The 115,343-nt window shown below is 60.1% G+C and carries 99 protein-coding genes, 7 tRNA genes and 3 pseudogenes (2 of these 109 running past the window's edge); 75 read left to right on the forward strand and 34 right to left on the reverse strand.

Annotated elements, in window-relative coordinates; translation table 11 throughout:
* On the forward strand, positions 1-1,096 hold the 3' portion of the coding sequence (locus AB5287_RS00305) for a tRNA pseudouridine(55) synthase TruB (RefSeq protein ID WP_368220325.1). Its footprint begins 68 nt before the window's first position; the window shows 1,096 of its 1,164 coding nt (coding positions 69-1,164); its start codon lies off the left edge, out of view; its stop codon occupies positions 1,094-1,096.
* A 97-nt stretch (positions 1,097-1,193) separates the two neighbouring features.
* On the forward strand, positions 1,194-2,318 hold the full coding sequence (locus AB5287_RS00310) for a riboflavin kinase (protein ID WP_368220327.1): 1,125 nt from the start codon (positions 1,194-1,196) through the stop codon (positions 2,316-2,318).
* 14 nt (positions 2,319-2,332) lie between these two features.
* Here AB5287_RS00310 and AB5287_RS00315 read toward each other — a convergent pair whose 3' ends face one another.
* Complete coding sequence (locus AB5287_RS00315) at positions 2,333-3,871, reverse strand: DNA repair protein RadA (protein ID WP_007055359.1); 1,539 nt, start codon at positions 3,869-3,871, stop codon at positions 2,333-2,335.
* A gap of 127 nt (positions 3,872-3,998) precedes the next feature.
* On the opposite strand from AB5287_RS00315, the gene AB5287_RS00320 reads away from it, so the two are divergent.
* Both AB5287_RS00320 and AB5287_RS00325 read left to right on the forward strand, forming a co-directional pair.
* Positions 3,999-4,631, forward strand: coding sequence for a hypothetical protein (locus tag AB5287_RS00320; RefSeq protein WP_007052313.1), 633 nt, complete (start codon positions 3,999-4,001; stop codon positions 4,629-4,631).
* Positions 4,632-4,822: 191 nt separating this feature from the next.
* On the forward strand, positions 4,823-4,912 hold the full coding sequence (locus AB5287_RS00325) for an AURKAIP1/COX24 domain-containing protein (protein WP_004268639.1): 90 nt from the start codon (positions 4,823-4,825) through the stop codon (positions 4,910-4,912).
* 152 nt (positions 4,913-5,064) lie between these two features.
* Here the strand turns inward: AB5287_RS00325 and rpiA are convergent, their stop codons facing one another.
* Together rpiA and AB5287_RS00335 are read right to left on the reverse strand one after the other, a co-directional pair.
* Positions 5,065-5,763, reverse strand: coding sequence for a ribose-5-phosphate isomerase RpiA (rpiA, locus tag AB5287_RS00330; RefSeq protein ID WP_007052314.1), 699 nt, complete (start codon positions 5,761-5,763; stop codon positions 5,065-5,067).
* A 130-nt stretch (positions 5,764-5,893) separates the two neighbouring features.
* Positions 5,894-6,730, reverse strand: coding sequence for a ribonuclease H (locus tag AB5287_RS00335; protein WP_242667617.1), 837 nt, complete (start codon positions 6,728-6,730; stop codon positions 5,894-5,896).
* Between the two features lie 375 nt (positions 6,731-7,105).
* On the opposite strand from AB5287_RS00335, the gene AB5287_RS00340 reads away from it, so the two are divergent.
* A complete protein-coding gene (locus tag AB5287_RS00340) occupies positions 7,106-7,258 on the forward strand; it encodes a hypothetical protein (RefSeq protein WP_007056739.1) in 153 nt (50 codons plus the stop codon).
* 158 nt (positions 7,259-7,416) lie between these two features.
* On the opposite strand, the gene AB5287_RS00345 is transcribed toward AB5287_RS00340, so the two are convergent.
* On the reverse strand, positions 7,417-9,042 hold the full coding sequence (locus AB5287_RS00345; RefSeq protein ID WP_368220329.1) for an FAD-dependent oxidoreductase: 1,626 nt from the start codon (positions 9,040-9,042) through the stop codon (positions 7,417-7,419).
* Positions 9,043-9,175: 133 nt separating this feature from the next.
* Positions 9,176-9,598, reverse strand: a complete 423-nt coding sequence (locus tag AB5287_RS00350; RefSeq protein WP_227248251.1) for an Rrf2 family transcriptional regulator — start codon at positions 9,596-9,598, stop codon at positions 9,176-9,178.
* A gap of 230 nt (positions 9,599-9,828) precedes the next feature.
* Between AB5287_RS00350 and AB5287_RS00355 the strand changes: the two genes are divergently transcribed.
* The gene (locus tag AB5287_RS00355; protein WP_053496328.1) at positions 9,829-10,926 is read left to right on the forward strand and encodes a hypothetical protein; all 1,098 of its coding nucleotides are present in this window, start codon (positions 9,829-9,831) and stop codon (positions 10,924-10,926) included.
* A 711-nt stretch (positions 10,927-11,637) separates the two neighbouring features.
* On the opposite strand, the gene pgm is transcribed toward AB5287_RS00355, so the two are convergent.
* Both pgm and AB5287_RS00365 read right to left on the reverse strand, forming a co-directional pair.
* Complete coding sequence (gene pgm / locus AB5287_RS00360) at positions 11,638-13,314, reverse strand: phosphoglucomutase (alpha-D-glucose-1,6-bisphosphate-dependent) (RefSeq protein ID WP_007052321.1); 1,677 nt, start codon at positions 13,312-13,314, stop codon at positions 11,638-11,640.
* Positions 13,315-13,401: 87 nt separating this feature from the next.
* Positions 13,402-14,952, reverse strand: a complete 1,551-nt coding sequence (locus tag AB5287_RS00365) for a sugar porter family MFS transporter (RefSeq protein ID WP_368220333.1) — start codon at positions 14,950-14,952, stop codon at positions 13,402-13,404.
* 498 nt (positions 14,953-15,450) lie between these two features.
* On the opposite strand from AB5287_RS00365, the gene AB5287_RS00370 reads away from it, so the two are divergent.
* Both AB5287_RS00370 and AB5287_RS00375 read left to right on the forward strand, forming a co-directional pair.
* Positions 15,451-17,817 carry a glucose PTS transporter subunit IIA gene (locus AB5287_RS00370; protein ID WP_224063151.1) on the forward strand — a complete coding sequence of 789 codons (2,367 nt, stop codon included), beginning with the start codon at positions 15,451-15,453 and terminating at the stop codon, positions 17,815-17,817.
* Between the two features lie 17 nt (positions 17,818-17,834).
* Positions 17,835-18,674 carry a PRD domain-containing protein gene (locus AB5287_RS00375; RefSeq protein ID WP_008782955.1) on the forward strand — a complete coding sequence of 280 codons (840 nt, stop codon included), beginning with the start codon at positions 17,835-17,837 and terminating at the stop codon, positions 18,672-18,674.
* A 4-nt stretch (positions 18,675-18,678) separates the two neighbouring features.
* On the opposite strand, the gene AB5287_RS00380 is transcribed toward AB5287_RS00375, so the two are convergent.
* Positions 18,679-19,860, reverse strand: coding sequence for a diacylglycerol kinase family protein (locus AB5287_RS00380; RefSeq protein WP_207122246.1), 1,182 nt, complete (start codon positions 19,858-19,860; stop codon positions 18,679-18,681).
* A gap of 244 nt (positions 19,861-20,104) precedes the next feature.
* Here AB5287_RS00380 and serS point away from each other — a divergent pair, with 244 nt between their 5' ends.
* The 10 genes from serS (at position 20,105) to galE (AB5287_RS00430) (ending at position 32,088) form a co-directional block, all read left to right on the forward strand.
* Positions 20,105-21,391, forward strand: a complete 1,287-nt coding sequence (serS, locus tag AB5287_RS00385; RefSeq protein ID WP_007052327.1) for a serine--tRNA ligase — start codon at positions 20,105-20,107, stop codon at positions 21,389-21,391.
* 179 nt (positions 21,392-21,570) lie between these two features.
* A tRNA-Ser gene (locus tag AB5287_RS00390) sits at positions 21,571-21,655 on the forward strand.
* 244 nt (positions 21,656-21,899) lie between these two features.
* Positions 21,900-22,040, forward strand: a complete 141-nt coding sequence (locus tag AB5287_RS00395; protein WP_007052328.1) for a hypothetical protein — start codon at positions 21,900-21,902, stop codon at positions 22,038-22,040.
* Positions 22,041-22,395: 355 nt separating this feature from the next.
* Positions 22,396-23,712 carry an ABC transporter substrate-binding protein gene (locus tag AB5287_RS00400; RefSeq protein ID WP_368220336.1) on the forward strand — a complete coding sequence of 439 codons (1,317 nt, stop codon included), beginning with the start codon at positions 22,396-22,398 and terminating at the stop codon, positions 23,710-23,712.
* Positions 23,713-23,901: 189 nt separating this feature from the next.
* On the forward strand, positions 23,902-24,873 hold the full coding sequence (locus AB5287_RS00405) for a carbohydrate ABC transporter permease (protein ID WP_008782951.1): 972 nt from the start codon (positions 23,902-23,904) through the stop codon (positions 24,871-24,873).
* Positions 24,873-25,823, forward strand: a complete 951-nt coding sequence (locus tag AB5287_RS00410; RefSeq protein WP_010081657.1) for a carbohydrate ABC transporter permease — start codon at positions 24,873-24,875, stop codon at positions 25,821-25,823. Before AB5287_RS00405 ends, AB5287_RS00410 begins: the two co-directional genes overlap by 1 nt.
* Before the next feature lie 216 nt (positions 25,824-26,039).
* The gene (gnpA, locus tag AB5287_RS00415; RefSeq protein WP_013141275.1) at positions 26,040-28,295 is read left to right on the forward strand and encodes a 1,3-beta-galactosyl-N-acetylhexosamine phosphorylase; all 2,256 of its coding nucleotides are present in this window, start codon (positions 26,040-26,042) and stop codon (positions 28,293-28,295) included.
* Positions 28,296-28,323: 28 nt separating this feature from the next.
* Positions 28,324-29,403, forward strand: coding sequence for an N-acetylhexosamine 1-kinase (nahK, locus tag AB5287_RS00420; RefSeq protein WP_007055324.1), 1,080 nt, complete (start codon positions 28,324-28,326; stop codon positions 29,401-29,403).
* A gap of 46 nt (positions 29,404-29,449) precedes the next feature.
* Entirely contained in the window at positions 29,450-30,997 is a 1,548-nt protein-coding gene (locus AB5287_RS00425; protein WP_032684281.1) for a UDP-glucose--hexose-1-phosphate uridylyltransferase, read from the forward strand.
* Positions 30,998-31,065: 68 nt separating this feature from the next.
* A complete protein-coding gene (galE, locus tag AB5287_RS00430) occupies positions 31,066-32,088 on the forward strand; it encodes a UDP-glucose 4-epimerase GalE (protein ID WP_077387070.1) in 1,023 nt (340 codons plus the stop codon).
* A gap of 47 nt (positions 32,089-32,135) precedes the next feature.
* On the opposite strand, the gene AB5287_RS00435 is transcribed toward galE (AB5287_RS00430), so the two are convergent.
* Both AB5287_RS00435 and AB5287_RS00440 read right to left on the reverse strand, forming a co-directional pair.
* Entirely contained in the window at positions 32,136-32,831 is a 696-nt protein-coding gene (locus AB5287_RS00435) for a response regulator transcription factor (RefSeq protein ID WP_014485347.1), read from the reverse strand.
* Complete coding sequence (locus AB5287_RS00440; RefSeq protein ID WP_007052338.1) at positions 32,828-34,111, reverse strand: ATP-binding protein; 1,284 nt, start codon at positions 34,109-34,111, stop codon at positions 32,828-32,830. The genes AB5287_RS00435 and AB5287_RS00440 overlap by 4 nt, the downstream gene beginning before the upstream one ends.
* Positions 34,112-34,224: 113 nt before the next feature.
* On the opposite strand from AB5287_RS00440, the pseudogene AB5287_RS00445 reads away from it, so the two are divergent.
* The 4 genes and pseudogenes from AB5287_RS00445 to AB5287_RS00460 form a co-directional block, all read left to right on the forward strand.
* Positions 34,225-34,428, forward strand: a pseudogene (locus AB5287_RS00445) (PspC domain-containing protein); the annotation flags it as partial.
* 450 nt (positions 34,429-34,878) lie between these two features.
* Positions 34,879-35,946, forward strand: coding sequence for a phage holin family protein (locus AB5287_RS00450; RefSeq protein ID WP_007053834.1), 1,068 nt, complete (start codon positions 34,879-34,881; stop codon positions 35,944-35,946).
* A gap of 29 nt (positions 35,947-35,975) precedes the next feature.
* On the forward strand, positions 35,976-36,683 hold the full coding sequence (locus AB5287_RS00455; protein ID WP_007055361.1) for a hypothetical protein: 708 nt from the start codon (positions 35,976-35,978) through the stop codon (positions 36,681-36,683).
* A gap of 103 nt (positions 36,684-36,786) precedes the next feature.
* Positions 36,787-38,388 carry a S9 family peptidase gene (locus AB5287_RS00460; RefSeq protein ID WP_007053836.1) on the forward strand — a complete coding sequence of 534 codons (1,602 nt, stop codon included), beginning with the start codon at positions 36,787-36,789 and terminating at the stop codon, positions 38,386-38,388.
* A 149-nt stretch (positions 38,389-38,537) separates the two neighbouring features.
* Here AB5287_RS00460 and AB5287_RS00465 read toward each other — a convergent pair whose 3' ends face one another.
* The 4 genes from AB5287_RS00465 to AB5287_RS00480 all read right to left on the reverse strand — a co-directional run bounded on the left by AB5287_RS00465 (position 38,538) and on the right by AB5287_RS00480 (position 43,182).
* Complete coding sequence (locus AB5287_RS00465) at positions 38,538-39,170, reverse strand: DUF4125 family protein (protein ID WP_007053837.1); 633 nt, start codon at positions 39,168-39,170, stop codon at positions 38,538-38,540.
* A gap of 75 nt (positions 39,171-39,245) precedes the next feature.
* Positions 39,246-41,609, reverse strand: a complete 2,364-nt coding sequence (locus AB5287_RS00470) for a DUF4037 domain-containing protein (RefSeq protein WP_032737497.1) — start codon at positions 41,607-41,609, stop codon at positions 39,246-39,248.
* 86 nt (positions 41,610-41,695) lie between these two features.
* Positions 41,696-42,886 carry an MFS transporter gene (locus AB5287_RS00475; protein ID WP_368220341.1) on the reverse strand — a complete coding sequence of 397 codons (1,191 nt, stop codon included), beginning with the start codon at positions 42,884-42,886 and terminating at the stop codon, positions 41,696-41,698.
* Positions 42,887-43,108: 222 nt separating this feature from the next.
* Positions 43,109-43,182: transfer RNA gene (locus AB5287_RS00480), tRNA-Pro, on the reverse strand.
* A gap of 204 nt (positions 43,183-43,386) precedes the next feature.
* On the opposite strand from AB5287_RS00480, the gene lysS reads away from it, so the two are divergent.
* The 3 genes from lysS (at position 43,387) to AB5287_RS00495 (ending at position 46,897) form a co-directional block, all read left to right on the forward strand.
* Complete coding sequence (lysS, locus tag AB5287_RS00485) at positions 43,387-45,069, forward strand: lysine--tRNA ligase (protein ID WP_368220342.1); 1,683 nt, start codon at positions 43,387-43,389, stop codon at positions 45,067-45,069.
* A 62-nt stretch (positions 45,070-45,131) separates the two neighbouring features.
* Positions 45,132-46,097: a 1,4-dihydroxy-2-naphthoate octaprenyltransferase gene (menA, locus tag AB5287_RS00490; protein WP_368220344.1), complete on the forward strand. Its 966-nt coding sequence runs from the start codon at positions 45,132-45,134 to the stop codon at positions 46,095-46,097.
* A 59-nt stretch (positions 46,098-46,156) separates the two neighbouring features.
* A complete protein-coding gene (locus AB5287_RS00495; protein WP_007052347.1) occupies positions 46,157-46,897 on the forward strand; it encodes a phosphoglyceromutase in 741 nt (246 codons plus the stop codon).
* A gap of 376 nt (positions 46,898-47,273) precedes the next feature.
* Here the strand turns inward: AB5287_RS00495 and phoU are convergent, their stop codons facing one another.
* Positions 47,274-47,948, reverse strand: a complete 675-nt coding sequence (phoU, locus tag AB5287_RS00500; RefSeq protein ID WP_007053841.1) for a phosphate signaling complex protein PhoU — start codon at positions 47,946-47,948, stop codon at positions 47,274-47,276.
* Between the two features lie 190 nt (positions 47,949-48,138).
* On the opposite strand from phoU, the gene AB5287_RS00505 reads away from it, so the two are divergent.
* Positions 48,139-49,332, forward strand: a complete 1,194-nt coding sequence (locus tag AB5287_RS00505) for a cell wall metabolism sensor histidine kinase WalK (protein WP_007055303.1) — start codon at positions 48,139-48,141, stop codon at positions 49,330-49,332.
* A gap of 124 nt (positions 49,333-49,456) precedes the next feature.
* On the opposite strand, the gene AB5287_RS00510 is transcribed toward AB5287_RS00505, so the two are convergent.
* Both AB5287_RS00510 and serC read right to left on the reverse strand, forming a co-directional pair.
* Positions 49,457-49,711, reverse strand: a complete 255-nt coding sequence (locus tag AB5287_RS00510) for a DUF2530 domain-containing protein (RefSeq protein ID WP_007052350.1) — start codon at positions 49,709-49,711, stop codon at positions 49,457-49,459.
* 129 nt (positions 49,712-49,840) lie between these two features.
* Positions 49,841-50,983, reverse strand: a complete 1,143-nt coding sequence (serC, locus tag AB5287_RS00515) for a phosphoserine transaminase (protein WP_007052351.1) — start codon at positions 50,981-50,983, stop codon at positions 49,841-49,843.
* 393 nt (positions 50,984-51,376) lie between these two features.
* On the opposite strand from serC, the gene AB5287_RS00520 reads away from it, so the two are divergent.
* The 4 genes and pseudogenes from AB5287_RS00520 to AB5287_RS00535 all read left to right on the forward strand — a co-directional run bounded on the left by AB5287_RS00520 (position 51,377) and on the right by AB5287_RS00535 (position 55,396).
* Positions 51,377-52,333: a CHAP domain-containing protein gene (locus AB5287_RS00520; protein ID WP_007052353.1), complete on the forward strand. Its 957-nt coding sequence runs from the start codon at positions 51,377-51,379 to the stop codon at positions 52,331-52,333.
* Between the two features lie 212 nt (positions 52,334-52,545).
* On the forward strand, positions 52,546-53,292 hold the full coding sequence (locus AB5287_RS00525) for an NlpC/P60 family protein (protein WP_007052354.1): 747 nt from the start codon (positions 52,546-52,548) through the stop codon (positions 53,290-53,292).
* 145 nt (positions 53,293-53,437) lie between these two features.
* Positions 53,438-54,191, forward strand: a pseudogene (locus AB5287_RS00530) (C40 family peptidase).
* A 167-nt stretch (positions 54,192-54,358) separates the two neighbouring features.
* A complete protein-coding gene (locus tag AB5287_RS00535; protein ID WP_007052357.1) occupies positions 54,359-55,396 on the forward strand; it encodes a universal stress protein in 1,038 nt (345 codons plus the stop codon).
* A gap of 58 nt (positions 55,397-55,454) precedes the next feature.
* Here the strand turns inward: AB5287_RS00535 and AB5287_RS00540 are convergent, their stop codons facing one another.
* On the reverse strand, positions 55,455-55,868 hold the full coding sequence (locus tag AB5287_RS00540; RefSeq protein ID WP_007052358.1) for an OsmC family protein: 414 nt from the start codon (positions 55,866-55,868) through the stop codon (positions 55,455-55,457).
* Between the two features lie 199 nt (positions 55,869-56,067).
* Between AB5287_RS00540 and AB5287_RS00545 the strand changes: the two genes are divergently transcribed.
* The 3 genes from AB5287_RS00545 (at position 56,068) to AB5287_RS00555 (ending at position 58,282) form a co-directional block, all read left to right on the forward strand.
* The gene (locus tag AB5287_RS00545; protein ID WP_077322133.1) at positions 56,068-56,868 is read left to right on the forward strand and encodes a thymidylate synthase; all 801 of its coding nucleotides are present in this window, start codon (positions 56,068-56,070) and stop codon (positions 56,866-56,868) included.
* A gap of 109 nt (positions 56,869-56,977) precedes the next feature.
* On the forward strand, positions 56,978-57,640 hold the full coding sequence (locus AB5287_RS00550) for a dihydrofolate reductase (protein WP_131264860.1): 663 nt from the start codon (positions 56,978-56,980) through the stop codon (positions 57,638-57,640).
* A 123-nt stretch (positions 57,641-57,763) separates the two neighbouring features.
* Positions 57,764-58,282, forward strand: coding sequence for a low molecular weight protein-tyrosine-phosphatase (locus tag AB5287_RS00555; protein WP_007052361.1), 519 nt, complete (start codon positions 57,764-57,766; stop codon positions 58,280-58,282).
* 178 nt (positions 58,283-58,460) lie between these two features.
* Here AB5287_RS00555 and AB5287_RS00560 read toward each other — a convergent pair whose 3' ends face one another.
* The 4 genes from AB5287_RS00560 to trmB form a co-directional block, all read right to left on the reverse strand.
* On the reverse strand, positions 58,461-58,793 hold the full coding sequence (locus AB5287_RS00560; protein WP_007052362.1) for a branched-chain amino acid transporter permease: 333 nt from the start codon (positions 58,791-58,793) through the stop codon (positions 58,461-58,463).
* Positions 58,790-59,593, reverse strand: coding sequence for an AzlC family ABC transporter permease (locus AB5287_RS00565; RefSeq protein ID WP_013410658.1), 804 nt, complete (start codon positions 59,591-59,593; stop codon positions 58,790-58,792). The genes AB5287_RS00560 and AB5287_RS00565 overlap by 4 nt, the downstream gene beginning before the upstream one ends.
* A 295-nt stretch (positions 59,594-59,888) precedes the next feature.
* Positions 59,889-59,960: transfer RNA gene (locus AB5287_RS00570), tRNA-Glu, on the reverse strand.
* A 69-nt stretch (positions 59,961-60,029) separates the two neighbouring features.
* On the reverse strand, positions 60,030-60,935 hold the full coding sequence (gene trmB / locus AB5287_RS00575; RefSeq protein WP_007056732.1) for a tRNA (guanosine(46)-N7)-methyltransferase TrmB: 906 nt from the start codon (positions 60,933-60,935) through the stop codon (positions 60,030-60,032).
* A gap of 282 nt (positions 60,936-61,217) precedes the next feature.
* Between trmB and galE (AB5287_RS00580) the strand changes: the two genes are divergently transcribed.
* The 3 genes from galE (AB5287_RS00580) (at position 61,218) to AB5287_RS00590 (ending at position 62,652) form a co-directional block, all read left to right on the forward strand.
* Entirely contained in the window at positions 61,218-62,231 is a 1,014-nt protein-coding gene (galE, locus tag AB5287_RS00580) for a UDP-glucose 4-epimerase GalE (protein ID WP_007052365.1), read from the forward strand.
* 224 nt (positions 62,232-62,455) lie between these two features.
* Positions 62,456-62,529 (forward strand) — tRNA-Asp (locus AB5287_RS00585).
* Positions 62,530-62,576: 47 nt separating this feature from the next.
* A tRNA-Phe gene (locus AB5287_RS00590) sits at positions 62,577-62,652 on the forward strand.
* A gap of 542 nt (positions 62,653-63,194) precedes the next feature.
* Here AB5287_RS00590 and AB5287_RS00595 read toward each other — a convergent pair.
* Entirely contained in the window at positions 63,195-64,499 is a 1,305-nt protein-coding gene (locus AB5287_RS00595; protein ID WP_368220350.1) for a class I SAM-dependent methyltransferase, read from the reverse strand.
* Between the two features lie 439 nt (positions 64,500-64,938).
* On the opposite strand from AB5287_RS00595, the gene fucO reads away from it, so the two are divergent.
* A complete protein-coding gene (gene fucO / locus AB5287_RS00600) occupies positions 64,939-66,090 on the forward strand; it encodes a lactaldehyde reductase (protein WP_368220351.1) in 1,152 nt (383 codons plus the stop codon).
* 74 nt (positions 66,091-66,164) lie between these two features.
* Here the strand turns inward: fucO and AB5287_RS00605 are convergent, their stop codons facing one another.
* Positions 66,165-67,091: a glycosyltransferase family 2 protein gene (locus tag AB5287_RS00605; protein WP_007052369.1), complete on the reverse strand. Its 927-nt coding sequence runs from the start codon at positions 67,089-67,091 to the stop codon at positions 66,165-66,167.
* A 75-nt stretch (positions 67,092-67,166) separates the two neighbouring features.
* Between AB5287_RS00605 and AB5287_RS00610 the strand changes: the two genes are divergently transcribed.
* The 12 genes from AB5287_RS00610 to AB5287_RS00665 all read left to right on the forward strand — a co-directional run bounded on the left by AB5287_RS00610 (position 67,167) and on the right by AB5287_RS00665 (position 81,927).
* Positions 67,167-68,681: an AI-2E family transporter gene (locus tag AB5287_RS00610; protein WP_368220353.1), complete on the forward strand. Its 1,515-nt coding sequence runs from the start codon at positions 67,167-67,169 to the stop codon at positions 68,679-68,681.
* On the forward strand, positions 68,681-69,904 hold the full coding sequence (locus AB5287_RS00615; protein ID WP_007055311.1) for a glycosyltransferase family 2 protein: 1,224 nt from the start codon (positions 68,681-68,683) through the stop codon (positions 69,902-69,904). The genes AB5287_RS00610 and AB5287_RS00615 overlap by 1 nt, the downstream gene beginning before the upstream one ends.
* Positions 69,905-70,045: 141 nt before the next feature.
* The gene (locus tag AB5287_RS00620; protein ID WP_065444331.1) at positions 70,046-70,966 is read left to right on the forward strand and encodes an ABC transporter ATP-binding protein; all 921 of its coding nucleotides are present in this window, start codon (positions 70,046-70,048) and stop codon (positions 70,964-70,966) included.
* The gene (locus AB5287_RS00625) at positions 70,963-72,636 is read left to right on the forward strand and encodes a hypothetical protein (protein ID WP_008782920.1); all 1,674 of its coding nucleotides are present in this window, start codon (positions 70,963-70,965) and stop codon (positions 72,634-72,636) included. Before AB5287_RS00620 ends, AB5287_RS00625 begins: the two co-directional genes overlap by 4 nt.
* Positions 72,637-72,658: 22 nt before the next feature.
* On the forward strand, positions 72,659-74,149 hold the full coding sequence (gene dacB, locus AB5287_RS00630) for a D-alanyl-D-alanine carboxypeptidase/D-alanyl-D-alanine-endopeptidase (RefSeq protein ID WP_080824046.1): 1,491 nt from the start codon (positions 72,659-72,661) through the stop codon (positions 74,147-74,149).
* A gap of 89 nt (positions 74,150-74,238) precedes the next feature.
* A complete protein-coding gene (gene tilS / locus AB5287_RS00635; protein ID WP_007057755.1) occupies positions 74,239-75,405 on the forward strand; it encodes a tRNA lysidine(34) synthetase TilS in 1,167 nt (388 codons plus the stop codon).
* On the forward strand, positions 75,392-75,955 hold the full coding sequence (gene hpt / locus AB5287_RS00640) for a hypoxanthine phosphoribosyltransferase (RefSeq protein WP_007055325.1): 564 nt from the start codon (positions 75,392-75,394) through the stop codon (positions 75,953-75,955). The genes tilS and hpt overlap by 14 nt, the downstream gene beginning before the upstream one ends.
* Positions 75,952-78,045 (forward strand): ATP-dependent zinc metalloprotease FtsH, encoded by a 2,094-nt coding sequence (gene ftsH / locus AB5287_RS00645; protein ID WP_368220356.1) that lies wholly within the window; start codon positions 75,952-75,954, stop codon positions 78,043-78,045. Before hpt ends, ftsH begins: the two co-directional genes overlap by 4 nt.
* Before the next feature lie 94 nt (positions 78,046-78,139).
* Complete coding sequence (gene folE / locus AB5287_RS00650; RefSeq protein WP_038426531.1) at positions 78,140-78,739, forward strand: GTP cyclohydrolase I FolE; 600 nt, start codon at positions 78,140-78,142, stop codon at positions 78,737-78,739.
* Between the two features lie 87 nt (positions 78,740-78,826).
* On the forward strand, positions 78,827-79,702 hold the full coding sequence (gene folP / locus AB5287_RS00655) for a dihydropteroate synthase (RefSeq protein WP_007053863.1): 876 nt from the start codon (positions 78,827-78,829) through the stop codon (positions 79,700-79,702).
* A 110-nt stretch (positions 79,703-79,812) separates the two neighbouring features.
* Positions 79,813-81,225: a 2-amino-4-hydroxy-6-hydroxymethyldihydropteridine diphosphokinase gene (gene folK, locus AB5287_RS00660; RefSeq protein ID WP_368220357.1), complete on the forward strand. Its 1,413-nt coding sequence runs from the start codon at positions 79,813-79,815 to the stop codon at positions 81,223-81,225.
* A 174-nt stretch (positions 81,226-81,399) separates the two neighbouring features.
* Entirely contained in the window at positions 81,400-81,927 is a 528-nt protein-coding gene (locus tag AB5287_RS00665; RefSeq protein ID WP_118241622.1) for a DUF3180 domain-containing protein, read from the forward strand.
* 12 nt (positions 81,928-81,939) lie between these two features.
* On the opposite strand, the gene AB5287_RS00670 is transcribed toward AB5287_RS00665, so the two are convergent.
* The gene (locus AB5287_RS00670) at positions 81,940-82,839 is read right to left on the reverse strand and encodes an acyl-CoA thioesterase II (protein WP_007052384.1); all 900 of its coding nucleotides are present in this window, start codon (positions 82,837-82,839) and stop codon (positions 81,940-81,942) included.
* A 311-nt stretch (positions 82,840-83,150) separates the two neighbouring features.
* Positions 83,151-84,830 (reverse strand): energy-dependent translational throttle protein EttA, encoded by a 1,680-nt coding sequence (gene ettA / locus AB5287_RS00675; RefSeq protein WP_007053864.1) that lies wholly within the window; start codon positions 84,828-84,830, stop codon positions 83,151-83,153.
* Between the two features lie 333 nt (positions 84,831-85,163).
* Between ettA and AB5287_RS00680 the strand changes: the two genes are divergently transcribed.
* A tRNA-Asp gene (locus AB5287_RS00680) sits at positions 85,164-85,240 on the forward strand.
* A 422-nt stretch (positions 85,241-85,662) separates the two neighbouring features.
* Entirely contained in the window at positions 85,663-86,613 is a 951-nt protein-coding gene (locus AB5287_RS00685) for an ROK family glucokinase (protein ID WP_007052404.1), read from the forward strand.
* Between the two features lie 24 nt (positions 86,614-86,637).
* On the opposite strand, the gene AB5287_RS00690 is transcribed toward AB5287_RS00685, so the two are convergent.
* Together AB5287_RS00690 and AB5287_RS00695 are read right to left on the reverse strand one after the other, a co-directional pair.
* Positions 86,638-87,504 carry an ATP-binding cassette domain-containing protein gene (locus AB5287_RS00690; protein ID WP_012472194.1) on the reverse strand — a complete coding sequence of 289 codons (867 nt, stop codon included), beginning with the start codon at positions 87,502-87,504 and terminating at the stop codon, positions 86,638-86,640.
* A 37-nt stretch (positions 87,505-87,541) separates the two neighbouring features.
* The gene (locus AB5287_RS00695; RefSeq protein WP_049137260.1) at positions 87,542-88,711 is read right to left on the reverse strand and encodes an ROK family transcriptional regulator; all 1,170 of its coding nucleotides are present in this window, start codon (positions 88,709-88,711) and stop codon (positions 87,542-87,544) included.
* A gap of 251 nt (positions 88,712-88,962) precedes the next feature.
* Here AB5287_RS00695 and AB5287_RS00700 point away from each other — a divergent pair, with 251 nt between their 5' ends.
* The 10 genes from AB5287_RS00700 to AB5287_RS00745 all read left to right on the forward strand — a co-directional run bounded on the left by AB5287_RS00700 (position 88,963) and on the right by AB5287_RS00745 (position 97,927).
* Positions 88,963-90,120 carry a sugar-binding protein gene (locus AB5287_RS00700; protein WP_007052407.1) on the forward strand — a complete coding sequence of 386 codons (1,158 nt, stop codon included), beginning with the start codon at positions 88,963-88,965 and terminating at the stop codon, positions 90,118-90,120.
* 100 nt (positions 90,121-90,220) lie between these two features.
* Entirely contained in the window at positions 90,221-91,774 is a 1,554-nt protein-coding gene (locus AB5287_RS00705) for a sugar ABC transporter ATP-binding protein (protein ID WP_007053866.1), read from the forward strand.
* Positions 91,774-92,991: a multiple monosaccharide ABC transporter permease gene (gene mmsB, locus AB5287_RS00710; protein ID WP_007052409.1), complete on the forward strand. Its 1,218-nt coding sequence runs from the start codon at positions 91,774-91,776 to the stop codon at positions 92,989-92,991. The genes AB5287_RS00705 and mmsB overlap by 1 nt, the downstream gene beginning before the upstream one ends.
* Positions 92,992-93,096: 105 nt before the next feature.
* Positions 93,097-93,351: a hypothetical protein gene (locus tag AB5287_RS00715; RefSeq protein WP_007053867.1), complete on the forward strand. Its 255-nt coding sequence runs from the start codon at positions 93,097-93,099 to the stop codon at positions 93,349-93,351.
* Between the two features lie 203 nt (positions 93,352-93,554).
* Positions 93,555-94,061 (forward strand): MarR family winged helix-turn-helix transcriptional regulator, encoded by a 507-nt coding sequence (locus AB5287_RS00720; protein WP_007052411.1) that lies wholly within the window; start codon positions 93,555-93,557, stop codon positions 94,059-94,061.
* 24 nt (positions 94,062-94,085) lie between these two features.
* Positions 94,086-94,592 carry an MFS transporter gene (locus AB5287_RS00725; protein ID WP_032682786.1) on the forward strand — a complete coding sequence of 169 codons (507 nt, stop codon included), beginning with the start codon at positions 94,086-94,088 and terminating at the stop codon, positions 94,590-94,592.
* On the forward strand, positions 94,523-94,855 hold the full coding sequence (locus tag AB5287_RS00730) for a permease (protein WP_010081407.1): 333 nt from the start codon (positions 94,523-94,525) through the stop codon (positions 94,853-94,855). The genes AB5287_RS00725 and AB5287_RS00730 overlap by 70 nt, the downstream gene beginning before the upstream one ends.
* A gap of 72 nt (positions 94,856-94,927) precedes the next feature.
* Entirely contained in the window at positions 94,928-95,776 is an 849-nt protein-coding gene (locus AB5287_RS00735) for an aldo/keto reductase (protein WP_007056966.1), read from the forward strand.
* A 7-nt stretch (positions 95,777-95,783) separates the two neighbouring features.
* Complete coding sequence (locus tag AB5287_RS00740) at positions 95,784-96,203, forward strand: peptide deformylase (RefSeq protein WP_007056959.1); 420 nt, start codon at positions 95,784-95,786, stop codon at positions 96,201-96,203.
* 923 nt (positions 96,204-97,126) lie between these two features.
* Entirely contained in the window at positions 97,127-97,927 is an 801-nt protein-coding gene (locus AB5287_RS00745) for a hypothetical protein (protein WP_131219408.1), read from the forward strand.
* A 9-nt stretch (positions 97,928-97,936) separates the two neighbouring features.
* Here AB5287_RS00745 and AB5287_RS00750 read toward each other — a convergent pair whose 3' ends face one another.
* Entirely contained in the window at positions 97,937-98,254 is a 318-nt protein-coding gene (locus AB5287_RS00750) for a permease (protein WP_007053872.1), read from the reverse strand.
* A 19-nt stretch (positions 98,255-98,273) separates the two neighbouring features.
* Positions 98,274-98,507: an MFS transporter gene (locus AB5287_RS00755; RefSeq protein WP_015713827.1), complete on the reverse strand. Its 234-nt coding sequence runs from the start codon at positions 98,505-98,507 to the stop codon at positions 98,274-98,276.
* A 296-nt stretch (positions 98,508-98,803) separates the two neighbouring features.
* Here AB5287_RS00755 and xylA point away from each other — a divergent pair, with 296 nt between their 5' ends.
* The 3 genes and pseudogenes from xylA to AB5287_RS00770 form a co-directional block, all read left to right on the forward strand.
* On the forward strand, positions 98,804-100,153 hold the full coding sequence (gene xylA / locus AB5287_RS00760; protein WP_007055684.1) for a xylose isomerase: 1,350 nt from the start codon (positions 98,804-98,806) through the stop codon (positions 100,151-100,153).
* A 269-nt stretch (positions 100,154-100,422) separates the two neighbouring features.
* Entirely contained in the window at positions 100,423-101,682 is a 1,260-nt protein-coding gene (locus AB5287_RS00765) for an IS256-like element ISBlo8 family transposase (protein WP_368220366.1), read from the forward strand.
* Between the two features lie 38 nt (positions 101,683-101,720).
* A pseudogene (locus AB5287_RS00770) lies at positions 101,721-101,945 on the forward strand (hypothetical protein); the annotation flags it as partial.
* Positions 101,946-102,217: 272 nt separating this feature from the next.
* Here the strand turns inward: AB5287_RS00770 and AB5287_RS00775 are convergent.
* The 3 genes from AB5287_RS00775 to AB5287_RS00785 form a co-directional block, all read right to left on the reverse strand.
* The gene (locus AB5287_RS00775) at positions 102,218-102,562 is read right to left on the reverse strand and encodes a hypothetical protein (RefSeq protein ID WP_014485389.1); all 345 of its coding nucleotides are present in this window, start codon (positions 102,560-102,562) and stop codon (positions 102,218-102,220) included.
* A 9-nt stretch (positions 102,563-102,571) separates the two neighbouring features.
* Positions 102,572-102,919, reverse strand: a complete 348-nt coding sequence (locus AB5287_RS00780; RefSeq protein ID WP_007052434.1) for a hypothetical protein — start codon at positions 102,917-102,919, stop codon at positions 102,572-102,574.
* Positions 102,920-103,112: 193 nt separating this feature from the next.
* Positions 103,113-104,633, reverse strand: a complete 1,521-nt coding sequence (locus tag AB5287_RS00785) for a xylulokinase (protein ID WP_008782901.1) — start codon at positions 104,631-104,633, stop codon at positions 103,113-103,115.
* 219 nt (positions 104,634-104,852) lie between these two features.
* Here AB5287_RS00785 and AB5287_RS00790 point away from each other — a divergent pair, with 219 nt between their 5' ends.
* From AB5287_RS00790 to AB5287_RS00835, 10 genes are all read left to right on the forward strand, one after another.
* The gene (locus AB5287_RS00790) at positions 104,853-106,082 is read left to right on the forward strand and encodes an ROK family transcriptional regulator (protein WP_007052436.1); all 1,230 of its coding nucleotides are present in this window, start codon (positions 104,853-104,855) and stop codon (positions 106,080-106,082) included.
* 117 nt (positions 106,083-106,199) lie between these two features.
* Positions 106,200-106,273: transfer RNA gene (locus AB5287_RS00795), tRNA-Ile, on the forward strand.
* Positions 106,274-106,410: 137 nt separating this feature from the next.
* Positions 106,411-106,623 (forward strand): 50S ribosomal protein L31, encoded by a 213-nt coding sequence (gene rpmE, locus AB5287_RS00800; protein ID WP_003830110.1) that lies wholly within the window; start codon positions 106,411-106,413, stop codon positions 106,621-106,623.
* Between the two features lie 153 nt (positions 106,624-106,776).
* The gene (prfA, locus tag AB5287_RS00805; RefSeq protein WP_007052437.1) at positions 106,777-107,865 is read left to right on the forward strand and encodes a peptide chain release factor 1; all 1,089 of its coding nucleotides are present in this window, start codon (positions 106,777-106,779) and stop codon (positions 107,863-107,865) included.
* 86 nt (positions 107,866-107,951) lie between these two features.
* Positions 107,952-108,836 carry a peptide chain release factor N(5)-glutamine methyltransferase gene (gene prmC / locus AB5287_RS00810; RefSeq protein WP_007056794.1) on the forward strand — a complete coding sequence of 295 codons (885 nt, stop codon included), beginning with the start codon at positions 107,952-107,954 and terminating at the stop codon, positions 108,834-108,836.
* A 272-nt stretch (positions 108,837-109,108) separates the two neighbouring features.
* Positions 109,109-110,296, forward strand: a complete 1,188-nt coding sequence (locus AB5287_RS00815; RefSeq protein WP_007055677.1) for an ABC transporter substrate-binding protein — start codon at positions 109,109-109,111, stop codon at positions 110,294-110,296.
* A gap of 241 nt (positions 110,297-110,537) precedes the next feature.
* On the forward strand, positions 110,538-111,464 hold the full coding sequence (locus AB5287_RS00820) for a branched-chain amino acid ABC transporter permease (RefSeq protein ID WP_368220370.1): 927 nt from the start codon (positions 110,538-110,540) through the stop codon (positions 111,462-111,464).
* A 4-nt stretch (positions 111,465-111,468) separates the two neighbouring features.
* Positions 111,469-112,557 carry a branched-chain amino acid ABC transporter permease gene (locus tag AB5287_RS00825; RefSeq protein WP_007053882.1) on the forward strand — a complete coding sequence of 363 codons (1,089 nt, stop codon included), beginning with the start codon at positions 111,469-111,471 and terminating at the stop codon, positions 112,555-112,557.
* Positions 112,554-113,414 carry an ABC transporter ATP-binding protein gene (locus AB5287_RS00830; RefSeq protein WP_007052443.1) on the forward strand — a complete coding sequence of 287 codons (861 nt, stop codon included), beginning with the start codon at positions 112,554-112,556 and terminating at the stop codon, positions 113,412-113,414. The genes AB5287_RS00825 and AB5287_RS00830 overlap by 4 nt, the downstream gene beginning before the upstream one ends.
* Positions 113,414-114,118 carry an ABC transporter ATP-binding protein gene (locus tag AB5287_RS00835; protein ID WP_131313064.1) on the forward strand — a complete coding sequence of 235 codons (705 nt, stop codon included), beginning with the start codon at positions 113,414-113,416 and terminating at the stop codon, positions 114,116-114,118. Before AB5287_RS00830 ends, AB5287_RS00835 begins: the two co-directional genes overlap by 1 nt.
* A gap of 131 nt (positions 114,119-114,249) precedes the next feature.
* Here the strand turns inward: AB5287_RS00835 and AB5287_RS00840 are convergent, their stop codons facing one another.
* Positions 114,250-114,927: a sugar O-acetyltransferase gene (locus AB5287_RS00840; protein ID WP_115797281.1), complete on the reverse strand. Its 678-nt coding sequence runs from the start codon at positions 114,925-114,927 to the stop codon at positions 114,250-114,252.
* Between the two features lie 174 nt (positions 114,928-115,101).
* On the opposite strand from AB5287_RS00840, the gene AB5287_RS00845 reads away from it, so the two are divergent.
* Positions 115,102-115,343, forward strand: partial view of an L-threonylcarbamoyladenylate synthase gene (locus tag AB5287_RS00845; RefSeq protein ID WP_007053883.1) — the 5' portion only. 433 nt of this gene lie beyond the right edge of the window; only the first 242 of its 675 coding nucleotides appear in the window; its start codon is at positions 115,102-115,104; the stop codon falls past the right edge of the window.

Below are 115,343 nucleotides of genomic sequence, written 5' to 3' on the forward strand. Positions count from 1 at the left end.
CGTCGCCGCCGTGCGCGGCGCGTTGCACATCAAGAAGGTCGGTCACGCCGGCACCCTTGACCCCATGGCCACTGGCACGCTGGTCATCGCCTTCGGCCACGCCACACGACTGCTCAACGCCATCGTGGCGCATGACAAAACCTACGAGGCCACCATACGCCTCGGCCTGCGCACCACTACCGACGATGCCGAAGGCGAGGCGCTCGTCGATGGTGAAGCCCGTTCCCGCTGGCAAACGCTATCAGCGCAGCTGACTGAGGGTGGCCAGAGCGGCGAACCAACGGCGTTACCAACTGCCTCATGGCAAGACCTGCTCACACGCACCATCGCCACCAATTTCACCGGCGATATCGAACAAGTCCCCAATACGTTCTCCGCCATCAAAATCAACGGCCAGCGTGCCTACGACTTGGCTCGCGAAGGCAAGGATGTGGAACTCAAACCCCGCCCGGTCACCATCAGCGAATTCACCGTGCTGGATATCCGCAGCGGATTCGTAGCAGGGGAGCAGGCCGCTGAACCATTGCGGGAAGACGCGAACACGGGAGCGATTCCCGCACTTGATGTTGACGTGCGGATCAGCTGTTCATCGGGCACCTATATCCGCGCGCTCGCCCGCGATCTCGGCAAAGAACTTGGCGTCGGCGGATACCTGACCCGTTTGCGCCGTACGCGAGTCGGCCGATTCGCGTTGCCGGACGATGCCAGCGGACTTATCGCTCCTGAGGCGATGCTTGACACGCGAACCCATACCGTCACCGCACATACCGATCAGAAGACGTTCACTAATCGGGAAGGGCAAACCGTCACGCGCAACAAGTGCGTATTGGACACTCCTGAAGGTCTTGCCGGTGACGAGCGCCGCAACTGGCTGCTTGACCATGCCCTTACCATGGAACAGGCCGCTCGAGGTGCGATGCCGGCGCTTGACATCACTCCTGAGGAGGCCAGCGAATTACGCTTCGGCCGCCGTATTGAGCGTACAATCAGCGAGCCCACTGCCGCCATTGTGCCGCAAACGCATGATGTGGCGGCGATTATCGAGCGTGCCAACGCTCATCAGGCCAAGCCGGTCACCGTATTCCCCCTCGCGTAAAGTAGACGCGGTGAAAAGTGCAGCTTGATACAGGCCGCGCACAACAACGCCTATATTGCATGAATAACATCGCACGGATAAAAGGAACAGCACACTGATGGATATCACGCACCTGACCCCTGACGCCGAAGGTTCGATTGAATGGCCCTCGTTCAGTAACGACAAGAAGGCCGTGGTGACATTGGGCGCATTTGATGGCATGCACTTGGGACATCAGGCGGTGATCAAGCGTGTGGTGGAACTCGCGCACCAGCATGATGCTTTTTCCGTGGTGATTCTGTTTGACCCGCGCCCCGCATTCGTGCACGGCTGGGTCATCTCGCACCATGGCGAAGAACCCGCGGTGCAGAACGTGGATGCCGAAGCCTTGACCAGTGTGGATGATCGACTGCACCGCATGGAACAGTTCGGCGTGGACCACGTGCTGGTGGTGCACTACACGCTGGCCTTCGCAGCTATGTCATACATTTTCTTCCTTGGCCGACTCACCGGCAAGCTGGGTATGCGCACGTTGGTCCTTGGGCAGGATGCCGCCATGGGCAAGGGTCGAGAAGGTGATGTGAAGCATATCGCCAATCTTGCCGCCGCCACCGGTGTATTCGAACTTGATGTGGTCGATGACCGTGGCCCGGGTGAAGTGCGTATTCCGCGCGATTTCAAGCCGGAAGCCCCGAGCGAATGGGGAGAGCCCGTCAATCCGCTGGCCAATGCCACCAAAGCCGAGCGCCGCGCATGGAGCAAGAAGAACCAGGCCAAGGCAATGCGCGCATGGAGCTCCACCAATGTGCGCTACCTGCTGGCTCATGGCCGAATCCAGGACGCCAACGCCATTCTGGGTGCTCCGCACTCCATCGAGGGCGAAGTGGTGCATGGTGAGGAGCGTGGCCGCACCATCGGATTCCCCACCGCCAATCTTGGCTCCGACATTGCAGGCTACATTCCGGTCGACGGCGTCTATGCCGGTTGGCTGGTAGATGGTGAAAACCGTTGGCCCGCCGCCATCTCCATTGGCACCAAACCCACCTTCAGTGAAAAAACCGGCCTTAATGAGCGTGTGGTGGAGGCCTACTGCATCACTGAAGAATGGATCGACCTGTACGACCACAAGGTTCGCGTCGAATTCGTCGGCTTCCTGCGCCCGCAGGTCAAGTTTGATGGCCCCGACCAACTCGTCGACGAACTCAAGTGCAACGTCGAGGAGACCAAGCGTCTTACCGCCTGAGGCATATCTCAGGGCTATTTACGCACTCCCAAGGCGTCTAATGCGTCGGACAATGTGTTGGACTCCACCAGCTGAAGTCCCTCGACATGCACCGGCTTGCGCAGTGGCGGAATGACCGCCGTGGTGAAGCCGAGGCGTGCGGCCTCGCGAAGGCGATATTCCATACGCGGTACCGGGCGCACCTGACCGGTCAGGGAAATCTCACCAATGGCGCACGTGGCTCGCGCAATGGGTTTTGACGTGGCGGCGCTCGCCAGTGCCGCCACTATCGCCAAGTCGGAACCGGGCTCCTTGGCCTGGCCCCCGGCAATAGTGGAGATATACAGGTCGTTGGACAGCAGGTTGAGCTTGCTGTGACGGTAGAGCACCGCGACCAGCATGGCGATACGGCTGGGGTCCACGCCATTGACCGCACGACGGGGTGTGGGCAGCACCGACGTGGTGACCAGAGCCTGTACTTCGATAGGCAGACTGCGATGCCCATCCAATGTGAACGTCACGCAGGTGCCTTCCACGGGTGCCGCGTTGGCCGCATCAGGGCCGTCTCCAGACAGGAACAATCCGGCGGGATCGGTGACCTCTTCGATGCCTTCACCGCTCATGTCGAAACAGCCGACTTCATCGGTCGGGCCAAAACGATTCTTCACCGCTCGCAGCATTCTCAGCGCAGTCTCGCTGTCGCCTTCGAATTGGCAGACCACATCGACCAGATGCTCCAATGTGCGCGGGCCTGCAATCGAACCATCCTTGGTCACATGACCAACCAGAAATACTGGAATGTCAAGTGTCTTAGCGGTATCTATCAGCGCGCTTGCCACTTCGCGCACCTGAGTCGAACCGCCGGAAATGCCATCGACCTCCTGCGAGACGATGGTCTGCGCCGAATCCACAATGGCCAAGGCCGGCTTGTTCTGTTCGATCAGCCCCAATACTGTGGACAGGTCGGTGGTGGAGGCCAGTAACAAGTTCGGCTCCACCGCATTGATGCGGGAAGCGCGCAAACGAACCTGCGCCTGTGATTCCTCGCCGGAAATGTACAGCACGGTGTTGGCGTGTGTTGATGATGCGTTGCCCCGCATCGGCACCGTGTTCGATGCGTTGCCCTGCGCCCGGCCCGACTGTTGGGCAGACCGCTGACCTGCCCCTCGGAACGTACTGTCTCCCGCCACAACGCGCGCGATATTGCCGGCCGTCTGCAACAGCAATGTCGACTTGCCGATACCCGGTTCGCCCGCTATCAGCGTTACTGAACCCGGCACCACGCCACCGCCGAGCACACGGTCGAATTCGGAAAACCCGGTACCGAGCCGCTCGACGCTTTCCGTGCCCACTTCGGTAATCGGACGGGCTGCAGATCTGGCGTTGTTGGCAACCGTAACCGACTGCGTGCGTGATGTTCGGCCGGGAGCGGCCGTGCGAGAGCCTGCCGCCGGCCGAGCCTCGTGAAATTCCTCGACCGTGCCCCACTGACCACACTCGGGGCAACGGCCGTACCACTTCGGCCCGTTCCAACCGCATTCGGAACATACATACTGCACACTTGATTTCGCCATGGTCTCACCCTAACCCAAACACCAGCGGACGGTAAATTTTTACCGTTCACAAGAGTTTCACGCGGCTTGCGCACAACGACTAAAATTACGGCCGCCTAGCGTCACGCGGCTGTGAGAGAATCGGGGCATGACTAATAGTGAGAACTCCTCGACCACGCAATCCCATGGCAAGTTGATTGCAGTGGTGGTTGCCGCAGCTGTTGTGATTATCCTGGCAGTGCTTTCGGCCTTTGTGTGGCCGGGTTGGGCCATCCAGAAGAATGATGGCACCTCCACTACCACCCAAAACAGCCAGCAGAAAACCGAATCATCCGAGCCGACCAAGCCGACCATCGACGCCACAGCTTTGCCGGATGATGCCAGTGAGCTGTTGAAGGCCATGCCGGGCAGCGTGCTGAATTACGCGCGTACCAAGGCGGATGCCTCCACGACGTGGAATTCCGCGTCGCCGCTCGAGGAGTACACTCTGACCTACTCCACTGGTGATGCCGCCAAGGATGTCACGCTGGTCGCCGCGCAGTGGTCGTCGGCGGACAATGCCAAGACCCAGTACGATGCGTTGGTCGCTGCGCAGACCGGCGATGAGTCGGCATCCGGCAACGTCAAGGTTTCCGGCAACGTCACGGGCGCGTACGTGGTGAAGGCCGATGCCTCCAACAGCAAGAACGCCGTTGCCATCTGGCAGAACGATACCGTGGTCTTCCAAGCTACCGGCACCAAGGAAGCGGTCGATCGCTTCTACCAGAAGTTCCCGATGTAGCATCTAGTGTCGGCTGTCAGCTACTGCACAAACTTATGAACGTTGGGGCATCCACATTGCTGATGTGGATGCCCCAACTGCGTTCAGGGCATATGCGGACTATCGGCAACATACTGGTTCCCTCTGTCTGGCAACACGTGTATTATGGTGCGAGTTGCAACTTTTACGATTAATCGAAATGGAGGCTTCAGATGGGTTCTGTCATCAAGAAGCGCCGCAAGCGGATGAGCAAGAAGAAGCACCGCAAACTGCTGCGTAAGACCCGCCACCAGCGTAAGTAGTCTTACCTGCAATCAAGGCATTAGAAACCCCGTGATCGTTATGGTCGCGGGGTTTCTCTTTTGCTTGGCTCTTTGCCTTGTTCGGGCAACAGTAAAGCCCGCACCTGCGATGTGCAGATGCGGGCTTGGAAAAGCTTAGTGATGTGAGACGATCACTTGTTGGCGTTGGTCATCACGCGCGGGCCGTTCGGGTCGCCGACGATGACCTTGTCGACCATGTTGAGGAACAGGCCGTGCTCCACCACGCCGACCGTGTTGATGAGGTCTTCGGCCAGCTCCTGCGGGTGATCGATGCGCTCCAGGTGCAGGTCCACCACGAAGTTGTTCTCGTCGGTGCGCACTTCCTTGCCGTCGGCGTCAAGACGAAGCACCGGCTTGTAGCCGCGGGCCTCGAACTTCTTGATGACTTGGCCGGCACCGAACGGAATGACCTCGACCGGCAGCGGGAACTTGCCGATGGTGTCCACAACCTTGGACTCGTCCACGATCCACACGATCTGGTTGGAGTTGGTGGCCACGATCTTCTCCCACAGCAGAGCAGCGCCGCCGCCCTTGATGCCGTTGAAGTTCTTGTCGACTTCGTCGGCGCCGTCAATGGTCACGTCGATGTGGTCCACGTCGTCGATGTCCACGATCTTGATGCCGTAGCTCTCGGCCTGGGCCTGCGTGCGGCGAGACGTGGTCACGCCAGTGAACTCAAGACCTTCCTCCTGATGACGGCGGCCGAGCTCGTCCACCAGGAACTTCACGGTCGAACCAGTGCCGAGGCCTGCGATCATGCCGTTTTCAACGAGCTTGGCGGCTTCGATGCCGGCCGCCTTCTTCAGCGCATCCTGCTGTGCCTTATCCATGGTTTCTCCTTTGCCATCCTTGCCTCCGCCGCATGGATCAACGGCGTGAAGCCTTATCTCCTATCCTAACGCGAATGAGCGATTTTGTGTCATCGTGTCCGATTGCGGTACATATTCGTGTGTTTGGGTGTCAGTGTCGTACGAATGGTGCGTTGGTGATGGTCAGGTTGCCGTCGCCGTCCACATAGCCTTCGATTTCGATGCTGCCTTTGATCGGCATCGGCTGCCCGTTGAAATACGGGCTCGTTTTCGGCGCGGGGGAGAAGGTCAGCGTACCGGATACCGTCAGCCCGCTGGGCTTTGCGGGGGATACGGGTTGCGTTGATTGTACAGGTTGCGTTGATTGTGCCGCTAAGGGTGACGAAGACTTGGTCTCCGGCCTTGCGGCATCCGTCTGATCCGTCGCCGCAGCCGGCTTGCGCAAACTTGCCGCATCCGCTTTGCCGTCCAATACCAATTGCACGTCTGGAGGCACATCGGTGCCATGTGCGTATTCGGAGCCCAGCAGCGACTGCCAGCCTTCAATCGGTAGATAGCCGTCGCGCGCACCCGAACGGCAATCGCCCGCATAGGTGCGTGCCAGTTCATCGACCAGCTCATTGCCTTCGTTGCCGGCGTGACCTTTGACCCATCGGAAATCCACCGGGCCAGGGCGTTGCGAGATTTCACGGTCGATCGCCTGAATAAGCTCTTTGTTCTTCACGGGTTTTTTCTGTGAATTTTTCCAGCCATTCTTCTTCCAGCCTTTGACCCACTTGGTCGAGCAATTGATGGCGTACTGCGAATCCGATTCGATGAGCAATGGCTCAGGGCCCGGATGCGCTCGCAAAGCTTCCAACACTGCGCACAGTTCGCCAATCTGGTTGGTGCCGTTGGTCGCGCCGCCGGCGTCGTAGCCGTGGTCGTCGTGCTTATGGCCAGGCTTGCCGCCGGTGTTCTGCTCATGATCGGCCCAGGCCCAGCCCATTGGCCCGTTTGGATTCCCTAATGCGGAACCGTCTGTGGATACTGTGATAGTCATGTTCTCCACCCTAACGCAAGCTGTGCAATCTCTTGCTGAAGTGGGGTTGCCCAGTGCGAGGCAAAACAACGTAGTGAAGAGTGTGAATAACATCACACCTATTGACTTTGCTTGAAAAACATGCCATCGCGCGTGAATAGGTGAGCGCTCACAAGAAAAACAAGACATTTCCTCTCTGCGGGTGAGGCCGGCAACAATGGCGCATCCGGTATCTGGAATGAGAATAAGGGACTGTACAAAACCAGTGACGGCAACATCGAAATCCTCAAACCAGAGGCGGACAGCGATGGTTCGACCTCCACGGCCGCATCCAAGGGCACCATGCTTATCGCAGGCAACTCCAAAACCGTGGCACTCGGTCCAGGCGGCATGGCCTTGGCTCCCGGCCTGCCGCTCGGTCTTGGCTGGTTCATCCGACGCCGCTTAGGATTGGATGCCTCCGACATTCTGGACCGTAAGCTCGGCTTGAAGTAACGGTTGGTTCGGACGTGATTGCTGTCACGTACGGATCATGACGACAGCGCGAAGGTCCTCATCGGTTTACGTCGATGAGGACCTTCGCGCGCATTAGGGGAGTCTGTTGCGGGCTGCGCTACGCGGGTCATGCTGCGCGGGCGTGCTATGCGAACAAACTACGCGAGCAAGTCGTTCAGTGCCTCGGCAATCGTCGGATGCGTGAACACCATATCACGCAACGTGCTGGCCGGCGCGTCAAGATCCATCGCCAACTTGACGATATTGATTACCTCGTGCGACTCGGCGGAAAGCAGCATCGCACCCAGAATGCGGCCAGTATTGCGTTCCACAATCGCCTTCATCAGACCATCCGGTCGCCGCATTACCTGGGCCTTCGGCACAGCGGCCACCGGCAATCGCTTGACCACATAATCCAATCCAGCCGCCTTCGCCTCGCGCTCATTCAATCCCACGCGCGAGTAAGGCGTGGCGAGGAATGTGCTCGACGGCACATGCTTGCGGTCCTTCACCGTGTACGGATGGTCGGAACCATTGAGCTGCGACCACACCACGCGATAGTCATCCAGCGAAATGTACGTGTGCTGCGGGCCGCCGTTCACATCGCCCAGAGCCCAAATGTCGGCTGCTGTGGTGCGCAGAAGCTCGTCGACTTTCACAGCACCGCGTTCGGTGAGCTCCACGCCAGCTGCCTCAAGATGCAGTCCCTCAACGTTCGGCGTACGTCCGGTGGCCACCAGTACCGCGTCGGTGGTCAGGCAGAATCGGGCTTCAGCCGGTTCGGCGAACCGCGGCTCGCCATCGTCTGATGGTTTCGTTTGAACGTGTGACATCGTGGCGTGATCGGTCGGGTTGCTAGTAGGGCTGGTGGTTGTTGCAGTGTCGGCGGCGTCGGCGGCACCGGTGATATCGGTATGAGCGTTCCCGGTGCCGGCGGGGGTGGAATCGCAAGCTTGCGATGCGCCGCGAGTCATACCCTTCACCGCAACGGACAACCTGACGCCGCCGTCAGCAGCGGGCGCGATGGCCTTGGTATCCGCGTTGAACAGGAACTTGACGCCCTGCGCTTCCAACTGTGCGCGAATCGCGGCCGCCACATCCGCATCCTCGCGCGGCAGGAACTCGGCATTGTGCTGCAGCACGGTAACCGCCGTGCCGAAATCGGCAAACATCGAGGCAAACTCAAGTCCAATGAATCCTGAACCGATAATCACCAGTCGCTGCGGCATATCGTCGAGATCCATCAGTCCAGTGCTGGTGTAGACGCCGGGCGTAGTGCTGATACCGGGAATATCCGGAATGCGCGGCGTGGCACCGGTATTGATGAAGATCTTGCTGGCGGTCACGGCGACCGGGCCCTCAGCGGTGGCGATTTCCACGCTATGAGGGCCGGTGAAGTGAGCGCGGCCGGTGATTACGGTGATGTTGTCTTGGTCGGCGAGCTTGTGATAGTTCTTGTCGCGCAGCATCGAAGTGACGCGGCGCTTCTCCTTGATAGCAGCCTCGAACGCTGCTTCGCGGGTTTCGGGAGTACTGTTCGCGCCATCCCGCCGCGCCTGTTCGGCGGACAAAATCAGTGACTTGGACGGCAAGCATCCGATATTGATGCAGGTGCCGCCGTACATGTTGGCGCTTGCCTCGGCGATGACGACCTTGCGGCCGGCTGCACTGAGCTTGGCGGCCAAGGTTTTGCCGCCCTTGCCGAATCCGATGATCAGGGCGTCGGCGGTGATAGTGGGGGAGGTGCTGGGTGTGCTGATGGCATTGGGTGTGCTGATGGACATGGTTACTTCCTTACGTATTCGAGTGATAAGAGTGCGTTGTGCTGATGTGTTGTGTGCCGTGCGGCGTCTGTTTTCTTCTTTGACTGCCGAAGCGTTATCGACTGATGCTGGCTAGGGGAAACGCGCGGGATTATTAGCCTTTGCGCTCGCTGAATATCTGTTCGGTGATGTCGTGGATGGTGGTGTGTTCGAGTTGTTCGAGGCAAGTGCGGTTGAGCCCGGCATAGATGTCATCCATCACTGCGCCCATTGAAGATGACACCAGACAGTCCTCGTGTACGTCGCCCGGTGTCCAGTTCACTTTCACAAAAGTGGTGCCGGTGGCTTCCGCTACCGCGCGCAAAGTGATTTCGGCGGCGGGCCGGGCCAGAGCGTACCCGCCTTCGGTACCTTCTTTAGTGGCGATGAGTCCGGCTGAGGCGAGCGGTCGCATTACTTTGCGCACGCGCGCCGCATTGGTACATATGTTCTCGGCCAGGATCTGACTGGGCAGGTGTGTGGCGCGATGGTCAAGGTAGACCAATGCGTGCACTGCCAGTGAATGGTCGCCGTTCATGAAACGACCTCCTTACCGAGTCGATACTGTAACTATGATGTGTACAGTTATGATACTGTAATCATATCAGATACAGTTAGTGTGTCAAATCGGGGTTGAAGAGGTGGGTGACTATGTGTATAAGTGAGGTGTCCACATGGTTATCCACAATGAATGTGCGTAAGTGAAGCTAGGACCACATACCTCGGATCGGCTTCCGTTTCCGCACCCACTACCCATATGGTGGTGTCATGAACAGGATGACCGACGGCATCACCAACTATGGAGCTCTGCCAGGCTCTATATACGATCAGCCTCCGGAAGAATCGGAGGCAGTTTTTGTTCCGCACGAATTTGCGGGGTCATTTTCTACTGACTCGAAATACCCGACTTCTCGCGACTCGTCATCGCCGAACAGTGGTGCACATGATTCTGCAGCGACACCGACCATGAGCGAAAGCCTCGCCCAGCGCAAACGCGACATGGTCGCACGCTGCACTGAGGAAGCGAAACGGGCGGGCAAGAAGCTGCTTTTCGGCATGACCACTTCCCTCGCTCTGCAATCCGTACCGATTCCCGCCGATTGCGACCTCGACTCGGCCAAGCTGCACACTGTATCCAGCGTTAAGAGCAAGCGGTTTCGTACACGCCATGCACCACTGCAAACGCATATTTGGAAACATGCGGCTAAAGCCGCCAATGTGGAAATGAACCAACACGTGTTTGCGCTGGACCTGTTTCACGTATGGGCTCAACTTGCCCCGTATGTTTCTTTTGAGTCTCTGATTGTGCTCGGGGATGCCGTCATTACTGCTACGAGCAAACAGCCAGTATTGGCTAAGGATCGTGATGCTGCTGCAATCTATCAGGATCTGGTGAAGTTCGTGGAGCAATTTACCCGATTCAGAGGGCGCCCGTCCTGCGTTCGAGCATTGCCTCTGATATCACCTGGTGCTGATTCGCCCAAAGAATCAGAAGAACGACTCTCTCTGGTGGCGCATGGGATTCCACAGCCGGTTGCGAACTATGTGGTGCCGGACGCGGCTTTTGCATCTGGAGCTCCCATAACGTTGGACTTAGCGTGGCCAGAGTTCAAGGTCGCTGTTGAATATGATGGCGATCATCATCGTACGAGTAAGACTCAATGGCGCCGTGACCAAGAGAAAAGGGGCATGCTGGTCGGGCGGAGATGGCTGGTCTTCATCGCCACGGCGGCAAGTATCGCTAACGAGGATACTCGTGCTGAATTCGCTTTCAACGTGGCGAGGGCGCTTGCTTCGCGCGGTGCCGTATTCGAGTTTCATGTAGTTGCCATGTCTCTTGAAGAGTTGGCGCAGAGCCTGCTGTGACCATGATGTTCGAAACGGACTGATGTAAAGGCAATATTTGTACGACCTGTTGTTGTGGTGTGTGCTTGATATTGCATGCCGTTCGATTGCGATGCCTCGTAGTGATGGATTTCGTGAATGACTAGTGTTCGATTGTGGAGGGAAATGTGTCATAGTGGTCGATTGGGGGTGTTGTCGGTGCATTGAGCGTGGATTTGCGCCAATGGGTGTGGGACGCTACGCGTGTTTTGCCGATTTTTGCGTGGCGTCCCACGGCCCCTCGGGTAATGGCTGTGACGGGTGTGGCAGGAATGGCGTCTTTCCGGGGTTTCCAGTTTGAGTGTGTGGGATGGGGAAAATGTAAAACGATTGACTTAGCTGTTGTCCCACGCTTTTGTGGGATGGCAACTCTGGAATGGGCAAATTCGTCGTGGCGTCCCACAACGATGTTAAAACTCGACCATGATGCAAGCCGACCGAACGCTTCGGTGGTCATCTGGCCGCTGTGACCCCACAATGATGATGGTAGGCAGGCGAACGTTTCGCGGCCATATGGCCGTCCTGCCCTGCAGTGATGTTGAGAAAATGCGGTCACGGTGCATGAGGAGAACCGTTGACCTGCGTGTTTCAGTGGTCGCGAACTGCATATGCGCTAAAAAAGCTCTGCAGTGGATTGCATGAATCCAATGCAGAGCCTTATTAGTTGCGGTGAACGCGACTAACGCAGCGATTTCACTCGCTCAGGGCCTTGTCGACCACGACGGTGGCCTCGTCGAGTACCTTGTCCAGAGCCTCGGGGGAGACGAAGGACTCGGCGTACACCTTGTAGATGTTCTCGGTGCCGGAGGGGCGGGCGGCGAACCAGTTGTCCTTGGTGGTGACCTTCAGACCGCCGATCTTGGCGTGGTTGCCCGGTGCCTCGGTCAGCTTGGCGGTGATGTCTTCGCCAGCCAGCTGCGTGGCGGCCACATCATCACCGGTCAGCTTGGCGAACTTGGCCTTCTGCTCCAGTGTGGTCGGGGTGTCGACGCGCTTGTACCAAGACTCGCCGAAGCGCTCGACCTGCTCCTGGTGAAGCTGGGCCGGGTTCTTGCCGGTCTTGGCAGTGATCTCGGCGGCCAGCAGGTCGGGGATCAGACCATCCTTATCGGTGGTCCACACGCGGCCATCCTTGCGCAGGAAGCTCATGCCGGAGCTCTCCTCGCCGCCGAAGGCGACTTCGCCGCTGAACAGCGGGTCCACGAACCACTTGAAGCCCACCGGCACTTCGATGACCTTCGCGTTGATCGATGCGGCCACGCGGTCGATCAGGGAAGAGGAGACCAGCGTCTTGCCCACGGCTGCGCCCTCAGGCCAGCCCGGACGGTTGCCGCCGAACAGGTACTCCACGCACACGGCGATGTAGTGGTTCGGGTTCATCACGCCCCAGTTCGGGCAGACGATGCCGTGACGGTCGGCGTCCGGGTCGGTGCCGCCGACCAGATCGTACTTGTCCCAAGCGCCGGCGTTGAGCTCGTCGACCAGGCCCTTCATGGCGTACGGGGAAGACGGGTCCATGCGGATCTTGCCGTCGTGGTCGATGGTCATGAAGCGCCAGGTCGGGTCGACCTCAGGACGCACCACGCCGATGTTCAGGCCGTACTTCTCGTTGATGAGCGGCCAGTAGTTCACGGAAGCGCCGCCGAGTGGATCGATGCCCAGACGCACGCCGGAGTTGCGGATCACGTCGAAGTCGATGACGTTCTCCAGGTCGTCCACGTAGTGCTCGCGGAAGTCGAAGCCCTCGACGTACTCGGACTTGATGGCCTCCTCGTAGGGCACACGCTTGATGGACTTGAAGTCGCCGAGCAGCTCGTTGGCGCGAGCGGCGATGGCATTGGTGGTCTCGGCCGGAGCCGGGCCGCCGGTGACGGGGTCGTACTTGAAGCCACCGTCGGTGGGCGGGTTGTGGGACGGCGTGACGACGATGCCGTCGGCGAGGCCCTCGCCCTCGAAGCGCTGGGTGCCGTCGGCCGCACGGTTGTGGGTCAGGATGGCCTGGGAGACCACCGGGGTGGGCACGAAGTCGTCACGGGAATCGACGCGTACGTGCACGCCGTTGGCGACGAGCACCTCGATGGCGGTCTTCTTGGCCGGGCCGGACAGCGCGTGGGTGTCGGAGCCGAGGTACAGCGGGCCGGTGACGCCGGCCTTCTTGCGGTATTCGGCGATGGCCTGGGAGATGGCGATGATGTGGGCCTCGTTGAACGAGGTCTTCAGGGACGATCCGCGGTGGCCGGAGGTGCCGAAGATGACACGCTGCTCGGGGACTTCGGGATCGGGGACGAGGTCATAGTATTTGCCGATAACCTCATCGACATTGATCAGATCTGCTGGGGTGGCGGGCTGACCCGCATTGTTTGCTACCATGCTCCCTATTCTGCCACGTTTTTTCGCCACGTTGGGTACGATTATGTTAAGAGTTGTCAACTTTTGTGCGAATCGTGTGCCGGTTGTCTAGCGCTTGGTCATTTCCTCCTCGATTTCCTCCAGCGACTTGCCGTTGGTCTCGGGCACCAAGCGCATCACGAACGGGATGGACAGGGCCGAAAACACGCCGAAAATCGCGAACGGGCCGCCCACATTGTTGCCGAACGCATCGAGCAGCACGAGGAAGAACTGGGAGACGATGAAGTTGCCCAGCCAGTTCGCCGCCGAGCCGAAGGAGGAGCCGATGCCGCGCACGCTCAGCGGGAAGATCTCACCGATAAGCACCCAGGCGATCGGGCCCCACGAGACCGCAAAGCCGAGGATATAGAAAGCGATGAGAATCATCGTCGGCACGGCCAGCACGGCCACGTCGCCCACGAAGTTCATCACGGCGAGCACTGCGAGCGAAACGGTCATCACGATGGAACCGAAGATCAGCACGCCCTTGCGCGGGAAGCGATCCATGATAAGCGTGGCCACGATGGTGCTCACGAAGTTCACCACGCCGATGCCCACCGACACCCAGATTGCGTCGCCTTCAGGGAAGCCGAAGCCTTTGATGAACACCTGCGGCAGGAAGTAGATCACCGAGTTGATGCCCACGAGCTGCTGGAACAGCATGATACCGATGGCGGCCACCAGCGCCGGACGAGCGATACGGAACAGTTCGCGCACGCCACCCTTGGTGTCCTGTGCGGCCACGGCCTTGATTTCGTCCAGCTCAATCTGCACCTGGGTCTGATCCACGTCCTTGCGAATCAGCGTAAGCACTTTGAAGGCGTTGCGGGTGTCGCCCTTGTTCACCAGATAACGCGGGGATTCGGGCAGCAACAGGCCGCCGAGCAGCAACAAGGCGGCCGGCACCAGCGCCGAACCGAGCATCCAGCGCCAGTCGCGGATGCCGAAGAGGTTGTGGTTCAGGAATCCGAGGTTGGAGGCGTAGGCCAGCAGAATGCCGAAGGTGACCATGAGCTGGAACAGCGTGGACAGTGAGCCGCGACGCTCCTTCGGCGCCAGTTCGGCCAAGTACGCCGGGGTCAGGGCGGAGGCCGCGCCGACGGCGAGACCCAGGATGATGCGGGCGCACACCATCATCGCGAATCCGGTGGAGGAGGCGCACAGGCCTGAGCCGAGCAGGAACAGCAGCGCGGAGACGATGAGCAGCTTCTTGCGGCCGAACCGGTCAGACAGTGCGCCGATCGACAGCGCGCCTGCGCACGAGCCGATCAGCACCGAGGAGGTGATGAAACCGGTCTGAGAGACGCTCAGGCCGAAGTCCGATTCGATAAGCGGGGAGGCGCCGGAGATGATGCCGGTGTCGAAACCGAACAGCATGCCGCCGAGCGCGCCGAAGGTGAAGATGAATGCGCTGTTGAGCGGGAAGCGCGTGGAGAAGCCGTGCGATTCGGCGGCTTCGAGGTCCTCGATTGCGTTGGCTGCCGCGTTTGTGGCCGCGCCCGCCACTCCGGCCACGCCGGTTTCGATGGTTTCGATTGTGGTGGCCGCCGCCCCGGTTGCGCCGGTCTCCTGTGCCGCGGATGCCGTCTGCTTCGATACGGGTGATGCCGTCGTCGTCATTGCCTTGTCCTTTCGCCGTTGACGGGCCGCGCCTGCCGCGTGGCCCCTCTGCCGCATGCAAGGTCAGGCTTCGATTGCCTGAAGTCGCCCGAAAACAAAAAAGACCTGGAACAACGTGGAATTCGCATATTACGATACGCAAATTCCACGTCACTCCAGGTCTTGCCTCATTTTGAGTAACAACCCTGCTACGCAACGTGTGTGAAAGATAGGATACGACTTTCTCGGTCGCGACACTCCGAATAGGCAGCAAAAAACGATGATTTTTGACAACGATTGCAGGATTCTGCATGGTGGAATGATGTCGGAATGGGCGCTGCGGCAAATACGGAGAACGGGTGTGGCGAAGCATCATCGCGGAACATTATGGCGGGACACCATCGCGGAGCACCGTAGCGCATAGTTGCCGTTTCGCGATGCTTTGCCGGCATTGCCGTGCTTTTGGGGCACCCAGCGCCGATAATGGAACACAGTGGCATACGGCAGCAAGGAGGAACCGTGGCGAACGCATCGAACGCAACGCCTGCAGTGATTGCGGCGCGCATCGTCGATGCCGTCGGCGGCCCCGCGAACATTACCAGCCTGACCCATTGCGCCACGCGACTGCACTTCGAACTGGCCGATGCCGGCCATGTCAACCAGCACGGTCTTGAATCCATCCCCGGAGTCCTCGGTGCATTCCTGCGAGCCGGCAATCGTTATCAGGTCATCATCGGCGGAGCGGTCGCCTCGGTGTACGAGCAGATCGTTCGGCTGCGGACGGCGCGATTGATGCCGGCAGCGCAATTGCCATCGGCAGTGATGCAGTCAGCGTCGCAGTCAACGCAACCCACTCAGTCAATGCAGCCCACTCAGCCAGCGCAGCCCGCGCAGTCAGCGCAATCCACACAGCCCACGCAACCCGCGCAGTCCGCGCCGTACCTTTCCGACGATGCCGCACCATCGCGCGATACTGCCACCGACACCGAGCAGAGTCACGGCCCAGCCAATACATCCCGTCACTTCATGCCTCGTACCATCCGCGAGTGGGGCAGTGCCGCCCGTGCCCGGGCTGCCGCGTTTTTCGACTACCTGTCCGACTCGTTCCGCCCGATTCTGGGCGTGCTACTCGGTGCCTCGCTGGTCATCGCCATCGTCAACGTGATCGTTGCACTCGGCATTGTGCCTGATGGCGAGACGTCCACCGGTTGGATACTACTCAAGGCGATTTGGGAGGGTGTGTTCACCGTTCTGCCGATTATGATCGCTTACAATGCGGCCAAGAAACTGGACGTCGACCCTTGGCTCGGCGGTGCGATTATGGCCGCGCTTATGACCCCGCAGCTTACTGGCGTGATGTCCGGAATGTCCGGGACGTCCGTATCCAGCGCTCTCTCCGGGGAGATTCAATGCTCGGCCACCGCCACATTCGGCACCGAAACCTGCACCGTGTCGGCGTTCGGCATACCGATTCAACTCAACGACTACAGTGGCAACATCTTCGTACCATTGCTCATGGCCGCCGTGCTCGCCGTGGTCTACCGCGGGCTGAAGCGCGTCATTCCCGACAGCGTACAGCTGGTGTTCGTGCCATTCCTCTCACTGGTCGTCGTTTTTGCGCTCACCATACTGGTTATCGGGCCTCTGGGAATATGGCTCGGCAGCGGGCTGGGAGCGGCCACAGCATGGCTTAACGCGCACGTGCCATTCCTGTTCGCGCTCATCATCCCGATGCTCTACCCGTTTCTCGTGCCGCTCGGTCTGCACTGGCCGTTGAACGCCCTGATACTGATGAACATTCAGACGCTCGGCTACGACTTCGTCCAAGGTCCGATGGGTGTATGGAACTTCGCCTGCTTCGGTGCCACCGCCGGCGTACTCGTGCTGGCCGTACGCGGCAAGGATTCGGCCATGCGGCAGACCGCGGTGGGGGCGTTGCTCGCGGGATTGCTGGGTGGCGTTTCGGAACTGAGCCTGTACGGCATCCATCTGCATCACCGCCGCGTCTACCGCTGGCTGCTCGCCGGCTGCGCGGCCGGCGGAGTGACCAGCGCGGTGTTCGGCTGGCTGTTCCCGTCCGTGCTGCCATCCGGCCAGATGGTCCGGGGCGTTACGACTACGGCATTCGCCTTCTCCTCGTTGCTGACGATTCCGGTGTTCGATCGGATGTGGGTGTACGCGCTGTCCATCGCCGTTGCGTTTGTAATGGCGATGGTGTTGACGGTGTTGTTCGGGTACCGCACGCCGTCGCGCGCCACCAAGACGCAGATGGTCTCGGCAGACGAGAACGCACGCCCGCAGGATATGGCGAGGGGGATTGACACGACCGTGTCGGATGTGGAGTCTGCGGAAGATTCTCCATCGCGGGCTGCCCCTGATCGGGCTCTTGACTCCAACGCCATCTTGTCGCCGGTCGCCGGCCGGCTGGTGAATCTGGAAGCGACTGGCGATCCGGTGTTCGCCTCCCGCGCGCTGGGGGAGGGCGTAGGCGTCGTGCCGGAGACGACCGGTGAGACAGCCGTGCTCGCACCGGTCAGTGGCATGCTGAAAACCGTGGCCCGAACCGGCCATGCCTTCGGCATTAAAACCGATGGCGGCATCGAGGTGCTGGTTCATATCGGCATTGACACCGTCGATATGGATGGCGAGGGATTCGCTGTGGTCGTGGCTAAAGGCGAGCGGATCGCGGCGGGAGAGCCACTGGCCACCGTGGATTTCGGCAAAGTCGCGGCGGCCGGGCACAGCGTTGTGGTGGTGGTGACGGTGGTCAACGCCGCTGAACTGACCGTGGTCACGCCGTTGATCGGCGACGGTAGCGGCGACAACAACGGCGGTGACTGCAAAACCGTATCAGCCGGCAGCCCGATCATCGATGTGGAACAATGACGTTGCGAAAGGATGCCATGGAAATACTGCGAGTGTTCAACAACAACGTCGTGCTCGCCAAAGGCGGCGACGGCGGTGAGGTGATTCTCACCGGCCGTGGACTGGGGTTCCAGGCCAAGCCGGGGCAGACGGTCGACGAGTCGAAAGTCGTGCGCACCTTCGTGCCGTCGGACGGGCGTGACCCGGACCATCTGGCGCAGATGCTGGCGGACATTCCGCCCGAAATCATCCGCGTGGTCGTCGAATCCATGCAGGAAGCCGGACTGGGGGAGCGTGAGACCGGCAGCACCACGCTGGTCATGGCCTTGTCGGATCACGTGGCGAATGCGGTGGAGCGGGTGCGGCGCGGCATCGACATTACCTACCCGCTGCTCGGCGAGGTGAGCAACCTGTACCCGCAGGAATACGCGCAGGGGCGTGCGATGCTCGCATCGCTCAATGCGCGGCTCGACGTCACGCTGCCGGACGGCGAGGCCACCGCGCTTGCCATGCATCTGGTCAACGCCGGCTTCGCCACCGGCGACCTGTCCTATACGTATACGATGACGGGCGTGATCCAGCAACTGCTTGACATTATCGACCACAGCTACGGCATCACGTTGGACCGCAGTTCCGTGAATGTGGGCAGGTTCATCACCCATCTGCGTTACCTGTTCGTACGCATCCACCAGCACCAGCAACTGACGGATGAGCCGGCACCGGTGATGAAGGTGATTCGTGAGTCCTATCCCGCCGCGCTACGATGCGCGCGAACCATCGCCTCCCTGCTCGAACTGCGCCTCGACACGGATATCAGCGACGACGAAACCGCCTATCTGGCAATGCACGTCGCCCGAGTCACCGGCCACGCATCGTAGCGGATCAGCGAATCGGCTCGAGCGTGCCGGTCATTTCGGCGAAATCCGAGGTGGCGTTTGAGGCAGCGGCCTGTGCGGTCTTTTCCAGCGCGGAGGCGTCGGGTACGCGCACGATCAGCGCGCGATGATCCACTGAGAAACGAATATGTTTGGTCTCCGGTAGCATGTCGCCGTCCACCTGCGCTTTGGCCGGCTTTTCCAATGTGATTTCGGCACTGACGCCCTGAACCTGTTCGATGGTCGAGTTCGTGGACAGCGGGTTCTGTTCGGGCTTGCCGATAATCGTCTGATGCACCACGTCGCCGAACAGATTGGCCCAGCCAAGGATGCCGCCGGTGGTGTCGATGATTTCGAAGTCCAGCAGACCATCGTCATAGGATGCCGCCGGCATCAGCGAGAACATGGGAATCTGGCCGCAGTTGCCGGCCATTACCGTACGGAAATCGAGACGCTTGATGGTGTGAGTCGAACCGTCGGCGCTGGTGACGGTCAGATCGCCGTGGAACTTCGGTGCGAACAGGTTCTTCACACCGCCCACGAAGTAGGCGAGCCAGCTGATATTCGCTTTAAGCTCCGGATCGGTGTCGTCGATCATGGCCGCATCGAATCCGATGCCGGCGATGATCAGGAAGGCATGGCCGTGATCGTCCTCCGGATGATCGAGCAAAGTAAGACGACCCATATCCACCAAGCGGGAGCCGTGGGAGGTGGCCACGGTCAGTGCGGCGTCGATATCGTCCACGGGGATGCCCATATTGCGGGCAAACAGGTTGCCGGTGCCGATGGGGATAATGCCCAGCGCATGGCCGGTGCCGGAGACGGCGCTCGCCACCGTGCGCACTGTGCCGTCGCCGCCGACCGCAATCACCACGTCGGCGCCGTCCTCCAGTGCCTCCAGCGCGCAAACCCTGCCGTCCTTATCAAGCTGAGTGTCGTAGAAACGGATGCGATTGAGCCCCTTGGCCTCGCAGAACCTCTGGATATGCAGCCGGCGGGCTTCGGCCTGCGGTTTGGACGGATTCACGATGAAGGCGTACTGCACCTCGTCGTCCCGGCGCTTCTCCAGCGTCTGAGCCAGCTTGCGGCGGCGCTGCGCGCGCAGGGCGATGACGATGACGGCGATGAGCACCGCCACAATGGCGATTGCGGCGATGATCAGAAACACGGTGAGGGCAGGCTGAGGCATGGCTCCTATTGTTATCGGTGGGGAGGTCGTTTGCGCCCATGGTGCGCCGTACGTGAACATTTCCTGCACGCAACAGCCCCGTGGGGCGTGATTATGGTTCAATCGCGTCTCATCTGACGAAATTGGCCGGGTGGACCCGTCCACGGACTTTCCCGGGCTTCCCTGTGATTTCCGCGTGACTTGCGCGTGACTCCCGCGCATTCGGCCATTGTCGGTGTCTGCTTACGCGGCTAGTCTGGTGCCCATGCTTGATATTCAATTCATCCGTGAACACACCGATATCGTCAAGGAATCCCAGCGCAAGCGCGGCGAGTCCGTGGAACTCGTCGACGAAGTGCTCTCCTCCGACACCGCACGTCGTGAGGCGCTGAAGGCCTTCGAAGAGGCTCGCGCCCAGCAGAAGGAAATCGGCAAGAAAGTCGCCTCCGCCCCGGCGGACGAGAAGGCCAAGCTCATCGCCGAAACCAAGGAACTGTCCCAGAAGGTCTCCGAATACAAGTCCAAGGCCGATTCCGCAGCCGAGGAATACACCACCGCCATGTGGAAGCTCTCCAACATCGTGGAGCCCGAAGCTCCCGAAGGCGGCGAGGATGACTACGTGGTCGTCAAGAAGGTTGGCCAGATTCGCGACTTCGCGGCCGAAGGCTTCGAGCCCAAGGACCACCTGACCCTCGGCACCGGCGTGGCCGGCATCGACATGCGCCGCGGCGTCAAGGTCGGCGGCTCCCGCTTCTATTTCCTGCGTGGCCAGGTGGCCCGCATGCAGATTGCCATGCTCACCATGGCCGTGGACCAGGCCGAAGAGCACGGCTTCACGCTGGCCATCACCCCGACGCTCGTGCGCCCCGAGGTCATGCGCGGCACCGGCTTCCTGAACTCCCACGCCGACGAGATCTACCGTCTGCGCGAGCCCGATGACCAGTACCTGGTCGGCACTTCCGAAGTGGCGCTCGCCGGCATGCACGAGAACGAGATCCTCGACCTCGGCAACGGCCCGCTGCGCTACTGCGGTTGGTCCTCCTGCTACCGCCGCGAGGCCGGTGCCGCAGGCAAGGATACTTCCGGCATCATCCGCGTCCACCAGTTCGACAAGGTGGAGATGTTCGTTTACGCCAAGCAGGAGGACTCCTACAAGGAGCACGAGCACCTGCTGGCCATGGAACAGGAGATGCTCGCCAAGGTCGAGGTGCCCTACCGCATCATCGATACCGCCGCCGGCGACCTCGGTTCCTCCGCCGCCCGTAAGTTCGACTGCGAGGCTTGGGTGCCGACCCAGGGCCGTTACCGCGAGCTCACCTCCACCTCGAACTGCACCGAGTACCAGGCTCGCCGCCTGAACATCCGCGAGCGTATGGAAGACGGCGGCACCCGCCCGGTCTCCACCCTGAACGGCACGCTGGCCACCACCCGTTGGCTGGTCGCTATCATGGAGAACCACCAGCAGAAGGACGGCTCCATCGAGATCCCGAAGGCCATGCGCGCCTACATGGGCGGCAAGGAAGTTATCGAGCCCACGAAGTGGGAGGCCTGAGTCTCATCGTGCTTTAGCTCCCTCTGATGAGGGAGCTGTCAGCGTAGCTGACTGAGGGAGAGATTACTGAGGGAGAGATCGCTGATAGCCAGCAGGCGAATCCAAGACCGACCGCACTGCCGAATATCAACATCCCTCCCTTCTGTATAATGAATACTTGCGCGTGTGAACGCGCATCAGGACAGGTGTCTGAGCGGCCTAAAGAGACGGTCTTGAAAACCGTTGAGGGGCAACCCTCCGCGAGTTCGAATCTCGCCCTGTCCGCGAACCGAGGCCTGGGCAACATGCCCAGGCCCTTTTTCTTTTTCTGGAACCTGTCTTCTTGATCGCCACCGGGGTGCTGATATATTGGTTTGTGATGCCGTAACATGCGGTGTCCCCGTTGATATGACGGGCCAATCGGCGTGAGCCGATAAGAAAAGGCCCGACGTTTGCAGCATCGGGCCTTTGCGTTGATTACCGGCTTGCGCCTTTAATCAACAAGGTTGCAAGATGCAATCATATCACGATGCACGGTAGTCTGACCGTGAACGGGCGCACCGTGATCGTCCATGTGGGCGATGGCGAGGCGAACGCCACGGTTGACGGCACGCACTTCAACGTGCGTAGCCTGTGGCAGCTCTACCAGTTGCTGAGACTGCTCGTGTAGCGTCTCATTAAGGCGCGGTGCCCCCCTAGTCGGGTATCGCGCCGGCAACCTGAAAACCGATAATGTTGGCAAGTGCTTGCAATTTGTGGTGGACGATTGCAAGCTAACGTCTTGGATTGTTGCCGCTATCCAATATCTCATTAGGTCTACCGGTGGACCAAAAGTACGTTGCTTTGTAAGGGGAGTTAATGAAATGAACAAACCCGCACAATCGAGCATCGAATCGGTTTAATGCCACTCACCTCAACGGGACGCGCGGTAATTGTTAGCTAAGTTGACAATAAAAGAGCAAAGGCCTAAATTAGCAATCAGTCATCACGCTGAGGTGATGATTTCACTAGCAAGGAGTAGAGATATGGTATCGCACAACAAGCGCATCGTGGCTGCTCTTGCCGCGGTAGCAGCAATGGGTATTGGTTTGGCCGGTTGCGGCGGCAGCGACACTGCCGGCGACACGAAGTCCGGCAGCGATGGCGGTGTGGTCAACATCACCTATATGCATCGTCTGCCCGATTCCGAAGGCATGACCTTGGTCAACGACATTGTGGCCAAGTGGAACAAGGAGCACCCGAACATTCAGGTCAAGGCCACCAAGTTCGATGGCAATGCCGCCGACATGATCAAGAAGCTCGAGACCGACGTCAAGGCTGGCAATGCGCCGGATTTGGCTCAGGTCGGTTACGCCGAGGTTCCTGAGGTCTTCACCAAGGGCCTTCTGCAGGATGTCACCGATGAGGCCGCCAAGTACAAGGACGATTTCGCCTCCGTCCCGTTCGCACTGATGCAGGTGGACGGCAAGACCTACGGTCTGCCGCAGGACACCGGCCCGCTGACTTACTTCTACAACGCCGCTGAATTTGAGAAGCTCGGCATCACCGTGCCGAAGACCGCTGACGAGCTCATTGAGACCGCCAAGAAGACCGCTGCCCAAGGCAAGTACATCATGACCTTCCAACCTGATGAGGCCATGATGATGATGTCCGGCCAGGCCGGCGCTTCCGGTCCGTGGTACAAGGTCGACGGCAACTCCTGGGTTGTCAACACCCAGACTAAGGGCTCCAAGGCCGTGGCCGATGTCTACCAGCAGCTGATCGACAACAAGGCCGCCCTCACCAACCCGCGTTGGGATGCATCGTTTGATAACTCCATCCAGTCCGGTCAGCTGATCGGCACCGTGGCCGCCGCTTGGGAAGCCCCACTGTTCATCGATTCCGCCGGTGGCACTGGTGCTGGTGAGTGGAAGGTCACCCAGCTCGGTGACTGGTTCGGCAATGGCACCAAGACCGGCGCCGATGGTGGTTCCGGTGTGGCCGTGCTCAAGGGTTCCAAGCACCCGGCCGAAGCCATGGAGTTCCTTGACTGGTTCAACACCCAGGTTGATGACCTTGTCTCCCAGGGCCTTGTCGTGGCCGCCACCACCGCGGATGCCAAGACCCCGCAGAAGTGGTCCGACTACTTCAGCGGACAGGATGTCATGGCTGAGTTCAAGACCGCGAACGACAACATGGGTGACTTCACCTACATGCCTGGCTTCTCCGCAGTCGGCGCTGCAATGAAACAGACCGCCGCCAAGGCTGCCGATGGTTCTGCCAAGGTTTCGGATGTGTTCGACACCGCTCAGAAGACCTCGGTGGATACGCTGAAGAACCTCGGTCTGTCCGTCAAGGAGTGACCTCACTAGGTCTTGTCAACGGGCCGGCTTGAAATAGCCGGCCGTCCAAGACCTCCGATGCCTCGCATCACCATAGCGAAAGGCCGGGGCACATACTCCGGCCTTCCGTATTGTTTGGGGGTATTGCTGCAGGGGCGCTGTGGCCCTTGTCATTTTTTTACTGTTCTTTGCAAAGACAGGTTTTGTATTATGACTGCATCCACTACTCAGGCGAAGGGCAAAGCACCTAGGCGTGCCGCCGCCAAGCCGAAGCGGTCCGGCGCTCAGAAGCGCGAGAACCGCACCGGCTGGGCGTTCATGGCACCGTTCGCCGTCCTGTTCACTTTCGTGTTCATCTTGCCCATCATCTGGGCCATCTATTCCAGCTTCTTCCGTCAGGTCACCGAGGGCGGTGGCGCATACGGCGGTGGCGAGCTGGTCAATAAATTCGTAGGATTCCAGAACTTCCAGTATGCTATTACTTCCGGCAACTTCTGGTCCGGCGTCGGCAGGGTGCTGATCTACACCCTGATTCAGGTGCCGATCATGATCATCGCCGCACTGGCGTTGGCCATCGTCATCGACTCGTTCGTGGTCAAGCATGTCACCGGTTTCCGTCTGGGCTACTTCCTGCCCTACGCCATCCCCGGCGTCGTGGCCTCGATTATCTGGGTCTACCTGTACAACGGCCAAATCTCGCCGATCGTCAAGGGACTTGCCGCCATCGGCGTCAATGTGGACTTCTTCAACAAGAACATCGTGCTCGGCTCGATGGCCAACATCACCACATGGACCTTCACCGGCTACAACATGCTGATTTTCCTTGCCGCACTGCAGGCCATCCCGCATGACCTCTATGAGGCCGCCCGTATCGACGGCGCCAATGGTTGGCAGATTGCCACGAAGATCAAGCTGCCGAACGTGCGTGGCGCGGCCCTGCTGGCCATGCTGCTTTCCATCGTCGGCACCATTCAGCTGTTCAACGAACCGCAGATCATGTCTACGGCTGATCCGGGTATTTCCAAGTCGTATACACCGATGATGATGGCCATGAACACTTCTCAGGGCACCATTACCCCGTCTGGTGACGGTCCGGCCTCGGCCATCGCCATTGTCATGGCTCTGATCGCAGGTGTGCTTGCCGTGCTGTACACCTTGGCCGAAAGGAAGGTGAACGAGTAATGAGCTCCGCAACCGTTGAAGCACGCGCCCGCAAAAAGGCCGAGCGCAAGCTCGAAAAGCAGCGTCAGGCTGCGCAACACGATTTGCCTCGCTCCATGCGACCGTCCGCGGCCGTGAAGACCCTCACCGTGGTGCTGCTGGTACTGGTGTTGATCTACTTCCTGTTCCCGATTTACTGGGCCATCATCGCGTCCACCAAGACGCCGGCCCAGATGACCGGTAGCAACGGCATGTGGTTTGCTGTGCCGCTTGACCAGCTGCCCAATGCCATCGCCACTAACTATTCCAAGCTGCTTGGCTGGACTCGTGGCAACTTCTGGCGCTGGGTGCTGAACTCCCTGATCTACTCGGGCGTCTCGGCATTGATCGGCACCATCGTGTCTGTGATGGCTGGCTACGCCACCGCAAAATTCAACTTCCGCGGCAAGAACGCGGCCATCGGCATCATTATGGCCTGCATGCTCATGCCGTCCGCCCTGCTGACCATCCCGATGTACTCGATCTTCCACACGTTGCACCTGACCAACACTATGCTCTCGATCATCATCCCGTGCTGCGTTTCGCCGTTCGGCTTCTTCCTGGGCCGCACGTACGCACAGAGTTCGGTGCCGGACGAACTGCTTGAAGCCGCCCGCATCGACGGCGCGAGCGAGGCGAGGATCTTCTTCACCATCGTGCTGAGGCTCCTGGCCCCGGCCATGGTGACGATTTTCCTGTTCCTGTTCGTGGCCACGTGGAACAACTTCCTGCTGCCGTTGATGATGGTGTCTTCCGACACCTTGAAGCCCGTGACCCTCGGTCTGTACGGCATGGTCTCGCTGTCCACGTTCACCGATCGCGGCGCCCTGATGATGGGTGCGTTGCTCGGCGTGCTGCCCGTGATCGTGCTGTTCCTCGGCCTCCAGCGCTACTGGCAGTCCGGCCTCGCCGCCGGTGCCGTCAAGGGCTAACCAATCCGCTGCCCGGCATGTCGTGTCACTCCTTCCGGTGCCGGGCAACGTCCCTCCCATATTCAGTGACACGATTCCAATCGTCCGGCGTCACCGTAAGCGTCAAGGATCTACGCAGTCAGGGTCCCAGGGCCCGCGATGACGCCGGTCATTTTGTATGCGACGAATTCGTCGCTTTGTAGTTTTTTTGATGACCAACCCCGCAAAGGAGCACTCATGACCAGCACCGGCCGCTTCACGCTGCCCAGTGAAGAGAATTTTGCCGAAAAGACCAAGGAACTCGCCGAATTGTGGGGTGCGGACGCCATCCGCAACTCCGACGGCACGCATCTGGACGAGGCAGTGCTCGCTCTTGGCAAGAAAATCTACAGCGCCTACTTCCCGACCCGCGCCCACAACGAGTGGATCACCCTGCACATGGACGAGACCCCGCAGGTCTACCTGCTGACCGCCCGTATCCTGGCCGAGTCCAACGCGGTGGATGTGCCGCTGATGGACGGTTTCTTCGAGGAACAGCTCAAGCCTAACCGTGACGCCGACCCTCATAAGTACTGGGAAGTCGTGGACCGCACCACGGGCGAGGTCGTGGACCCGTCCGGCTGGACGCTCGACCCGGGCGAGGACACCGTGCACGTGACCGCTGCCGTGCCGATGCACGAATACACGGTGAGTTTCCTGGCCTACATCATCTGGGATCCGGTCGAGATGTACAACCACCTGACCAATGATTGGGGAGACAAGGAACACGAGATTCCGTTCGACATCTACCATCCGGCCACCCGCAAGTTCGTGTTCGATACGTTCGAGCAGTGGCTGAAGGACAGCCCGCAGGTGGATGTGGTGCGTTTCACCACGTTCTTCTACCAGTTCACGCTCCTGTTCGATGCCAAGCGTCGCGAAAAGGTGGTCGACTGGTTCGGTTGCGCCTGCACCGTGAGCCCGCGCGCATTGGACGATTTCGAGAAGGAGTACGGTTACCGTCTGCGTCCGGAGGATTTCGTGGATGGCGGTGCCTACAACTCCGCGTGGCGCGTGCCCCGCAAGGCGCAACGCGACTGGATTGACTTCCTCTCCGGATTCGTGCGCGAGAACGTCAAGCGGCTTGCCGACATGTCGCACGCGGCAGGCAAGGAAGCCATGATGTTCCTTGGCGACCAGTGGATCGGTACCGAACCGTATAAGGACGGGTTCGAAAAGCTGGGTTTGGATGCGGTCGTCGGCTCCATCGGAGACGGCACCACCACCCGCATGATCGCGGACATTCCGGGCGTCAAATACACGGAAGGACGCTTCCTGCCGTACTTCTTCCCCGACACGTTCTACGAGGGCAACGACCCGAGCATCGAAGGCCTCGACAACTGGCGTAAGGCCCGCCGCGCGATCCTGCGTTCGCCGATCGGCCGTATGGGCTACGGTGGCTACCTCTCCTTGGCCGCCAAGTTCCCGAAGTTCGTGGACACGGTGACCCATATCGCCGACGAATTCCGCGACATCCACGACCGCACCGGTGGGGTGGCCGCCGAAGGCGAGCTCAACGTGGCGATTCTGAATTCCTGGGGCAAGATGCGTTCCTGGATGGCGTTCACCGTGGCACACGCCCTGCCCAACAAGCAGACCTACTCCTACTACGGCATTCTGGAATCCCTGTCCGGCATGCGCGTGAACGTGCGGTTCATCAGCTTCGACGACGTACTCGCGCATGGCATCGATAGTGATATCGACGTAATCATCAACGGCGGCCCGGTCGACACCGCATTCACCGGCGGCGACGTGTGGACCAACCCGAAGCTCGTGGAAACCGTGCGCGCCTGGGTGCGTGGTGGCGGCGCGTTCGTGGGCGTGGGCGAGCCGAGCTCGGCACCGCGCTTCCAAGCGGGCCGGTTCTTCCAGCTGGCCGACGTGATTGGCGTGGACGAGGAGCGCTATCAGACCCTCTCCGTGGACAAGTACTTCCCACCGGTGGTGCCGGACCACTTCATCACCGCCGATGTGCCGGTCGACCCGGCGGCCCGCGAGGCTTGGGAACAGGCCGGCTACCGCATCCCGCTGAGCGGTTGCGGCGGTGGCCAGTCCATCAAGCCGTTGGGCGGCATCGACTTCGGCGAACCCGTGCTCAACACGTATCCGGTCAATGAAAACGTGACCCTGCTGCGCGCGGACGGCGGGCAGGTGCAGCTCGCGACCAATGATTATGGCGAAGGCCGCGGTGTGTACATCTCCGGTCTGCCCTATTCGGCGGCCAACGCCCGACTGCTGGAACGCGTGCTGTTCTACGCCTCCCACAACGAAGACAAGTATGCGGCTTGGAGCTCGTCCAACCCGGAGTGCGAGGTGGCGCACTTCCCCGAGCAAGGGTTGTACTGCGTAATCAACAACACCGATCAACCGCAGCGGACCACGGTGACTCTGGCCGATGGCACCACCGAGGACTTCGACCTGCCCGACAGCGGCATCGCATGGCGTGAAGCCTGATTCCCGCGTTTTGGAGAACGGACCCATCATGACCGAAAGCAATGAAGTTTTATTCGGCATCGCCTCGCATTTTGCGCTGGAAGGTGCCGTGACCGGCATCGAACCTTACGGAGACGGCCATATCAACACCACCTATCTGGTGACCACGGACGGCCCCCGCTACATCCTCCAACAGATGAACACCAGCATCTTCCCCGATACGGTGAATCTGATGCGCAATGTCGAACTGGTCACCTCCACTCTCAAGGCTCAGGGCAAAGAGACGCTGGACATTGTGCCCACCACCTCCGGCGCCACCTGGGCCGAGATTGATGGCGGCGCATGGCGCGTCTACAAGTTCATCGAACACACCGTGTCGTACAACCTCGTGCCGAACCCGGACGTGTTCCGCGAGGCCGGCAGCGCATTCGGCGACTTCCAGAACTTCCTGTCCGAATTCGACGCCAGCCAGCTGACCGAAACCATCGCCCACTTCCACGACACCCCGCATCGTTTCGAGGACTTCAAGGCCGCCCTCGCCGCGGACAAGCTCGGCCGCGCCGCCGCATGCCAGCCGGAAATCGACTTCTATCTGAGTCACGCCGACCAGTATGCCGTCGTGATGGATGGGCTCAGGGACGGTTCGATTCCGCTGCGCGTGACCCACAATGACACCAAGCTCAACAACATCCTCATGGACGCCACCACCGGCAAGGCGCGTGCGATCATCGATCTCGACACCATCATGCCCGGCTCCATGCTGTTCGACTTCGGCGATTCCATACGCTTTGGTGCGTCCACTGCTCTGGAAGACGAAAAGGACCTCAGCAAGGTGCATTTCAGCACCGAGCTGTTCCGCGCCTACACGGAAGGCTTCGTGGGCGAACTACGCGGCAGCATCACCGCGCGCGAGGCCGAACTGCTGCCGTTCAGCGGCAACCTGCTCACCATGGAATGCGGCATGCGCTTTCTCGCCGACTACTTGGAAGGCGATATCTACTTTGCCACCAAGTACCCCGAGCATAATCTGGTGCGCACCCGCACCCAGATCAAACTCGTGCAGGAGATGGAGCAGAAGGCCAGCGAAACCCGCGCCATCGTAGCCGACATCATGGAGGCTGCCAGGTGAGCCGTCAGCCGAACCATACCCGAACCAGCATGATGGAGGCAGAGCAATGAACGATCAGCTGACCGAGGTATACGCCAGCATCGACGCCCTGATCGATTATGCCTTGGCCCATCTTGACCTTGACCCACGCAACGCAGACTGGACCCGCAACCAAATCTTCGCCCTCTTCCGCCTAGATTCCTACCCCGGACCCAAAACCACAACGTCGGCGGCGTCAGTGTCAGACGTAGTCCAAGACATTGTTGGCAGCCGAAGCCAGGCCCCCTATGGCGAAAAGACCCCCGACCCCCTGCTCGCCGCCTTCCGCGCCGCCGCCACAACCGCCGGCCTTTTCAAGCCGGAGGAAGGCCCGGCCTACGCCGACACCATCATGGGCATCCTCTCCGCCAACCCCGCTGATCTCGACGACCGATTCCTGCTCGTCGAGCACCGGGATGGCGGCATGGCCGCCATGCAATGGTTCTACGACTACTGTGTGGCCAACAATTATGTCAAGCGTGCCCAGCTCGACCGGAACCCGCGCTTCGACTCGCACGGGCTGACGGTGACCATCAACCTCGCCAAACCCGAATTCAAGAACATGAAGAAGGCGGCGGCCGGCAACGCCGTGGCCGGCGGCTACCCGAAGTGCACGATCTGCCATGAGAACGAGGGCTTCGCCGGACGTGACAAGCGCACGCTGCGCACCTTGCCGGTCACGCTCGGCGGCGAGTCATGGTTCTGGCAGTTCTCGCCCTACGGCTACTTCGACCAGCACGGCATCTGCGTGAACACCGACCACACGCCGATGCATGTGGACCGCGACACCTTCGGCCATCTGCTCGACTTCGTGGACCGTTTCCCCGGATACTTCCTCGGATGCAACGCCGCGCTGCCTCGCATCGGCGGCTCGGTGCTCGCCCATGACCATTACCAGGGCGGCGGCGAACTGCTGCCGATGCACAAGGCCGCCACTTGGGCCGCCTTCACACTTGCCGACTATCCGGACGCCGTGGTTGAAATCCTTGACTGGCCCGGCACCGCCGTGCGCGTGGTGTCGAAGAGTCGCCAGAGCATCATCGACGTATCCGACATCATCCGCGAGGCATGGGTCGGTTATGACGACGCGGCGAACGGCATCGCCAGCCATGACGCGGATGGCAACCGCCAATCCGCCCTCTCGCCCAGCGCGATCATCACCGAACGCGGCTATGAGATGAGTCTCATCTTCCGCAACAATGCGATCAGCGACGAGTACCCGGAAGGTATTTTCCATGCACACCCCGAATACTGGCCGGTCAAGCAGGAGCCGATCGGACTGATCGAGGCCCAAGGCTTGTTCATTCTGCCCGGACGGCTCGTCGATCAGCTCGGCATCGTCGAGGAGGCGCTCGCCGAAGGCCGCGATTTGCCCGATGAAGTCAGCGAATTCAGTCTCGAATGGGGCGAACTCGCTGAAACATTGGCCGGAAACCGCGACCGCGAGGCCATCCACCAAGCCGTACGTGACGAGCTCGGCAGCGTCTGCTACCGCATCCTCGGCAACACGGCCGTCTTCAAGCAGAAAGCCACCACGCAAACATTCCTCGAAAGTCTTGGTTTTGCCGCTAGGTGAAACAGGTCAAGTGAAGTAAGCTCAATACTGAAGGAAAACCGAAGGCAAGTCCTTCCAAAGGAGGAGATATGACTACTGTTCTGGTTACGGGCGGTGCTGGATTCATCGCCACCCACACCGACATCGAACTGCTCGACAAGGGCTACGACGTTATTTCCGTAGATAACTACGGCAACTCGTCTCCCGTGGCGCTTGAGCGCGTCGAGCAGATCACCGGCAAGCCGGTCAAGCGTTACGACGGTGACGTGCGCGATGAGGCGCTTATGGAACGCGTCTTCACCGAAAACAACATCGATTGGGTCATTCACTTCGCCGGTCTCAAGGCCGTGGGCGAGTCCGTGGCCAAGCCGATCGAATACTACGACAACAACCTGTACTCCACGCTTGTGCTGCTCAAGGTGATGAAGAAGCACAACGTCAAGAAGATCATCTTCTCCTCCTCCGCCACCGTGTACGGCACGCCGAAGGAACTGCCGATTACCGAGGAGACGCCGACCGGCGGCACCACCAACCCGTACGGCACCTCCAAGCTGTTCCAGGAGCAGATTCTGCGCGACGTACATGTGGCCGATTCGTCCTGGACCATCGTGCTGCTGCGCTACTTCAACCCGGTCGGCGCACACGAGTCCGGCCTGCTGGGCGAAGATCCGAAGGGTATTCCGGCGAACCTCACCCCGTACGTGGCCAAGGTCGCGGTCGGCGAGCTCAAGGAAGTCCAGGTCTACGGCGACGACTACGACACGCCCGACGGCACTGGTGTGCGTGACTACATCCACGTGGTCGACCTGGCCAAGGGTCACGTGGCCGTCATTGACCACATCGACAAGGAAGGCGTGTTCGTCTACAACCTGGGTACCGGCCACGGCTACTCCGTGCTTGAGGTCATCAAGGCTTACGAGAAGGCCGCCGGTCATCCGATTCCGTACGCGATCAAGCCGCGTCGCCCCGGTGACATCGCCGCCTGCTACGCCGACGCTTCCAAGGCGGAGAAGGAGCTTGGCTGGAAGGCCGAGCTGACCATCGACGACATGGCCGCCTCCTCCCTCAACTGGCAGACCAAGAACCCCAACGGTTTCCGCGACGCCGAGTGATATGAGCAGATGAGCTCCCTCTGATGGGGGAGCTCATCTGTCGTTTATCACACAATGCGCCTATCGGCGGCCCAGCGGGTGAGCTCGGTGCGATTCGAAAGCTGAAGCTTTCGCAGCACCGAGCTCACGTGCGTTTCTACCGTCTTGATCGAAATGAACAGTTCGGCCGCCACCTCTTTATACGTGTATCCGCGTGCGATCAGCCGCATGACCTCCTGCTCGCGGGCGGATAGCCGGTCCAGCTCCTCATCATGAGCCCGTGCCGCACCATCAGCGCCGCCATCAGACCCCGCCGCCGGCACACCCTGGAAGGCCGAAAGCACAAAACCGGCCAGTTTTGGCGAGAACACGGCATAGCCCTCATGCACCTGCTTGATGGATGAAATCAAATCAGCGCCGGTAATCGTCTTGGTCACATAGCCCTGGGCGCCGGCGCGAATCACCGCCCCCACATCCTGCGGCGCATCCGAAACCGACAATGCCAGAAACACGGTAGTGGGGGAGTAGGGCCGCGATTTGGCGAGGATCTCGGCACCGCCGCCACCCTCGCCGCCGGGCACATGCACATCCAGCAACACCACCTGCGGCTTGGTCTGTGCGATCATCGCCACCGAACCGGGCACGTCCGCCGCTTGGCCGACGATATCGAAGGAATCGCGCAACGTGGCGATTACGCCCGCACGGAACATCTCATGGTCATCGACCATGGCCACACGAATCTTGGCTGTCTCGTTCTCGCTCATCGATGTTCTCCCTGCGCCGCTTTCAGCGCGATCGGCATATGCATTCTGACCTCGGTGCCCCAGCCGGCCCTGGACACTATCTCCACTGTACCGCCGCGCCGTTTGATGCGGCCGATAATCGATTCGCGGATGCCCAGCCGGTCGGGCGGAATGGCGTCCATATCGAAGCCTTCGCCATGGTCGCGCACGAACACTTCAACCATCGTGTCGCTGGCCTCGCAATACAAAGACACCGGCTCGCCGCCATGCGTGACCGCATTGACCAACGCCTGACGGGTGGCGTCCAGCAGCGCATCGGTCTGGGCGCTCGGCCGCGCGTCGCCCACGGTGACCACCTCAATCGGCTTGCCGTGCTCGTCCTCCACCTCGGCGGCGATCTGCTTCAATCCGGCTCCCACCGAACGATCCGATGTGGAACGTTCCTGATACAGCCATTCGCGCAGCTCGCGCTCTTGGCTACGCGCCAGGGCGAATACGGTGGTCGGTTCCTCGGAGTTCAGCTGAATCAGCGCCAACGTTTGCAGCACGCCATCATGCAGATGGGCGGTCATGTCCGCGCGCTCCTCTTCGCGCTCCTTCAATGCCTGCTCGTGGGTGAGTCGTTGCAGCATCGCGTTCGCCCACGGCATCACCGCCACCACGATACCGACGATCATCACGAATCCGCTGGCAACAATGCGTCGAGGAGAGGTGCCCCACCCAGGAATGCTGACATTATGCACATACAATGCCCATCCCATGAAAATCAGTGCGATGCCGCCCAACATAGACAACAGCTGCGTGCCTCGCGGACTAAGATTCATCCATGCCAGTGCGATGCCGCCCAACCCTACCAGCAGCGGAAACACAATCTGGACATCCGCACCGGTGCTGGTGAGCAACAGTCCAGTGGCCATCAACGCGAAACCGGCCAATGCCACGACGGCCGGTTTCGGAGCACGTTGGATGGCCTCGGACAATGATTCCGGTGCGGCTGCCGATTCGTCGTCATGAGCGGCAAGTGGCTGATTGCCTCGCGCAAGCGGCGCCTGATTAACGGGCACTGTGCGAGCCGCAGCCGCCACCGGGTCTCCGGCAGGCATGAACACCCACAGGAATACATAAGCGATGATGCCTGCGCCGTAGAGGACGGTCAGTGCGATGAACGCAATCCGAACCCATGCCACGCCGATGCCCAAGTGCAGGGCGATGCCCTTGCACACGCCGGTGAGCCAACGGCCCTGCCGGGGGCGCATCAACGGCATGCGCGCGGGCAGCAATGGTTCGGGAGATGACGTCATACTCCTATTGTGCCGCGCTCAGGGCGTTGCGGCCGGGGTTTTACCCGGTGTTCAGGGAACAATCAGGGTGTTCCCCGAGCGTTGTGGCAGTGGTCGGGCGGTGTAATGGAATCATGAGCAATCCAAACGCGAATCCATATCAGCCACAGCCGCAGCCTGGTCCGCAAAAAAACAAGACATCGCGACGCTTCTTCACTTGGGTGCGATCCAGTGGACTGGTTCGCGGCGACGACCGGTGGATCGGCGGCGTATGCAGCGGCATCGCTTTACGGCTTGGCTGGAGCCCCACATTAGTACGTGCGTTGGTGATTGTATGTACATTGTTCTTCGGTTTTGGCGCAGCTCTGTACGCACTCGGCTGGTTTCTGATGCCGGATGTACGCGATAGGCACATCTTGGCCGAGGACCTCATTGCCGGCCAATGGGACTGGAATTGTCTGGGATGCTTCCTGTTCCTCGCCGTGGCAATCGTGATTCCAGGTGCGGGGTGGGGTTGTATTGCGCTCGCCGCCTTAGCGCTATGGCTGTTGGCCAAAAGCGGCATTCGCCAGCAGGAAGGGTACGGATTCGGGGCATCTGCGCCGCGACCGGTTTCACAGCCTGTGTCATATCCAGCTCCACAGCCTGTCTCATATCCAGCCGCGCAACCAGTACCTCAATCTCCTTTGTATTCAGCTCCGCAACCTTTTCCACAACCTGTTTCACAACCTGTTTCACAAACCGCGCCTAGTGTTTCACAGCCTGTTTCACAGCCTGTCTATCAGTCGATGCCCAGCGTGATGCCGGGTACTGTGCCCGGCGCGATGCCCGGTACAGTACCCAACGGGCCGTTTGCCCCCGACCGTATGAATGCGACGGCCTATGCCCCCACCGAGTCCAAGCGCCGCAAGCCGGCGGGCCCAATCGTGGTCTTGAGCATACTGGGCCTTACCTTCCTCTCCTTTGCCGGTCTGATGGGACTGATTTGGGTAAACGACATGGGCATTATCGGCATTATGCGTCTGGGCACCATCTGGATTGCCGCAGTATGCATAGTGATGGGGCTGGTGGTCATCATTCTCGGATTCAGAGGACGGCGTACCGGTGGTCTGATTCCTCTCGGACTGGTTGCCGGTGGATGCGCGCTCTGCATGACCATCGTTTCAGGCACGTATGGCGTGTACTACCGTGATCTTGGTGCCAGCGGCATCAATACTGTTGTTTCACTGAGCCAATCCGTCAGTGCGAGAAACAGCGACGGCATGAACGATGTGCAAAAGGATGGCATCTTCGTTGCCGATGCCAGCGATGCCACGTTCGAAACATTGCAGCAAGGTGTGGCGTTCAGCGGTGAAAACTACAACACCGATCAGGCAATCATTGATTGGTCCGATTGGGACAAGACACATGGACCGCACACGGTGAAGATGCTGGATGGCAAAACTTCCATCAGTAATTGCCCGGTCGGCACCATCACCATAGCCGCAACACAGGCGCAAGTGCATATCGTTCTGCCGGATTCCTGCACTTACGCCTTCGGCACCGCCGACTCCTACTACTCCACTTCGAGTGACGTTGGCGGCAAATACGAGATGGTATACAACAACTACATGGGTCCAAGCTTTGTTTTCTTCGAAGCTGAAAGTGCCACCAATGGGCCTGATCACGAATGGTTGTATAAGGAATCCGCCATGCCGGACAACGGCCCAGAATTAAAAATCAATATTCCCTATGTGGTGGAAGCACGTGTCAACGTGGTGTACGCCTCCGATTGGGAAGGCTCCACGTTCCAGCCGCTTGCCGATATATACGACGGCAACAGTACAAGCAAGAACACAACCGAACAATCGGAATGATCAAGCCGTTGCAACCAGGAGATGGAATCATGACTGATGAAACCAAGGAATTCGCCTCCATCGAGGATGCGACACCGACCACGGCCATACCTTCCGAAACCGACGCGACCACCGCGACCACAACCATGGTGACCGTCGATGACCGAACCGATACCACGGTGCTGCCATCCGCAGCGGATGATGACGAAACGGCTGTGCTGCCCGTCCCCGACAATCATGCGGATGCGTCGGTCTCGGATGTGGATACGCAGGCAACAGCTGCCTCTCCATCGCCCATCGAACCAACCACAGATCGGATTGCCCTGGAAACAGTTGCCGATGCCGTGGAGGGAGATGGTGGGCCGATTCCATCTGCCGATGATGTGCCGATGTACGCAGCATCTTCAGCACGACCTCCCTATGGGCAGTCTCAGACCGCCGGCAAACCATGCCAGCCTGGGGGGAGCGCCAAGAACGTCCAGAGCGCCAAGAACGTCCAGAATGCTAAGGATGTCAAGAGTGCCAAGAACATCCAGAAACAGAGCACCAGCGCGCCTACTGTGGTATTCGGACTATTAGGCGTGATTATCGGCGTGATCGCGCTGGTTTTCGGGTACATATCTCCGGATCGGATGATTTCGTTGTTCTCGCCGAATCCGCAATTGCTGACGGCTATTATTTGCGCCGTAGTGGGACTGATTCTGGTAATAGTGGCCGTTGTATGGGCCATAGTCGGTGCCGTCAAGAAGAGAAAATAGCGTTACAAACCATTGCATTACGGTCCCAGTAGAAGCACATTATGACGGGAGCCGACCGATAAGAGCCGACCGTTCTATGCTGATGGGGGGAGGCATAGTAACTATGAAGCGGATTTCGGTGCGGCGGGTAGCGAGCGTCATCGTCACCGCGATGGCGATGACGCTGGTATTCGCCACACTTGGCTGGGCGATGATGCCGCAATGGAACACACGGCCCTACACCAAGCACATCGTTATCGCTTCTGCCGACACCACCATCACCCCTGCCCATGCGAACATTCCCCACGAGGGGCGATATCGTACGCGTGAAACCCGACTATCCATCAAGACCGGCGACGGCGTCACGCTACCCGCCGTACTACGTGAACCGGTCGGCGCTCCCGGGCCACGCCCGGCTTGTCTGTTCATTCACGGGTCCGGTACCAGTGGTGCCGAGGATTTCGGCGATATCGCCAACGCCATGGCCTCTGCCGGTATCGTGACCTTGGTGCCGGCCAAGCGCAACGACAACTACACCGTGCTGCATCGCGACTACCCGCGTTTTGCTCGCGAATACGGGCGTTCGCTCGACGTGTTGCGTGGCAGAATCGGCGTGGACCCCGCCAAAACCGGCATCTACGCCGAATCCGAAGGCACCTGGATCGCCACGATTCTAACCTCGAAACGGCAAGACATTGCCTTTGCCGTACTTACATCCGCACCGGTGTTCAATGGACGTGAGCAAATGGCCATGGCTGTCAGCGCCTATACGCATGAGGCCGGCGCGCCCAAGCCCGTGGTCAAAGACATGGCCAAATTGATGTCGCTGGACTACGCGCCATTTGATCTAGCCTATGCCGACTTTGATGCCGACCGGTATCTGAAATCCCTCACCATGCCGGTGCTGGTGAACTACGGCACCTACGATACGGCCATGCCCATCGAACAGGGGGCGCAGCGGATCATCGCTACGGCCAACAAGTCCGGCAACGAGAACGTCACCGTACGCTATTTTGCCGGCAACCATCAGATGCGGGCTGGTGAGGGCTTATTCACCCCGAACCTGCCATTGGCCGAAGGCTATACGCAAGCGCTGGAAAATTGGGTGAACGGTGTGACTGCCGGAACCAAAGCCGATGGATGGGCAACGCCTCAAGTCGCCGGTGCAACACCTCACCAGCGCTTCGCCGCGTCGCAACGTACCAGATCCGGTATCGTCGGCTCGCTTGGCGTGCTGGCCGGTCTGATGGTGGCAGGGCCCGTGCTGATCGTGATGGCGGCGATATTAGGTATTGGCTTGACTGTGTTTTCTTGGCTACAGACGTTGCTGGCCGGGCGACGTAGTGTGGCGACTGTGCGGGCCGTGCATGCGACGCCGAGTGAGCTGGGGGCCGCCCAGCGGCGCATGTTGCACGGCATTGCCGGCTTATCTGCCGGTATCGGCACAGCGGTGATGGTGATTACTGGGCTGTTGTACGGCTATATGAGCGCCGTAGGCGTATCGGCTGTATTGGTTATGCCTCAACCGCGGCTGTTTGCCGTCGGATGGGTGGTGCTGCGAATAGCGACCATGCTGTTGGTGGTGCTGTTTGCTTGGGAAATGGAACGTGTCTGGTATTGCCGCGCCGATATCGTCGGTGTGCGGCGCGTCATATGCGTGATGGTAGCGCTCGGCACTCTCGCCACACTGATGACACTGGCATTTTGGGGCCTATTCTCGCTGTAATTCTGCCGATGTGCGCTGGTAAATGGGGCCTGGCGGGCAGGCTGCGTTGGTGGTCTGGGTGTGGGGCGATCGGCAGATTGCGTTGGCCTGGGTATGGCCGGCCGACGTACATCAGTCGGGGTGTCCGATACACAGTGAATGGCTGAGTATTACGCTTGGGAGGCTTCGGCCTCCTCTAAGGTGTCGAAACCGCCGAGCTGGACTGTGTGCAACAAGGTTTCCTCAGTGATATTGCGTTGCGGGCTGGCTGCGGCGCGCTCGCCAATCATCGCTTCGTAACGTTCGAAGGTCTGGTCGGAATACGTACCAAGCTCGCCGCGCAGATAGGTTTCGAATGAGGTGGCAGATGGTGTGTCTTCGGTGGTGGTGAGTGCGCGCATCGCCTCGCCGAGCTTGGGGTAGCGCTCGCGGAAATCCTTGGCCCAGGCGACCTGCTGGGCGATGACCTGTTCCTGACGGGCCGCGCGCTCTTCAGAGAGACGCGGAATATACGGCTCTATGTTCTTCGTGAAATTTTCCGGTGCGGTGGAGGCCATCATGCGGCCGTATTTTTCGGTCACGAGGTTGCGGCCCACGTGGTCGGCCGCGTCAAGATCAGCGGCATAGCTGGTGAGTAATGGCCGCTCCCATGTGAGGAACTGGGCCAACCGCATCTGGTGGAACACCGGCCAGTTGCCTTGGCATGCCGCGCGTCCACCCTCATTGTTGGTGCGCTGGAACTGATCCCATTCATGACGCACAATAGCCTCGCGCAGTTCATCATCAGTCAGTTCGTTGGTCATCGACGTTCCTTTCACTGATACCTCCCTCTGATGAGGGAGGTGGCACGGCGAAGCCGTGGCAGAGGGAGCTTGAATCTACAAACTTTTAAGCACCGGATCATCAGAGGCGATGTGGTCCTCGACATACGGGCGCTGCCATTCGAGGAAGGTCTCGCCGGACGTGGTCAGGTGTTCGCGTTTGAGTTCCTTGACGATATCCACCGCAATCTGCTCCACAATATCGTTGATTTTCTCGATTGCTGGAGCCGCGCCCTTGCCGCCTTCGCCAAATCCGGCCCCGCCATAGCAGGCTGCCGAACTCAATCGCATCACGGTTTCCAACTGTTCGCCCACGTTCGGCAACAGCGCGAACATCGAGCCAGACAGCTTGCGCAATGCTGCGAACTGCCACTTGTAATACGGCATATAGCCCACCACCATCGGCACGTTAACCAGGAACACCAACGAGGCGGTGGCCTGCACGAACTCGTGGATGGACAGCCATGCGGCCGCGCCGTCGCCGCGCTTCAACGAACGCGGCAGATTATATTGACCGGCCTGGGCGATCATGCCGAGTCGCTTGGAGATCAGCGCGAGCCGCACATCGTCGGGCATGTTCTTGAACCCTTGGCGCGTCTTGGAAAACAGACCGGTGGGATCGGCGAACACCTCGCCATTGGTGGCGGCGGCCAAGGTCGATTCCTGAAGCATTAGCCACTCATGCGGCGCGGTCTGCGCCGGCGCAGTGTGATACCCGGTGATCGACTCAAAGAAGTCACCGATGCGGAACACGCCGTCACGGCGATTCGCGCCCTGTGCGCGCGGCGTGACGGGGGAGAGCGGTGCATCAATCGGAGTCGTCATCGCTTCCGCCACATCAGAGGACGCCGCGCCTGACTCGGCAGTGGCGGTATCGTGCGTAGCGGTGCCGGGGGTGGGTGCGTTTGCCGCATCGGGTATGACGGTGGAGCCTGCACCTGCGGAGGGGAATGCTCCGGAAGCATCGGACCTGGCATGCGCCTCGAACGTCACGCGGCCTTGCGCATCCACGCTGAACTTGCGCGGCAGTGCCTCGTAATCGACCTCAAGTTGCTCGCCGATCGCCGCGTAATCCTCATCCGTAAGCCACAGGCAGAAGCGCGGGCCGAAATCGTGGTCCTGCGAATACGCATCATCGAATCCGTAGCATTCCGAGCCATGACCCACCAGACCGGCGGCGATACGCCCGGCATACTGCGGATACTTCGCCGCAATCATCGGCTTGCCCATCTGCGTCCAGAACGCGCGGGCCAGCTTCAGTCCGGACACCGGGCATGCGGAAACGGCCTCGGCCGCGCCCGCAGAACCGGTCGACACCGAAACGGTGGATGGGGAAGATGCCGCGTTCGCACCGGTCTTGCCCTGTGCCGGGCTGTTCGGCAGCCGCGAGCCGGACTGGGGCAGCGCGCCTGCATCGCCGGCAACACCTGCATTGTCAACCGTCACCCCGGCCTGCGCCGCCGCTTCCTCGGCCTGCCGCAGATTGTCGGCGGTGATACGCCAGTAATCGGTGTCCTTGCCGTAACATTCCTCGATCACGGCCAGCGCATGCCGGTATCCAGTAACCGCATCCGCATACCGTCTCTCGGCAAAGCACACCTGCGCGAAGCCCGCCAGTGCGGAGGCATAATGCGCGGAATGTTCCAGATGGCCGGTGCGATAGATTTCCAGCGCCTTGGCTGCATGCCAATGCGCGTCCTCCAACTTGTGTTCGGTCAGCAGGGTCAACGCCAGATTCGTGTGCGAGCTGGACACGTCGATATCCGCGTCCGGGTTCACGCTCGAGGCTTCGATAATGCGCAGCGCTTCACGCAACTCCAGTTCCGCCTTGTCGGGCCGATTCGTCTCGCTGTAGAGCATCGACAGATTGTTGTGCAGTGCTGCGAGCCTACGGTCGGTGGGCGCCAGCGAATGCCGGCAGACACTCTGCGCCTGATGATACAAATCCTCGGCCTGATCGTATTGTTTGGCCGCGCGCATCGAGGTGGCGCAATTGATTAGCGTGATGGCCCACGCCTCGGATGTGCCGGTGGTCAAGCCCATACGAGCGGCCAGTTCCAGCGCTCGCTGCACAATCCACTGATTCTCCTTGTGCCGACCTTGCGAGCGATAGAAGCCCATCGTTTCGTTGAGCACGGTGAGCAGTCCGGCCTCGTCGCCGGCGTTTTCCGCGTCCACCATCGCCTGTTCCAAGTACGGGCCGGCTTCGGTGGCGGCCGTGTGGCGATCGAAAATCGCGTCCAGTCCGTTCAGGAATTGTTGGGTATCAAAGGTTGCGGGCGATTGATCGGCATCGTCCGCAACCTGGTTCGCCGTGGAATCGGCACCTTGTGCTGCGGCCGCCGCATCGGTGTCGTCGGCATCGTCTGGACCATGCGCGAATTGCGCGGCGAATTGTTTGAGCAGTGCTTCCTCATCCATACCGCCAGACCTCCCTGAATCGTGTCTGATTTCAGTCTATTAATACTGTGAACAAACACGTCAGGGAGTTTGCTGTGAGCTTGGTCTCAGTCCACCTTGGTTTCGCGCAAGCGGTGAATGGCGTCGGTATCGGTTTCGCAGCGCCACGAGTAGAAGGCCAGCAGCCCTACGGCAAGCAGAGCCAGCGGCATACCGCCCAGGCCGGTATAGCGATAGTTCATCGAGAAGGTGGTGAGCATCGCGCCGCCGACAATCGAGCCGATGGCATTGCCGAAGTTAAACGCCACCTGTACAGCCGCGCCGGCGATCAGCTCGCCGCCGCCCTGGCCGGCTTCGGTCATCAGCAATTGCTGTGGAGCGGAAGTAAAGAACAATCCGATGGCGATCCAGAACGTCAGTACAGCGGTCATCGGCTGATTACCCGGAGTGATAAGCACCAGCAACAAGCCGAGGCAGGAGATGGACTGACCTATTGCGGCCGCGCCGGCATGCCTCCAATGGTCGGTCAGACGACCTCCAAGCAGACCGCCGATGACCATACCAAAGCCGGCAAGCATCATCAGCATCGGCACCAGGGAAGACGACCATCCGCCGGTTTTCTGCAGCCAAGGGGAGACGTAGCTCCACCAGCAGAACACACCGGCATTGCCGGTGAACACGGCGGCCAAAATCACCCACGGGCCACGGCGGGTGAGGAACTTGAACTGACCGGCGATGCCTGCGTCCTTAATCGGCGCAACGAAGGGGATCCATGCCAGAACTAGCACGATGGTCATTGCCGCCCATGCAGCCAGAATACCGAATGCGAGGCGCCAGGATAGGAACTCAGCCATCAGGGTGCCCGCCGGTACGCCGAGCATATTGGCTACGGTTTGGCCGGTGACCATTACCGATACGGCTTGTGCTTCTTTGCCCTTGTCGGCCAAGGTTTTGGCGATGAGTGTGGCGGTGCCGAAAAATGCGCCGTGCGGCAGGCCGGCAATGAAGCGCGCGACGACCAGCATGGCGGCATTGACGGAGAATGCGGAAGCCAGATTGCCCACCAAGGCAATCACCATAAACAATATGATGAGGTCCTTCGGCGGCACCTTGCGGCCGAATACCAGAATCAGTGTGCCGAAGCACACGCCGATCGCATACGCGGAAATGTAATGGCCTGCGGTGGGGATGTCCACGCCGGTGGCGGCCGCGGCCTGCGGCAGAATGCCCATCATCACGAACTCGGCGGCACCGAGAATGAACGCGCCCGAAGCCAGTGCAAGCAGACTCTTCTTCATGGTTCCTCTAATTACTTCAGTATTACTTACAAAAACAGTGCGGCAATCGATTGATTCGAGCGATATATTACGGTGGTCCGCCAACAAATACGGGGGCTTGCCGTGATGTGGTTTGTCGCTGTGTGCGGCGGGTTGTTTACCGCTGTTCGATCGCTTGGTTTGATTGTTGGGACAGGAAACGAAAAACCGGATTGCTGATTTCTCAACAATCCGGTCCAGTTGTCGGGCTGGCGGGATTTGAACCCGCGGCCTCTTCGTCCCGAACGAAGCGCGCTACCAAGCTGCGCTACAGCCCGTTTGGCAACAGATGTAGATATTACATTGTGGTGGTGGACAATGCAAATCGGCATGTCGCGAGTGTTGCGTGATGGTGGATTCGCCATGTGTACAGGTCTCTCAAGCCTTGTGCAGGGCCGGTTTTGCGTCATGTGAGCGGGTGTTCAGATGGCCGTGCGGTCTGCCGGGCTCATAATCGCCGGCCTTGCGTACACTGATGAATCATGGCTGAAGTTGTCGAAAATACCGAAAACACTGAGAATGAAACCCCGGCCGTCCTGCAGATGAGCACCGTCGAACGTGCGGAAATGCTGCTCAAGCAGGACGCCACCATCCGCGAGAAGATCAAGTCCGGTGCCACGCTGGACGAAGCCGTGGACCCCTCCAACAAGGAGTTCGGCCCGCTGGCCCACCCCGAGCAGGTGCAGATGCGCGTGGCCAAGCGCGCGATGATGCTTGAGGCCGGCATTGCCCCCTACCCGGTGCACTTGGACGTCACCGACACCATCGAGGCGGTTCGCGCCAAGTATGACGGCAAGCTCGAGGCTGGCGAAGAGACCGAAGACATGGTCGGCATTGCTGGCCGCGTGCTGTTCCTGCGCAACGCGGGCGGCCTGTGCTTCGTGCAGCTGTCCGCCGGTGACGGCACCAAGATTCAGGGCATGATCTCCAAGAAGGAGATTGGCGCCGACTCGCTCAAGCAGTTCAAGCAGCTCGTCGACCTTGGCGATCACCTGTACCTCAAGGGCCGCGTCATCGCCTCCAAGACCGGCGAGCTGTCCGTATTCGCCACTGAGTGGGCTATCGCCTCTAAGGCCCTGCAGCCGCTGCCGGCCCTGCACAAGGACCTGAACGAAGACACCCGCACCCGCAAGCCGTACATCGGCATGATCGCGGACGAGAACATCCGCAACATGGTGCGCAACCGCTCCAAGGCCGTGGCCTCCCTGCGCCGCACCTTTGACGACCACGACTTCCTCGAGGTCGAAACCCCGATGCTGCAGACCCTGCACGGTGGCGCGGCCGCCCGCCCGTTCACCACGCACATGAACGCCTTCGACCTTGACCTGTACCTTCGCATCGCCCCGGAACTGTTCCTCAAGCGCTGCCTGGTCGGCGGCATCGATCGCGTGTTCGAAATCAACCGTGACTTCCGCAATGAGGGCGTCGACGCCACGCACGCCCCCGAATTCACCATGGTCGAGGCCTACCAGGCCTATGGCACCTATGATTCCATCGGCCAGCTGGTCAAGGAGCTCGTGCAGAAGACCGCCATGGACGTCTACGGCTCGCACAAGGTCACCCTGCTCGACGGCACCGAATACGACTTCGGCGGCGAATGGAAGACCATCAGCATGTACGACTCCCTGTCCGAATCGTTGGGCGAGGAGATCGTGCCGAATGGCGGCCCGGACGCCCCCGGCACCTCCGTTGAGCACCTGGGCGCCATCGCCGACAAGCTCGGCGTAGAGCGCGACGACGTGGAGAACCACGGCAAGCTCGTCGAACACCTGTGGGAGCACTTCTACGAGGACAAGCTTTACGAGCCCACCTTCGTGCGTGACTTCCCGGTCGAAACCTCCCCGCTGGTCAAGGGCCACCGCACCAAGCCCGGCGTGGTGGAGAAGTGGGATCTCTACGTGCGCGGCTTCGAGCTGGCTACCGGCTACTCCGAGCTCAACGACCCGATCGTGCAGCGTGAACGTTTCGTGGCTCAGGCCAAGGACGCGCTCGCTGGCGACGAAGAGGCTTGCGACATCGATGAGGACTTCCTCGAGGCTCTCGGCGTGGGCATGCCTCCGGCCGGCGGTATGGGTATGGGTATTGATCGACTGCTTATCGCCTTGACCGGTGCCACGATTCGCGAGACCATCACCTTCCCGCTGGTCAAGCCGCTCGTTGGCTGATTAGGCATACTCTGGCTCCCCTCAGAGAGGGGAGCCAGCGTTATATATGAAAGGGATTGCTTATGTCTATCGGCTTATGGGTTCGGGGCGCGCGTCCCAAGACCTTGGTCACTTCCATCGCGTCGGTGATGGTTGGGGCGGTGATGGCGTACGTGCATATCGAGCGGTCGGGCACCTGCATCGCAATATATCCAGAACCGGCCTCCTGCGCCACGGCCCGTGAACAGCAGACCCTGCTGATGGACCGATTCTGGCCGGTGACCATCCTGTGCCTGCTAGTCGCGCTGTTCCTGCAAATCGCCGTCAACTATGCGAACGACTATTCCGACGGCATCCGCGGCACTGACGCCGGGCGTGACATGGACGAATCGAAATCAGGCAAACCCCAGCGACTGACCGCATCCGGACTGGTACCGGCCAAGCATGTACTGTTCGCGGCGATGATTTGCGCCGCCATCGCCTGCATATGCGGTGTTGTGGCGGTCGTGCTCGCCCAAGCATGGTGGTTGCTGGCCGTGGGCGTGGCCTCCTTGCTGGCCGGCTGGTTCTACACCGGTGGCAAGCATCCGTATGGATACGTCGGGCTGGGAGAAGTCGGCGTGTTCCTGTTCTTCGGCTTGGCTGCGGTATTGGGCACCGAATACGCGCTGTGCGGCACGGTGGACGTCGGCGGACTATTGGGTGCTGTGGCGGCTGGCCTGTTCTCCTGCCTGATCATGATGGTGAACAATATCCGTGACATCGACGAGGATCGTGAGCATGGCAAACACACGCTGGCCGTACGGCTGGGGGAGTCCGGCGCGCGTACGTTGCTGATTGTGTGCTGCGTCATCGCATGGATCATCGCCCTGCTGATGTGCGGTACATTATGGTGGCCGTGGGGTGCGGTGCTGTTGCTCTCGGGCACCGGAATACCTGTGCGCATGGTCTCCAGCGTGAATAAACGTCAATTCCGCCCGGCTCTGCCCGCCGCCAGCTTCCAGATCTTGCTGTTTGCGGTGGTGCTGGCGGTTGCCGTGGCGCTATGAGAGCGAAATAATAAGACGAATACTCGTGTTTGGGCGCACGCGGCTGTAGACTGAACCGTATGACTTATAAACTAGTACTGCTCCGTCATGGACAGAGCGCATGGAATAAAACCAACCAGTTCACCGGCTGGGTCGACGTACCGCTGACCGAGCAGGGTGAAGCCGAAGCCAAGCGTGGCGGCGAGCTGCTCAAGGAGAAGAACGTCCTTCCGGACATCGTGTTCACCTCCCTGCTGCGTCGCGCCATCAACACCGCCAACATCGCTCTGGATGCCGCAGATCGTCTGTGGATTCCGGTTCAGCGTGACTGGCGTCTCAACGAGCGTCACTACGGCGCTCTGCAGGGCAAGAACAAGACCGAGATCCGCGAAGAGTACGGCGACGAGAAGTTCATGCTGTGGCGCCGTTCTTACGCCACCCCGCCGCCCGAGATCGACCCGAACGACCAGTACGCCCAGAACAACGACCCGCGCTACGCCGGCGATCCGGTTCCGGAAGCCGAGTGCCTGGCCAACGTTGTTGAGCGTGTGAAGCCGTACTTCGAGTCCGCCATCGAGCCGGAGCTCAAGGCCGGCAAAACCGTGCTGATTGCCGCTCACGGCAACTCCCTCCGCGCCATCGTCAAGATGCTGGACAACCTGTCTGAGGAAGAGATCGCCAAGGTCAACATCCCGACCGCCATCCCGCTGCTTTATGAGCTGGACGAGAACTTCAAGCCGATCAAGCCGCGTGGCGAGTACCTGGACCCGGAGGCTGCTGCTGCCGGTGCCGCCGCTGTCGCCGCTCAAGGCCAGAAGTGAGCCTAAGCCGCTAACACGGTACAAGCTGTAAGGGGAGTCGCACATAATGTGTGGCTCCCCTTTGCTATGCCTGCCAAATCCCCATGGGGCGGTGATTACCCCATGGGGCGGTAAAACCCTCATGGGGCGGTAAAACTCTCATGGGGCGGTATGCCAGAATGGCTTAATTCCGCGGTTTCACATATCTTTCAAACCGCCCCATGGGCAAGTTACCGCCCTATGGGTGTTTTGCCGCCCCATGGATACGCCGGTGTACCGCCCAAAAGCAACAAAAAACGGCGTCCAGCCGTAGCCGGATCGCCGCTTTCGGGCATCCTCCTCAAACCACAGGAGAACAAGTGTTCAGTTATTCGCCCAATGTGAGAACAAGTCCCAATCAGTCGATGTCGGTGCCCTCGTCGCGGGTCGGCTCCTTAGTGGGGTCGAAGCCGGAGACGATGTACACCACACGGCGGGCGGCGGACACGGCGTGATCGCCGAGACGCTCCAGGAAGCGGCCCAGCAGCACGATATCCACGGTCTGCTGACGGGTGATGTCATCGGACAGCGCTAGATCGAAGGTCTGGTGGTGCAGATTGTCCAGCTTGTCGTCAGCCAGGATGATGGCCTCGGCGGTCTTGGCATCGCGATCGAAGAGCATGGCCACCAGCTGGTCAGCGGTGTTGTCCAGGAAGTCGATCATCTCGGCGAACACCGGTTGAGCGGATTCAGGAATCGCGGCGGCCGGATAGGTGCGGCGAGCGGCCTCGGCCACGTGGCGGGCAAGATCGCCCATACGCTCGAACGTGGAAGCCAGACGCATGGTGGAAACGACCACACGCAGATCGGTGGCCACCGGATTCTGCTTGGCGAGCAACTTGACGCACTGGTCAATCACAGAGGACTCCAGGGCATCGATTTCGATGTCGCCGTCAATCACAGTCTGTGCGGCTTCAACGTCCTGATTCAGCAGGGCTTCCCCAGCTCCTTTGATCGCCTTGCGTACGTTCTGCGCCATACGGTCGAGGTCGTCAGCAACCTGCTTCAGCTCCTCGTTGAAAATAACGCGCATTTCTCTAGCCTTTCATGCTTGCTTATTGCAACCTGTACCAGTGTATTATTCCAGTACTTGTTCCCCACTTCAACGTAGGTAATGGCAACCTCAAGTTGTTCTACTGTTCATTGGGTTGTTCACCTGAAATTCATGTTACCGGCGTGCCGGCAAACCGCAATCCCGGCGTGTGGTGTGAAAGAATGGGGGCATGACACAGATGCCGCTCGTCGCCGCGATTGCTCTTATTGTCACGGCTGTTTTATTTGTGGTAGGAATCATCACGCTCATCGTGGGATTTGCGACACATCGAGTGTCCATGGAATCGCCGCTGGCCGATGATGACGACAATGACGATCTGTCCGACGACACCGCCACGCTGCTGTCCATGCTGCCAGGTGCGTCCGTGGTGGTCGACGAGCACGACGAGGTGGTCCGCTGCAATCCCGCCGCCTACCGCCTGGGTGTGGTGTCAGATGACGCCATTGCCCAGCAGCATGTGCTGGATGCCATTCACGAGGCGCGCAAGTCCGGTGGCAAGCGCCAGTTCGACTTGACCACCGATACTCCGGAGCGGTACGTCGCAGACCAGAACAAGGGCGATCACGTCGCCACGCAGTCCGTCCACCGCCCCAACTGGCTGAAGGTGACTGTAGGGCGTATCAACGAGCAGTTCGTCATCGTGTTGATTACCGATGTCAGTGATGTGATTCGTTTCGCTCAAGTGCGTGACTCGTTTATTACCAATGTGTCCGAGCAATTGTTGGGCCCCACTGAGGCTCTGGCCAAACTCGCCGATTCGCTGGAGTCCGGCAATCTGGACGAACAGCAGGTGGCTGCCGACGCTCGCCAGGTGCGTTCCAGCTGCAGCAAGCTCAACCACATGGTGTCTGATTTGCTGCTGCTCATACGCGCGCAGGAGCCGATTACGCCGTCTTCCGCCAACCGACTGAACGTTATGGAACAGCTCAGGGCCACGGCGGCGCGACTGGAGCCGCAGGCAGCCGAGGCTGGCGTGCAGCTGAACATCAAGGGCGACGATGATCTAGTCATCAATGGTGAGGCGGACCAGATCGACAGCGCCGTGACCAAGCTCATCGAAAACGCCATCGGCTATTCCAAGGAAAATGGCGTGGTCAGCGTGTCCGCATCCAAAGACAAGGATGGCGACCGCGCGGTGATTCGCGTGATTGACCAAGGCACGGGCATCGCTAAGAAGGACCAGGCGCGCATCTTCGAGCGGTTCTACCGGGGCGTGGAACAGAGCAATCGCACGGCGGATGGCGTGGGCCTAGGCTTGGCCATCGTCAAGCATGTGGCGCTGACCCATCATGGCGATGTGACCGTATGGAGCGCGCCCGGGCAAGGCAGTACGTTCAGCCTTACGTTGCCGTTGGCGCAGTGAGGTAAGGAATTGGTGGCATGCCTTGCATGCCACCAATGCTGTTTGATGAGCGACCTGCGGCCGCGGTCTCTCCCTCAATCAGCTACGCTGACAGCTCCCGTCATCAGAGGGAGCTTGTGTTGCGTTACTGTCCGAGGCGGCGGTAGTCCCAGCGGTCGAAGTATTCCCAGACCAGCAGTAGCAAGCCAATAATGACGCCGGCCACGCACATAATCACCAACGGCATTACGCTGTAGCCCACGGCCAGCAGAATCAGCACGACAATCAACGCCACAATCCATAGACCGGTACCGATGGCAAACACCTTACGCAGATCCACCCGTACGGGCTTGGGTGCGGGTTTGCGGACGGCAGGGTCAATGAGAGGCGCGAACTTCATACTCATGCACTGTAGTAAGAGTAGGGAGGGGCGTCAAACATCCCTCCCTACGATTTATTCAATCGGCATCAGTTGAGACCGATCAATGTGCATGTCATATATGGTCGGCAATGCGGGGCATATATGCCATCACAGGTGCTCGACCACGTAGTCGACGCACTTGGTGAAGGCCATGACATCAGCCGGTTCCACCGAGGGGAACACGCCAACGCGCAGCTGGTTGCGGCCCAGCTTGCGGTAGCCGGCGGCGTCCACAATGCCGTTCTCGCGCAGGATGGACAGTACCTGAGAGGCCTGGACTCGCTCGTCCAGATCAATGGTGACCACGGCGTTCGAGCGTGCGTCCGCATCGACGACGAACGGAGCGGCGTATTCGGAGCGCTCGGCCCACGAGTACAGGATGGATGCGGACTTGGCGCAACGTGTGGTGGCCCAGGCGAGGCCGCCGTTGTTGTTGAGCCAGCGAATCTGGTTTTCCATCATGATCAGGGTGGCCACGGCGGGCGTATTCAGGGTCTGATCCTTGCGGGAGTTGTTCAGTGCCGTGGTCAGCGAGAGGAACGGCGGCACCCAGCGATGTGCGCCTTCCAGATGAGCGCTTGATTCGACGCCTGCCGCACGATCGATAGCTTCGGGGGAGAGGATGGCGACCCACAGACCGCCATCGGCACCGAAGGCCTTCTGCGGTGAGAAGTAGTAGACGTCGGTCTGGCTGATGTCCACAGGCAAAGCGCCGGCTGCGCTGGTGCCGTCGATGACGGTCAAGGCACCAGCTTCACGACTTCCGGCCACGCGGCGAATCGGGGCGGCCACACCAGTGGAGGTCTCGTTGTGAGCCCAGCAATATGTGTCCACGCCCTCGGTGAGCTCAGGCAGACGGTAAGTGCCCGGCTCGCCGGGGAACAGCACCGGGTCTTCAAGGAAGGGTGCGTTCGCGGCGGACGCGGCGAACTTGGCACTGAACGAGCCATACGTGCCGAATGCGGCGCGACGGGTGATCAGCGAAGCGCAGGCAATCTCCCAGAACGCGCTGGCGCCACCGTTGCCAAGCGCCACCTCATACCCTTCAGGCAGGTGGAAGAACTCGCGCAGACCTTCACGAATCGAAGCGACCAGTTGCTTGACTGGTGCCTGGCGATGTGATGTGCCAAGCAGGGTGGTGGCGCCGGCGTCGAGCGCGGCGATCTGTTCGGGGCGGATTTTGCTGGGGCCGGAGCCGAAGCGACCATCTTCGGGCTTCAGCGACTCGGGAATACTCAGTGTGATAGTCATGGTTTCAAGGGTAGACCAGTGTTGGGGAATATCGCGGATAATGCTCGGTGTGCGGGATTACTGCGGGGTTACTGCGGAATTCCGGGGTGCCGGGCGGCAGTGGTGGCAATGCGGAATGCAGTGCAGAATGTACGCAGCACATCATGGTTACGGTGTGTCGGAATGACATGAGTTAGTGATTCTTCCGATAACCGGATAGTGAGGTTCGTGAACGGGCGGAAACAAGGCAGTTTTTTCACCCGGCCGCACGGTTACGTAAATCGTTTGACACACCCGGATGGTGGGGGATCACATTGAGGATTGACCTCTGTTCGTTGTACAGTACTCAATTGTGACGGTCATACGAGGTCATCGAAATGACCCCGCCGAACCCATCCAAGGAGTTAACGTAGTATGAAGCATGCTTCGCATAAAGCGACCACGGTCTCGCGCCAGAAGTTCAGCTTAGCGAAGGCATTGTTTGCCTCCGGCAAGGGTTCTCATTCCGTTCGTGCTGTGCGTGCGGTGCAATCCGCTGGTAGCGACGCCGTTGTTTTGGGGCTTGATCCGGCCATTGCCGAGAAGATCAACGAAATCGCTCCCCAGACCCGCCGTTCCATTCGTGAGGCCGCTCGTGCCGCTGAACGCCGTAGCCATATTCTTGCCTCGGCCTCACTGGCCGCTCTGGTCGGCACGGCCGCAGGTGCTCTCGCGTTTTCCAACAATGAAGACGCCACGAACTCGTTCGTGGCTGATCCGGCCACGACGACCACGCAGATTAAGCGCATCAGCGATGTGACTGCGGCTTCTCGTTCCGAAGCGCGTACTGATTTGAGTTCATCCTCCGTTACCGCACAGTCCACCAATGAAGGCGGCTGGGGGCTGAGCAATTCAGACAGCACCTTGGACGCCAAGCTGATGAATCGCAATAATGCGAACAATCCTGTGGTGTCGGCTCTCGTGGATGCCGATGGCGATGCTGTGCCGGCTGGCTTCAACCCGAACCATGCCGTTGGCACCAACTCCAACAACTATCCGTGGGGTCAGTGCACGTGGTACGCGTACCAGCGTCGTGCCGAACTGGGCCTGCCTTCCAGCGGCAACTTCGGCAATGGTGGCGCGTGGGCGGCGTCAGCTTCCGCTCTGGGCTATTGGGTGGACAACACTCCTCGCCATGTCGGTGATGCTGTGGTGTTCGCTCCTGGCCAGGCCGATGCCGATGGCGCGTACGGCCATGTTGCCGTTCTGGAAAAGATCAATGCCGACGGCTCCATTGAGATCTCCGAATCCAATGCCAAGGGATTGGGTGTGATTTCGACCCGTACGTTCAGCGCCGCCGAAGCCGGTAAGTTCCAGTACGTTCACTACTGATTCATTTCATTGGCTTACATTCGGTGATTACTGTTCGGATGTGACGTCGCCCTATCGGCAATCGTTCGCGCGAAATGACATTTCAAGTGTTGCGGCCGCGTATTAGTCCGAACTGACCTGTGCCGACACGCCGATATATCCCAATAGCTCCGGGGTGTTTTATTTCTTCCATCCTGTACGAGTTAATGCGCACCGTGTAGGGTGATAGTTCTATGAAGACCAAAACTGTAGCTTCTTCCATTGTTGCCGCGATTGTCTCCTGTGCCTGCTTGTTTATGTTTGTTCCTACAGCAACTGCAGCTGAGGGTGTTACTGTGACTTCCACCAAGTCCTTCCCCTCGTACACCCAGGTGCGCAAAGATCTGACGACTGAAGCCACTGCCACGAGCGTTGAGGACAATGCTGATTGGGGCGGCATTGAGAACCTCGATGTGCCGCAGACGGAATCTCAGGCGGAAAAGGATGCCGCAGCGGCCAAGAAGGCTGCCGAAGAGGAGGCCGAGAAGCAGGCGGAGGTCGAGGCTCAGGCGACCCAGGAGCAGGCCAACGCCGCGAGCCGTAATGAGTCTCGCTCTTCTGTTACTTATTCCGATGCCAGTGGTTCGGTTTCCGCTGGTGCCGGTGCCTCTATCGACCGTGCGTATTCTTTGATCGGACAGAGCATGGACTGCACCGCATTGGTCAGTCAAGCGTTGGCGGCCCGTGGCATTAACTTCCACGGTTGGCCTGAAGAGTACGTCAATGTTCCTGGTGGCCACGTAGTCACAGACGGATCCCTGCAGCCGGGCGATATTCTGATTTATGCCAACACCGGTGGATGGAACGGTGGTGCACACTACGATCATGTGGCGTTGTATGTCGGCAACGGTCAGGCGGTCCATGGTGGATGGAATGGCTATAGCGTGGCTCTCGCTAGTGCCATGACCGAAAAGCTCACCATCGTGGTGCGTATCCCGTGATGCAGTCTTATTGATTGATTTATTGCAGGCCTCGGATGCCGATCGGTATCCGAGGCCTGTTGCGTTCTCCTGCCGAATGATGCACCCGCGACATCATCTTCGAAATGCTATTCCTGTTATGAAATCGACCCATGTGTGCTAGTGTATGGCGTTGATGATGAGCGTTAAGACTATTATTTCCACATCAGTGGCGATTATCGCCACGGGTGCCATGTTTGCGTGCGTAGCCCCGTTTGCCTCTGCCGATTCCGCGCAGACGAGTGCTGTGGTGTCCTCACGTTCTTTCCCGAAGGCGAGTTCGGTGAAGAAGAATTTGTTCGCCGAATCCACCTCCACCTCGGTTGATGAGAACTCTAAATGGGGTGGCATCGAGACTCTTGATGTGCCACAGACCGAGTCTCAGGGCGAGAAGGAAGCTGCTGCAGCGGCGGCGGCTCAGAAAGCCGCTGATGAAGCTGCTGCAGCCCAGTCCGCTGCTGCTGCGGCAGCCAGCCGCTCTGAACAGCGTGCGTCGATTCCACAGGTTGACTTGGGTAAAAATGACTGGCACTGGCACTGGCGCTGAGCTTGCTAGCTTCTCACTGAAGTTCCAAGGCTATCCGTATGTTGCCGGCGGCAACACTCCGGCAGGATGGGATTGCTCCGGTTTTGTGCAGTACGTCTTCTCCCAGTTTGGCATCTCCCTGCCTCGTACCTCTGGTGCTCAAGCCACCGTGGGTACTCCGGTCGCAAGCTTGGCGGATGCCAAGCCGGGTGACATTCTTGCGAATGGTACTCATGCGGCCATTTACATCGGTAACGGACAGGTGATGAATGCTATGAACCCGGTGCAGGGAACGGCAGTAAGCGACGTTTCCGTATTCGGTGGAGCTGGATATTCCATTCGCCGCGTGATGTGACAAGAATTATGCGGTAAGCGAATTCGTATTAAGGCACGTCCTTTGGGGTGTGCCTTTTTCGTATACGCGGATTTCTTTTTGAGCGGAGGATACCGGCCAAACCGAGTGTCGCGGGGTATTGTTGAGATACGCGGTATTCGTGCCGCAATAACTTCAAGGAGGTCGTCATGATTAACGACAAGGCTATTCTCGTCGGCGTTGACGGGTCGCATGCCAGTTACAAGGCAACATGGTGGGCCGCGAATTATGCAAAGCACGCGGGGCTGACGCTGCAGATTGTCTGCGCATATTCCCTGCCGAGCTATGCCGCCGTTTCGTTCGATGCCACTTACACGGCGATGGGGGACGATAACGCCGCGCATTCCGATGCTCAGGAGATTCTGTCCAAGGCCAAGGCCATCGCAGACGAGCAGGGCGTCGAAGCCGCCACACTGATTGTTACCGGAGATCCGGCATCGGTGTTCGTCGAATTGTCTCGTAACTACAATCTGATCGTCATTGGCAACCGTGGCAAGGGCGGTCTGGCCGAGCGCCTGCTGGGCACTACGTCCTCATCGCTGCCGGCATATGCTTACTGCCCGATTGTGGTGGTGCCGTACACCGATGATGACGGTAACCTGATGCACCTGAACAACACGATCACCAAGGTGGCCGTCGGCTCCGACGAATCCAAGTGGGGTCTGAAGGCGCTGGACATTGCCGCCGACTTCGCCACGTGCTGGGGTGCGGAACTGGACGTGATTTCCGCTGTGCCGAACCTGAAGGGTGTGGACGGCGAGGACGCCGTCATGGAGTCCTACAAGGACGATCTTGAGGTGCGCATCAAGCCGTTGCAGGAATCGCATCCTGATCTGAAGATCAACAAGCAGATCGTTTCCGGCCCGGCCGTGAGCGCCCTGACCAAGGCCAGCTACGATCACGATGTGGTTGTTGTCGGCTCCCGTGGTCGCGGCGGCTTCACTGGCTTGCTGCTGGGCTCCACCAGCCAGGGCCTGCTGCAGCATGCGGTCGGCCCGGTGTACGTGGTGCCACGCAAGTATGTTGAGGCCGCGGAATCGCGTCTCGACACCGTGCCGAGCTCGCCCGCCGAAGTGCCTACCAAGTCGCTGGAGGAGATTGCCGGCGTCGAGGAGATTCCGGTGTCCGCAGCCGAGCCTGAAGTCGCCCAGCAGATCGAAAAGACCATCGATCCCGATCGCCAGTAAAGTCCGAATATACGGAAAGAGGCTCCCGCCAGGGAGCCTCTTCAATTTATATCCCGTCTCAGTGCTTGACGGTGACGTTCATGCGCACCGGGGTCTCCTGCACGTAGGTGTGCTTGACCGTGCAACCCTTGTCGATATGGCGGGTGACGCGCTCCTTGAGCTTGTCGGCATCCTCCTCGGACAGACCGGCGTCGGAAGCATCAATCACCACCTGCTCCTCGAAACCGGTGTAGGCGTCATTTTCCGGGTCGTACGTGCCATCCACCACAATCTTGGCACCCTTGCCCTCACCCAGCGTATGTTCGATGGCGAACTGGCTGGACAGCGCGGCGCAACCGGCCAGCGCGACCTTCATCAGATCGCCCGGCGTGAACTGGCCACGATCCTTGCCGAACTTAATGTGTGCGCCATCGTCGCTGAACGCATCCCACGAACCGTCCTTGTTACGCTCAACCCACAGTCGCTTACCCATAGCTGCTCCTTTATTTTCAGCCGCCGGCGATCTGGCCCATCGCCATGCCAGCGGGGGAGCGCGGCACCTGGCCGCTCTCCCGCATCAGTGGACTTCTCTATTATGCCCCTAAGCTACACTGGTGCACATGGCTTTGACCGAAGAACAACTCGCAGATATTCGCTCCCGTATCCCCGCACGTCCCGAAACGGACATTCCGATGCCCTATGAGGACCTGGTGCGCAAGATCCTGACCGAAGGCACGCTGAAGTCCGATCGCACCGGCACCGGCACGATTTCCCTGTTCGGCCAGCAGATGCGCTTTGACCTGTCGAAGTACTTCCCGTTGCTGACCACCAAGACCGTGTTCTTCAAAGGCCTGGCCTATGAGCTGCTGTGGTTTTTGAAGGGTTCCTCCAACATCAACTGGCTGCTGGAGCACAACGTGCATATTTGGGATGAGTGGGCGGACGAGAACGGCGATCTGGGCCCGGTCTATGGCGTGCAGTGGCGTTCCTGGCCCGCGCCGACCCCCGAGGACCCGAATCGCACCATCGACCAGATCTCCAATGTGCTCGACCTCATCAAGCATCATCCGGATTCGCGCCGCATGATCGTCTCCGCGTGGAATCCGGCCGAGGTGGAGAAGATGGCGTTGCCGCCCTGCCACGCGCTCTTCCAGTTCTACGTGGCCGACGGCAAGCTAAGCTGCCAGCTGTACCAGCGTTCCTGCGACATGTTCCTCGGCGTGCCGTTCAATATCGCCTCCTACTCGCTGCTCACCATGATGATGGCGCAGCAGGCCGGGCTCAAGCCGGGCGAATTCGTCTGGACCGGCGGCGACTGCCATGTTTATGACAACCACGTCGACCAGTTCCTTGAGCAGCTGGGCCGCAAGCCCTACCCGTACCCGACCATCGAGATCCGTAAGGCCGATTCCCTGTTCGACTACCAGTATGAGGACTTCAAGGTCGTCGGCTACCAGCATCACCCCACTATTAAGGCACCTGTTGCGGTCTGATGCTGATTACCGTTTCGTGGACAGCGAATACTGTGAAGGTGACGGCCCCCGAGTCTTCGCTGTCCACTACACTAAGGCCCAGTTCCGCAATCCAGGAGGAGTAAGCGAAATGGAGCATGACAGTAGCCGTAGCGGCTATCACGAACCCGAGCCCGGATCTGCCGGGCTGTCTGCCACTGAAGAAGACTGGGGTGACGATTATCCCAAGACCTTCTCGGTGAATCTTATCTGGGCCGAAGCCCGTGACAAGGAAGGTCGCGCCGGTGCCATCGGCCTCAATGGTGGCATGCCTTGGCACTGTGCCGAGGATATGAAGCATTTCAAGGAGCTGACCGTCTCCCATCCGGTGATTATGGGTCGTAAGACCTGGGAATCGCTGGGGGGCAAGTACCGGCCGCTGCCCAACCGCGACAACATCGTCGTTTCCCGCGATCCGATGTACCGTGCGCCGGGGGCCACTGTGGTCACCAGTCTTGACGACGCGCTCGATATGGCCCGTCAGGAGGCGATTCCGGACGACGGTCTGGACCGTTCGGAGATTTGGATCATCGGCGGCGCCCAGTTGTTCGCCGAGGCTTTGCCGTTCGCGGACAAAGCCTATGTGACTGATCTGGCCGCCACCGTGGATGCCGACAGCTACGCGCCCGATATGGCGTCGCTGGTCGAGGCCGGGATGTGGCGGGAAGCCGAAGCGGGCGAGTGGCATACGCCCGCCAAGGAGGAGTCCGGCATCGATTCCTATCGTTTCCGTATCTTGGCCAAAACCAAGTAAGCATGCGAATCCGGCTTATGCCCTTTATAGCGGCATGAGCCGGATTCATATTCATTCGACCCCAACAATACAGTCGGGCCGTGTGCGGCCCGGTGAAGCCCGATTGAGGATTGATTCAAAGCTATGAGCAATACCCAGCCCTACACCGTAATGACCGTCTGCACCGGCAATATCTGCCGTTCGCCTATGGGTGAGATCATTCTGCGTCACTTCTTTAATGAGCGCGGTCTTGGCGACCAGGTGAACGTGGAATCCAGCGGTGTGTCCGACGAGGAGTGGAGCCACCCGATCGACCCGCGTGCCGTGCGCGTGCTACGCGAACGTGGCTATGGTGATGAGATTCCGCGTGACCACTTCGCACACCGCATTTCGCGTGAGGAAATCGACCGTACCGACCTGTTCCTGCCGATGACCGCCTCCCACATGCGCGCCCTGCTGCGCATGCTGCCGGCCGGTAAGCGCGCCGAAGTGCACATGTACCGCAGCTTCGACCCGAATCTGCCCAAGCCGAAGCCCGGCCGCGAAGATCAGATCGATCTGGTGGACCCGTGGTACGGCGGCAAGCACGAGTTCGAGGTCGCCATCGACCAGATTGAGGAAGTCGCCCCGTACATCGTCGATTGGGTGGCGAAGCAGCTGTAGGAATCGGCCTGTGGCCGATGCTGTGTGTTTCGCAGTCTTACGACTGCGGGTCTCTACCTCCGTCACCGCTTCGCGGTGCCGCCTCCCTCGTCAGAGGAAGGTACAGAAGATTACCTCCCTCTGTAAGGGAGGTGCTGAGCATAGCGAAGCGGAGGGAGAGACTAACGAGTCGGGTGCCTCAGAACACCAGTTGCACCAGCAACATATATACAATTGTGCCGCCGGCGATTGAAAGCAGCATATTGCGTTTCCATACGTGCAGCAGCACGATGACGGTGCAGGCGATGAGTTCCGGAAGGCCGTGTGAACCGGTCAGAATCGGGGTGTTGCGCAGTGCGTATACCACCAGTAGACCGGTCATCGCATAGGGCAGGACCTGGCCGAAATACTCGATGATGCGCGGCGGCTGCTTGGACTCGGGAAACACCAGAAACGGCAGAAAACGGGTGCACATCGTGCCCAGCACCACCGTCACGATAGTGATTGCGCCTTGCCAGATGGTCATCGTCATCGCGTCTGTCCTTCCTTCTGCTGGTCCGCTGCGTGGCTCATGGCATGGTCTGCCGTGGCTTCCGGGGCGTCGGCGGCCGGCCGCAACACGTCCAGATGCGGGCGTAGCGCGACGAACAGTATCAGCATGGCGATCATTGAGGGAATCATGAAATCATTGGCCCCGAATATCAGCAGGCAGGCCAGTGATGTCAGCACACCGATGACGGCGGACAGTCGCTCGCGATGCTTGCCGTCGAGCCACTGATCGAGGAAGATCACCAGAAACAGCGCGGTCAGTACGAAATCAAGACCGTCGGTATTGAACGGCAGATGCGCGCCGATCAGCCCGCCCAGTGTGGCGCCGGTCACCCAATACAGCTGATTGCACAGCGTAACCCAGAAGTAGAACCAGCCACGGTCGATGCCGGCGGGGATTTTCGCGGTGGAGTTGATGGCAAAAGTCTCGTCGCACATACCGAAAATCAGGTATGGGCGCTTCCAGCCGAGCCCTTTGAATTTGCCGAGCATGGATAGTCCATAAAACAGGTGACGGGCGTTGACCATCAGGGCCAGCAGAAAGCCGGCGAGCGGGTTGAACGCGGAGAGCAGCAGATTCACCGTGACGAATTCCATTGAACCGGCGAAGATGAACGCGCTCATACACATCGGCCATACGAAGGAGAAGCCTTTGGTGCCCATGAGAATGCCATACGAGGCGCCGAGAAACAGGAACCCCAGGCAAATCGGTATGGTCAGCGGAAACGCCGCTTTGAGCGCCGGCAGCCAGGCGTTGGTGTTGGTGTTGGCGGTGTCTGCCATGTGGATGATGTTCTCCTTGTACAACTGGTCTGCCGGCCGATGTTCGCCGATGATGCCATATGCGGTTATACACGCATGGTGTCGATAAACGGGGTGAGGGTGGCGTCGGGACCCTGTGCGCGAAGTCACAGTGTGGAGGATGTCACATCGTCTACGGTGGGATAGTCCTTGTGGCGGGCGCGAACACGTGCTGAGATGAAACCATGAGCACGTATCAAGCGGGCCGAATGCTTTCAGACCTGGTCCCGCGAATACGAAAAGACCTCGGTCGCTATGACCGGGGTCTTTAGTGAAGTACCCCCAGAGAGAGTCGAACTCTCGTTGTCAGATTGAAAGTCTGGTGTCCTAACCGTTAGACGATGGGGGCGAACAACTCGAATTACTTTACGGGAGGTTGTTCGGTTATGCAAATCGACGGCATTTCGGCGTGTCGCAATCAGTTCAGGGTAACGGCCTGATAGGTGAAGTCATGAATCACGCGGCCGGCGGCCAGGCCCTTCTTCTCGAAGTTGGTGAGCACGCGGCCCTCGAACCGCTCGGATTCGGTGAAGTCGGCGTGCGGCATATCGGCGGCCATGTCGGCATTGCCCTTGCCCACGTGCTCCAGCGGCAGGCTGACGGTTACGCTGCCCAGGTTCTTCCAGCCATCGAGGCCGTCCATCACCTCGTGCACGTGCAGGGCATAGTCCTCGATGTCGGTGGCGATACGCCAGACGCCGTCTGTGACCAGCGCGCGATGAATGTCGCCGGCCATGGCCTTCTGCACGATGCGGCGCTTGTGGTGCTTCTTCTTGGGCCAAGGGTCGGGGAAGAAGGTCCATACCTCGGCCACGGTGCCGGCCGCGGTCACCTTGAACAGCTCGGGCGCATTGACCTGGGCCACGCGAATGTTGGTCAGCCCCTGCTTGCCGGCGAGCAGCAGCGTGTGGGCCACGCCGGGGTCATAGACCTCTAGAGCAAGGAAGTTCGTCTCCGGGTGGGCTGCGGCTGCTGCCACTACGTTTTCTCCCTGCCCGGTGCCGATTTCCACAATGAGCGGATTATCGTTGCCCCATGCGGACTCCACGAACGCGCGGTCGAGCGTGACGCCTTCGCGCACGTCCAGCAGGTTGCCGGCCGCAATATCCAACAGATATGTGCCGGCATAGTTGTCCCATGCGCGCTGCAGGCGATCGTCCAAACGTCCGGAGCGGCGTACGAAGGAGAGCACCTTGTGCAGGGGGTGCGCCGGTGCCTCGGTGTGGTCTGTGCCCATCGCGGCGACGGGATCGATTGCTGTGGATTCGGGATTGGTCATATATTCCTCGGATTTTCCTTGTGCGCCGCACCGCTGTTCATTCATTAGGTCGATTTGGCGTTCATTAGGTAGGTGGTGTGCGATACCAACCACCATATCAAGCCGTTTACCCGGTGTCCGTGCGGGCCGGCTCCGGGCCGACCTACCTAATGAACGCCAAATCGACCTAATGAATGCAGATATTGCCGGACGACACCACCGTTTTGTGCGATTATGTTCGTGTGATATACTCAAATTGTTTCAAAAGGTAACAAAGCGGACCAAAAGTGAACAGCCGCTGAACTCCCCACGGCCGACACTTGCAACCCGCACAAGGAAAGGTCAACTATGACAGTTCTCGTCACCGGCGGCTGCGGCTACATCGGCGCTCATGTCGTTCACGCACTCCATCAGGCCGGCGAAAAGGTCGTTGTCGTCGACGATCTGAGCTACGGCAAGCCCACTCGCATCGAAGGTTCCCGCCTGTACGGCATGGATATCGCCGCCCCGGGCGCCGGTGAGCGTTTGGCCGAAATCCTCGATGCCGAAGGCGTCGACTCCGTGATCCACTTTGCCGCTCGCAAGCAGGTCGGCGAATCCGTGGAGAAGCCGCTGTGGTACTACCAGCAGAACATCAACGGCATGCTCAACGTGCTCACCGGCATGACCCAGTCCAAGAACGCCAAGAAGCTCGTCTTCTCCTCTTCCGCCGCCACCTATGGTGTGCCGCCGGTCGATGTGGTGCCTGAGGACGTCGTCCCGATGCTGCCGATCAACCCCTACGGCCAGACCAAGCTGTTCGGCGAGTGGATGGCACGCGCCTGCGAGCAGCCGTTCGGCATCCGCTTCTGCGCGCTGCGCTACTTCAACGTGGCCGGCTGCGGTCCGGTGGAGCTTGAGGATCCGGCCATCCTGAACCTCATCCCGATGCTGTTCAATCGCCTCAAGCAGGGCAAGGCTCCCGCCATCTTCGGCGACGACTACCCGACTCCGGACGGCACCTGCGTGCGCGACTACATCCACGTCTCCGACTTGGCCGACGCCCACATCGCCGCCCTCAAGTACCTCGACCGTGACGAGCGCAAGTACGACGCCTTCAACGTCGGCACCGGCGAAGGCACCTCCGTGCGCCAGATCGTCGACGAAGTCAAGAAGGTCACCGGTCTGCCGTTCACCGAGGCTGTCATGGCCCGCCGCGCCGGCGACCCGCCGCACCTGATCGGCTCCCCGAAGCGCATCAACGAGGAGATGGGCTGGCATGCCAAGTACGACGTGGAAGACATCGTCAAGTCCGCGTGGGATGCCTGGCAGGCCAACCCCGAACACCACATCGACGTCGACACCTGGAAGCAGGCTGACTGAGATTGACGGTCACTTTGCGGTGGATGCCGCGAAGCGTTTCCGTCCATAAGGGCGTGGCCGGGGTTCCGGTCGCGCCCTTCGTCGTTTTGTGGATGTTTGTGACAGACGTGTTCGCGTGCTGGTGATAGCAAAAACCTTGAAATTATGCGGAACACGCCGAAGTTTGCATGACTGGCGAATTTCAGTAATATATACATCTGTTGCCTCACGCAAGTGAGAACAATGGCCCCGTAGCTCAGTTGGTTAGAGCGCCGCCCTGTCACGGCGGAGGTCACCGGTTCAAGTCCGGCCGGGGTCGCTGGAATGGTTATGAAGCCCGGATTATCCGGGTTTTTGACTGTTCATGGCTCTGTAGCTCAGTTGGTAGAGCGAGCGACTGAAAATCGCTAGGTCAACGGATCGACGCCGTTCGGAGCCACCATAATGAAGCCCCGCCTTGTGCGGGGCTTTTGCATATCCGTCGCGTACCTACTCCGGCGGGGGTTATAGGCCAAAATGGCGGGCTGGCCGGTCAATGCAAAGGCTCGCGTTCGCCAACAACTGTCTTCCTCGCCGCAACTACGCACGCCAACAGCACCAATGCGAACATCGGGTTAGGGTTAAACAAAGAAACGTGGGTCTTATCCGCGCGTGTCATGGTCGGTGCGATCGTCCGCCCCAGCCGTTTCTGGGGCTGTGGCGCTCATAGAGTCAGTATTGCAGAAAAAGCACCTGCGAAATGCGCGTGCGAAGGGAATCGTGTGGGACGGCACGTGATTTTGCCGATTTTCGACGTGCCGTCCCACAGCGTTCGAAGAACGCCCTCAGAGCTGAGGGCAAAGAACGGCTCTATTCTGCGGTTCTCGGCTTATGTCATGCGGGATAGCAGATACGTCAAACGATTGATGTATCTGCTATCCCACACTTCTGTGGGACGGCAGATGAACAATGGTAAAAACCGCGTGCCGTCCCACAGAAACGGAGTCAGGCCTGCCACCATTGGCGCAGAGGGTACCACTTGCCGTCCGGGTGGCCCACGCGATCCGGCTTGACAGCCAGGAACTGGTGAATCTGGATGCCGTCGAGCTCGAAGTTCAGAGCGCAGGCGGCCATGTACATACCCCATACCTTGGCGCGTTCAAAGCCGACCTGCTTGACCGCGTCGTCCCAATGCTCGGAGAGGTTCTGGTTCCAGTGATGCAGGGTGAGCGCATAGTGCTGGCGCAGGTTCTCCTGATGCACCACGTTGAAGCCGGCGTCATGGATGCACGATTCGATGAAGCCGGGCGCGCCGAGGTCGCCGTCCGGGAAGATGTAACGGTCGAGGAATTCGTCGGTGCCGGGCTTGCCGTGAGGCTTGTCATGGCTGATGGTGATCTGGTGGTTCAGCAGTCGGCCCATCGGCTTCAGGAGACGGAACATCTCTTCGAAGTAGCTCTGGTAGTTCTTGACGCCTACGTGCTCCATCATGCCGATCGAGCAGATACCGTCGAAGTCATGCTCGGGCACCTCGCGGTAGTCCTGTACGCGCACTTCGGCCAGATCCTGCAGCCCCTCACGGGCGATCCATTCGTTGGCGTACGCGGCCTGTTCCTTGGAGAGGGTGACGCCGAGCGCCTTGATGCCGCGACGGGCGGCGGTGATGACCATCGAACCCCAGCCACAGCCGATGTCCAGTAAGCGCTGGCCGGGCTGCAAGTCCAGTTTGTCGAGAATCAGGCGCAGTTTGTTGGCCTGTGCGTCTTCAAGGCTCATGTGCTCGTTGTCGAATACCGCGCAGGTGTACGTCATGGAGGGGCCGAGGAAGTCGGCGTAGAACTCGTTGGACATGTCGTAGTGGAAGCTGACGGTTTCCGAATCGGCCTTTTCGGTGTGCGGCATCAGGCCACGCTTGATGCGGGCGAACTTGCTCGGGCCCTCGGTGGCGGGCACCGGCGGCTTCTTGAAGCCGTGACTCAGAATGCCGGCGGATACGCGGGCAATGGATGCGAGAGCGAGCGGGCGAACGTATTTGGCCAGCGACACCAGCTTGCGCATCGCCGGATACGGGTCGGCGTAGTCAATGCCGTCCACGTCGAAATCGCCCAGAATGTATGCGCGCACGATGCCGATTTCATTCGGGTGCGCGAGCAGCTGGTACATGCAGTTCGGCGCGGCGATTTTGACCTTCAAATCCGCGTCTGCCGGGCCGAAATGCGAGCCGTCGAAAGCGTCGATACGAACGGGCGTGTCGGGGTCGAGAAACAGGGATGCCATCTCGCCGACCGTCATAGCCTTGCCATTTGCCATTAGCTACCTCATTCTCTTATGATGATCACCCCAACTATCGAGATATCTTAGTCCTCTTCAGGAGACTGAAACCGTTGAATACACCATCTGGCGAACCAGTTCGCGTTCGGCTGATGAAGCACGAATGGAATTAGGCATCTCGCATATTGATTGCGCTACGCGCGAAGTAAGCGGATGAGAGACGAGTTTCCCGGAGAGCGTCAGATGACTCCGGAAACGGTCTTATCGTTGAGATTTCGGGCGATGGAACTGGTTTGGTCAATGGACAATAATTCGACAAGTGCGGAATTCCGCCATTTCTTGCCATTATCTTCAGTGTTGTTCTTTCAGTGTGTTTTCAGGTGAATGCTCATGCGCGGAGTAGACTGGGGAACCGTTGGACCACTCAAAGACAGAGTGGACCACCAGTTAAGACACGAGCTCAAAAGGAGAGTCCCCTATGGTGTACCGCATGATTTTCAACCAGACTGCATACTTCGGACGTGGCGCGATCAAGGAAATCCCGGCCGTCGCCAAGCAGCACGGCTTCACCAAGGCATTTATCGTCACTGATCCGGTACTGCTGGAGACCGGCACCGCCGAGAAGGTCACCAAGGTTCTGGATGAGGCCGGCCTGCCGTACGAGGTGTTCTCCAACGTCAAGCCGAACCCGCCGGTCGAGTGCATCAAGGACGGCGTCGCCAAGTTCGCCGAGTCCGATGCGGACTTCCTGATCGGCCTGGGCGGCGGCTCCCCGCAAGACACCTGCAAGGGCATCGGCATCATCACCGCCAACCCGGAGTTCGCCGACGTGCTGTCCCTGGAAGGCGTCGCGGATACCAAGAACCCGTCCGTCCCGATCTTCGGCGTGCCGACCACCGCCGGTACCGCTTCCGAGACGACCATCAACTACGTGGTCACCGATACCGCCAACAAGCGTAAGTTCGTGGCTGTCGACCCGCACGATATCCCGATCGTCGCCTTCGTGGACCCGGATCTGACCGACTCCATGCCGCGCGGCCTGAAGGTTGCCACCGGACTTGACGCCCTGACCCACGCCATCGAGGGTTACATTACCCCGGGTGCCTGGAGCCTGTCCGACTGCCTGTCCATGCAGACTATTCGCATGATTGCCAAGAACCTAGCCAAGTCCGCCGACGGCGACATTCCGGCTGGCGAGCAGATGGCGTACGCCTCCTACATCACCGGTATGGCCTACTCCAACGTGGGCCTCGGCCTGGTGCACGGCATGGCTCACCCGCTGGGCGGCCGTCTGGGCGTGGCCCACGGTGTGGCCAACGGTATTCTGCTGGCCCCGGTCATGGAATACAACAAGGACTACACGGGCGAGAAGTACCGCGACATCGCCGACGCGTTCGGCGTCGAGGACGCCTACACCGGCGACCTGGAGAAGGTGCGCGAAGAGGCCGTGCAGGCCGTCCACAAGCTGACCGTGGATCTGAAGAACCCGACCACGATCAGCGAGGTCGGCGCCACCGAGGCTGATCTGGAGCCGCTGGCTCACGACGCCTTCAACGACGTGTGCACCCCCGGCAACCCGCGTCAGGCAACCGAAGAGGACATCCTCGCGATTTACAAGTCGCTGATGTGATCAGTCAATGACAGTAAACATTAGCTCCCTCATCAGAGGGAGCTTGCATAAGCAGAGAGGGCTCGTATATCGAGCTACTTTTCGTGCTTTTCGTCGTAGACTTCGTCGGTGGGGGTCTCGTCGTACAGCTGCTTGCCTTGCGCCTCCGCCAGTTCCATCTGCTCGTTGATCCACGCGGCTTCAGCCGGATTGATATCCGCGGAATTCAGCACTTTCTGCCACACCGGGTAGAACATATGCATCGCCGGATACATGGCGGTGAACAACACCTCCGGCTTATGCGTGCGCGTATGTTGCGGATGCGCATCAAACGTATTCTTAAAACGTCGCATGTAGCTCAGGAACGAACTCAACGACGTATCCATCCGTCGCGCACTCATCGCGGCGATCATGCGCGGCGAGTACACGGTTTTCAGATCCTTGCCCATCAAATGCAGGGAAATATCGATATCCTCATGCATCACATCGGCCTTATCCCGGCAGACCTCATTCGCAATCTGATGCCAGGCCGAAGCGCGCAAGGCCATATTCGAGCCGAACAGCAGCGGCTGGCCGCCATCGGCGCGGTAGATTCGCTTGCGCAAGGAATTGTCGCCTTTCAACCCGAAATGGCGTGAGGGCATGTCGTAATACATCACCGGACCAGTGGCACCCATCGCGGCCGGGTCTTCGGTGAAGATGCCGGAGACCACCTCCACCCAGTCAGGCCGGATCATACAGTCGGCGTCAAAACGGCCCAGCACATCGCCGGTCGCGGCGTTCAGGCCAAAGTTGCGGGTGGGAATCAGCCCCTGTTCATCGTTCTGGTGCAACAGTTTGACCGGGGCCTCAGGATGTTCGGCAATGAACTGTTCGACAACCGCACAGGTGTTGTCCGTAGAACGATTGTCCACCACCAGCACCTCATGCGGCATGATGGTCTGACGGGTGGCGTTCAGCAGGCAGTCGCGGATGCGTTCGGCTTCGTTCCACGCTGGGATGATGATCGAAACGTTGAGCATAACATCAACAATAGAAAAGCGGGTGTACGCCGCCGGCGTATCCGAGCTTCAAACCCCTCGCTACAATGGGGAGCCATGAGCGAACGCGTGCGAAACGTAAACAGCACCGACACGTCGAGAACCGGTGCCGCAGAGGCCGGGGCAGGCCCGGACGACGAGAATCGTATCGACTTTGGTACTTTGTTCCCCGCCAAGGGAGATTCCCGCAGGCCACCGGAATGGTTCGGCCGCGCGCTGCTGTATGTGGCCCTCGCCGTCATCGTATTCATGTTCTGCTGGCGCTCGTGGGGCGACATCTCCTATCTGGTGCTCGACATCATCATCTCGCTGTTCCTGGCGCTGGCCGTCGAACCGCTGGTGGTGGCGCTGGTGGCTCATGGCTGGAAGCGTGGCGTGGCTTCCGCCGTCAGTCTGGTGGGCGTGGCCGTGGTCGTGGGTGTGCTGCTCACGCTGTTCGGCAATATGTTTGTACAGCAGATGATTGCCATGGTCCGCGGTTTGCCGGCAATGTATGGGCAGATTCGTGAGTTCGCGGACCAGTACACCACGTTCAAGATGCCGGAGATCAGCAATCTTGGCATGGAAATCTTCAACAATATCCAGACCTCGTGGGTCACCGATTTCGCCGGCACCGCCATGAGTACGGTGGGTGGCCTGTTCTCCTTCCTGTTGAACCTCATGACCGTGGTAATGACCACGTATTACATCTCCGCCGCCGGCCCAAAGCTGCGCCGTTCCTTCTGCCAGTGGCTGGCCCCCAACACGCAGCGCCGATTCCTGCTGGTGTGGACCGTGGCCCAAGGCCAGATTTCGTCCTTCCTGTTCTCCCGTTCGATTCTGGCGTTGATCAACGCCATTTGCACCGCCATCTTCTTGGAGATCCTGCATGTGCCCTACTGGCTGCCGTTGGCCCTGTTCTGCGGCGTGGTATCCCAGTTCATCCCCACGGTCGGTACCTATATCGGCGGTGCGCTGCCGGTGCTGTTCGCTTGGGGCAACCGCGGGTGGACGTACGCCGTGGCGGTGCTGGTGTTCATCATCGTCTACCAGCAGATCGAGAACCTGATTCTCTCGCCGAGGATTTCGCAGCGCACGATGGATATCAACGCGGCCGTCGCCTTCCTCGCGGTGCTGGCGTTCGGCTCGCTGTTCGGCGCGTTTGGCGCGTTCCTGGCGCTGCCGGTCACCGCATCGCTGCAGGCCATCTTCCGTGCGTACACCAAGCGCTATGAGCTGATTGACTCACCACTGATGAACGATCCGACTCCGGAGAAGAAGTCCAAGATCGTCGAGGCGTCCGAAGCGTTCGGCGAGCATGTGCTGCAGCCGATCGGCGAGCACATGCCGCGTGCGGCCAAGGGGTCCACCAGCCGTGTGCCGATGAATGAGGAACTGCGTTTGCTGCAGGAACAGATCTATGCGATTCCGCCACACGAGACGAAAGAATCCGATTTGGACGATTCCGCCACCGTGGCGATTCCGCAGCGTGGTGCCGCGGATACGCAGCAGTCTGAGCAGCCCAAGCAACGCAAGCAAACCAAGCAGTCTGATCAATCTGCCTCCAGCAATCCTAGGGCGGGGTGGCGCTGATGACCCTGCTTTCCGTACTCGATATTCTTCTGATGATCGTCGGCGGTGCCGGCATGATATATCAGGGACTGTGCATCGTGATGTCCCTGTTCGCCAAGCCCGTGCGCTTCCCCGACGCCCCGATGACCAACCGGTATGCCGTGCTGATCTCCGCGCGCAACGAAGAAAAAGTGATCGGCAACCTTATTGGGTCGATTCGCGATCAGACCTACCCGTCCAACCTCATCGACATCTGGCTGGTGGCCGACAACTGCACCGACAACACCGCCGACGTGGTGCGGTCTTTGGGCTGCCATGTGGTGGAACGCCACAATCTTGAGCTGGTTGGCAAGGGATATGCGCTGACGTATCTGTTGGGGCATATGCTCGACATCGGTGTGGCCGATGATTATGAGGCCTACTTCGTGTTCGATGCCGATAACAAGCTGGACAAGCACTACTTCGAGGAAATGAACAAGGCGTTCTGCTCCGGATTCAAGATTCTGACCAGCTACCGTAATTCGGTGAATCTGGCGGATAACTGGGTGTCTTCTGGTTCTGCGCTGTGGTTCATCCGTGAATCGCGATTCCTGTCTAACTCGCGTATGATTCTCGGTTCCTCTTGCCATGTGGGCGGTACGGGATTCATGTTCTCCCGCGAGGTGATGAAGCGGAACAAGGGATGGAAGTTCCATCTGCTCACTGAAGATCTTGAATTCACTATGGATTCGATTCTGCATGGCGACCGCATCGGCTATTGCGGTACTGCGATCCTCTACGACGAGCAGCCGGTTACCTTCTCGCAAAGTTGGCGTCAGCGTTTGCGTTGGAGCAAGGGATTCCTGCAGGTATTCCGTTATTATGGCTCGGCATTGCTGAAACGCGCGGTTCGCGAACGTGATTTCTCCTGCATCGACTTCACATTGATGCTGTGTCCGTTTACCGTGTTGGGCGCGATTCGCGCGGTGATGGGCTTGCTGTTCGCCGCGTGTGGCTTCGTGAGTTGGCCGAGCCAGCTGCAATCGCTGGCCGATTGGTCCAGCGGCATCATCATATCGGTGTTGGGCCTGATGGCATTGGCTGCATTGACCATCATTGTCGAGCGCGACCAGATCGGTGCCACGAACAAGGAGCTGCTCGCCTATGTGCTCAGCTTCCCGATTTACATACTCAGCTACGTGCCGATCTCCTTCCAGGCCATCTTCGCCAAAGCCCAGTGGAAGCCCATCGCGCATAAGGGTTGACCGAGTCCGCTAGTCCGGAGCCGCTCAGCGGGGCAATCCAACAGCAACCCGGGGGTTTGCTTCGCTGAGGGTTGACTGGTGGGGTAGAGTGGATGTATGAGCTTAGACAATACTCAAAGGAATGTCGGATTTCAGCCGCCGATGATGCCAGCCGCCGCCCCCGCGCCTGCACAGCCGTCGCAACCGCAGCCACAAGCATGGCCGCCGAATCCGAATGCGGCGGTGTCCATTCGTGGCCTGTTCAAGCACTTCGACCGGAAGATCGCCGTCAACGGACTCGTGCTCGATATTCCGGTCGGCTCGTTCTATGGACTTGTAGGCCCCAACGGCGCCGGCAAAACCACCACGCTCAATATGGTGACCGGTCTATTGGTACCGGACGCCGGCACCGCCATGATTTTGGGCCATGACGTGTGGAGCGACGTGAACACGGCCAAGCGCATGATCGGCGTCATGCCCCAGCCCGACCAGATCTTCGACCGACTGACCGGTTTGCAATTGCTCGTCTACTCCGGCATGCTGCGCGGCATGAGCCGCGATGAGACCACGCGTCGCGCCCAGGACCTGCTCAATGCTTTCGACTTGGCCGGGGCCGCCAACACGATGGTCACCGATTATTCGGCCGGCATGACCAAGAAGATCTGCCTGGCCTCCGCGATGATTCATAGCCCGCGCATTCTGGTCCTGGACGAGCCGTTTGAATCCGTGGACCCGGTGTCCAGCGCCAACCTCAAAGACATCCTCATCGAATACGCGAAGACCGGCGGCACGGTGATTATCTCTTCGCACGTGATGGCATTGGTCGAAAAGATGTGCACGCATGTGGCCGTAATCAACAACGGTCTGGTGTGCGCGGCCGGCACGGTGGACGAGGTCGCCGCCGGCGAAGAACTCGAAGACCGCTTCCTGCAACTGGTCGGCGGCCGTCACGAAGCCGCCCATCTCGCATGGCTCGACGGCGGGCAAGCCCAAGCCCAAGCACCAACTTCGGTCCAGCCGGTCCAGCCCATTCCGCTTACAACCGCCACGCCCGCCACACCCACCGATGAGGCCCGCCGATGATCAGCAGCGCCATCACCCTGGTCCGCCTGCGCTGGACGCTCACGCTCGCCACCCTGCGAAAATCGGCGTGGCAGACCGTCGCCTATGTCTTTTCCGCCGTACTCGCGGCCGGCACCATCATCGGCACCGGCGTGCTCGCATGGTTCATCGGCATACTGCCGCCCTTCACCGTGAACGCGGATGGCTTTCCGCTGAACATCCTTGGTTCCGGAGGCATCGTCAACATAGTCGTCGTGCTGGTCGGCGCGACCATGACCATCTTCATCGGCTTCATCCAGCTCATGATGCTTGGCGAAGGCTCCACCATGAACCCACGCAAATTCGCGCTCTACGGCATCGCCGACCGCAACCTGCAATTCGGCTTGCTGCTTTCCGGCCTGTCCGGCATCCCCGCCCTTACCGGCGTGGCCTCACTGATGCTCTGGACACTGGCCTATCGGCATATGGGACCAGCCGTAATCATCAGTTCCCTCCTCGCCGCAGTGCTGGCCGTCATCACCATGATGGGCATCTCCAAACTGCTCATCGCCCTATCCACCACGCTGGTGACCAGCAAACGCGGCAAAGGCGCGTTCTATATCTTCATCGTGCTGACGTTCGTTATCATCTGTCAGTTGCCGAACATTCTGGTCAACTCCGGCGTGGCCTTCAGCCTCAACACCGAAACCTGGGGCGCGGCGACCACCATCGTCGCATGGACGCCGTTCGGCGCGGCCTTCCAACTACCGTTCGACGCGCTTACCGGAGCCTGGGCGGTGCTGCTCGCCCGCATCGCCATCCTTGCCGTCACATGGATTGTCTGCTTCGCCGTCTGCACCTGGTGTCTGAGACATGAACGGCTCACCATCGGCGCAAACAGTCCGTCCGAGACCGCCAAAGGCATCGGCGCATTCGCATGGATGCCCGATTCGGCATCCGGCGCGGTTTCCGCACGCCTGATCACCTATCTCAAACGAGACCCCCGTCAAGCCATGACCTTCGCCATGCCGGTCCTGTTCCTGATCATCTTCGCCTTCCAGGCACACGGCATCAGCGCGGTCGTCTGGCAGTCGCTGATCTGGTGCGGCTGGTTCATGTCCGTCGTGGAAAGCAACGGGCTCGCATATGACGGCCGCGGCTTCACCATGGAAGTCATCGCCGGCGTGCGTGGCCGGACCGACAGAATCGGCCGCGTACGCGTCTACGTCGGCATCATGGTCGTCTACATGGTGCTGCTCTATCTCGCCGGCATCGTGCTGGTCGGCGCACTGACCGGACGCTGGGCGCAGCCCGATGACCTCGCTACCGGCCTGATCTTCCTCGCCACGGGCATGGGCATCGCCTTGAGCGGACTGGGCGTGGCCGAAGTCACCTCCTGTGTACTGATGTACCCGGTCGCCTCAATGGACAAGCCGTTCTCCGCGCCTCAAGGCCGCGCCATGGCCCAAGGCTTCTTCCCGTTCGTCTACATGCTTGGCAGCCTGCTGCTCATGCTGCCCACTGGCATCGTGGCGCTGGTCATGCTGCTGACAGGAGCCGAAGGCGGCATGTGGCTGGCGATTATTCCGGTCGCGCTGGCCAATGGCATCGGCATTCTGGCACTCGGGACATGGCTGGGCGGTAAGCTGATGGATGCGCGAATGCTCTCGATTGTGGCAACACTCGACTCGTTCGCCTCATTGCAGAAATGATTGCCTTGGCATAAGGAGCACGATGGTATCTACAGCGGTATCACGCCGTCAGCGACGTGAAGCGCAACGGCGGACCCAACGATCGCATCGCCGAACACTGACCGTCATCATTTCCGCACTGACCACCATCGCCCTGTTCGCGGGGTACTGCGCCGCCGACATCACCGACGTGGCCCCCGGATTGTTGACGTTAAAACCTGTCACCGCACCTGTTTTCGCCAATCCGGCCACCGCCAAATCAGGCGGCACCATCGCCGGTGCCCTGAACGCGAACAAGGCCATTGATTCCACGGCCGCTTCTGCACTGGTCAACGAATTGCTGTCCGCGCAAGGCGTGGGAAACGATGCGTCGGTGATCATTGAAGACGCCCAAGGCACCGTCGCTGCCGAACATGAGTCGAACACTCCACGCGAGCCTGCATCCACACTGAAAACGCTGACCGCGCTCGCCGCCTCATCCACCCTGAACATGGCATCCACCTTGGATACCCAAGTGTTCCTGACCCAATCCGATGACGGCACCAATACGTTGACCCTCAAAGGCAATGGCGACATGCTGCTGTCTGCAGGCGATTCCGACGCACACCATACCAACGGACGTGCCGGTCTGAACACCTTGGCCAAGGCCACCGTGGCCGCGCTCGCCCAGCGAGGCATCACTTCCGTCAATCTCGAGTACGACGACACCCTATTCGACGACTCACGCATTCCCGCAGGTCTGTCGGAAGGCGGCGCGGTCTTAAGCGACTACACCGTCTACTTCACGCCGGTCTCATCAATGGCGATTGATGGAGGCCGCCAATACACCGCCGATACGCCTGCGCCGGCCGACCCTGATGATTCGGCCGGATACCCGGAACTGTCCCAGCACACCGCCAGCGACGTGGCCACGAAATTCGCCGAACTGCTCCAATCGAACGGTGTGGCCGTTACCGGAGACGTGACGGCAAACACCGCTCCATCCGGCGAAACGCCTTTGGCCTCGGTGAGTTCGGCAACACTGTCCGAAATCATGGCATACACGTTGCGGCATTCGGACAATACGCTGGCCGAGGAGTTCGGTAGACTCACCGCCTTGGCGAAATCAGCGACAAACAGTCCTGAAGGCGGCACGGAAGCGGTCAAATCCACTCTGAACGATCTCGGTCTCGACACATCCGGTCTGACCATGGCCGATTGCTCCGGCCTGTCTCCCGGCTCCCGGCTCACCGTACGCACGCTGGCGGCCGTCCAACAACGTAATCTGACCACCGAGAGCGGTGCTGCTGGTGCGGAAGGTCTATCCATCGCGGGATTGGTGGGCACGGCGCAGGATCGGTATACGGATGATGCCGTGGCCGGTCTGCTGCGCGTCAAAACCGGCAGCCTCGGCACGGTCACGTCGATGGCCGGCAATGTGTCCCGTACCAATGGGGGAGCGTTGTCGTTTGCCGTGGTGGTCAACAATCCTGAGGATTATGCCGCCGCGCGTAGCGCCATCGACTCGTTCATCACCAAGCTCGCGGGGCTGTAAAAGAGGCATCAAGGGCCATCAAGGGCTACAAAGGCCGTAAACGTCCATAAACGCACGAGTGCCTATAACCAGAAAAGGGTGGTGAGTACATGGCATATTCCGCACGATTGCGCAAGGCCGTAGGCGCGGTCCGCGCAACGCTGAGCGCCGTGGAACTATGCGATGTGCAGGCTCCCGAATTCGCGCAGCATGGGGACCATGCCGTTGCCGCCGATGCACCACTCGTGCTCGTGGCCTGTTCAGGCGGGCGCGATTCGATGGCGCTGGCCGCGGTGAGCCATATCGTATGCACGTCCATGGGCGTGCGTTGCGGTGTCGTGATTGTGGATCACGGCTTGCAGGAGGGTTCCGAACAGGTCGCCGGCGAGGCCGCGGATCGTTGCCGTGCGTTGGGACTGGGCCCGGTCATCGTGCGCAACGCAACCGTGCAGGCACGCGGTGAGGGCCTCGAAGCGGCCGCACGGCAGGCCCGGTACAACGAGCTGTGCGCCGCGGCGCGTGAATCAGGTGCCATTGCCGTGCTGTTGGCCCACACTATGGACGATCAGGCGGAAACCGTATTGATCGGACTGCTGCGCAGCCGTGGCGTGGATGCGTTGGCCGGCATGCCGCAGGTCTTCACACGCAGTGGCGTGACTTTTGCGCGGCCGCTGCTGACCCTTACTCGAGACGAAACCACCGGCCTCTGTGAAGACTTGGGTGTGGAATATTGGGATGACCCCACCAATGGCGATGCGGTAGACGGCGAGTTGCCGGACGACTATCCGTTGCGCTCGCGGGTGCGCCACGACCTGCTGCCGGCCATCGAACGATTCGCTGGATTCAATGTCACCCGCCATTTCGCCGAAAGCGCACAGCTGGCCAGAATGGACAAGGAGTATCTGGATCAGCGATCCGACGAGGTGATGGGGGAGGCGGTTACGGCAGTTGACCGGCCGGCATCGTCGGCAGCGGTATCGACCGATACGCCACGAGCCTGTGCTGCAGACGATACCAACGATTCGGGCCATGGCATCGGCCTGATGATCGGCGTCAAACGTATTGCACGTGAGCCAGAGGCGATTCGGTTGCGGGTCATCGCTCACGCGCTGAGCCAGGCCGGTGTGAACGCCAGTGCCGCCCAGATTGCCGCCATCGACCGGCTGGTCGTCGATTGGCATGGCCAAGGCGGCGTCTCACTTCCCAGAGGTTATTCAGCCAATCGCAAGAAACACGTCATTCGCGTGTGCCAAGATGGAGCGCATGCGAATCGCTGACGTTGAGGAAGATATTGACCACGAGCTGGTCAGCAAAGAACAGATCGATGCCAAGATCCACGAGATGGCCGCTCTCGCGAGCGAGGATTACCGCGATAAGAATCCGCTGCTCGTTGCGGTGCTGAAAGGGGCCGTGAATACGCTGGTCGCGTTCACCCAGGCCATGAGCATTCCTGTACAGATCGACTTCATGAGCCTGTCGAGCTATGGCTCGGGCACAGTGTCGAGCGGTGAGGTCACAGTCAGGCAGGATTTGTCCGCCGATGTTCGCGGACGGCACATTTTGATTGTGGAGGATATTGTTGATTCAGGACGCACGCTCGCGTGGCTGGTCGCAGAACTGAAACGTCGTGGTGCCGCTTCCGTGGAGGTCTTCGCTTTGCTGAGCAAGCCTTCCCGCCGAGAAGTGGACGTTGATGTGAAGTACGCCGGCTATGAGATTCCGGACGAGTTCGTCGTCGGCTTCGGCCTCGACTTTGACGAACGCTACCGCAACCTCGATTCGATCGCGGTCCTCAAGCCGTCCGTCTACCAAGGAGTGCAAGCATGAGCTTCCCGCAAGGGCCGGGTAACGGCAATAATCCGAACCCGAACAACAACCGTAACAACGGCAACCCGTTCACCAACCCGTTCAACCGTGGCAATAACGGGACCAATGGCAAAGGCAACAACAACGAGAACCGACCGATATGGCAGTCCCCTTGGCTGTGGGGTGCCGTGCTCGTGGTCATGGTTGTGCTGATGTTCCAGATGTTCGCCGGCGGTGGCACCAAAACCATCGATACTAAAGATGGTTTCGCGCTGATCAATCAGGGCAAGGCCACATACGCCGAGATCACGGACAACAAGCAGGTCGTCCGCCTTGAGCTGAAGAATGACTACACCAAGAAGAACGCCGACACCGGCAAGGTGACCAACTACGGCAAGAACGTGCAGTTCTACTACACCTTCGCCCAGGGCGCGCAGGTGGCCAAGGCCGTGGAGAACGGCGATCTCGAAAAGGGCTGGACCTCGAATATCGAGCAGACCAGTGTGATGAGCTACCTCATCACCTCGATTCTGCCGTTCGTCATCATCCTTGCCTTGTTCTGGTGGCTGATGAGCCGCATGGGCGGTGCCGGCGGCATGCTCGGCATGGGCGGCAAGAAGAACAGCGGCAAGCTGTTCGAGGGCCAGACCCCCACCACCAAGTTCGCCGATGTGGCCGGTGAAGACGAGGCCGTGGCCGAAGTCGAGGAAATCAAGGACTTCCTCAAGGATCCGTCCAAGTACAAGGCGCTGGGTGCGCGCATCCCGCGCGGCGTGCTGCTGTACGGCCCTCCCGGCACCGGTAAGACGTTGCTGGCCCGAGCCATCGCAGGTGAGGCCGGCGTGCCGTTCTACTCGATGGCCGGCTCCGACTTCGTCGAGATGTTCGTCGGTCTCGGTGCCTCCCGTGTGCGTGACCTGTTCGATGAGGCCAAGAAGAACGCTCCCGCCATCATCTTCATCGATGAGATCGATGCCGTGGGTCGCAAGCGTGGCTCCGGTATGGGCGGTGGCCACGACGAGCGCGAGCAGACGCTGAACCAGCTGCTCGTCGAGATGGACGGTTTCGACAACGACACCAACCTCATCATCATAGCCGCCACCAACCGCCCTGACGTGCTTGACCCCGCTCTGCTGCGTCCGGGTCGATTCGACCGTCAGGTAGGTGTGGCCGCGCCTGATCTGGAAGGCCGTGAGGCAATTCTGAGGGTGCACGCCAAGGGCAAGCCGTTCGTACCGGACGTCGACCTGCATATGGTTGCCGTGCGCACGCCGGGCTTCACCGGTGCCGATTTGGCCAACGTGCTCAACGAAGCTGCGTTGCTGTGCGCCCGTGCCGGTGCCCAGTTGATCGACAACCGCGCCATCGACGAGGCCATCGACCGCGTTCAGGCCGGCCCGAAGCGCAAGTCCAAGGGCATGGCTCTGGAAGAGCTGCGCAACACCGCATACCACGAGGGTGGCCATGCGCTGGTGGCCGCCGCCTTGAACAACACCGATCCGGTGACCAAGGTGACGATTCTGCCGCGAGGCCGCGCCCTCGGCTACACCGCCGTCATGCCGACCTCCGACCGCTACTCGCAGTCGCGCAACCAGCTGCTCGACCAGATGGCCTACGCGATGGGTGGCCGCACCGCCGAGGAAATCGTCTTCCACGACCCGACTACCGGTGCTTCGAACGATATCGAGAAGGCTACGAGCATCGCCCGTACGATGGTGATCGAATACGGCTTCTCCGATAAGCTCGGCGCCATCAAGTGGGGTTCCGACGACGATCAGACCACTGTGATGGATGGTCTGCAGCCGCGCAAGTACTCCGATCGCACCGCTGAGGTAATCGATGACGAAGTGTTGAAGCTGGTGGAGACCGCGCACACCGAGGCATGGACCATCATCAACGACAACCGCGAGATTCTTGACGAGCTGGTCCGCCAGCTGCTGGTCAAGGAGACCCTGAACGAGAAGGAACTTGCGGCGATCTTCGCGCCGATCAAGAAGGCTCCGGTTCGTCCGGTGTGGCTGTCCAACGACCGCCGCCCCGACTCGGACAAGCCGCCGGTGGAGATTCCCGAAAGCCTCAAGCGCTCGGTCGGCATGAAGCCGGAAGAGTAGACACGATGACGATTCGGCCCGACCTGTTCATGTGGTTTCTCACGTACGCAGGCCGGGCCGACGTCGTTGTGAACAATGACAAGGGAGAGATGAGATGAACGAAAATATAGAGTCTTGCCAGCGGGAGAAACGCACATACGACGAGGAAGGCGTGCGCGAAGCCGTACGTCTGTTCCTGAAGTCGATTGGCGAGGATCCCGAGCGCGAGGGACTGGTGGAAACGCCTGACCGTATCGCCCGCGCGTGCCGCGAGCTGTTCGCCGGTCTGCAGGCCTCGCCGGCCGATGTGCTGGAGAAGCACTTCGACGTGGATACCGACGAGCTGGTGCTGGTCAAGGACATCGAACTGTATTCGGTGTGCGAGCATCACCTGCTGCCTTTCCATGGCGTGGCCCATGTGGGCTACATTCCCGCCAAGGATGGGGTGATGGGGCTGAGCAAGCTCGCCCGACTGGTTGAGGTGTATGCTCGCCGGCCGCAGGTGCAGGAGCGTTTGACCCAGCAGATCGCCGACGCGCTGGTCGAGTATGCGGGCGCACGTGGTGTGATTGTGGTGACCGAATGCGAGCACCTGTGCATGTCGATGCGCGGCATCAAGAAGTCTTCCGCCCGCACGGTGACCTCTGCGGTGCGCGGTCTGCTACGCAACCCCGCCACCCGAGCCGAAGCCATGAGTCTGATTCTTGACAAGTGACGCAACCTAGGCTCCCCTCTCTGAGGGGAGCTGTCGCCGTAGGTGACTGAGGGGAGCGAAGGGGAAACAATGAAGGGGAGATGACCTATGACTGATTTGCAGGCGTTGCATGACGCCACGCACACCATGGTGATGGGTGTGCTCAACATCACCGAGGACTCGTTCTCGGACGGCGGCCTGTGGCTGGACCCGGCCAAGGCGGCCCAGCACGGGCGCGACATGATGGCCGCCGGCGCGGATATCATCGACATCGGCGCCGAATCCACGCGCCCCGGTGCCAAGCGCGTGTCCGAGGCCGACGAACTGGCCCGTATCACCGGTGCCGTCAAGACGTTGATTCCGGCCGGTGCCGTACTGTCCATCGACACCACGCGCGCATCCGTGGCCGCCGCCGCGCTGAGCGAGGGCGCACAGATCATCAACGATGTTTCCGGCGGCACGCTGGACGCCGAGCTGCCGCATGTGGTCGCCGACCACGACTGCCTGTACGTCGTGCAGCATTGGCGCGGCTGGCTCGTCGGCTCCAAGGGCGCGAACCCCGATCAAGACACCTCCGTATACGAGCATGGCGTATTGACCGACGTGCACGACGAACTCATGCGCCAAGTCGACGGCGTGCTGGCCGCCGGCGTAAAGCCTGAGCGCATTATCATCGATCCTGGTCTGGGCTTCTCCAAGCCCGGCATCGAGCATAACCTACCGCTGCTGACCGGGCTCGAGACCTTCCGCGCCACTGGATATCCGGTGCTGATTGGCCAGTCCCGCAAGCGCTTCATTTCGGCGATGCTTACCGGGGCAGGTACTGCCGGTGCTGATGGCCCGACCATGGCCCAGCGCGATGACGTGACCGCAGCCTTGTCCGCCCTGTCCGCCGAGCACGGCGCATGGGCCGTGCGCGTACACGATGTGGCCAAAAGCCGCGCCGCCGTCATCGCCGGCAACACCTGGCGCGAATACGCATGATTCCCCTGGCTCCCTGTTTTTGGTTGCTTCTAGGTCTTGGCTCCCCTCGGGCGAGGGGAGCTGGCGCCGAAGGCGACTGAGGGGGAGCATTTGAACAGAAAGCCTTACCAATGGACACCATCACTCTTACCGGCGTACATGCCAACGGCACCCACGGTGTGCTCGCCTTTGAACACGAACGGCCACAAACCTTCGTCGTGGACGTCACCCTGCACCTTGATCTGGCCGCCGCCGGTCAATCCGACGATCTCAACGACACCATCGATTACGGCCGTGTGGCCAAGGATATCGCGGCTGTCATCGAAGGCCCTCATGTGGACCTGATCGAGCGTCTGGCCCAACGTATCGCGGATAAGATCCTTGCCGATGCGCCGGCCGTCGCCTCCATCGACGTCACCGTGCACAAGCCTCATGCGCCCATCGTCGTGGCTTTTGCAGATGTATCGGTCTCCATCTCGCGCGTGCGTGCCACCGATAATGGACGCACTGCTGAAGAGCATGCCATCCATAACGCGGTGGTGGCCTTGGGCGGCAATGTGGGCGAGGTGGAATCCACCTTGCGAGCCGCCGTTCGGGAGATTGACGCGCTGCTCGGCACACAGGTGACCGGTATTTCGCCGCTTTACCGCACGGCCGCGTGGGGCATGGCCGACGGTACGCCGGATTTCCTGAACGCCGTGGTGGAGCTTGAAACCACAATGGGCAGCCACGAATTGCTTGCCGCGTTGCAAAACATCGAAGCGAACCATGGACGAATTCGTGAGAATCATTGGGATTCCAGGCCGTTGGACTTGGACATTATCGACTTTGATGGCATCACCAGCGCGGATCCGGATCTGGCATTGCCCCATCCGCGTGCTTGGCAGCGCGCATTTGTGCTGGCTCCCTGGGCGGCGCTGAATCCGAACGCCAAACTTGCTGGAGCCCATGAGGGGCCTGTAGCCGATTTGCTGGCCGCCGCATCGGACCGTAACGCCGTGCAGCTCGAGAGCGAAGACTGGATGCTCGGCGGGCATGCAGTCAAGCAAAAATCAGCGTCGGAGTCGGCACCCGTTTCACGCAAGGCGATTATTTCGCTGGATTCCACCTCGCAGGATGCCGAACGGCTGTTCCGCGAAACCATCGTTTCCATCGACAGTGTTCCTGGCAATCAGGTACAGGGCATCTCGCCGCTCTACCATGTCAGCCATTTCGACGGCCCGGACGCGATAAGCGCGGTCATCCAAATCGAAACCAAGTTGCCGCCCGCCGACCTGATTGCCGTATTGGGCAGCATCGAAAGCGTTCATGATCTGGCAGTCGACCTTGACCTTGTCGACATGGAAGGCGTGACTTCCGACGAGCTCAACTGCAGCATTCCTTGGCCGTCGGCCCGTAACCATGCGTCGGTATTGGCACCTTGGCTGGATATGGACCCGAATGCTTCTCTGGGCGGCGACCCGGTGGCCTTCCTTTTGGCCATGGCACCGGATGCCGGACAGGTCGGATTGCTATCGGACAACTGGATACTGTCGAACAGTTGAGCTGATGGCAGAACCAGTTACGAACGGTAGGCTAGAAACCAGACGGTGACGGACCGGTATCCGGCCTCGAACAGCCGGGCACGGCAGTGACGAAAACCAAATCAAGATGAACAGCCCAGGCGCGAGGGCCGTTCGCAAACAGCAAACAGCAACGCAACGATAAGGAGGCCGGACATGAAAACACGGCGAACAGCATGGTGGCAGTATGTGATCGGTGCCGTGCTGGGCCTGTTGGCGGGTATCGGTCTGGCCTCCTACGGCGAAAGCTCGGGACTGTCGCTGATTGGTGCGCCTTGGATTGTGACCGGATTGCTGGCCGTGCTGGGCGTTATCGTGCTGATCTTGGCCCTGCAAGTGCATAAATACGCGAATACCGACCCCAAGAAGCGTCCGCATAGCTTCATCAATCCCACTATCGCGGTGTATACGCTGGTGCTGTCTAAGGCACTGGGATTGGCGGGCGCAACGCTCGCCGGCTGGTATGGCGGTCAGATTGTGATGAGCCTGAGCCATATCGAGGCGGATTTCTATGCACACGCCGTCACCGAGTGTGCAATCGCGGCCGTGGTGTGCATCGCCGACATGATCATCGGCATTATCGGCGAATGGTTGTGCCAGTTACCGCCGAACGAAGGCCCCGAAAACCCGAAAATCAAGGAAGCCAAGCGCCGTAGCGACATAGCCCAAGCCTACAAGCGGTAGGGGTGACTATTCCTACGGCACGCGCACCATAGCTTCCTGAGCGATGGCCGCCACCAAGTCGCCATTCTGCGCATACACTTTGGCAATGCCGAGTCCGCGTCCGTGCGCGGCGATAGGCGTATCCTGCACATACAAATGCCATTCGTTGATATCGATATCCTGATACCACCACATCGAATGGTCGATGGACGCATAGGAAATGCCCGGTGTGGAAATCGACAGTCCGGCGCGGCGCAGCACCGGCTCCATCATCACCTGATCGCAGCCAAGCGCCAGCATCGCACGATGCATGACCTGCGGCACATCGACGTGGCCATCGGCCTTCATCCACACCATCTGCTTGCCGGAATCATGCTCGGCGGAATCCTTGTCCGCGCGCAGCATCACGGTCGGCGTCACGTGGCGGATATCGAACGGCGATTTCTCGGCATAGTAATTGGCGAACGGCGACTTCTCGGCGAACGGCTGCATGAGTTCTTTGGCGGAAGTCAACGTTTCGGGATCGGGCAGGTTTTCCGGCATCGGATCGGCAAATTCCACACCCTCTTGGCCGGTCTCCTGGAAAGAGGCGATGGCCGTGAGAATCGACCCCTCGGCTTGGGTGACGTTGACCCGACGAGCGGAGAACGAGCGGCCGTCGCGAAGGTTCTCGACGTCAAACAACAGGTCTTGACGAATATCGCCGGCGGCAATGAAATAGCCATGTACCGAATGCGGCAGGCGTGAAGGGCCCACTGTTTTGGACGCGGCGATCACCGACTGGGCGATGACCTGGCCACCGTAGACGCGGCCGGTGGGGAAGTACATACTCTCGCCATTGATATATGTGTGATTGCGGTAAGCGGAAGGCTCGCCCAACTTCAGCACCTTCACCAGATGGTCCAATGGAGTTACGGTGGTTGCCTGAGCCATGGCGTTCCTCGATTCTTGTTCTGCTGTGTTCAGTATTCGGTTATCGTATTCCAACCTATGGTTGGCAGTCTATCCGGTGGGGGTTAAGAGTTCCGGGAGCGAAATGTAACGAGACTGTTTGGAAGGTAAACGGTGGGTTATGCGGCGCATTGCCGCTACGTTGCTGCTGCGCTGCCGGTGTGTTGCCGTAGGCGACTGTGGGATTTTATGGGATGCGGGGCGGGCAGCCATGGGGCAATTATGGGGAAAGCCGCCCCTGAGGGACGGCTTTCGACGTATAAAGCGCGTTGTGGCACTAATGCCGGCGTATCTCAGCCGCGCACAAGCTTCTTGTGCAGGCGGTGCGGGCGGGCCGCATCCTCGCCGAGGCGTGTCACCTTGTTCTCCTGGTAGGCCTGGAAGTTGCCTTCGAACCAGTACCACTTGGCCGGGTTGTCGTCGTCGCCTTCCCACGCGAGGATATGCGTGGCGACACGGTCGAGGAACCAACGGTCGTGGGAAATCACCACAGCGCAGCCAGGGAATTCGAGCAGCGCGTTTTCGAGGGATTCCAAGGTCTCGACGTCCAGATCGTTGGTGGGCTCGTCGAGCAGCAGCAGGTTGCCGCCCTGCTTCAGGGTCAGGGCCAGGTTCAGACGGTTGCGCTCACCACCGGACAGCACACCGGTCAGCTTCTGCTGATCGGCGCCCTTGAAGCCGAAGCTGGCCACATAGGCGCGGGTCGGCACCTCCACACCGGCCACCTCGATGAAGTCGAGGCCGCCGGACACGGCTTCCCACAGGTTCTTGTTCGGGTCCAGGCCCTCACGGTTCTGGTCCACGTAGCTGATTTTGACGGTGTCGCCGATCTTCAGCTCGCCGCTGGTCAGCGGCTCCAGGCCCACGATGGTCTTGAACAGCGTGGACTTACCCACGCCGTTCGGGCCGATTACGCCGACGATGCCGTTGCGCGGCAGCGTGAAGGACAGGTCGTCGATGAGCACACGCTCGCCGAAGGCCTTGTGGATGTGGTTGGCTTCCAGCACGGTGGAACCCAGGCGCGGGCCGGCCGGAATCTGAATCTCGGAGAAGTCGAGCTTCTTGTTGTTGCGTGCCTCGTTTTCCATCTGGTCGTAACGCTCCAGACGGGCCTTGTTCTTGGCCTGACGGGCCTTGGGGGAGGAGCGCACCCAGTCGAGCTCGTTCTTCAGTCGCTTGGCGAGCTTGGCGTCCTTGGCTCCCTGGATCTCCAGACGCTTGGCCTTGGTCTCCAAGTAGGTGGAGTAGTTGCCCTTGTACGGGTACAGGTGGCCGCGGTCGACCTCGCAAATCCATTCGGCCACATTGTCCATGAAGTAACGATCGTGGGTGACGGCGATGACTGCGCCCTTGTACTGGTGCAGGAACTGTTCCAGCCACAGGATGGACTCGGCGTCCAGGTGGTTGGTGGGCTCGTCGAGCAGCAGCAGGTCCGGGGCCTCAAGCAGCAGCTTGCACAGGGCCACACGGCGGCGCTCGCCACCGGAGCACACGTTGACCGGGGTGTCCGGGTCCGGGCACTGCAGGGCGTCCATTGCCTGCTCGAGCTGGGAGTCGAGGTCCCAGCCGTCGGCGGCGTCGATCTCGGTTTGCAGCTTGCCCATCTCTTCCATCAGGGCGTCGAAGTCGGCGTCCGGATTGGCCATCTCCTCACCGATTTCATTGAATCGGGCGACCTTCTCGGCAATCGGGCCGAACGCCATCTTGATGTTCTCGCCCACGGTCTTGGTGTCGTCCAGCGGCGGCTCCTGCTGCAGGATGCCGACCGTGAAGCCCGGGGTCAGGCTGGCCTCGCCGTTGCTCACGGTCTCCAGGCCGGCCATGATCTTGAGCAGGGTGGACTTACCCATGCCGTTCGGGCCCACGACGCCGATCTTTGCGCCGGGCAGGAAGCTCAGGGTCACGTCATCGAGAATCACGCGGTCGCCGTAAGACTTGCGGGCCTTGATCATCTGAAATACGAATTCTGCCATGTTGTGCAGTTACTCCTTAAAAAGGGGTTGAAATTCCGCTGTTTCTTTAGTCTTTAGTTTGTGATGGATACGCTGTGTGCAGCGCGGAGCACGCCCCCGAATCACGGATCGCGGTGCGCCGCGTCAGGCCTGTGCCGCCCTGTCCGCATAACGATCGAATCCACGCCAAACCACCGCCCACCATGGTATCGGAAGGGCTGGAATGGCGGGCGTCGCTATGGCTTGGAGGGGTAATGGATGGGCCTGACATTGCCGTGGCGCGACGCGCCGGGCGGCGCACCGTGGTCCAGTGATGCTGTAGTATATCCTCTTGTGCTTCATTGAGGTACAGATGGCCCCGTAGCTCAGTTGGTTAGAGCGCCGCCCTGTCACGGCGGAGGTCACCGGTTCAAGTCCGGCCGGGGTCGCCACCAAGCTCCTGACAAATGTCAGGAGCTTTTTTGTTCTTTTGCCGTATTTCGTGGTGTAGGGCGAAATATGGGGTTATAGGCCAAAATGTGTGTCTGGTGTTTAGTCGTTTGATGGCCATTCGACTCTGGCATGGAAGCTGTTTCAGTCGATGCCGATGCCGTATCGCATGGAAATACCGAAGGTTTCGTGCTGGCCTTGGGGCTCTGCTCGACACGCCGATAGTCTGAATGACAACGTTTGCTATTGAATGACAACGTTAGCGTTAACAGTGCTTATAAATGGTGAAAAACGTGTGCAGGGTCACATTGGCAGAACGTGCGCGAGATATGACAAATCATGAAAAATACGCTATGGGAGGTCATGGCAACTCGTTACTATTTTCGCTGTCTCGTACGCCACACAAGCCTTCAAGGAGTAAGCCATGACCACGCTCGCCATTGATATCGGAGGAACTAAGATCGCCGCCGCCGTCTGCGATGAAAACGATAGCATCATCCAGCGCTGGCGCGTCCCCACGCCGATGGATGCCGACGCCATCAACCAGCACATCGCCGAGGTGTACCGCGAGGCTGTGGCCGCCGGACACACCGATATCGAGGCCATCGGCATCTCCGCCGCCGGCAACGTGAGCGCCGACCGCAAGACGCTCACCTTCTCCGCCAACATCCCGGCCTGGATCAACTACGACCTGTCCGAGCACGTCGGCGCGCTGATCGACCATGCCGTGCCGGTCGTTGTCGAGAACGACGCCAACTGCGCCGGCTGGGGCGAATACGTGCACGGTGCCGGCCAGGGCAGCTCCAACATGGTCGCCCTGACCGTGGGCACCGGCCTCGGCGGCGCCATCGTGATCAACGGTCAGCTGTACCGCGGCTCCTTCGGCATGGCCGCCGAACTCGGCCACCTGCCGATGGTCCCGGACGGCGACCACTGCGGCTGCGGCCTGCGCGGCTGCGCCGAGCGCTACACCTCGGGCACTTCGCTGGAGAACTTCGCCAAGTCCGCCGTGCGCCGTCGTCCGCAGGATGCCAAGCGTCTCATGGAGCTGTGTGGCGGCGACATCTCCAAGCTGGAAGGCCCGATGGTCTCCCAGGCCGCCCAGGAAGGCGACGTGCTCGGCCTGTACGCATTCGGCAAGATCGGCGAATGGCTTGGCCGCACGATGGCCGCAGTCTCCGCCGTGCTCGATCCGGACCTGTTTGTGATCGGCGGCGGTGTGGTGGCCGTCGGCGACATTCTGCTGGAGCCGGCCCGCTACAACTACCAGCGTTTCCTGGAAGGCAGCGCCTACCGCGGCCATGCCAAGATCGTCGCCGCCACCGCCGGCCAAGACGCCGGCCTCATCGGTGCCGCCAACCTGGCTCTGCGCTGACGATGCCGCTCCGGCAACGGGGCGTTAGTCTAATGGTGAGTCATGGCCGGTGCCATGGCTCACTGCCGCGCTGATAGTGCGGTCGATGAGTTTCCGCTGCCTGACCATGGAATCGAATTTCGGGTTCTCGGCGATTTCCTCATACTCGTGTTCGGTGGTCACGCCGGCGATTTCGGCGATAATCTCCTCATAGGACGTTTCGACGGTTCGATGCACGCCGGTGACGTGCCCCTGACGTATCACGACAATGCGGTCGGATACCGCGAACACATCCGGCAGATCGTGGCAGACCATCACCACGGACCGGCCTTCGGAGCGCAGTCGCTTGATATATGCGAGCACTTCCGCCGACTGCATCACCGACAGTGCGGCGGTCGGTTCGTCCAGCAGAATAAGCTGCGGGTCATTGAGCAGCGTGCGCGCTATGGCCACGGTCTGGCGCTGGCCGACGGATAAGGATGCGATAGGGGAGCCGACCCGAATCGCCGAGCTCAGGGTCTTCAGCACGGAACGGGCACGCGAGTTCATCGAATCGTCATCGCGTATGCCAATCTGATTGATCTCCTTGCCGAGGAACAGGTTCGAGGCCACGTCCAGGTTGTCGCAGAACTCCTGCCCCTGGAACACCGATGCGATGCCCATGCGGTCCGCCTCCCTGATCGAGGGAATGGTCACCTGTTCGCCGTTGAGATAAATATGGCCGAATCCCGGCTGCAGAAATCCCGCGATGACCTTGATCAGAGTGGACTTTCCTGCGCCGTTATCGCCCACGATGGCGATGACCTCCTGGCGCTGGATGGACAGATTCACCGATTTCAACGCCTCGACGAAGCCGAACTTCACACAGATGTCCTCCAGCCGCAGCAGAGGAGGTGTGCTCGAATTCCTCATGGTGTGTTCCTTCTTATCACTCTTCTCCTGGTACCGGTCACTGGCTGACGTCATTGCGAACCGAGAACTCGATGGCGCATAATGCGCCGCCTAGCGCGCAATTGTCGTCCGGGTGGGATGACACGAGTACATCGATGGGTGCCACGGCATCAGGGAACAGCATGCGCTGCAACGCTTCATTGAACGGTTGGGTGAATACGTCGCCGGTCATGGCCAGCTTGCCGCCGAGCACAATGACCTCCGGATCCACGCTGATGCACAGATCAGCCGCCACCTGACCGATACGCACGGCCGCGTCGGCGATGATGCGACGGCAACCGGGGTCGCCTTCGTTGGCAAAGGACACCAGATCATCCAGCGTCATATTGCCGTGTGTGACGCTGAGCAACTGCACCAGCCTGTTTTCCGCCACGACGGTGTCAAGGCAGCCGCGGTTGCCGCACGAACAGATGGCACCCAGCGGGTCGACCTGGATATGGCCGATTTCACCGGCCAGGCCGGTCACGCCATGCATGATTTCGCCGTTGATGACGATGCCTGCGCCAACCCCGTCGCTGGCTGAGATATATACGAAATTGCGTTTGCCTGCCGCCACGCCCATACGGGATTCGCCGTATGCCGCGAAATTCGCGTCATTATCGACGTATACGGGAACGTTGAACGCCGTGCGCAACGGGGACGTGATATCGACGCCGTCCCATCCGGGCAGAATGCCGGGAATCGCTATGGTGTGGTCGCTGGTGGCCACCGGTGCGGCCACGGCCACGCCGATGCCGACCAGCTCGCTGGCTTCGGCGTCGATGCTGCTCAGGGTCTCATTGATGAGCAGCATGGCGCGTTCCAGCGTTGTGTCCGCCTTGTGGCCCAACGGCAGGGGGAGCGTGTGCTCAGCGATGATTGACTTCGAGAAGTCAACGATAGAAAGCGTAAGATGACGTCGCGCGATCCAAAGCCCGACGCCGAGGCCCTGATGCCGTGCAAGGGTCACCAGAGTGGCTCTGCGACCGTTGCGAACGGTGTTTTTGGTCTCCAGCTGGTCTTCGTCGACAAGCTGATGGACGAGCGTGGACACGGTCGCAGTGGACAGTCCTGTCACCTCTGCCAGTTCGACCTGTGTCATGGCGCCGAACTTGTGGATGCTGGCCAGCAAGTTGGCGCGGTTTGCCTCGCGAAGCGAGGTCTGCGAACCGAAAAGCCTTGTTGCCATAAGAGTTCAGTGTAGTCGTTACCAGCATGAGGCACAGCGAGGCGCAGAGCGTGGATTTTTCGGCGTGTCGCCTTGTGATGCGCGAAAAATCGCCATTGCGTTCATTGGTTGAACATAAACGACAGGAAATTCGCTTTCTTGAGTTTGACAACTTAACTCAATACGGTATTCTATGAGATGAACCTGAGGTTATTCCCAGGTTCGGGCGACCAAGGAGGGTTCGCCATCCCCTCGAAGATGAAGGAGAACAAATGAAGTTCACTAAGAAGATCGTCGCCGTGGTGGCAGGCGTTGCCATGTGCGCGGGCCTCGCGGCCTGCGGTGGCAGCCGTAGCGGCCAGGCAACTGGCGGTGATGCCAAGATCGAAAAGGGCGCCACTATCGGCATTTCGATGCCGACCAAGTCCGAAGAGCGTTGGAACAAGGACGGCAACAACCTGAAGGCCAAGCTGGAGAAGGCCGGATACAAGGTCATCCTGTCCTTCGCCGACGATAAGCCGGCCCAGCAGAACGCTGACATCGAGAACATGGTCAACAACGACGCCAAGATCGTCGTGGTCGCTTCCAAGGACGGCACCGCAGTGGGCCCCGCCGTTGAGAAGGCCCGCGATGCAGGCGCCAAGGTCATCGCCTACGATCGACTGATCATGAACACCGACGCCGTCGACTACTACGCCACCTTCCAGCTGGAGCAGGTCGGCGTGCTCGAGGCCACGTGGCTCATTGACCAGCTCAAGCTTAAGGATGGCGCCACCGGCCCGTTCAATATCGAGCTGTTCACCGGTTCCCCGGATGACAACAACGCCAAGTACTTCTTCAAGGGCGCTTGGGATCTGCTGCAGCCGTACTTCGAGAAGGGCGTGCTCGTCTCCCCGTCCCAGCACGGTCAGGGTGGCGTGACCAAGGACTTCACCGTTGAGGATTGGCAGAAGATCTCCGTGATGAGCTGGAAGACCGAGCAGGCGCAGAAGGACATGGAATCCATCCTTGACTCCACCTACGCCCACGGCGAGAAGCTCGACGCGGTCCTCACTCCGTACGACGGCATCGCCCAGGGTGTGATCAACGCCATCGAATCCAAGCGTCCCGACATGAAGCCGGGCACCGACTCCTGGCCGTACATCACCGGTCAGGACGCCATGGAGATCGCAGTTGCCAACATCGCCAAGGATAAGCAGGGCGAGACCGTGTTCAAGGACGTGAACAAGCTGGCTGACGCCGTGTACGACATGGTCGTCGAGATCGCCGAGGGCAAGGAAGTCTCCGGCCTGAACGGCAAGTTCAACAACAACAACATCGACGTCCCGTCCAAGCTGCTTGACCCCCAGAACATCACCAAGGACAACCTCCAGGATCTGGTCACGGCCAACTACATCACCCAGGATCGCTTCGACGAGCTGACTAAGTAGTCCTCATCAGGCAATCCGTAAACAAACACAATGACATGCGGCGCATAGCCGATATGCGCCGCATGTCCATGAACACAGAACTGTGACGAGGAGTGGTGACATGTCATCAAATGACACCATCTTGACGATGGAAAACATCACGAAGACGTTCGGTCCGGTCAAAGCCCTCACCGATGTGAATCTTTCCGTCGATCGCGGCGAGATCCACGCCATCTGCGGCGAGAACGGTGCAGGTAAATCGACCCTGATGAACGTGCTTTCGGGTGTGTACCCATACGGTAGCTATTCCGGCAAAATCACCTTTGATGGCAAGGAATGCAAATACCATACTATTAATGATTCCGAGGCCGACGGCATCGTAATCATTCATCAGGAACTGGCGTTGAGCCCGTTCCTGTCCATTGCGGAGAACATCTTCATCGGCAACGAGCAGGCCAAGGGTGGCGTAATCGACTGGGACAAGACCCGTGCCGAGGCGAAGAAGCTGCTCGATCGTGTGGGACTTCCCGAAGACCCGGATACCAAGGTTATGGACATCGGCGTCGGCAAGCAGCAGCTCGTCGAAATCGCCAAGGCATTGTCCAAGGACGTGAAGCTGCTCATCCTCGATGAGCCGACCGCTGCACTGAACGATGAGGATTCCGCCCACCTGCTTGACCTGGTTCGTCAGCTACGTGACGAGCAGGGCGTGACCAGCATCATCATCACTCATAAACTCAACGAGGTCGCCGCCATCGCCGACAATGTCACCATCATTCGAGACGGTTCGACCGTCGGTGTGATGTACGTGACGCCGGAGACGCCGCTCGACCAGGAAGAACTCATCCGCAAGATGGTGGGTCGTCCGCTGCACAACCTGTACCCGAACCACCCCTCCAATACCCCGGGCGAGGAATACCTGCGTGTCGAGGATTGGACCGTGCATCATCCGCTCGACGCGGAGCGCGTGATCGTAGACCATGCGAACATCAACGTGCATGCCGGCGAGATCGTCGGTCTGGCGGGTCTGATGGGTGCGGGTCGTACCGAGATGGCCATGTCCATCTTCGGCCACTCTTACGGTTCCAACATCTCCGGCAAGGTGTTCGTCAAGGGCAAGGAAGTCAAGATGCCCAACGTGCAGTCCGCGATTGACGCAGGTCTCGCCTACGCCACCGAGGATCGTAAGGGCAACGGTCTGAACCTGCTGCAGAACATCCGAGAGAACGCGTCCCTGGCCTCCCTGACCAAGATCAGCAAGGGCGGGGTTGTGGACGACAACCTTGAGCGCAAGGAAGTCGAACAGTACCGCAAGGACTTCAACATCAAGTGCCATGACATCGATGTGAATGTCTCCACCCTCTCCGGTGGTAACCAGCAGAAAGTGCTGCTCGCCAAGTGGGTTATCTCGCAGCCGGACATCCTCATCCTCGATGAGCCGACCCGAGGCATCGACGTCGGCGCCAAGTATGAGATCTACGAAATCATCGATAAGCTTGCCGATGCAGGCAAGGCCGTCATCGTGATTTCCTCCGAGCTGCCCGAGCTCATCGGTATCTGTGACCGCATTTACACGGTGTCCTACGGTGTCGTCACCGACAATGTTGAGAAGAATGGATTTACCCAGGAATACCTGATGAAGGGTATGACCAAGGAAAGGGAGGTGGCAGCCTGATGAGCGCCGCAACTGCAACACCTGCAAAGAAAGAAGAAAAGACCGGCCTGCTGGCCACGGTTGCCAACAATGCCCGTCAATACGGTATTGTCGGCGCACTGCTGGTCATCGTCGTGGCCTTCGAGGTCCTGACCGGAGGCGTGCTGCTGAAGCCGAACTCCTTCGTGTCCCTGATTCAGCAGAACGCTTACGTGATCATCCTGGCCATTGGTATGGTGATGGTCATCATCGCCACCCACATCGACCTTTCGGTTGGTTCCTTGGTAGCCTTCATCGGTGGTGTGTGTGCACTGCTGATGGAACGCGCCGGAGTCAACTGGATGCTCGCCATCGTCATCGCTCTGGTCGTCGGCCTGATCGTCGGCGTCTGGCAGGGCTTCTGGGTCGCCGTCATCGGCATCCCGGGCTTCATTACCACTCTGGCCGGCATGTTGATCTTCCGTGGTCTCGCCACCGTGATCGTCGGCGAATCCGTGCCGATTACCTCCCTCGAATTCCGTGGCATTGCCCGTAACTACCTGCCCAACATCCTTGGCTGGTGGGGTCCGTTCGATGGTCTGACCATTGTACTCGGCATCCTGTGCATCGTCGGCTTTGCCTGGAGCCAGCTGCGCAAGCGCGCCCGTGTGGCCAAGGTCGGCCTGGTGCCCGAGCCGATGAGCCTGACCGTCCTCAAAATTGTGCTTGCCGCGGTCGTCATCGCCTTCGTCACCTACCTGCTGGCTTCCTCCGGTAACGCTGATCAGGGTGGTACCCCGATCATGCTGGTGATCGTCGGTGTGCTGGTCTTCATCTACAACTTCATCCTGACCAAGACCGTGTTCGGTCGCCACGTGTACGCCGTTGGTGGCAACCGCAAGGCCGCCATCCTCTCCGGTATCAACACCCGCCGCGTGGACTTCCTGCTGTTCGTCCACATGGGCTTCCTGTCCGCAGTGGCCGCTGTCTGCATGCTCTCCCGTCTGGCTTCCGCAACTGCTCAGGCCGGTATGGAGTTCGAGATGGACGCCATCGCCGCCTGCTTCATCGGTGGCACGGCCGTTACCGGTGGTATTGGTACCATCCCGGGCGCTGTGATCGGTGCATTCGTGATGGGTGTTATCAACCAGGGTCTGTCGATCATGGGTGTTGACACCGCCGTGGTGAAGACCATCAAGGGCCTCGTGCTCCTGCTGGCCGTCGCCGTGGACATCATGTCCAAGCGCAAGAAGAGCTGACCTTCCCCTTTCTCCTCCTCGATGTGGGATTCGTGCCGGTGCCGCTGGTGCGGATCCCACACTGTTATCTGCCGTCATTCTTGTAATCAAAGGACTTTTTCCGCCATGAAACTCACCGCGCGCTCCACCTCCCGTATGTATGCATTGACCTGCTTGGCCTGCGTTATCTGGCTCTGGCAGTCACTGGTCGAGGCCAATAACGATGGCTCGCTGTTCAATTGGGCCACTATTGTCTTCTCGCTGTGCTTGCTAGTGGTCATCGGATGGAGTGGTTGGAATGCCGTCGCCGGGTGGAACGCCAAGGAGACTGAGGCCGCCACGGCAGGTGCCAAGGATGATGAGGGCAGCACTGATCGGTAGCGTATATACGGCTGTTGTTGCCGGGGACATATAGGTCCCGGCAAATCTGCAGCGATATGCGCATTGCAAGCCAGGGATTCCCTGGCTTTTTTATGTCGAAACGGAACTCGACACGGGCGCGCAGGCCGTTGGGTTTGTCTAGAGCCTGCATATAGTTACTTATGGTAATGACTATTGGTAACTAATTGGAGGTTGGGCCAGCGATGTGCGATTCCCGAACCGATACCAAGACCGGCTTGCTTCCGGTGAATGAGGTGCGGAGCCTCCTGGATGTCTGCTGGAAGGCCAAGACCATCACCGAACTGATGCCGGCATTGCCGAAAGGTATGAAACCGCGCTATGTCCACGTGATCGACGCCGTCTGGCATATCAACGAACCGAATGGGCAAGATACCGGCACCGCGCGCGTGGGCGACGTCAGCGCATTCCTCGGCGTCACTACGCCGAGCATCACCAAGCTCGTCGGCGAAATGGCCGACCTCGGACTCGTCGTCAAACACGCCGATGCCGCCGATCGGCGTGCGGTGACGCTCACGCTCACCGAACGCGGCTTGGATATCCGCCGTATCTATGTGGAGGAATATCACGCGCATTTGAGCCAACTGCTGGGCGGATTGACCTCGGACCAGTGCGAAACCACGGTACGCACCTTGACCGAGGCTCTGCGACTCATGCAGGAAGACTTCCAACGTCGTAGTCAGAATATCTGAATGAATGGAGGAGAGAACAAGATCGTGACTCATTCCGCAACACAGCTGCCTAACGGCGGCAAGCAACCGGTCTCCAACAAACTCGTCATCGCGGTCGTCTCGCTCGCGATCCTGACCTTCCTCGGCATCCTATCGGAAACGTCACTGAACATCGCCTACTCCACGCCGATGGAGGAGTTCTCCATCGGCGCCTCGGTGGTGCAGTGGCTTGTCACCGGTTATCTGCTCTTGCTGTCGGTGTCGATTCCGAGCTCGCCGTTCATGGTGCGCAAATTCGCCACCAAAACACTGTTCATCATGGCCATCGTGATTTTCACCGCCGGCACACTGCTGGGCGCGCTCGCGGTCAACTTCCCGATGCTGCTCGCCGCCCGACTGGTCATGTCGCTCGGCACCGGCATCTCCTTGTCGCTCATCACCAGCATCATTCTGGAAAAGCGCCGCTTGAACAGCGCGGCTCGATGCTCGGCATCGTCAGTCTGGTCACCTGCGCTGCACCGGCCATCGGCCCGGTATTCGGCGGCGTGCTGAAGAGCCACTTCCCGCCCAAGTTCATCATCATCGGCTTCGCGGGCACCGTAATCATGGACGCGGTGTTCGTGACGCTGTCCGGCAATGTGTGGGTGGTGGCCATCGCCGCGAACGATGGGGCAGACGCCGCCGGTTCGTATATGATCGCCTTCCCACGCAGCATGATGGTGTTCGCCGGCATGGCCGTGCTCGGCGTGATCCTCGCCTCGCTCATGTTCCGATTCTCCACTCGCCGCCCGCCGGAAATGAGGGAAGTCAAATAGTATGCCCGCAGCGGATTGGTTGGCTTTATGATGGAACAGATATGCCATCACAGGAGAAGCAGGAGAACTATCATGCTTGAACCACCGGTCACTCCGATCCGCAAGGCCAACGACGGCCTCGAACTGCCAGCCACCGGATTCGGCACCTACAAGGTCAACGGCCTGGCCGGCGTGGACGCCATCAAGTCCGCCATTCATCAGGGCTACCGACTCATCGATTCCGCCTTCAACTATGAGAATGAAGGCGTGGTGGGCCGCGCTATCCGCGAATCCGGTGTGCCGCGCGAAGACATCATCGTCACGTCCAAGCTGCCCGGCCGCCACCACGCCCATGACGAGGCGCTGCTCACCATTGAGGAGAGCGTGTGCCGTATGGGCCTCGACTACATCGATCTCTATCTGATCCACTGGCCGAACCCGAGCCAAGGCCAGTTCGTTGAGGCATGGGAGGCGCTGGTCGAAGCCCGTGAACGTGGGCTGGTCAAGCATATCGGCGTCAGCAACTTCTTGCCCGGCCATATTGATCTGCTCATTCGCGATACGGGCGTGACCCCGGCCGTCAACCAAGTTGAGCTGCACCCGTACTTCCAGCAGCGCGAACAGCTGGCCTACGACAACGCGCACGGCATCATCACCGAGGCATGGAGCCCGCTGGGCCGCGCCAACCAGATGCTGCGCGACCCGGACCTGAAGCGTATCGCCGCCAAGCACGGTATTTCCGTGGTCCAGGCCATTTTGCGCTGGCACCTCCAGTACGGCGACGTGGCCATCCCGAAGTCCTTGAACCCGGAGCGCCAGCGTCAGAACCTCGACCTGACCGCTTTTGAACTCGATGATCAGGACATGGCCGATATCGCCGCAATGGACAACCCCGAAGGTCACACCTTCGGCCAGAACCCCCATTGGCACGAAGAAGCGTGATTCCAGCATGCAACGTCCTATTATGACTTCGCGGTCGTTTTTGCGCACGCCGTCCGAAGCGGCCGGGCCCGGCGACGAGCAGGTGATCGAAGACCTCGTAGACACGCTGGAGGCCAACCGTTCACGGTGCGTGGGCATGGCCGCCAACATGATTGGCGTAGGCAAACGCATCATCGTCTTTGTGGATGAAGACCTTGGCGGGCGCATAACGGTGATGCTCAACCCCGTGATTACCGCTTCGGACGGTGCCTTCGATACCCAGGAAGGATGCCTGTCCCTGACCGGCGAACGCCGCACGCTGCGTTATCGACGTATTGAGGTCAACTACGAGAACCGTCGGTTCCGCGCCCGCCACGCCACCTTCGCCGGTTGGACTGCGCAGATTATCCAGCATGAAGTCGATCACTGCAACGGCATCATTATCTGATTCATATTGGTGCTCATTGCAGCCCAACTCCCGAGGCTGGTCATCGCGATTACGATGCGATTACATCGCAACCGCTATGACCAGCCTTTTTGTGCACTGGTGGGGTGGGTGTTCTCATCGGTGTTGGGGTGCCATGCGCTGGCAGGTTGGCTTCGCTGAGGGGTGTGGGTGGTGTCATGTCGCCAGCGGTTGGCTGGTTGGCTTCGCTGGAGGTTCTCTCAGCGTCGGTGATGTGCCAAAGAGTGGCGGGCTGGCTTCGCTAAGGAGCGCTACCGTCGGTGGAGAACCAGTGCGTGACCTGCTGCCGACGCTAAGCGTTCATTAAGCGTCGTTAGCGGCCAAAACTTGGACGTGTAACGATGCTGGGCGGTTTTAGCGTCGTTGCTGTGCCAAGTTGTGGTCCTCTGCCGACGCTGCCAGTGCAGTAGCGTCGGCGTTGGGACAGGTGTTGGGCCTTTGCCGACTCTATAAGCGGGGGGAAATCATTCGCTGGTGCCTAAGTGGGTCTATTGCCATGCTGAATACATCTGCTGAGTGTAGCTATGCGTTCGAAGGCGATTTCGGGACCTTTCTCAGTAGCAAATATGCCTAATGCGCGGAGTTATACACTTCACCGTGCACTTATACACGCCAAACGAAGCAGAAATCGACTGCTGACAGTGGACGACACGCCAGAGACGATGTGGATAACCCAGGGACGGTGGATAACAGCTGCGCGATCAGTGGATAACCTGCAAGAAAGTGCGGTTATCCACCGACGGTAGCCACTGTTATGCACATTCCATACCCCTTGGAATCATTGGGTTTTCCACTTATCCACCATCTCGCCATGTGGGCTTGCGAGCCACCGCACGAACGTCATACAGTGTGCCTCACGGCGGGCAACGTAGCCCGCCGTCCACATCACATGAAGGGGAAACACCATGAGCACCGCAATCACTACTACTGCCGAAAATGCCGGTTTGCCAGCAATGCTGGACACCAAAGACGTAGCCGAGATGTTCAAACGCTGCAATCTCGCCGTCTATGCCGAAGCGAGACGCATATATTATCGCGAAGTGAATCTGAACCCATGCAAAAAGTATCCGAAGCAGGTGCTGCAAAGGATCGAATGGTGGTTCTGGGATTGGTTTGCCTATGACTGCGCCGTCAGCGGTATTGGACTGACCGGCAATGAATCCGAAGATTTACGTATCGAATTGCAGTACGGTCCGGGCGCAGGTATCTCGCCATTCCTAGCCTTGGCCGAATTCATGTATGACAAGGACGAACGTATCGGCACACGCGAGATACGTGATTTTCGCGAACTTGATGACACCAATTTCGCTTCGATGTTCTGGATTCGCGATGCCAGCGCGGTCAAAGGTCGTCTGACAGTTGAGGACATCATTCATGGTGGTGTCTACGAGGTGGCGGACGTACATGCCGCCTCGCAATACGATGGTGCGCACGGCGGCATGATCGTCATTCGCATCGCACATGTGAGAGGCGTGTGGCGATCCTGTTCCATCCCGATCTATGAGGCACGAAGGCCTGATGACCCGCAAATCGGTGATTCGCTGGCCCGTTCATTCCGGGAAACCGGATATAAACCGGACTTTGCCGGTCTGGTGCGGTTTTTCTACGGGAGGGCCAAAGACACCGGTCTCGACTGGGAAGATGTGGAAGCCGCGCGCCAAGCCGGTACTTTGGACGCGCTGATCAAGAAGGCCAGCAATCGGTGAAGGATTCGCCTAACGCTGCTGTCCAAGTCGGCGGCCGCGATCACGAATGAAGAGTGACGCAACCAAACAGACCGCGCACACAATGGCGACCGTGCGGAACGAAGCCCGCACGCCAATGGCCGATGCCGCCGCTTCCGGCACTCCGGTGCGCATGGCCGCCGCGGTGTGCGTGTTCATGATGGTGACCAGCAGCACAGCCGCAGACGTCATGATCGCGAAGCCCAGTAAGGCGAGCGGCCGGCCGCCGATACGGTCATACATCTTGCCTGCCACCGGGTTCAGGATGCCCATGGCGATGCCGCTCGGCATCATCACCAGACCGGACACCAGTGCATTAACGCCAAGATCATTCTGCAAATATGCCCATCGCGTACAGGAACAGCTGGCGGGTGGTGAAGGTCTCGATGAGGAACGCGGTGATCGGGATCATGATGCCGTTGGTAAGCATGAATCCGGTGGTCAGCCATTGCACGGTGCTGCTGGGCACGTCGAACTCGTGCATCAACGTGGGCAGGGCGGAGATCATCAGCGTTTGGTTGAGGATGGCCACAAACGAGCCGATCATCAGGGTGATGGCCATGGCGGTGGTGTTGGCGGGGGTGGTGCTGTTGGAGTTGGCGGGGTGGTGGAGCCGGCCTCAGCGGTGGCCGGCGAGGAATTGCGTGACGCCAATTATCAAGTCTCGTTTCCTTGGCTGAGTTGTCTTTCTTGGCTTGCCCATACTATCTGTGCCTTGACTGCATTCGAAAACCATTGCAATGACTAGCAACACGCTGAGACGCGGCGTATTAATTCAATCATTTGACAAACTTAGTTCGTTCGTTTTATTATTAGTCCTGCAATCCGTAATATCGCCTACTGCAAAGGAGCGCCCAAATGGGTCTGTGGGATGTTGACAAGATCGAGTACGTCGGCCGCGCCAAAGGACCGAAGGAAGACTTCGCCTTCCATTACTACGATGCCGACAAGGTCGTTGCCGGCAAGAAGATGAAGGATTGGCTGCGCTTCGGCGTTGCTTGGTGGCACACCTTCAACCAGGAACTGGTTGATCCGTTCGGCACCGGCACCGCGCACCGCCCGTACTACAAGTACACCGATCCGATGGACCAGGCTCTGGCCAAGGTCGACTACGCCTTCGAGCTGTTCCAGAAGCTGGGCGTCGAGTACTTCTGCTTCCACGATCGTGACATCGCCCCCGAAGGCGACACCCTGCGCGAGACCAACGCCAACCTCGACAAGGTCGTTGACAAGATCGACGAGAATATGAAGTCCACCGGTGTCAAGCTGCTGTGGAACACCTCCTCCCTGTTCACCAACCCGCGCTTCGTGTCCGGCGCCGCCACTTCTCCGTTCGCCGACATCTACGCCTACGCCGGTGGCCAGCTCAAGAAGAGCTTGGAGATCGGCAAGCGCCTGGGCGCCGAGAACTACGTGTTCTGGGGTGGCCGCGAAGGCTACGAGAACCTGTGGAACACCGAGATGAAGCGCGAGACCGACCACATCGCCAAGTTCTTCCACATGTGCGCAGATTACGCCAAGGAAATCGGCTTTGAGGCCCAGTTCCTGATCGAGCCGAAGCCGAAGGAGCCGACGCTGCACCAGTACGACTTCGATGCCGCCACCGCCATCGAGTTCCTGCGCAACCACGACCTGACCGACGTCTTCAAGCTGAACTTGGAAGGCAACCACGCCAACCTGGCCGGCCACACCTACCAGCACGAGATCCGCGTGGCCCGCGAGTCCGGCTTCCTCGGTTCCCTCGACGCCAACCAGGGCGACAAGCTCATCGGCTGGGATATGGATGAGTTCCCGACCGATCTGTACGAGACCGTCGCCGTCATGTGGGAAGTCCTGCAGGCCGGCTCCATCGGACCTCACGGTGGTCTGAACTTCGACGCCAAGCCGCGCCGTACCTCCTTCTACGAGGAGGACCTGTTCCGCTCCCACATCGCCGGCATGGATGCCTACGCCGCCGGCCTGCTGGTTGCCGACAAGATGAACCAGGACGGCTTCATCCAGAATCTTCAGGCCGAGCGCTACAGCTCCTACGACTCCGGCATCGGCAAGGACATCGACGAGGGCAACGTCACCTTGGCCGACCTCGAAGCCTACAGCCTCGACAAGCCGCAGTCCGAGCTCATCGCCGCCACCAAGTCCGATCACCTCGAGTCCGTCAAGGCCACCATCAACAACTACATCATTGATGCCCTGGCTGAGGTCGAGTGACCATCGGTCTGACCGATTGAATTCGCTCCATCGGGCGTGTACACATCAATTATGATGCCAGTGCGCCCGATGGGCTGATTCGATAGTTTCGCCATGTGCGGTGTTGTGTTATGCCCGCATGGCACCTTTCCATTCCTTCTTTCTTTCTCCTTTCTCTCCTTCCGCTGAAAACGGGACTGTCTCTCGAAGTGTGTAACTGGCCTTAACTGGCCGGTCGTGTGGCCGGTCGGAAAGGCTGGTGGACGATGTCTGCTGGGACAAGGGGAAACATGACACCGACGAAGAAGCCGGACGCGGAAAAACGCAACGCCGAGCGGGAGGCGGCGCTCACATTCGTGCGCATGGCCAAGGAAAAAGGACTGGACCTGACAGGGCCCGACGGACTGCTCAAACAGTTCACCAAAAGCGTGCTGGAGACGGCCCTGGACGAGGAGATGACCGAGCACCTGGGCCGCGCCAAGCACAAGAAATCCAAGGACGGCAGGGCCGCGAACACGCGCAACGGCACCACCGCCAAGACCGTGGTCACCGATTCGGTAGGTCCGGTCGGGATCGAGGTGCCGCGAGACCGCGATGGCTCGTTCGAGCCGGTCGTCGTCAGGAAACGGCAGCGGCGGCTGCCCGGGGTGGACGAGGTGGTGCTGTCCCTGTATGCCAGGGGCCTGACCACCGGCGAGATCAGCGCCCACTTCCAGGAGATCTACGGGGCGGACGTGTCCAGGGAGACCGTCAGTCGCATCACCGAGCGGGTCATGGCCGAGAAGGACGAATGGTGCTCGCGTCCCCTGGATCGTGTGTACGCGGCCGTGTTCATCGACGCGACCGTCGTCAAGGTGCGCGACGGGCAGGTCGCCAACCGCGCGTTCTACGTGGCCGTTGGCGTGGATCTGGAGGGCGGCCGCGACGTGCTGGGCATCTGGGCGTCGCCCGCCGCGGAGGGCGCACGCTATTGGCTGTCGGTGCTCACCGAGCTGAAGAACCGGGGCGTGGACGATGTGTTCTTCCTGATCTGCGACGGGCTCAAAGGCCTGCCCGACGCGGTGGGCGCGGTATGGCCTCTGGCCATCGTGCAGACCTGCGTGGTGCATCTGCTGCGCAACACGTTCCGCTACGCGTCGAAGAAGGACTGGGACGCCATCAAACGCGATGTCAAACCCATCTACACCGCGGCGGCGGCCCGCGACGCGATGCTGGACAAGTGGGAGGCGAGATATCCCGCGATCCGCAGGCTGTGGATGGACGCGTGGGAACGGTTCATACCGTTCCTGGACTATGACGTGGAGATCCGGCGCGTGATCTGCACGACCAACGCCATCGAATCGCTCAACGCGAGATTCAAGCGCTCCATCCGCGCCCGCGGCCACTTCCCCGACGAGCAGGCCGCGCTCAAGTGCATGTACCTGACCGTCCGCTCGCTGGACCCCACCGGCAAGGGACGGATACGATGGAGCGCGCGCTGGAAGCCCGCGCTCAACGCCTTTGCCATCACCTTCGCCGACCGCTGGCCAAGCGAGGGAACACAACAATGAAAACGCCAGTTACACACTTAACGAGACAGGCCCGGCATGAGTTCGAGATGGACGCCATCGCGGCCTGCTTCATCGGCGGCACGGCCGTCACCGGCGGCATCGGCACCATCCCCGGCGCCATGGTCGGCGCCCTGATCATGGGCGTGCTCAACCAGGGCCTGTCCATCATGGGCGTGGACGCCGCCTGGGTCAAGACCATCAAGGGCCTCGTCGTCATCGCCGCCGTCGCCTACGACCTGCTCTCCAAGAAAAAGAAAGGCTGAGCTAAACCTGGCCTCCGGGCCCGCCCGGTGGCCACGGGGATGGACCTGAGTTCCATTCCTCCTCCGAAAGGGACGCTGTTGCACGCAGCGTCCCTTTTCCGTTTGTCGCGATGGATGGATCCCGGTGTACGTTCTTCGCGAAATCAGCCCTGACTTGGGGTGTATTTCGACAATATGATTCGGCGATGTGCCTCAGCGGATATGTGCGGCCAATGAAAAAGCGGGATACCGATGTCGATATCCCGCTTTCAGCGAATAGGTAAGGCCAGAGCTTACTTCTTCCTGGCTTTCTTGACGCGCTTGGGGGTGGGAGCCATTTTCTTGGGTTCGAAGAACGGCCACTTGTGCAAAGCCCAGGCGTGCAGTGCGGGGATCTTGGCAACGGCGAAGCCGATGACCAGACCGATTACCATGGCCCAGGTCTCCAGATCATGGCCTGCGACCAGCAAGCCGATGAACACTATGGCAACGATGAAGCTCACCATCTGCGAGGCCTTTGACTGCTTGGCGGTCACCAAGTCGGCCTTCATGGGAACAAGCCCCAGAAACAGGCCGCAAGGTGTGCAGATGACGGCCAATATCGCGCTGAGGGTTATTGACAATGTGGTTGCATCCATGATGTTCCTTTAGTGCTGTGGGTTGTGGTTTTCTTTGGCGTCTGCGGTGTCGGTGTCTGCGGTGTCGGCAACGTCGTCGTGTTCGTTTTCTTCGGCTTGTTCGGCTTCGGCCTCGGCGTCCGTGCTGTCGGTTTCGTCGTCATCAGCCGCGTCATCCTTGCCGGGCTGGCGCCACCACAGGATTAGCGCGTTGGCCGCGCAGTAGATGGCCGCGATGCCAATGCATACCAGAAAAATGATGTTCGAAGTGCTGATGATCGTGCCGTCGTTCATCGACTCTTTGACAGACTGCCATATCCACATCACGCAGGCGACGGCGGTCAGGGCGTACAGCATCATACGGGAGCGGTCGTTCATAGGATCATCTCCAGACTTGTTCAAACGACTTGATTATAGCCGTATTTGTGGATTGCGTGGGAAACGAAAAATGCCGCCATGTGTGCTTCAGCGAGGAGCGCGGTATAACAGCGGCTCTTCGCGATGCTCGCCATGGCGGCATTCATCAGGAATCGTTATTCAGTTGTTATCTCATGGATTTGCTGGCAGCGTATCAGCCGCGGGCCTTGGCGTACGCCTCGTACACGGCTTCGGTGGGCTCGCCGGTCTCCACGCCCTCGATGGTGAGCTGCCAGGTCGGCGGTTCGGCCTCGCCGGACAGCACCCAGGCGGCCTGACGGGCGGCGCCGATGGCCACGTATTCGTCGGTGGCCGGACGGGTCACGTCCATGCCGAGGATTGAGGGGGCCAGCGTGCGGATGGCCACGGACTTCGCGCCGCCACCAATGAGCAGGATGCGGTTGATCTCGGCGCCCAGCGAGCGAATCAGCTCGAGGCAGTCGCGCTGGGAACACAGCAGGCCTTCGACGAACGCACGGGCCAGATTCTCCTTGGTGGTGTTGTGTAGGGTCAGGCCAGTCAGCGAGGCGGTGGCGTCCGGACGGTTCGGCGTACGCTCGCCGTCGAAGTACGGCACCAAGGTGATGCCGCCGGCACCCGGCTCGGCCTTGAACGCCAGTTCGGCCAGTTCGTCGTAGTCCACGCCTAGGGCGGCGCGACCGGCGTCCAGAATGCGCGAACCGTTGATTGTGCAGGCGAGCGGCAGATAGTGGCCGGTGCAGTCGGCAAAGCCGGAAATGGCGCCGGTCAGGTCGTACACCGGGTTTTCAGCGATGGCCGCGGCCACGCCGGAAGTGCCGAGCGATACGGACACATCGCCCACGGCCATGCCGAGGCCCAGCGAGGCCATGGCATTGTCTCCGCCGCCGGGGCCGATGATGCAGCCGCCTTCAACGTCCTTGCCGGCAATGGCGGGGTCGGCCTTGACGGCGGCTGCCTCACGCGGGCCCAGCACGGTGGGCAGCACAATGGCGTCGGCGTGGGCCTTGGCGGCTTCCTCGCCCTCGGCAGGGGCCAGCACCATGGCGATGAGATCGCGGCGGTACTCGTCATGCGCGGCATCGTAGTAAATGGTGCCGGAAGCGTCGGAACGGTCGGTGAACAGGGCTTCGAGATGAGCGTCCTCGCCCTCGGCCACCGGGCCATAGCCGGCGATACGCCAGCTCAGCCAATCGTGCGGCAGACAGACGGCGGCAATCTTCTTGGCGTTCTCAGGCTCGTTCTCGGCCACCCACGCCACCTTGGTCAGCGTGTAGGAGGCGACGGGGGAGGATCCGACGGCCTTGACCCAGCGTTGCTTGCCGCGGGCGGTCACGTCGTCCGGTTCGTCGCCCTCGGCCGGAGCTGCACCGAGCTTGTCGATCAAGGCGGCGGCCTGCGGGGCGGAACTGGTGTCATTCCAGAGCATCGCATCGCGAATCACGTTGCCCTGCTTGTCGAGAATGACCATGCCATGCTGCTGGCCGCCAACCGCGAGGGCCGCGACATCGTCAAGCCCGCCGGCCTGCTCGGCGGCCTTGGTGAAGGCCTCCCACCAGAATTCCGGGTTGACCGAGGTGCCATCCGGGTGCTTGGCCTGCCCGAACCGAACCTGTTCGCCGGTGGCGGCGTCCGTGATGCGGACCTTCGTTGATTGGGTTGACGTATCTACGCCGGCAACCAGTACTCTCGTCATGCATTCCTCCTCGATGAGGGTCGCGCTCAAAAGTTTCGGCGCGCCATAGCCAATAAGTTAGACGATTAAACTATACTGTATCTCAACGTTCGATTGCAAACGGAAACACGCGAAGGTGCGGTCCGATTCAATCGTTTGACGCACAATATCATGGTGTGATAGACGGATGTGAGCGCCTGTGCGGCGCTCGAGACTAGGGGTGCGAGGAGGTAGGGGCCAATGGCAAATCTACGCAGGATCAATCAGGAGGATCTGCGCAACCATAACCTGTCGGTGACGCTCGACACCTTATTGCGTGCGCAGAAACCGATGAGTCGTGCCGATCTGGCCAAGGAGACGGGCCTGACCAAGGCCACGCTCTCGCTGTTGGCCTCGATGCTCATTGAAAGCGGCGTGGTGCAGGAAGGCGAGCCGGTCGTTTCCACCACATATGGGCGGCCCAGCACGCCGCTGGAGATTCGCGGCGGATCCATCGCCGGCATCGGCCTGCAGATCAACACCGATGGTTACGGTTGCCTGGCACTCGATCTGAACGGCGACACTCTCGGCCGGGAGTGGGTGAGTGAGGATATGACCGGCACTGACCCGTACGAGATCTTCGCCAAGCTCGATGCGATGACTTTCCCGTTGGAAAGCCGGCTCAAACGACGCGGCTGCAAGGTGGTGGGAGCCGGGTTTGCGCTGCCGGGCATCGTCACCGACGACATGTGGCTGTTGGTGGCCCGCAATCTGGGTTGGGAAAACGTCAACCTCACCCGGTTCAACGTGGTGCGCCGGCTGGATGTGGTGGCCGGCAATGAGGCGAAGATGGCCGCCATCGCTCAGATTCCGGGGTATGCCACCGAACGTGCGCCCTTCCTGAATGTGGTGGACCGCACGGACTCCTTTATTTACCTGTCTACCGATATCGGCATCGGCGGCGCGGTGGTGCGCGACGGCGAAGTGGTGATGGGCTCGCACGGATTCGCCGGCGAGATCGGCCATCTGTCCGTGGCGATGGATGGGCCGTTGTGCAGCTGCGGGCGTCACGGGTGTCTTGAGGCGTTTGCGGGCCGTCGCGCTTTGGTCGAGGCTGCCGGCATTGCCGAGGATGGGGATGCCACCAGCAGCGAGGCCATCGATATGTTCCTCCAGCGTTGGCGAGCCGGGGATTCGGATGTGGCCAAAGTGGTCGATCAGGCCGCCGATGCGCTGGTTTCCGCCATCGCTTCCGCCGTGAATCTGGTGGATGTCGATACGGTGCTGTTGGGCGGACTGTGGACGCACTTCGGCGACGAGCTGGCCACCGTGCTTGAAGGCCGGCTGCGTTCGGAAATTCTGGGATACCCGAATGTGAAGATTCGCGTGTTTGTGCCGCCGGTGGCGCTGCATCCCTCGCTATATGGCGCGGCCGAAATGGGCTTGCGACGGTTCATCGAGAACCCGTTGGGGTACATGGGGGAGAAGTAGCGCCGGGAGATGCTGCTTGTTGCTGGCGGGTGCATGGTATGGGTGCATGGCGCGCGTGCCGGCATTAGCGGGCTCGTGCTACACTTTGGCAAGTTGGCTGTTTTACGCAGCGAACGTGGGGCCGTAGCTCAGTCGGTTAGAGCATGCGACTCATAATCGCCCGGTCCAGGGTTCAAGCCCCTGCGGCCCCACTCTTTTGCGTCGTCTCCTGCGGCGGCGCAGCGCGTCTTCACGTCCAGATAGGCGTGTACAATCCCTTAGGTTCCGGTTCACGTCTTGCCATAGGGGCATGACGACCCGGGTCCCCCGAATCCATAGGAGACGTAAAATGCAGCAGGGTATCCATCCTGATTATCACCCCGTTGAGGTGACGTGCTCGTGCGGCAACACCTTCGTGACCCGCACCGCTGGCAAGGAAGATCACATGTTCGTTGACGTGTGCTCTCAGTGCCACCCGTTCTACACCGGCAAGCAGAAGATTCTTGACACCGGTGGCCGCGTTGCTCGCTTCGAGAAGCGCTACGGCAAGAAGAGCAAGTAGCATACTTCACGCCAGTCCGATTCGATTTGGCATGCTCCGGCATACCCGATCGAGGACTGGCGTTTTTTGTATTCTTTGACAAGTTTTGTTGCAGCATTGACCTGCGCAATCGAATAATCGAACAGAACAGCACCATACAGAAGAAAGTGTGTTATGGCAGACGAACAGTTCCCGGCGGCGGCAACCGCGCTTGAGGAGTACCAGTCCATCGAAGAACAGATGGCAAGCCCCGAAGTCGTGTCCAACCCGGACAAGCTGCGCAAGCTGGGTCGTCGTCACGCCGAACTGGGTGCCATCGTGGGTGCCTACAAAGCCTGGTTGCAGGTGAAGGACGATCTGGCAGCCGCTCAGGAGATGGCCGGCGAGGACGCCGACTTCGCCGAGGAAGCCAAGCGTCTTGAAGACGAACTGCCCGGTGTCGAGGAGAAGCTGCGCACCGCGCTGATCCCGCGTGACCCGGATGATGCGCGCGACACCATCATGGAGATCAAGGCCGGCACCGGCGGCGAGGAAGCCGCACTGTTCGCCGGCGACCTGCTGCGCATGTACACCCGTTACGCCGAGAAGCGTGGCTGGAGCGTGAACGTGCAGTCCGAGAACACCACCGAGCTCGGCGGCGTCAAGGACGTGCAGATCGCCATCCGCGCCAAGGGAACGCCCGCTCCCGAAGACGGCGTGTGGGCTTCGATGAAGTACGAGGGCGGCGTACACCGTGTGCAGCGCATCCCCGTCACCGAATCGCAGGGCCGTATCCAGACTTCCGCTGCCGGCGTCATCGTGTTCCCCGAGGCCGACGAGGATGACGACGAGATCGAGATCGATCCGAAAGACCTGAAAATCGACATCTTCATGAGCTCCGGCCCCGGCGGCCAGTCCGTGAACACCACGTATTCCGCCGTGCGCATGACCCACCTGCCAACCGGAATCACGGTGAACATGCAGGATGAGAAGTCGCAGATTCAGAACCGTGCCGCCGCGTTGCGCGTACTGAAGTCCCGCCTGCTGGCCATGAAGCATGAGCAGGAGGCCGCCGAGGCCGCCGACATGCGTCACTCGCAGGTACGTTCGCTTGATCGCTCCGAGCGAATCCGCACATACAACTTCCCGGAAAACCGTATCGTCGACCATCGCACGAATTACAAGGCTTACAACCTTGACGCCGTGCTCGACGGCGACCTGCAGGCCGTCATCGATTCCGACATCCAAGCCGACGAGGCCGACCGTCTGGCCAATCAGAAATGACTTTGCCGGATGGCTCCCCTCTGTGAGGGGAGCTGTCAGCGAAGCTGACTGAGGGGAGCCTAATGTCCGATCAACGGAGACCGCCAGTGCTTATTACCGACATCATCAACCAAGCCTCTTCGCAATTGCGCGAAGCGGGTATTGAGACGCCTGAGCATGATGCCAAGTTGCTCCTTGCCGAGGCGGCAGGCGTTGAACTGCGCGACGTCGACAGGGCTCTGCTTATGGGGGAGGAACTTGGCACAACCGGACAGCTTGCCGTCTTCCGTGCCATGCTCGACCGCCGTGCCAAGCGCGAGCCGCTGCAATACATCACCGGGCATGCTCCTTTCCGCTACCTTGACCTGAAGGTCGGTCCCGGAGTGTTCATTCCTCGTCCGGAAACCGAAACCGTGGTGCAGGCCGGCCTTGACTGGCTGACAAAAAACGGCATGATCCATCCTTGTGTGGTCGATTTGTGCGCCGGCTCCGGCGCGATTGGGCTGTCCGTTGTCAGCGAGGTGCCCGGCAGCCAGGTGTGGGCGGTGGAGCTGTCGCCGAACACCGCCGAATGGACGCGAAGGAATCTGTCGGAAACCGCGAAAAAGTACCCATCCATTGCCTCGAATTACCATCTGGAAATCGCGGATGCCACGTCCTTCGCCACATTGGCCCAATTGGACGGCACCGTCGATATCGTCATCACCAATCCCCCCTACGTGCCGCAGACCGATATTCCCGAGCAGCCGGAAGTGCGTGATTGGGATCCGGAATTGGCTTTGTATGGCGGCTCGATGGACGGTACGTTGATTCCCGAGCGCATTATCGAGCGGGCCTGCCGTCTTCTCAAGCCTGGGGGCGTGCTTGTCATGGAACATGACGTGACCCAGGGGGATCGTCTCGTGGCCTTTGCCAGTGCCACCGGATTCGCTGCCGCATCGACCGGCCAGGACTGGACGGGTCGCGACCGCTACCTGTTTGCAGTGTCCTAAGCCCCACGAATCCCACATTTCCTTGGGATTGTATTCTCGTTTCCGTAATTGCGCTGTCTCATAATAAGAACAATTTATTGCGGGTTCAAAGCCGGTCTGGTTATAACAGTCCGCGACAAACATCGGATGAGAGAGACGTGAATGACGGTCACAAGCCGTGTGATGTAGTTCTGTGGTATGCGAATTATGTGAGTGGAACGTTTCACGCGCACATCCCGCGCGTTGGTTGACAGATGAACGATGTTGAAATATCCCAAGGAAGAAGGAAGAGGATGAACGTGAAGTTCTCCACTAAGTTCGTTGCGGCCAGCGCGGCCGCTGTTATGGCGTTGTCCCTCGCGGGCTGCTCCGGCGGCAGCATGGATGATTCCTCCAGCTCCAGTGCCAAGGCCTCCGGCGACTCCATCACCATCGGCACCGTGACCACCAACTCCGGTACCGCCGCCGCTTACGGCGAGGCCGAGGTCAAGGGCTTCGAGCTGGCGGTCTCCGAGATCAACGCCAAGGGCGGCATCAACGGCAAGAAGGTCAAGCTCGAGTCCATGGACGACAAGGGCGACGCCACCGAAGCCTCTAACGCCTACAACAAGCTCGCCGGCGACAACAACGTGCTCGCCGTGGCCGGCCCGACCATTTCCGCCACCACCGCAGCCGTGGCCCCGCTGGCCGACCAGTCCAAGCTGGTCACCATCGCCCCGGCCGCCACCTCCGACTCCATCGAAACCGGCAATTACCTGTTCCGCACCTGCTTCAAGGACTCCTACCAGGGTGAGGTGGCTGCACGCTTCGCCGCCGAGAACCTGAAGGTCAAGAAGGTGGCCGTGCTCTACGGCACCGGCGATCCGTACTCCTCCGGCGTGGGAGAGGCCTTCGCCAAGGCCGCCGAAAAGCTCGGCCTCGAAGTGGTGGACAAGGAAAGCTCCTCCTCCGCCGACGACACCGAGTACTCCGCCCAGCTGCAGAAGATCCAGGCTTCCGGCGCCGAGCTGCTCTACGCTCCGTACTACTACTCCGTGGCTGGCCCGTACATCATCCCGCAGGCCCGCTCCGTGGGTTTCGAGGGCTACGTGATGGGACCCGACGGATACGATGGCCTCAAGCTCACCGGTGACAAGTCCCAGTACAACAAGACCTACTACACCACCCACTACTCCGCCGACGACAACACCAACACCAAGGTGCAGGACTTCATCAAGTCCTACAAGTCCAAGAACAACGCCGAGCCGAACACGTTCGCCGCTCTGGGCTACGACACCATCTACATGATCAAGCAGGCCATCGAGAAGGCTGGCGAGAACGCCACCCGTGAGGATGTGCGCAACGCCGTGGCCGGCATGACCTTCGACGGTGTGACCGGCAAGTTCACCATGGACAAGTCCGGCTCGCCGACCAAGTCCGTGACCGTGCTGGAAATGAAGGACGGCAAGCCGGTGTACAACACCACCGTGCAGCCCAAGTGAATTCCATGAATTCCCACCGCATAATCACGATGTCCTAGCATGACTTCCGCATGAACAGGAGAGCGACCGGTTTTGCCGGTCCTCTCCCTTTCGTGTTTTCATGGGCTCGGATGCATAAGGACAGCCGTCGATATGCGGATATCGCCAGGCGCGGGCGTATCGCGCCATCAATCGCAAGACATACGAATATCTCTACGCGCGCAGCGGTAGAGAACCACAACATTGATAGAAAGGGGGAGCTATGACCGATCAGATCATCATGTTCATCAGCCAGCTGTTCAACGGTCTGAAAATCGGCAGCGTGTACGCGCTGGTGGCATTGGGCTACACCATGGTCTACGGCATCATCCGACTGATCAACTTTGCCCACGGCGATTTCATCATGGTCGGAGCCTACGTGCTCATGCTCACCATTCCGGCCATCGTGGCCATGGGACTGCCCGCCTGGGTGGCGGTCATTCCCGCCATCCTGGTATGCGTGGCCGTCGGCGTGATCGTCGAAAAGGCCGCCTATAAGCCGGTGCGTGAAAAGGGCAACTCCATGACCGCCCTGATCACCGCCATCGCCATGTCGTTGCTGCTGGAGAACGGCTCACAGGCCATCTTCGGCGCCGACTTCCAGACCGTCCCGACCATCTTCCACCTGCCGTCCATCGCGTTCGGCAAGCTCAAGCTGCCGGGAGGCACCCTGCTGACCATCGTCATCGGCCTGGTCATCATGGTGGGCCTGCAGCTGTTCGTCAAATTCACCAGGCAGGGCAAGGCCATGCGCGCCGTCTCCGAAGACAAGGAGGCCGCCGTGCTCATGGGTATCAACGTGAACTCCACCATCGCCCTGACATTCGCCATCGGCTCCGGTCTGGCCGCGGTCGCCTCGCTGATGTACTGCGCCGCCTACCCGCAGGTCTCGCCTATGATGGGCGCCATGCTGGGCCTGAAGGCGTTCGTCGCCGCCGTGCTCGGCGGCATTGGTTCCATCCCGGGCGCCATGATCGGTGGTCTGGCCATCGGTCTGATCGAAAGCCTGACCAAGGCGTATATCGGCACCATCACGGCGGGCATCATCACCTCGGCGTTCTCCGACGCCATCGTGTTCGCCATCCTGATCATCGTGCTGCTCGTCAAACCGTCCGGCATTATGGGCAAGAACGAAGGGGAGAAGGTCTGATCAGATGAAGAAGACAATGCTTTCCACCAAACAGTCCTATCTTGTGTGCTTCATCGGCATCCTCGCCGCGTTCGGCATCGTGATGGCGCTGTGCGAATCCGGCTTGGCCGACTCCTACATCAAGGGCATCATGATGACCGCGTGCATCGCCATCATCATGACCACCTCCCTGAACCTCACCATCGGCGTGCTCGGCCAGCTGACGCTGGGATGCTGCGGTTTCGAGGCCATCGGCGCCTACGTGGCCGCACTGACCTCCAAATACATGGTCGCCGCCGGCATTGCCATCGACCCCACCGCCCGCTTCCTGCTCACCACGCTGATCGGCGGCGTGGTGGCCTGCGTGTTCGGCATCCTGATCGGCATTCCTGCCCTGCGACTGCACGGCGACTACCTGGCCATCATCACGCTGGGCTTCGGTGAGATCATCCGCGTGATCATCCAGAACCTCAAGGTAGCCGGCGGCATGGGCCTCGACAAGGGCGCCGCCGGACAGGCGCTGATCGGCATCGAACGCACCGCCAACCTGTACGTCGTGTTCTGGATCATGGTGGTCACCGTGGTCGTGCTCTTCATGTTCGGCCGCTCCCGTTACGGCCGTGCGGTCAAGGCCATCCGCGACGACGAGATCGCCGCCGGCGCCTCCGGACTCAACACCACGTACCTCAAGGTGCTCGTCTTCGCGATCTCCGCGTTCTTCGCGGGCATCGCCGGCGGTATCTTCGCCCAGTACATCGGCTCGCTCAACCCCACCATGGCCGGTTGGCTCAACTCCATCAACTACGTGATCATGGTGGTGTTCGGCGGCATGGGTTCGCTCACCGGCTCGATCGTCTCCGCCATCGGCCTGACCATCCTGCCCGAGCTGCTGCGCGCCTTCGCCGACTACCGTATGCTCGCCTACTCGGTGGTGCTGGTGCTCGTCATGATCTTCCGCCCGCAGGGCATCTTCGGATCCTGGGAGTTCTCACTGCCGCGTCTGGTCAACCGCATGCTGTTCCGCGGCGCCGCCGGCAAGGGCGCGAAACCCGCGGCCAGCGCCAAGCAGCATGACCAGTCCGACGACAAGACCGTGAAGGAGGCCTCACGATGAGCGACGCAACCCAGCCCATCCTCAAAGCCGAACATCTCGGCATCACCTTCGGTGGTCTGAAAGCCGTGTCCAACTTCAACATGACCATCAACAAGGGCGAACTCATTGGCCTGATCGGCCCCAACGGCGCCGGCAAGACCACGGTGTTCAACCTGCTGACCGGCGTGTACAAGCCCACCGAAGGCGAGTTCTGGCTGGACGGAACCCGGATGAACGGCAAGAAGACCTATCAGGTCGTGCGTGCCGGCATCGCCCGAACCTTCCAGAACATCCGCCTGTTCAAGCAGCTCACCGTCGAGGAGAACGTGCTCGTCGCCTTCGATGAGTCGTTCACCTACCACATGGGCAGCGCCATCTTCCGCACCCCGGGCTTCTGGAAGCAGGAGAACGAGATGCACGAGAAGGCCATCGACTTGCTGCGCATCTTCAACCTCGAGGGACTGGCCACCACCCAGGCGGCCAACCTGCCGTACGGCCAGCAGCGCAAGCTCGAGATCGCACGCGCCCTGGCCACCGGCATGAAACTGCTGCTGCTCGACGAGCCGGCCGCCGGCATGAACCCCACCGAAACCGAGGATCTGCTGCACTGTATCAACACGATCCGCGACCGTTTCGGTATCGCCATCCTGCTCATCGAACATGACATGAGCCTGGTGATGAGCGTATGCCAGCGCATCCAGGTGCTGGACTATGGCCGCACCATCGCATCCGGCACGCCGGAGGAGATCGCCAACAACCCGCAGGTCATCTCCGCCTACTTGGGCAGCGACAACAACGATGACGCGGACGGCGATTCCACCACCAAGGCGGAACCGGAGCCAAGCATTGCCAAGACACTGACGGAAGGAGCGCGCTGATGCTGGAAATCAAGGATCTATGCGTTTCCTATGGCGCGATCGACGCGGTCAAGGGCATTAGCCTCAAGGTGAACGACGGCGAGATCGTCTCCCTGATCGGAGCCAACGGCGCCGGCAAGACCACCACCCTGCACACCATCACCGGTCTGGTGCCGGCCAAATCCGGCAGCATTACCTATGATGGCCACGATCTGCTCAAAACGCATGCGAACAAGATCGTCACGCTGGGCATGGCCCATGTGCCGGAAGGCCGCCACGTGTTCACCCGCATGAGCGTGCAGGAGAACCTGGAGATGGGCGCGTTCAGTCTCAAAGACCAGTCCAGTCTGGGTAAGGATCTTGAGATGGTGTTCGACTACTTCCCGCGTTTGAAGGAACGTCGCCGCCAGCTGTCCGGCACGCTTTCCGGCGGTGAGCAGCAGATGATGGCCATGGGCCGCGCCCTGATGAGCCATCCGAAGACCATCCTCATGGATGAGCCGTCGATGGGTCTGTCCCCGCTGCTGGTCAAGGAGATCTTCGACATCATCGTCACGCTGCGCAAGCGTGGCATCACCGTGCTGCTCGTGGAGCAGAACGCGAAGATGGCCCTGTCCATCGCGGATCGCGCCTACGTGCTCGAGACCGGCAAGATCACCATGGAGGGCAAGGCCTCCGACCTGCTGCACGACGAGAAGGTGCGCAAGGCGTACCTCGGCGCGTGACGTCTCACATTACTATGCTCCCGCTGGCGGGAGCTACCTCACGAAGTGAGGCTGAGGGTGGTTATCGGAGATTTCCGGCAACCACCCTCAGTCAGCTCCGCTGACAGCTCGCCAGCGGGAGCATTCATATATCACTGCGCGTAATACTGTAGCGCGGAAGCATCCTTATCCGTAATCTCGCGAATCGGACGGGCCGGATTACCCACGGCCACGGTGTGCGGCGGAATATCGCGCGTCACCACCGAGCCGGCACCGATCACGCAACCCTCGCCGATCGTCACGCCGCCGATTACCGTCACATTGCCGCCAAACCAGCAGTTCGAGCCGATGACAATCGGCTTGCCATACTCGCAGTCGTATGCGGAACCATCAGGTGCCTGCCTCACGTTACGATCCTGCCAACGCAACGGATGCATCGGTGGCAGAAGCGAAACGTTCGGGCCGAACAGCACGTCGTCGCCAATCGTCACCGGGCAACAATCCAGCACAGTGAAGTTGAAGTTGGCGAACACGCGCTCTCCGATGGTGATGTTGCAGCCATAGTCGAAGAAAATCGGCCCCATCACGTCAAGGCCGGCACCGTGGCCGGGCAGCAGCTCATCGAGAATCGCGGCACGGGCGGCATGATCGGTACGCGACGCGGCGTTGAAGCGCGCGCACAGGTCGCCGGCCTTCTCGCGCAGGGCATTCAATTCAGGGTCTACCGAATTGTACAGTTTGCCGGCGAGCATCTCCTCGCGCTCGCTGGCGCGCGGCATACGCAGTTCGACGGGAGGCATGGCGGTGGATTCAGCATTGATTTCGCTCATTGAACACTCCTGTAATTTCGCGAAAGAGCATGGATGGACTCATTGTATCTACGGTCTGTGCGTGTGGGGCGAATCGGAAAACGGCAGTACGGCAAACGAGCGATGATGAACTATGCAAGTCGGGGCGCAATGGTGCAATGGTAGATTGTGAATACACAAGCGAACGGAGGTGGCGTGAGCGTGGAGGGCGGAACAACGCTGAAAGTCACGGATGAATCGCTGGCACAGGCGGCGCGTGTCATCCGGGATGGTGGATTGGTCGTCATTCCAACGGATACGGTATATGGAGTGGCGTGCGATCCGCGTAATAAGGCCGCTATCGACCGTATCTACCGGCTCAAGCGTCGCCCGCGCTATAAGGCGTTGCAGGTACTGCTCGCATCCACCGACCAGCTTGATGAACTCGGTCTAGACCT

Source organism: Bifidobacterium sp. RTP21102st3_E2_RTP21102_210122 (assembly GCF_040916945.1).
Taxonomy (GTDB): domain Bacteria; phylum Actinomycetota; class Actinomycetes; order Actinomycetales; family Bifidobacteriaceae; genus Bifidobacterium; species Bifidobacterium longum.

Bases quoted from the DNA above. Each gene is read 5' to 3' on its own strand.
- AB5287_RS00310 (WP_368220327.1), top strand. From the start codon at position 1,194: ATGGATATCACGCACCTGACCCCTGACGCCGAAGGTTCGATTGAATGG.
- AB5287_RS00315 (WP_007055359.1), bottom strand. From the start codon at position 3,871: ATGGCGAAATCAAGTGTGCAGTATGTATGTTCCGAATGCGGTTGGAAC.
- AB5287_RS00320 (WP_007052313.1), top strand. From the start codon at position 3,999: ATGACTAATAGTGAGAACTCCTCGACCACGCAATCCCATGGCAAGTTG.
- AB5287_RS00325 (WP_004268639.1), top strand. From the start codon at position 4,823: ATGGGTTCTGTCATCAAGAAGCGCCGCAAGCGGATGAGCAAGAAGAAG.
- rpiA (WP_007052314.1), bottom strand. From the start codon at position 5,763: ATGGATAAGGCACAGCAGGATGCGCTGAAGAAGGCGGCCGGCATCGAA.
- AB5287_RS00335 (WP_242667617.1), bottom strand. From the start codon at position 6,730: ATGGGCTGGGCCTGGGCCGATCATGAGCAGAACACCGGCGGCAAGCCT.
- AB5287_RS00340 (WP_007056739.1), top strand. From the start codon at position 7,106: ATGCTTATCGCAGGCAACTCCAAAACCGTGGCACTCGGTCCAGGCGGC.
- AB5287_RS00345 (WP_368220329.1), bottom strand. From the start codon at position 9,042: ATGTCCATCAGCACACCCAATGCCATCAGCACACCCAGCACCTCCCCC.
- AB5287_RS00350 (WP_227248251.1), bottom strand. From the start codon at position 9,598: ATGAACGGCGACCATTCACTGGCAGTGCACGCATTGGTCTACCTTGAC.
- AB5287_RS00355 (WP_053496328.1), top strand. From the start codon at position 9,829: ATGAACAGGATGACCGACGGCATCACCAACTATGGAGCTCTGCCAGGC.
- pgm (WP_007052321.1), bottom strand. From the start codon at position 13,314: ATGGTAGCAAACAATGCGGGTCAGCCCGCCACCCCAGCAGATCTGATC.
- AB5287_RS00365 (WP_368220333.1), bottom strand. From the start codon at position 14,952: ATGACGACGACGGCATCACCCGTATCGAAGCAGACGGCATCCGCGGCA.
- AB5287_RS00375 (WP_008782955.1), top strand. From the start codon at position 17,835: ATGGAAATACTGCGAGTGTTCAACAACAACGTCGTGCTCGCCAAAGGC.
- AB5287_RS00380 (WP_207122246.1), bottom strand. From the start codon at position 19,860: ATGCCTCAGCCTGCCCTCACCGTGTTTCTGATCATCGCCGCAATCGCC.
- serS (WP_007052327.1), top strand. From the start codon at position 20,105: ATGCTTGATATTCAATTCATCCGTGAACACACCGATATCGTCAAGGAA.
- AB5287_RS00395 (WP_007052328.1), top strand. From the start codon at position 21,900: ATGCACGGTAGTCTGACCGTGAACGGGCGCACCGTGATCGTCCATGTG.
- AB5287_RS00400 (WP_368220336.1), top strand. From the start codon at position 22,396: ATGGTATCGCACAACAAGCGCATCGTGGCTGCTCTTGCCGCGGTAGCA.
- AB5287_RS00405 (WP_008782951.1), top strand. From the start codon at position 23,902: ATGACTGCATCCACTACTCAGGCGAAGGGCAAAGCACCTAGGCGTGCC.
- AB5287_RS00410 (WP_010081657.1), top strand. From the start codon at position 24,873: ATGAGCTCCGCAACCGTTGAAGCACGCGCCCGCAAAAAGGCCGAGCGC.
- gnpA (WP_013141275.1), top strand. From the start codon at position 26,040: ATGACCAGCACCGGCCGCTTCACGCTGCCCAGTGAAGAGAATTTTGCC.
- nahK (WP_007055324.1), top strand. From the start codon at position 28,324: ATGACCGAAAGCAATGAAGTTTTATTCGGCATCGCCTCGCATTTTGCG.
- AB5287_RS00425 (WP_032684281.1), top strand. From the start codon at position 29,450: ATGAACGATCAGCTGACCGAGGTATACGCCAGCATCGACGCCCTGATC.
- galE (WP_077387070.1), top strand. From the start codon at position 31,066: ATGACTACTGTTCTGGTTACGGGCGGTGCTGGATTCATCGCCACCCAC.
- AB5287_RS00435 (WP_014485347.1), bottom strand. From the start codon at position 32,831: ATGAGCGAGAACGAGACAGCCAAGATTCGTGTGGCCATGGTCGATGAC.
- AB5287_RS00440 (WP_007052338.1), bottom strand. From the start codon at position 34,111: ATGACGTCATCTCCCGAACCATTGCTGCCCGCGCGCATGCCGTTGATG.
- AB5287_RS00450 (WP_007053834.1), top strand. From the start codon at position 34,879: ATGCCCAGCGTGATGCCGGGTACTGTGCCCGGCGCGATGCCCGGTACA.
- AB5287_RS00455 (WP_007055361.1), top strand. From the start codon at position 35,976: ATGACTGATGAAACCAAGGAATTCGCCTCCATCGAGGATGCGACACCG.
- AB5287_RS00460 (WP_007053836.1), top strand. From the start codon at position 36,787: ATGAAGCGGATTTCGGTGCGGCGGGTAGCGAGCGTCATCGTCACCGCG.
- AB5287_RS00465 (WP_007053837.1), bottom strand. From the start codon at position 39,170: ATGACCAACGAACTGACTGATGATGAACTGCGCGAGGCTATTGTGCGT.
- AB5287_RS00470 (WP_032737497.1), bottom strand. From the start codon at position 41,609: ATGGATGAGGAAGCACTGCTCAAACAATTCGCCGCGCAATTCGCGCAT.
- AB5287_RS00475 (WP_368220341.1), bottom strand. From the start codon at position 42,886: ATGAAGAAGAGTCTGCTTGCACTGGCTTCGGGCGCGTTCATTCTCGGT.
- lysS (WP_368220342.1), top strand. From the start codon at position 43,387: ATGGCTGAAGTTGTCGAAAATACCGAAAACACTGAGAATGAAACCCCG.
- menA (WP_368220344.1), top strand. From the start codon at position 45,132: ATGTCTATCGGCTTATGGGTTCGGGGCGCGCGTCCCAAGACCTTGGTC.
- AB5287_RS00495 (WP_007052347.1), top strand. From the start codon at position 46,157: ATGACTTATAAACTAGTACTGCTCCGTCATGGACAGAGCGCATGGAAT.
- phoU (WP_007053841.1), bottom strand. From the start codon at position 47,948: ATGCGCGTTATTTTCAACGAGGAGCTGAAGCAGGTTGCTGACGACCTC.
- AB5287_RS00505 (WP_007055303.1), top strand. From the start codon at position 48,139: ATGACACAGATGCCGCTCGTCGCCGCGATTGCTCTTATTGTCACGGCT.
- AB5287_RS00510 (WP_007052350.1), bottom strand. From the start codon at position 49,711: ATGAAGTTCGCGCCTCTCATTGACCCTGCCGTCCGCAAACCCGCACCC.
- serC (WP_007052351.1), bottom strand. From the start codon at position 50,983: ATGACTATCACACTGAGTATTCCCGAGTCGCTGAAGCCCGAAGATGGT.
- AB5287_RS00520 (WP_007052353.1), top strand. From the start codon at position 51,377: ATGAAGCATGCTTCGCATAAAGCGACCACGGTCTCGCGCCAGAAGTTC.
- AB5287_RS00525 (WP_007052354.1), top strand. From the start codon at position 52,546: ATGAAGACCAAAACTGTAGCTTCTTCCATTGTTGCCGCGATTGTCTCC.
- AB5287_RS00535 (WP_007052357.1), top strand. From the start codon at position 54,359: ATGATTAACGACAAGGCTATTCTCGTCGGCGTTGACGGGTCGCATGCC.
- AB5287_RS00540 (WP_007052358.1), bottom strand. From the start codon at position 55,868: ATGGGTAAGCGACTGTGGGTTGAGCGTAACAAGGACGGTTCGTGGGAT.
- AB5287_RS00545 (WP_077322133.1), top strand. From the start codon at position 56,068: ATGCCCTATGAGGACCTGGTGCGCAAGATCCTGACCGAAGGCACGCTG.
- AB5287_RS00550 (WP_131264860.1), top strand. From the start codon at position 56,978: ATGGAGCATGACAGTAGCCGTAGCGGCTATCACGAACCCGAGCCCGGA.
- AB5287_RS00555 (WP_007052361.1), top strand. From the start codon at position 57,764: ATGAGCAATACCCAGCCCTACACCGTAATGACCGTCTGCACCGGCAAT.
- AB5287_RS00560 (WP_007052362.1), bottom strand. From the start codon at position 58,793: ATGACGATGACCATCTGGCAAGGCGCAATCACTATCGTGACGGTGGTG.
- AB5287_RS00565 (WP_013410658.1), bottom strand. From the start codon at position 59,593: ATGGCAGACACCGCCAACACCAACACCAACGCCTGGCTGCCGGCGCTC.
- trmB (WP_007056732.1), bottom strand. From the start codon at position 60,935: ATGAATGAACAGCGGTGCGGCGCACAAGGAAAATCCGAGGAATATATG.
- galE (WP_007052365.1), top strand. From the start codon at position 61,218: ATGACAGTTCTCGTCACCGGCGGCTGCGGCTACATCGGCGCTCATGTC.
- AB5287_RS00595 (WP_368220350.1), bottom strand. From the start codon at position 64,499: ATGGCAAATGGCAAGGCTATGACGGTCGGCGAGATGGCATCCCTGTTT.
- fucO (WP_368220351.1), top strand. From the start codon at position 64,939: ATGGTGTACCGCATGATTTTCAACCAGACTGCATACTTCGGACGTGGC.
- AB5287_RS00605 (WP_007052369.1), bottom strand. From the start codon at position 67,091: ATGCTCAACGTTTCGATCATCATCCCAGCGTGGAACGAAGCCGAACGC.
- AB5287_RS00610 (WP_368220353.1), top strand. From the start codon at position 67,167: ATGAGCGAACGCGTGCGAAACGTAAACAGCACCGACACGTCGAGAACC.
- AB5287_RS00615 (WP_007055311.1), top strand. From the start codon at position 68,681: ATGACCCTGCTTTCCGTACTCGATATTCTTCTGATGATCGTCGGCGGT.
- AB5287_RS00620 (WP_065444331.1), top strand. From the start codon at position 70,046: ATGATGCCAGCCGCCGCCCCCGCGCCTGCACAGCCGTCGCAACCGCAG.
- AB5287_RS00625 (WP_008782920.1), top strand. From the start codon at position 70,963: ATGATCAGCAGCGCCATCACCCTGGTCCGCCTGCGCTGGACGCTCACG.
- dacB (WP_080824046.1), top strand. From the start codon at position 72,659: ATGGTATCTACAGCGGTATCACGCCGTCAGCGACGTGAAGCGCAACGG.
- tilS (WP_007057755.1), top strand. From the start codon at position 74,239: ATGGCATATTCCGCACGATTGCGCAAGGCCGTAGGCGCGGTCCGCGCA.
- hpt (WP_007055325.1), top strand. From the start codon at position 75,392: ATGCGAATCGCTGACGTTGAGGAAGATATTGACCACGAGCTGGTCAGC.
- ftsH (WP_368220356.1), top strand. From the start codon at position 75,952: ATGAGCTTCCCGCAAGGGCCGGGTAACGGCAATAATCCGAACCCGAAC.
- folE (WP_038426531.1), top strand. From the start codon at position 78,140: ATGAACGAAAATATAGAGTCTTGCCAGCGGGAGAAACGCACATACGAC.
- folP (WP_007053863.1), top strand. From the start codon at position 78,827: ATGACTGATTTGCAGGCGTTGCATGACGCCACGCACACCATGGTGATG.
- folK (WP_368220357.1), top strand. From the start codon at position 79,813: ATGGACACCATCACTCTTACCGGCGTACATGCCAACGGCACCCACGGT.
- AB5287_RS00665 (WP_118241622.1), top strand. From the start codon at position 81,400: ATGAAAACACGGCGAACAGCATGGTGGCAGTATGTGATCGGTGCCGTG.
- AB5287_RS00670 (WP_007052384.1), bottom strand. From the start codon at position 82,839: ATGGCTCAGGCAACCACCGTAACTCCATTGGACCATCTGGTGAAGGTG.
- ettA (WP_007053864.1), bottom strand. From the start codon at position 84,830: ATGGCAGAATTCGTATTTCAGATGATCAAGGCCCGCAAGTCTTACGGC.
- AB5287_RS00685 (WP_007052404.1), top strand. From the start codon at position 85,663: ATGACCACGCTCGCCATTGATATCGGAGGAACTAAGATCGCCGCCGCC.
- AB5287_RS00690 (WP_012472194.1), bottom strand. From the start codon at position 87,504: ATGAGGAATTCGAGCACACCTCCTCTGCTGCGGCTGGAGGACATCTGT.
- AB5287_RS00695 (WP_049137260.1), bottom strand. From the start codon at position 88,711: ATGGCAACAAGGCTTTTCGGTTCGCAGACCTCGCTTCGCGAGGCAAAC.
- AB5287_RS00700 (WP_007052407.1), top strand. From the start codon at position 88,963: ATGAAGTTCACTAAGAAGATCGTCGCCGTGGTGGCAGGCGTTGCCATG.
- AB5287_RS00705 (WP_007053866.1), top strand. From the start codon at position 90,221: ATGTCATCAAATGACACCATCTTGACGATGGAAAACATCACGAAGACG.
- mmsB (WP_007052409.1), top strand. From the start codon at position 91,774: ATGAGCGCCGCAACTGCAACACCTGCAAAGAAAGAAGAAAAGACCGGC.
- AB5287_RS00715 (WP_007053867.1), top strand. From the start codon at position 93,097: ATGAAACTCACCGCGCGCTCCACCTCCCGTATGTATGCATTGACCTGC.
- AB5287_RS00720 (WP_007052411.1), top strand. From the start codon at position 93,555: ATGTGCGATTCCCGAACCGATACCAAGACCGGCTTGCTTCCGGTGAAT.
- AB5287_RS00730 (WP_010081407.1), top strand. From the start codon at position 94,523: ATGCTCGGCATCGTCAGTCTGGTCACCTGCGCTGCACCGGCCATCGGC.
- AB5287_RS00735 (WP_007056966.1), top strand. From the start codon at position 94,928: ATGCTTGAACCACCGGTCACTCCGATCCGCAAGGCCAACGACGGCCTC.
- AB5287_RS00740 (WP_007056959.1), top strand. From the start codon at position 95,784: ATGCAACGTCCTATTATGACTTCGCGGTCGTTTTTGCGCACGCCGTCC.
- AB5287_RS00745 (WP_131219408.1), top strand. From the start codon at position 97,127: ATGAGCACCGCAATCACTACTACTGCCGAAAATGCCGGTTTGCCAGCA.
- AB5287_RS00755 (WP_015713827.1), bottom strand. From the start codon at position 98,507: ATGGCCATCACCCTGATGATCGGCTCGTTTGTGGCCATCCTCAACCAA.
- xylA (WP_007055684.1), top strand. From the start codon at position 98,804: ATGGGTCTGTGGGATGTTGACAAGATCGAGTACGTCGGCCGCGCCAAA.
- AB5287_RS00765 (WP_368220366.1), top strand. From the start codon at position 100,423: ATGACACCGACGAAGAAGCCGGACGCGGAAAAACGCAACGCCGAGCGG.
- AB5287_RS00775 (WP_014485389.1), bottom strand. From the start codon at position 102,562: ATGGATGCAACCACATTGTCAATAACCCTCAGCGCGATATTGGCCGTC.
- AB5287_RS00780 (WP_007052434.1), bottom strand. From the start codon at position 102,919: ATGAACGACCGCTCCCGTATGATGCTGTACGCCCTGACCGCCGTCGCC.
- AB5287_RS00785 (WP_008782901.1), bottom strand. From the start codon at position 104,633: ATGACGAGAGTACTGGTTGCCGGCGTAGATACGTCAACCCAATCAACG.
- AB5287_RS00790 (WP_007052436.1), top strand. From the start codon at position 104,853: ATGGCAAATCTACGCAGGATCAATCAGGAGGATCTGCGCAACCATAAC.
- rpmE (WP_003830110.1), top strand. From the start codon at position 106,411: ATGCAGCAGGGTATCCATCCTGATTATCACCCCGTTGAGGTGACGTGC.
- prfA (WP_007052437.1), top strand. From the start codon at position 106,777: ATGGCAGACGAACAGTTCCCGGCGGCGGCAACCGCGCTTGAGGAGTAC.
- AB5287_RS00815 (WP_007055677.1), top strand. From the start codon at position 109,109: ATGAACGTGAAGTTCTCCACTAAGTTCGTTGCGGCCAGCGCGGCCGCT.
- AB5287_RS00820 (WP_368220370.1), top strand. From the start codon at position 110,538: ATGACCGATCAGATCATCATGTTCATCAGCCAGCTGTTCAACGGTCTG.
- AB5287_RS00825 (WP_007053882.1), top strand. From the start codon at position 111,469: ATGAAGAAGACAATGCTTTCCACCAAACAGTCCTATCTTGTGTGCTTC.
- AB5287_RS00830 (WP_007052443.1), top strand. From the start codon at position 112,554: ATGAGCGACGCAACCCAGCCCATCCTCAAAGCCGAACATCTCGGCATC.
- AB5287_RS00835 (WP_131313064.1), top strand. From the start codon at position 113,414: ATGCTGGAAATCAAGGATCTATGCGTTTCCTATGGCGCGATCGACGCG.
- AB5287_RS00840 (WP_115797281.1), bottom strand. From the start codon at position 114,927: ATGAGCGAAATCAATGCTGAATCCACCGCCATGCCTCCCGTCGAACTG.